91 protein-coding genes, 2 tRNA genes and 1 pseudogene (1 of these 94 running past the window's edge) are annotated in these 115,343 nt (G+C 64.9%); 57 read left to right on the top strand and 37 right to left on the bottom strand.

The window, feature by feature from the left end:
• Nucleotide 1: a 1-nt sliver of an ABC transporter permease gene (locus tag C7453_RS11800; protein WP_114727738.1), read on the top strand. 2,417 nt of this gene lie to the left of the window's left edge; a 1-nt sliver of its 2,418-nt coding sequence is all that appears in the window; its start codon lies off the left edge, out of view; the stop codon is cut by the window's left edge — 1 of its three bases falls inside, at nucleotide 1.
• Between the two features lie 202 nt (nucleotides 2-203).
• Nucleotides 204-1,130, top strand: a complete 927-nt coding sequence (locus tag C7453_RS11795) for a L,D-transpeptidase (protein WP_174788007.1) — start codon at nucleotides 204-206, stop codon at nucleotides 1,128-1,130.
• A 43-nt stretch (nucleotides 1,131-1,173) separates the two neighbouring features.
• On the opposite strand, the gene C7453_RS11790 is transcribed toward C7453_RS11795, so the two are convergent.
• A complete protein-coding gene (locus C7453_RS11790) occupies nucleotides 1,174-1,707 on the bottom strand; it encodes a VOC family protein (protein WP_174788008.1) in 534 nt (177 codons plus the stop codon).
• A 507-nt stretch (nucleotides 1,708-2,214) separates the two neighbouring features.
• On the opposite strand from C7453_RS11790, the gene C7453_RS11785 reads away from it, so the two are divergent.
• Nucleotides 2,215-3,597 (top strand): hypothetical protein, encoded by a 1,383-nt coding sequence (locus tag C7453_RS11785; protein WP_141289134.1) that lies wholly within the window; start codon nucleotides 2,215-2,217, stop codon nucleotides 3,595-3,597.
• Between the two features lie 51 nt (nucleotides 3,598-3,648).
• The gene (locus C7453_RS11780; protein WP_114727736.1) at nucleotides 3,649-4,170 is read left to right on the top strand and encodes a hypothetical protein; all 522 of its coding nucleotides are present in this window, start codon (nucleotides 3,649-3,651) and stop codon (nucleotides 4,168-4,170) included.
• A gap of 54 nt (nucleotides 4,171-4,224) precedes the next feature.
• Here the strand turns inward: C7453_RS11780 and C7453_RS11775 are convergent, their stop codons facing one another.
• The 9 genes and pseudogenes from C7453_RS11775 to C7453_RS11735 all read right to left on the bottom strand — a co-directional run bounded on the left by C7453_RS11775 (nucleotide 4,225) and on the right by C7453_RS11735 (nucleotide 15,127).
• On the bottom strand, nucleotides 4,225-4,779 hold the full coding sequence (locus C7453_RS11775) for a peroxiredoxin (RefSeq protein WP_245949009.1): 555 nt from the start codon (nucleotides 4,777-4,779) through the stop codon (nucleotides 4,225-4,227).
• A gap of 71 nt (nucleotides 4,780-4,850) precedes the next feature.
• Entirely contained in the window at nucleotides 4,851-6,233 is a 1,383-nt protein-coding gene (locus C7453_RS11770; protein WP_114727734.1) for a lytic transglycosylase domain-containing protein, read from the bottom strand.
• A 303-nt stretch (nucleotides 6,234-6,536) separates the two neighbouring features.
• Nucleotides 6,537-8,726: an amylo-alpha-1,6-glucosidase gene (locus tag C7453_RS11765; protein WP_114727733.1), complete on the bottom strand. Its 2,190-nt coding sequence runs from the start codon at nucleotides 8,724-8,726 to the stop codon at nucleotides 6,537-6,539.
• 76 nt (nucleotides 8,727-8,802) lie between these two features.
• Nucleotides 8,803-9,888: a CorA family divalent cation transporter gene (locus C7453_RS11760; protein ID WP_114727732.1), complete on the bottom strand. Its 1,086-nt coding sequence runs from the start codon at nucleotides 9,886-9,888 to the stop codon at nucleotides 8,803-8,805.
• 90 nt (nucleotides 9,889-9,978) lie between these two features.
• Nucleotides 9,979-11,505 (bottom strand): tetratricopeptide repeat-containing glycosyltransferase family protein, encoded by a 1,527-nt coding sequence (locus tag C7453_RS11755; RefSeq protein ID WP_220791271.1) that lies wholly within the window; start codon nucleotides 11,503-11,505, stop codon nucleotides 9,979-9,981.
• 24 nt (nucleotides 11,506-11,529) lie between these two features.
• Complete coding sequence (locus C7453_RS11750) at nucleotides 11,530-11,919, bottom strand: DUF3597 domain-containing protein (protein ID WP_114727731.1); 390 nt, start codon at nucleotides 11,917-11,919, stop codon at nucleotides 11,530-11,532.
• A 62-nt stretch (nucleotides 11,920-11,981) separates the two neighbouring features.
• Nucleotides 11,982-13,280 carry an adenosylhomocysteinase gene (gene ahcY / locus C7453_RS11745; protein WP_114727730.1) on the bottom strand — a complete coding sequence of 433 codons (1,299 nt, stop codon included), beginning with the start codon at nucleotides 13,278-13,280 and terminating at the stop codon, nucleotides 11,982-11,984.
• Nucleotides 13,281-13,358: 78 nt separating this feature from the next.
• Nucleotides 13,359-14,369 (bottom strand): dipeptidase, encoded by a 1,011-nt coding sequence (locus tag C7453_RS11740; RefSeq protein ID WP_114727729.1) that lies wholly within the window; start codon nucleotides 14,367-14,369, stop codon nucleotides 13,359-13,361.
• Nucleotides 14,370-14,519: 150 nt separating this feature from the next.
• Nucleotides 14,520-15,127: pseudogene (locus tag C7453_RS11735) on the bottom strand (acetate uptake transporter).
• A 172-nt stretch (nucleotides 15,128-15,299) separates the two neighbouring features.
• Here C7453_RS11735 and C7453_RS18970 point away from each other — a divergent pair.
• The 5 genes from C7453_RS18970 (at nucleotide 15,300) to C7453_RS11710 (ending at nucleotide 22,321) form a co-directional block, all read left to right on the top strand.
• The gene (locus tag C7453_RS18970; RefSeq protein WP_170143210.1) at nucleotides 15,300-15,578 is read left to right on the top strand and encodes a hypothetical protein; all 279 of its coding nucleotides are present in this window, start codon (nucleotides 15,300-15,302) and stop codon (nucleotides 15,576-15,578) included.
• A 379-nt stretch (nucleotides 15,579-15,957) separates the two neighbouring features.
• On the top strand, nucleotides 15,958-17,202 hold the full coding sequence (locus C7453_RS11725; protein WP_170143209.1) for a TolC family protein: 1,245 nt from the start codon (nucleotides 15,958-15,960) through the stop codon (nucleotides 17,200-17,202).
• Complete coding sequence (locus tag C7453_RS11720) at nucleotides 17,199-18,347, top strand: efflux RND transporter periplasmic adaptor subunit (protein WP_170143208.1); 1,149 nt, start codon at nucleotides 17,199-17,201, stop codon at nucleotides 18,345-18,347. The genes C7453_RS11725 and C7453_RS11720 overlap by 4 nt, the downstream gene beginning before the upstream one ends.
• 4 nt (nucleotides 18,348-18,351) lie before the next feature.
• Complete coding sequence (locus C7453_RS11715) at nucleotides 18,352-21,414, top strand: efflux RND transporter permease subunit (RefSeq protein ID WP_114727725.1); 3,063 nt, start codon at nucleotides 18,352-18,354, stop codon at nucleotides 21,412-21,414.
• A 94-nt stretch (nucleotides 21,415-21,508) separates the two neighbouring features.
• Nucleotides 21,509-22,321: an SDR family NAD(P)-dependent oxidoreductase gene (locus C7453_RS11710; RefSeq protein WP_170143207.1), complete on the top strand. Its 813-nt coding sequence runs from the start codon at nucleotides 21,509-21,511 to the stop codon at nucleotides 22,319-22,321.
• A gap of 29 nt (nucleotides 22,322-22,350) precedes the next feature.
• On the opposite strand, the gene C7453_RS11705 is transcribed toward C7453_RS11710, so the two are convergent.
• Complete coding sequence (locus tag C7453_RS11705; protein ID WP_114727723.1) at nucleotides 22,351-22,695, bottom strand: hypothetical protein; 345 nt, start codon at nucleotides 22,693-22,695, stop codon at nucleotides 22,351-22,353.
• Between the two features lie 124 nt (nucleotides 22,696-22,819).
• Nucleotides 22,820-24,676 (bottom strand): hypothetical protein, encoded by a 1,857-nt coding sequence (locus C7453_RS11700; protein ID WP_114727722.1) that lies wholly within the window; start codon nucleotides 24,674-24,676, stop codon nucleotides 22,820-22,822.
• A 250-nt stretch (nucleotides 24,677-24,926) separates the two neighbouring features.
• Between C7453_RS11700 and C7453_RS11695 the strand changes: the two genes are divergently transcribed.
• Genes C7453_RS11695 through ftsY form a run of 4 tightly spaced genes read left to right on the top strand, consistent with a single transcriptional unit; the run spans nucleotide 24,927 to nucleotide 28,408 of the window.
• Nucleotides 24,927-25,328, top strand: a complete 402-nt coding sequence (locus C7453_RS11695) for a VOC family protein (protein WP_114727721.1) — start codon at nucleotides 24,927-24,929, stop codon at nucleotides 25,326-25,328.
• A gap of 32 nt (nucleotides 25,329-25,360) precedes the next feature.
• Nucleotides 25,361-26,185 (top strand): diaminopimelate epimerase, encoded by an 825-nt coding sequence (dapF, locus tag C7453_RS11690; protein WP_114727720.1) that lies wholly within the window; start codon nucleotides 25,361-25,363, stop codon nucleotides 26,183-26,185.
• The gene (gene mtaB / locus C7453_RS11685) at nucleotides 26,182-27,429 is read left to right on the top strand and encodes a tRNA (N(6)-L-threonylcarbamoyladenosine(37)-C(2))-methylthiotransferase MtaB (protein ID WP_114727719.1); all 1,248 of its coding nucleotides are present in this window, start codon (nucleotides 26,182-26,184) and stop codon (nucleotides 27,427-27,429) included. Before dapF ends, mtaB begins: the two co-directional genes overlap by 4 nt.
• Nucleotide 27,430: 1 nt before the next feature.
• A complete protein-coding gene (ftsY, locus tag C7453_RS11680) occupies nucleotides 27,431-28,408 on the top strand; it encodes a signal recognition particle-docking protein FtsY (protein ID WP_114727718.1) in 978 nt (325 codons plus the stop codon).
• A gap of 21 nt (nucleotides 28,409-28,429) precedes the next feature.
• Here ftsY and C7453_RS11675 read toward each other — a convergent pair whose 3' ends face one another.
• Genes C7453_RS11675 through C7453_RS11665 form a run of 3 tightly spaced genes read right to left on the bottom strand, consistent with a single transcriptional unit; the run spans nucleotide 28,430 to nucleotide 32,706 of the window.
• Nucleotides 28,430-29,653 carry a phosphoglycerate kinase gene (locus C7453_RS11675; protein WP_114727717.1) on the bottom strand — a complete coding sequence of 408 codons (1,224 nt, stop codon included), beginning with the start codon at nucleotides 29,651-29,653 and terminating at the stop codon, nucleotides 28,430-28,432.
• Nucleotides 29,653-30,675: a type I glyceraldehyde-3-phosphate dehydrogenase gene (gene gap / locus C7453_RS11670; protein ID WP_114727716.1), complete on the bottom strand. Its 1,023-nt coding sequence runs from the start codon at nucleotides 30,673-30,675 to the stop codon at nucleotides 29,653-29,655. The genes C7453_RS11675 and gap overlap by 1 nt, the downstream gene beginning before the upstream one ends.
• A 51-nt stretch (nucleotides 30,676-30,726) precedes the next feature.
• Nucleotides 30,727-32,706 carry a transketolase-like TK C-terminal-containing protein gene (locus C7453_RS11665; RefSeq protein WP_114727715.1) on the bottom strand — a complete coding sequence of 660 codons (1,980 nt, stop codon included), beginning with the start codon at nucleotides 32,704-32,706 and terminating at the stop codon, nucleotides 30,727-30,729.
• Nucleotides 32,707-32,897: 191 nt separating this feature from the next.
• On the opposite strand from C7453_RS11665, the gene C7453_RS11660 reads away from it, so the two are divergent.
• Nucleotides 32,898-33,362: a hypothetical protein gene (locus C7453_RS11660; protein WP_114727714.1), complete on the top strand. Its 465-nt coding sequence runs from the start codon at nucleotides 32,898-32,900 to the stop codon at nucleotides 33,360-33,362.
• 99 nt (nucleotides 33,363-33,461) lie between these two features.
• Complete coding sequence (gene hemA / locus C7453_RS11655) at nucleotides 33,462-34,721, top strand: 5-aminolevulinate synthase (RefSeq protein ID WP_245948999.1); 1,260 nt, start codon at nucleotides 33,462-33,464, stop codon at nucleotides 34,719-34,721.
• A 30-nt stretch (nucleotides 34,722-34,751) separates the two neighbouring features.
• On the opposite strand, the gene C7453_RS11650 is transcribed toward hemA, so the two are convergent.
• From C7453_RS11650 to C7453_RS11640, 3 genes are read right to left on the bottom strand one after another with little or no spacing between them, the layout of a single operon-like run.
• Entirely contained in the window at nucleotides 34,752-35,783 is a 1,032-nt protein-coding gene (locus C7453_RS11650; RefSeq protein ID WP_114727713.1) for an Ldh family oxidoreductase, read from the bottom strand.
• Nucleotides 35,780-37,072 (bottom strand): cation:dicarboxylate symporter family transporter, encoded by a 1,293-nt coding sequence (locus C7453_RS11645; protein ID WP_245948998.1) that lies wholly within the window; start codon nucleotides 37,070-37,072, stop codon nucleotides 35,780-35,782. Before C7453_RS11645 ends, C7453_RS11650 begins: the two co-directional genes overlap by 4 nt.
• Before the next feature lie 45 nt (nucleotides 37,073-37,117).
• Complete coding sequence (locus C7453_RS11640) at nucleotides 37,118-39,385, bottom strand: TonB-dependent receptor (protein ID WP_245948997.1); 2,268 nt, start codon at nucleotides 39,383-39,385, stop codon at nucleotides 37,118-37,120.
• Nucleotides 39,386-39,865: 480 nt separating this feature from the next.
• Here C7453_RS11640 and C7453_RS11635 point away from each other — a divergent pair, with 480 nt between their 5' ends.
• The 6 genes from C7453_RS11635 to C7453_RS11610 all read left to right on the top strand — a co-directional run bounded on the left by C7453_RS11635 (nucleotide 39,866) and on the right by C7453_RS11610 (nucleotide 47,635).
• Entirely contained in the window at nucleotides 39,866-40,564 is a 699-nt protein-coding gene (locus C7453_RS11635) for a GntR family transcriptional regulator (protein WP_114727711.1), read from the top strand.
• Nucleotides 40,565-40,693: 129 nt separating this feature from the next.
• Nucleotides 40,694-41,914, top strand: coding sequence for a pyridoxal-phosphate-dependent aminotransferase family protein (locus C7453_RS11630; protein WP_114727710.1), 1,221 nt, complete (start codon nucleotides 40,694-40,696; stop codon nucleotides 41,912-41,914).
• A 242-nt stretch (nucleotides 41,915-42,156) separates the two neighbouring features.
• Nucleotides 42,157-42,735 (top strand): RNA polymerase sigma factor, encoded by a 579-nt coding sequence (locus tag C7453_RS11625; RefSeq protein ID WP_114727709.1) that lies wholly within the window; start codon nucleotides 42,157-42,159, stop codon nucleotides 42,733-42,735.
• Nucleotides 42,719-43,684, top strand: a complete 966-nt coding sequence (locus C7453_RS11620) for a FecR/PupR family sigma factor regulator (protein ID WP_170143206.1) — start codon at nucleotides 42,719-42,721, stop codon at nucleotides 43,682-43,684. Before C7453_RS11625 ends, C7453_RS11620 begins: the two co-directional genes overlap by 17 nt.
• A 136-nt stretch (nucleotides 43,685-43,820) precedes the next feature.
• On the top strand, nucleotides 43,821-46,790 hold the full coding sequence (locus C7453_RS11615; RefSeq protein WP_114727707.1) for a TonB-dependent receptor: 2,970 nt from the start codon (nucleotides 43,821-43,823) through the stop codon (nucleotides 46,788-46,790).
• 8 nt (nucleotides 46,791-46,798) lie between these two features.
• Nucleotides 46,799-47,635 (top strand): hypothetical protein, encoded by an 837-nt coding sequence (locus C7453_RS11610; RefSeq protein ID WP_211311053.1) that lies wholly within the window; start codon nucleotides 46,799-46,801, stop codon nucleotides 47,633-47,635.
• Nucleotides 47,636-47,680: 45 nt separating this feature from the next.
• On the opposite strand, the gene C7453_RS11605 is transcribed toward C7453_RS11610, so the two are convergent.
• On the bottom strand, nucleotides 47,681-48,463 hold the full coding sequence (locus C7453_RS11605; RefSeq protein WP_371858502.1) for a DsbA family protein: 783 nt from the start codon (nucleotides 48,461-48,463) through the stop codon (nucleotides 47,681-47,683).
• Between the two features lie 157 nt (nucleotides 48,464-48,620).
• Between C7453_RS11605 and C7453_RS11600 the strand changes: the two genes are divergently transcribed.
• The 5 genes from C7453_RS11600 (at nucleotide 48,621) to C7453_RS11580 (ending at nucleotide 54,116) form a co-directional block, all read left to right on the top strand.
• Nucleotides 48,621-50,144 carry a gamma-glutamyltransferase gene (locus C7453_RS11600; protein ID WP_371858501.1) on the top strand — a complete coding sequence of 508 codons (1,524 nt, stop codon included), beginning with the start codon at nucleotides 48,621-48,623 and terminating at the stop codon, nucleotides 50,142-50,144.
• Between the two features lie 128 nt (nucleotides 50,145-50,272).
• Nucleotides 50,273-51,325, top strand: a complete 1,053-nt coding sequence (gene recA / locus C7453_RS11595; RefSeq protein WP_114727706.1) for a recombinase RecA — start codon at nucleotides 50,273-50,275, stop codon at nucleotides 51,323-51,325.
• Nucleotides 51,309-51,737 carry a hypothetical protein gene (locus tag C7453_RS11590; RefSeq protein WP_245948995.1) on the top strand — a complete coding sequence of 143 codons (429 nt, stop codon included), beginning with the start codon at nucleotides 51,309-51,311 and terminating at the stop codon, nucleotides 51,735-51,737. Before recA ends, C7453_RS11590 begins: the two co-directional genes overlap by 17 nt.
• A gap of 231 nt (nucleotides 51,738-51,968) precedes the next feature.
• On the top strand, nucleotides 51,969-52,937 hold the full coding sequence (gene coaA / locus C7453_RS11585; RefSeq protein WP_114727705.1) for a type I pantothenate kinase: 969 nt from the start codon (nucleotides 51,969-51,971) through the stop codon (nucleotides 52,935-52,937).
• 72 nt (nucleotides 52,938-53,009) lie between these two features.
• Complete coding sequence (locus tag C7453_RS11580) at nucleotides 53,010-54,116, top strand: anhydro-N-acetylmuramic acid kinase (protein WP_114727704.1); 1,107 nt, start codon at nucleotides 53,010-53,012, stop codon at nucleotides 54,114-54,116.
• A gap of 32 nt (nucleotides 54,117-54,148) precedes the next feature.
• Here the strand turns inward: C7453_RS11580 and C7453_RS11575 are convergent, their stop codons facing one another.
• The gene (locus C7453_RS11575) at nucleotides 54,149-54,919 is read right to left on the bottom strand and encodes a tetratricopeptide repeat protein (RefSeq protein ID WP_114727703.1); all 771 of its coding nucleotides are present in this window, start codon (nucleotides 54,917-54,919) and stop codon (nucleotides 54,149-54,151) included.
• Nucleotides 54,920-55,080: 161 nt separating this feature from the next.
• On the opposite strand from C7453_RS11575, the gene C7453_RS11570 reads away from it, so the two are divergent.
• The 5 genes from C7453_RS11570 (at nucleotide 55,081) to C7453_RS11550 (ending at nucleotide 62,330) form a co-directional block, all read left to right on the top strand.
• The gene (locus C7453_RS11570) at nucleotides 55,081-55,767 is read left to right on the top strand and encodes a Fe2+-dependent dioxygenase (RefSeq protein ID WP_114727856.1); all 687 of its coding nucleotides are present in this window, start codon (nucleotides 55,081-55,083) and stop codon (nucleotides 55,765-55,767) included.
• 975 nt (nucleotides 55,768-56,742) lie between these two features.
• The gene (locus C7453_RS11565) at nucleotides 56,743-57,639 is read left to right on the top strand and encodes a GNAT family N-acetyltransferase (protein ID WP_170143204.1); all 897 of its coding nucleotides are present in this window, start codon (nucleotides 56,743-56,745) and stop codon (nucleotides 57,637-57,639) included.
• 313 nt (nucleotides 57,640-57,952) lie between these two features.
• Nucleotides 57,953-60,280 (top strand): TonB-dependent receptor, encoded by a 2,328-nt coding sequence (locus C7453_RS11560; protein ID WP_114727701.1) that lies wholly within the window; start codon nucleotides 57,953-57,955, stop codon nucleotides 60,278-60,280.
• Nucleotides 60,281-60,294: 14 nt separating this feature from the next.
• Nucleotides 60,295-61,020, top strand: coding sequence for a tetratricopeptide repeat protein (locus tag C7453_RS11555; protein ID WP_114727700.1), 726 nt, complete (start codon nucleotides 60,295-60,297; stop codon nucleotides 61,018-61,020).
• A gap of 107 nt (nucleotides 61,021-61,127) precedes the next feature.
• Nucleotides 61,128-62,330 carry an MFS transporter gene (locus tag C7453_RS11550; RefSeq protein WP_114727699.1) on the top strand — a complete coding sequence of 401 codons (1,203 nt, stop codon included), beginning with the start codon at nucleotides 61,128-61,130 and terminating at the stop codon, nucleotides 62,328-62,330.
• A gap of 57 nt (nucleotides 62,331-62,387) precedes the next feature.
• Here C7453_RS11550 and C7453_RS11545 read toward each other — a convergent pair whose 3' ends face one another.
• Nucleotides 62,388-63,422 carry a glycosyltransferase family 4 protein gene (locus tag C7453_RS11545; RefSeq protein ID WP_114727698.1) on the bottom strand — a complete coding sequence of 345 codons (1,035 nt, stop codon included), beginning with the start codon at nucleotides 63,420-63,422 and terminating at the stop codon, nucleotides 62,388-62,390.
• Between the two features lie 286 nt (nucleotides 63,423-63,708).
• Between C7453_RS11545 and C7453_RS11540 the strand changes: the two genes are divergently transcribed.
• The 3 genes from C7453_RS11540 to C7453_RS11530 all read left to right on the top strand — a co-directional run bounded on the left by C7453_RS11540 (nucleotide 63,709) and on the right by C7453_RS11530 (nucleotide 66,513).
• A complete protein-coding gene (locus C7453_RS11540; RefSeq protein ID WP_114727697.1) occupies nucleotides 63,709-65,508 on the top strand; it encodes an ABC transporter ATP-binding protein in 1,800 nt (599 codons plus the stop codon).
• Nucleotides 65,509-65,617: 109 nt separating this feature from the next.
• Nucleotides 65,618-66,289: a GntR family transcriptional regulator gene (locus C7453_RS11535; protein WP_114727855.1), complete on the top strand. Its 672-nt coding sequence runs from the start codon at nucleotides 65,618-65,620 to the stop codon at nucleotides 66,287-66,289.
• Entirely contained in the window at nucleotides 66,286-66,513 is a 228-nt protein-coding gene (locus tag C7453_RS11530; protein WP_141289092.1) for a hypothetical protein, read from the top strand. Before C7453_RS11535 ends, C7453_RS11530 begins: the two co-directional genes overlap by 4 nt.
• 54 nt (nucleotides 66,514-66,567) lie before the next feature.
• On the opposite strand, the gene minE is transcribed toward C7453_RS11530, so the two are convergent.
• From minE to minC, 3 genes are all read right to left on the bottom strand, one after another.
• Entirely contained in the window at nucleotides 66,568-66,837 is a 270-nt protein-coding gene (gene minE, locus C7453_RS11525) for a cell division topological specificity factor MinE (RefSeq protein WP_114727695.1), read from the bottom strand.
• Nucleotides 66,834-67,649: a septum site-determining protein MinD gene (gene minD / locus C7453_RS11520; protein ID WP_114727694.1), complete on the bottom strand. Its 816-nt coding sequence runs from the start codon at nucleotides 67,647-67,649 to the stop codon at nucleotides 66,834-66,836. Before minD ends, minE begins: the two co-directional genes overlap by 4 nt.
• A 103-nt stretch (nucleotides 67,650-67,752) precedes the next feature.
• The gene (gene minC / locus C7453_RS11515; protein ID WP_114727693.1) at nucleotides 67,753-68,475 is read right to left on the bottom strand and encodes a septum site-determining protein MinC; all 723 of its coding nucleotides are present in this window, start codon (nucleotides 68,473-68,475) and stop codon (nucleotides 67,753-67,755) included.
• Nucleotides 68,476-68,632: 157 nt separating this feature from the next.
• Between minC and fzlA the strand changes: the two genes are divergently transcribed.
• The 3 genes from fzlA to C7453_RS11500 all read left to right on the top strand — a co-directional run bounded on the left by fzlA (nucleotide 68,633) and on the right by C7453_RS11500 (nucleotide 70,844).
• Nucleotides 68,633-69,301, top strand: coding sequence for an FtsZ-binding protein FzlA (fzlA, locus tag C7453_RS11510; RefSeq protein ID WP_114727692.1), 669 nt, complete (start codon nucleotides 68,633-68,635; stop codon nucleotides 69,299-69,301).
• Between the two features lie 16 nt (nucleotides 69,302-69,317).
• Nucleotides 69,318-70,505, top strand: coding sequence for a BaiN/RdsA family NAD(P)/FAD-dependent oxidoreductase (locus tag C7453_RS11505; protein ID WP_371858503.1), 1,188 nt, complete (start codon nucleotides 69,318-69,320; stop codon nucleotides 70,503-70,505).
• 72 nt (nucleotides 70,506-70,577) lie between these two features.
• Nucleotides 70,578-70,844 (top strand): hypothetical protein, encoded by a 267-nt coding sequence (locus C7453_RS11500; RefSeq protein ID WP_245948994.1) that lies wholly within the window; start codon nucleotides 70,578-70,580, stop codon nucleotides 70,842-70,844.
• A 65-nt stretch (nucleotides 70,845-70,909) separates the two neighbouring features.
• Here the strand turns inward: C7453_RS11500 and sodC are convergent, their stop codons facing one another.
• The 7 genes from sodC to bcsA form a co-directional block, all read right to left on the bottom strand.
• On the bottom strand, nucleotides 70,910-71,449 hold the full coding sequence (sodC, locus tag C7453_RS11495) for a superoxide dismutase[Cu-Zn] (RefSeq protein WP_114727853.1): 540 nt from the start codon (nucleotides 71,447-71,449) through the stop codon (nucleotides 70,910-70,912).
• A gap of 144 nt (nucleotides 71,450-71,593) precedes the next feature.
• The gene (locus C7453_RS11490; RefSeq protein ID WP_245948993.1) at nucleotides 71,594-73,783 is read right to left on the bottom strand and encodes a TonB-dependent receptor; all 2,190 of its coding nucleotides are present in this window, start codon (nucleotides 73,781-73,783) and stop codon (nucleotides 71,594-71,596) included.
• 336 nt (nucleotides 73,784-74,119) lie between these two features.
• Nucleotides 74,120-75,826, bottom strand: a complete 1,707-nt coding sequence (locus C7453_RS11485) for an SGNH/GDSL hydrolase family protein (protein ID WP_114727690.1) — start codon at nucleotides 75,824-75,826, stop codon at nucleotides 74,120-74,122.
• Nucleotides 75,827-75,836: 10 nt separating this feature from the next.
• The gene (locus C7453_RS11480; protein ID WP_170222045.1) at nucleotides 75,837-79,607 is read right to left on the bottom strand and encodes a cellulose biosynthesis protein BcsC; all 3,771 of its coding nucleotides are present in this window, start codon (nucleotides 79,605-79,607) and stop codon (nucleotides 75,837-75,839) included.
• 49 nt (nucleotides 79,608-79,656) lie between these two features.
• Nucleotides 79,657-80,817: an acyltransferase family protein gene (locus tag C7453_RS11475; protein WP_114727688.1), complete on the bottom strand. Its 1,161-nt coding sequence runs from the start codon at nucleotides 80,815-80,817 to the stop codon at nucleotides 79,657-79,659.
• Nucleotides 80,818-80,871: 54 nt separating this feature from the next.
• Nucleotides 80,872-81,546: an SGNH/GDSL hydrolase family protein gene (locus tag C7453_RS11470; protein ID WP_114727687.1), complete on the bottom strand. Its 675-nt coding sequence runs from the start codon at nucleotides 81,544-81,546 to the stop codon at nucleotides 80,872-80,874.
• 46 nt (nucleotides 81,547-81,592) lie between these two features.
• Nucleotides 81,593-86,212 carry a UDP-forming cellulose synthase catalytic subunit gene (gene bcsA, locus C7453_RS11465; protein WP_114727686.1) on the bottom strand — a complete coding sequence of 1,540 codons (4,620 nt, stop codon included), beginning with the start codon at nucleotides 86,210-86,212 and terminating at the stop codon, nucleotides 81,593-81,595.
• 792 nt (nucleotides 86,213-87,004) lie between these two features.
• Between bcsA and C7453_RS11460 the strand changes: the two genes are divergently transcribed.
• From C7453_RS11460 to C7453_RS11440, 5 genes are all read left to right on the top strand, one after another.
• Nucleotides 87,005-88,378, top strand: a complete 1,374-nt coding sequence (locus C7453_RS11460; RefSeq protein WP_114727851.1) for a replication-associated recombination protein A — start codon at nucleotides 87,005-87,007, stop codon at nucleotides 88,376-88,378.
• Nucleotides 88,375-89,352, top strand: a complete 978-nt coding sequence (locus tag C7453_RS11455; protein ID WP_114727685.1) for an RluA family pseudouridine synthase — start codon at nucleotides 88,375-88,377, stop codon at nucleotides 89,350-89,352. Before C7453_RS11460 ends, C7453_RS11455 begins: the two co-directional genes overlap by 4 nt.
• Nucleotides 89,353-89,355: 3 nt before the next feature.
• Nucleotides 89,356-91,803: an AsmA family protein gene (locus C7453_RS11450; protein ID WP_114727684.1), complete on the top strand. Its 2,448-nt coding sequence runs from the start codon at nucleotides 89,356-89,358 to the stop codon at nucleotides 91,801-91,803.
• Complete coding sequence (locus C7453_RS11445) at nucleotides 91,800-92,561, top strand: ATP12 family chaperone protein (protein ID WP_114727683.1); 762 nt, start codon at nucleotides 91,800-91,802, stop codon at nucleotides 92,559-92,561. Before C7453_RS11450 ends, C7453_RS11445 begins: the two co-directional genes overlap by 4 nt.
• A gap of 133 nt (nucleotides 92,562-92,694) precedes the next feature.
• Nucleotides 92,695-92,907, top strand: coding sequence for a hypothetical protein (locus C7453_RS11440; protein WP_114727682.1), 213 nt, complete (start codon nucleotides 92,695-92,697; stop codon nucleotides 92,905-92,907).
• 342 nt (nucleotides 92,908-93,249) lie between these two features.
• On the opposite strand, the gene C7453_RS11435 is transcribed toward C7453_RS11440, so the two are convergent.
• Nucleotides 93,250-94,404: a bifunctional 2-C-methyl-D-erythritol 4-phosphate cytidylyltransferase/2-C-methyl-D-erythritol 2,4-cyclodiphosphate synthase gene (locus C7453_RS11435; protein WP_114727681.1), complete on the bottom strand. Its 1,155-nt coding sequence runs from the start codon at nucleotides 94,402-94,404 to the stop codon at nucleotides 93,250-93,252.
• 230 nt (nucleotides 94,405-94,634) lie between these two features.
• Here C7453_RS11435 and dusB point away from each other — a divergent pair, with 230 nt between their 5' ends.
• From dusB to C7453_RS11395, 8 genes are all read left to right on the top strand, one after another.
• On the top strand, nucleotides 94,635-95,696 hold the full coding sequence (dusB, locus tag C7453_RS11430; RefSeq protein ID WP_114727680.1) for a tRNA dihydrouridine synthase DusB: 1,062 nt from the start codon (nucleotides 94,635-94,637) through the stop codon (nucleotides 95,694-95,696).
• Nucleotides 95,696-96,814: a two-component system sensor histidine kinase NtrB gene (locus tag C7453_RS11425; protein ID WP_371858512.1), complete on the top strand. Its 1,119-nt coding sequence runs from the start codon at nucleotides 95,696-95,698 to the stop codon at nucleotides 96,812-96,814. The genes dusB and C7453_RS11425 overlap by 1 nt, the downstream gene beginning before the upstream one ends.
• Before the next feature lie 83 nt (nucleotides 96,815-96,897).
• Nucleotides 96,898-98,352: a nitrogen regulation protein NR(I) gene (gene ntrC / locus C7453_RS11420; RefSeq protein WP_114727679.1), complete on the top strand. Its 1,455-nt coding sequence runs from the start codon at nucleotides 96,898-96,900 to the stop codon at nucleotides 98,350-98,352.
• Nucleotides 98,353-98,446: 94 nt separating this feature from the next.
• A complete protein-coding gene (locus C7453_RS11415) occupies nucleotides 98,447-100,663 on the top strand; it encodes a sensor histidine kinase NtrY-like (RefSeq protein ID WP_114727849.1) in 2,217 nt (738 codons plus the stop codon).
• Nucleotides 100,653-102,044 (top strand): nitrogen assimilation response regulator NtrX, encoded by a 1,392-nt coding sequence (gene ntrX, locus C7453_RS11410; RefSeq protein ID WP_114727678.1) that lies wholly within the window; start codon nucleotides 100,653-100,655, stop codon nucleotides 102,042-102,044. The genes C7453_RS11415 and ntrX overlap by 11 nt, the downstream gene beginning before the upstream one ends.
• A gap of 113 nt (nucleotides 102,045-102,157) precedes the next feature.
• Nucleotides 102,158-102,454, top strand: a complete 297-nt coding sequence (gene hfq, locus C7453_RS11405) for an RNA chaperone Hfq (RefSeq protein WP_114727677.1) — start codon at nucleotides 102,158-102,160, stop codon at nucleotides 102,452-102,454.
• 7 nt (nucleotides 102,455-102,461) lie between these two features.
• The gene (hflX, locus tag C7453_RS11400) at nucleotides 102,462-103,748 is read left to right on the top strand and encodes a GTPase HflX (RefSeq protein ID WP_114727676.1); all 1,287 of its coding nucleotides are present in this window, start codon (nucleotides 102,462-102,464) and stop codon (nucleotides 103,746-103,748) included.
• Between the two features lie 42 nt (nucleotides 103,749-103,790).
• Complete coding sequence (locus C7453_RS11395; protein ID WP_114727675.1) at nucleotides 103,791-104,630, top strand: inositol monophosphatase family protein; 840 nt, start codon at nucleotides 103,791-103,793, stop codon at nucleotides 104,628-104,630.
• A gap of 7 nt (nucleotides 104,631-104,637) precedes the next feature.
• Here the strand turns inward: C7453_RS11395 and mazG are convergent, their stop codons facing one another.
• A complete protein-coding gene (mazG, locus tag C7453_RS11390; RefSeq protein ID WP_114727674.1) occupies nucleotides 104,638-105,420 on the bottom strand; it encodes a nucleoside triphosphate pyrophosphohydrolase in 783 nt (260 codons plus the stop codon).
• Nucleotides 105,421-105,563: 143 nt separating this feature from the next.
• Here mazG and argC point away from each other — a divergent pair, with 143 nt between their 5' ends.
• From argC to C7453_RS11365, 5 genes are all read left to right on the top strand, one after another.
• Nucleotides 105,564-106,508 carry an N-acetyl-gamma-glutamyl-phosphate reductase gene (gene argC, locus C7453_RS11385; protein ID WP_114727673.1) on the top strand — a complete coding sequence of 315 codons (945 nt, stop codon included), beginning with the start codon at nucleotides 105,564-105,566 and terminating at the stop codon, nucleotides 106,506-106,508.
• A gap of 61 nt (nucleotides 106,509-106,569) precedes the next feature.
• Nucleotides 106,570-106,653: transfer RNA gene (locus C7453_RS11380), tRNA-Leu, on the top strand.
• A 17-nt stretch (nucleotides 106,654-106,670) separates the two neighbouring features.
• Nucleotides 106,671-107,852, top strand: coding sequence for a phosphoserine transaminase (locus C7453_RS11375; RefSeq protein ID WP_114727672.1), 1,182 nt, complete (start codon nucleotides 106,671-106,673; stop codon nucleotides 107,850-107,852).
• Between the two features lie 49 nt (nucleotides 107,853-107,901).
• Complete coding sequence (locus C7453_RS11370; RefSeq protein WP_114727671.1) at nucleotides 107,902-109,047, top strand: ATP phosphoribosyltransferase regulatory subunit; 1,146 nt, start codon at nucleotides 107,902-107,904, stop codon at nucleotides 109,045-109,047.
• Between the two features lie 87 nt (nucleotides 109,048-109,134).
• Nucleotides 109,135-110,424, top strand: coding sequence for an adenylosuccinate synthase (locus C7453_RS11365; protein WP_114727670.1), 1,290 nt, complete (start codon nucleotides 109,135-109,137; stop codon nucleotides 110,422-110,424).
• Between the two features lie 64 nt (nucleotides 110,425-110,488).
• Here C7453_RS11365 and rpoH read toward each other — a convergent pair whose 3' ends face one another.
• On the bottom strand, nucleotides 110,489-111,373 hold the full coding sequence (gene rpoH, locus C7453_RS11360) for an RNA polymerase sigma factor RpoH (RefSeq protein ID WP_114727669.1): 885 nt from the start codon (nucleotides 111,371-111,373) through the stop codon (nucleotides 110,489-110,491).
• 250 nt (nucleotides 111,374-111,623) lie between these two features.
• On the bottom strand, nucleotides 111,624-112,592 hold the full coding sequence (locus C7453_RS11355; RefSeq protein ID WP_114727668.1) for an RluA family pseudouridine synthase: 969 nt from the start codon (nucleotides 112,590-112,592) through the stop codon (nucleotides 111,624-111,626).
• 102 nt (nucleotides 112,593-112,694) lie between these two features.
• Between C7453_RS11355 and C7453_RS11350 the strand changes: the two genes are divergently transcribed.
• Both C7453_RS11350 and C7453_RS11345 read left to right on the top strand, forming a co-directional pair.
• Nucleotides 112,695-113,063 (top strand): hypothetical protein, encoded by a 369-nt coding sequence (locus C7453_RS11350; RefSeq protein WP_371858511.1) that lies wholly within the window; start codon nucleotides 112,695-112,697, stop codon nucleotides 113,061-113,063.
• 107 nt (nucleotides 113,064-113,170) lie between these two features.
• Nucleotides 113,171-113,246, top strand: a tRNA-Glu gene (locus C7453_RS11345).
• 160 nt (nucleotides 113,247-113,406) lie between these two features.
• Here C7453_RS11345 and C7453_RS11340 read toward each other — a convergent pair.
• Both C7453_RS11340 and C7453_RS11335 read right to left on the bottom strand, forming a co-directional pair.
• Entirely contained in the window at nucleotides 113,407-114,354 is a 948-nt protein-coding gene (locus C7453_RS11340) for a glycosyltransferase family 2 protein (protein WP_114727666.1), read from the bottom strand.
• 141 nt (nucleotides 114,355-114,495) lie between these two features.
• Nucleotides 114,496-115,233 carry an O-antigen ligase family protein gene (locus C7453_RS11335; RefSeq protein WP_342767966.1) on the bottom strand — a complete coding sequence of 246 codons (738 nt, stop codon included), beginning with the start codon at nucleotides 115,231-115,233 and terminating at the stop codon, nucleotides 114,496-114,498.
• Nucleotides 115,234-115,343 lie beyond the last annotated feature (110 nt).

Raw genomic sequence — 115,343 nt, 5'->3', positions numbered from 1 at the left:
AGAAGGGCTGCATGCCGGAAATGGGGATGACGCATGATATGATCCGTGAGGATTGAGCAACACTGCGGATAAAACCGCTATTCTCCGGTCTCGGGTCGGGGAACGTCGGGGCTTTTCAAGCGTCAAGATCGCGGGTGGCCGGCGTTGGCGGAGCGGGAACGCTCGTACGGTGCAGCTGGCAGCCCGCGGCGAAGAGGGGAAGCATGCGGACAGATTTTCCGGTGGCGGGTTCAGGGGCCGGCTTCCTGGCGGTGTTTTTCCTCCTGTTTGCGACCGGGGCCGCGTTGGCCGATCCGATGCCGCTGCTTCCCGAGACGGTGGTGCCTCCGGCCGCGCCCGCGCCGACGGGCGCGCCAGCGGAGCAGGTTGCTCCCGCGCTTGATATTCCCCCCCTGCCGGCGCTGGATGACGCGGCCGCAAGGGCCGAGGCGCAGCATCTGCTTCTGGCCATGCGGCGTGAGATTCCGCATTTTCAGACGGTATCGGCCAGGGATGCCGACCGATGGGTTGCGATGGCACGGGCGCAACTGGCGCGGGACAAAATGACGATCGACCGGGCGCAGGTGCTGATGGTGGTGGATCGTAATCCGCGTGTGCAGCGAGTCTGCTTTGTGCTTGCGCTACCGGATGATGATGCGTGGGTGGTGTTGGGAGGAACCCGGGTTTCGACCGGGCAGGCGGGGCGTAAATATTATTACCTGACGCCGACCGGGGTGTTCATCAATTCGCCTGATCGGCTGGGCTATCGTGCCGAGGGTACGCGCAACGAGCATGGTATTCGCGGATTGGGTGCGCGCGGCATGCGGGTGTGGGATATGGGCTGGCAATGGGCCGTGAAAGGCTGGCGGGCTGACCGGGAGCAGGGGCAGATCAGGCTGGAAATTCATGCGACCGACCCGGATTTTCTGGAGGCGCGTTTGGGGCATCCGGCTTCGGAAGGGTGCGTGCGCATTCCGGCGGCGCTGAACCGTTTTATGGATCGGCATGGGCTGCTGGACGTGCAGTATGAACAGGCGGCCAGTTATGATGGCCGCTTTCGGGCCTTGCTGCCGCGAGATCGCACGCCTTCGCCGATTGCGGGGGATGCGCTGGTGGTGGTGGACTCCGCGCAGAGCGAGGGGATGATCTGAGCGTCTGATCGGATATGCGCGGAGCCTGTCAGGAACGTCTTGTTCAGCGCGGTGGCGGTATGTAGCGGGGTTGGGGTTCGATCGTGTCGAAGCCGCTACGATCCGGTGTGCAGAGGAGTTCGATCGTCATGCCCCATGGCGTGCGTCCGTAGCAGAAAAAATTTCCTTTTCCTTCTTCGATCCCGAGCTGTTTGCCCGGTTCCGTCAGCAGCACGCCACCTGCATCCGTGAACCGTTTGGCTCCGGCCTGGATGTCGTCAACATAGACGGCGAAATGTTGCAGGCCCAGATCGCTCGCCCGTGCGGGCTTTGCCTGTTCCGGCGCCTGCATCTCGAACAGTTCCAGGCCCGCGCCATTGCCCAGACGCATCATGCGCATCGTCACGACCTGCGTGCCCTTGACCAGGCCCAGGGTCTTTTCAGTATCCGGACCGGAAAACGGCGGCTGTGTGCGCTTGAGATTGTCATAGAGCGGAACAGCGCCGAACGCATTCACGAAGAAAGTCGAGGCGGCTTCGAGATCGGGCACGGTCATGCCGACATGGTCGATGCCCCGCGGCAGGCCATTGGATGTCATGGAAAATACTCCTCTCCTGGGCCCATAGGGTGATGACGGTGAGGGTATCTGCCAACGGAAACACCGTTAGAGGCATGGGGTGAAATGTCACCTTTCCGGCAGGACGCCCTCTGTGGCCCTGGTAACGGAACGTTCTGGGTATGATTTTTGAACCTTGGGACGGCGCAGTTTTCCGCCATGAGACGAACACGGTTTCGTTACCCGTAGCCTGAGCCGCTCTGAAAGAAGGCGATTGCGATCAGGAATCGTCCTGATGGGATTTCATGCTGACAGGCTATGGGAAAAGTCGGCTTGCCGAGCGCGCGTGCGGCGAAGTGACATAGGCGTGGTCGCAATCCGATACGAAAAGGCGACTGCTTTTTTGTTCGCCTCTCTGGTGTGTTCTTGAATGTTTGATGATGGGGACGCGGGCGCGACGACGGGGCGGCATGCGCGCGTTATCCTGTGGCGATCGGGTAGGCGAGGATGATCCGCTTTGGCCCGGCTTTTCTTGCCGAAGGATGAACCATGCTGGCTGGTACCGCATCCCTGATGAACCGCCAGGTAAGTTCCTGGGTAAGGCAGGGCGGACTATTGGGTACTCTTGCTGTTCTTCTGCCATCGACGGCGCTGGGGTGGAGTAACCATCCACTTTGTACCTGGCAGGCCGTGGCAGTGATGCCGGGCATGGCCGAGCGTGTGGTCACGGCGGAGACGCTGGGTTCGTTTCTGGGCGATGTGTCCGATCGCTTGCCGGCTGCGCTGGAGGGGGAGGAGATTTGGGCGCGGGCGCATCTGCCATTCTATGCGCCGCGGCCGGATGCTCTGCGGTTTGGGGGAGCATCGGCAGTGGGGAAGGATGCTGCGTCGCTCAGGGCCGGGTTTGTACATGCGATCCGGGTGAATGAGGGGATGATGCTGGATCTTTATGTGCAGCGGCTGCCGGGTGTTGGGGTGCCGGCGGAGCGCGTGTTGCCTTGGTCTTCCGCGAGCGTTCTGGAAAGTCTGGAGGATACGGAGGCTGGTTCTCTGGAGCGGGTGAGCGAAGGAGATGTGTTGCGGGTGGCCGATGTGGTGGCGACCGCGACGAATGAGCCCGATCTTGGGTTGGATATCGGGTTGTGGGCGGATAGTGGCTCGGCGCAGGGCGGACGCTACGGTTATGGCGCGCAGCCGTTTGGGAATCCGCATCTGTCATATGGCACGCAGGCGCCGTTCCATATGGGGTTCTACCACGAGAGCGGCCTTGTCTATCGGGCGGCTGGGTATCTTCAGCATACCTATCCCGAAGCGCGGATTCATCTGTTCATGACGCTGTCGCGCTTCGCGTTTGCGCAGGGGCATCCTTACTGGGGCTGGCGGTTTGCCGGCTGGGCGATCCATTACGTGCAGGATCTGGGGCAGCCTTATCATGCGCGCGTGCTGCCCGGTGTCGGAGCGCTGACGATGGTCGGAATCGGGGCGCTGGATATGCTGGGGATACATGGTCCGCAGGTTGCCGCGGTGACCCGTGTGACCAATCGGCATATCGTGCTGGAGAATTATCAATATCGTCGGATGTCGGCGGCCTATCGGGCGCATGACATGGATGATCCGCTGCTGGCGGCGTTGCGTGATACGTCCGATGACGGATCGCTGGAGCGGTTGGGGGCGTCGTCGGTGCGGGAGATCGTGTCGGCGCAATCCGCCGCTGTGGCGGATGAGCTTGATGCACAACTGGTCAGGATTTTTCCGGATGCCGATGTCGTAGTGGCGGATGCGGCTGATCTTGATATGAATAGCGTGTCGCGTCGCGCGCCCGCGGCGGAGCAGGCGTCGATGACGCGGCTTGTTGCCGACCGCATGCGTCAGGTGGGGCGGGATACGCGGGCCGTTATCCGTGTGCTGGACCCGGAGGGAGTGGGCCGGTGAGGGCGCGAACGCCGGCTTTTCAAAGCGTCTGGCTTCGCTCATGATCATGTGATGACAAAATCCGGATTGCTCCCTTGTCTTGTTCTGTCAGCTTTGCTTGCCCGGTCGCCTGCCTGGGCCGCCCAACCTGCGGCTTCGGGCGCGCCGACACCTGCCAGCGTGGCGGCGGCGATCCGGGCCGATGGTGCGGCGCAGGCATTGGGCGCGCTGGACGATGCCGATACGTTCGATACCGTGACTGACGGGATCGCTGCGGCGGACCCCGCTTGGCTGGCGCTGGTGCCGGCGATGGGGCCGGGGCTGGATGCGGATAGCGGGGCTGCGGTCTCGGCGGCGCTTGCCCTGGCGTTGCCGCAGAAGCCGCGCCTTGTTCTGCCGCTACTGGACCCGGCGACGCCTGCATTGGACCCGGCACGGGTTTGCGCCCATCCATTCATGCATGACGAAGTGCCGGACCTGAAGGGGTATATCCGGCGTAGCCGTGCCGCCCTGCGGAAGGTGCGTGACGACGGGTTGCGCGTGGTGCGGGATCGGTGTCTGGCCGTCATGGGAACGGCGAAATCCGTTCCCTGAGAACCTGATGGACAATGGGGCCTCGTCGAGGCCGGGCGTGGTTGCGACAGCGCGTCAGTGCTGGGGCGTGGTGGATCCGACCGCTTTCCAGGCGCGCAGGGCGGCCAGGGTGCCGCTGATATGGCCTTCGGGGGCCATGGCGCTGTAGGCGTAGAGAATATGGCCGTCCGGCGCGATTACATAGGACGTGCGGTTGGCGTAATGCAGCAGTTTCATCTTGGAATCGTAGGAACTGGCGATCTTGCCTGCCGGGTCTGAAGCGACGGGGAAACGGCTGCGGCATTCGCTGACCGAGAAGCGGTCCAGCGTTTCGATCTTGTCCATCGAGACGCCGATGACCGTGGCGCCCAGTGCCTTGAACTGGTCCATCGCGTCGGCGAAATCATGGGCTTCGATGGTGCAGCCGCGCGTGAAGGCCGCCGGATAGAAATACAGGACCACCGGACCCTTATGCAGGGCCTCGGCCAGCGAGAAATTGAACTGCTTGCCGCCCAGGCTGGCCGGAGTGTCGAACAGGGGCGCCGTGCTGCCCAGCGGCAGCGCGGCCTTGGCCACGGAGAAGGACAGTAGCGTGATGCCCGACAGGGTGAGGGCGACGGGGAGCACCATGCTCAACCGGGTGGCGCGACGGAGGACGGCGGAGCGGAGCATGGGCGGACCTTTCAACGGGAGGTGTGCGATCAGGACCGCGAGTCAGGCGAAATGATGACGCAATTGTCCGACCCCGTCGACAGGCGATGGCACGCTTCGACCGCCGCGTCATGCGACAGGCCGGTCAGCCGGGCGCGATAGAGCATGCCGTGGGGGGCGTGGACGCCGGCGACCTGCGGACGGGCACTGGCCAGCACGGCGGCGGCGCGGCTGCGCGCATGACCCGTGGCCTGAGAGGCCAGCGATGCGGTGCCGAACGCGCCGACCTGGATCGCCCAGTCACGCTGGGCCGGCGCCAGGCTGCCGCGTCGCAACAGCGGCGCGGGCTCGGCCATGGCGGGGCGGACGAGTTGGAAACCGTGCCCGGTGGACGAGGTGGGCTGAGGCGCGGGCGCGTGGGCCGAAACGGGGGCGGTGGATGCGATGGCGACGGGTGCCGGGGACGCCGTTGCGCTGTCGGTATCTTCCGACTGCGCGCGGGAGGCCCAGGCGGCGCGGACGGCATCGGCCGACGTGCCCTGACCGGCGGGAGCCACGGCCTTCCACGCCGTATAGGCCGGCGCAGGGGAGGCAGTCGCCTCCGCCGGAGCCTCGGCCACCTGGATCGGCTGGCTGTCGTTGCTGCTGCCCTGATGAGCGTTGCGGTGGGCCCAGGCAGCGCGCACGGAACTGGTTTCGGTGCTGGTCTGTGCGGCGGCGTAGACATGGCCGCGTGCGACATCGTGGGCTTCGACCATCAGGTCGGCCTGCGAGCGGACATTGGGGGTGATGCCAGCGATCTGCGGGCCGATTGCCGCGACGTAGTTACGGGTTTCGCGCGGGAGCGACCGGTGGTGCAGCAGGAAGTCGTCCAGCCGGCCGGGACCCGTATTGTAGGCCGCCAGGAAGCCGGGGGAGCCGTAGATATCGTACATCTGCCGGATATAGGCGGTGCCGGCCATGATGTTGTCGCGGGGATTGAAGGGATCGTCGCCCAGCCCGTACTGGCCCTTCATTTCGTCATAGGTCGGTGGCATGAGCTGCATCAGGCCCATCGCGCCGGGGGCCGAGGTGACGAACTGACCGTTGCGGAAGAGTTGGCCGCCGGATTCGCGCTGCATGACCGAGCGGATCCAGGTATCCGGCACGTCGAATCGCTTGGAGGCTTCCATGATATAGGGGCCCCATGGATCGTCGGGCGGGCCGGGCGGCGCGTAGAAGGATTTGGCGTGGGCCCGATATTCCGCGGCTTCCTGCATCACCGGGGCATGTTGTCCCGGATCGGTGGCGCAGGCTGCCAGCAGGCCGGTCAGTCCGAGCGCGCCGGCGATACGGATGGCGAGCCGGCCCTGTACCCGTTGCGACAGGTCGCACGCGCGCTCCGTCGCGCGCCGGGACGGACGGGTGGGGCGGGCCTGCTTCTGTCGGGTCATCGGGCGTTCATCCGGGACGGGCGCGAGATCCGCAAGGGGAGCGCCGAGGGAAAGGCAGAAATTTGGCGCCGATTATGGCGAAAATAGGGACCGGACCCCGTTTCGGACGTGAGAATGGTCATCTTCATCGCGAGCGTGTGCCGGTCCTGGGCGGAAGTTCAGGTCAGAGAGGAAGAATCTGTCCTAAATCTTTATAGAACGCCGTACTTCCGCGCAACATGATCGCGTTGCCGTAGCGATCGTGTCGGCCTGTCGGAGCATGGGGACGTTGGGGCCGGCTTTTCGCACCGGCCCTGCCCGTGGTCAGTTCGTGATCTGCACCTGGATGGATTGCGTGCGCCGGACGACGTTGATCGCGACTTCCTCGTCGACGCGCACCAGGCGCACCGTGACTTTGTCGCCGCCGACTTCGAGGTTGTAGAGCGTCATCTGTTCCAGGAAATCGGGCAGGCGGGGGCGCTGGAAATGCACGGCGACCGCCGTCGGGTCGAAGCTCAGGCCGAGGACCGACTGGACCAGGGCCGGCAATGTCGCGGCCGCCCACGCCTGCGGCGAGCAGGCGACCGGGTAGCGCACCGGCCCTTCCGCGCGGTTGCGGGTGAAGCCGCAGAACAGTTCCGGCAGGCGCCGCAGGTCGGTGTGGAACGCGGCGTCGAACATGCCCCGGAACAGCCGCTCGGCCTCGTCGCGATAGCCGTGGCGGGCGAAACCCAGCCCGATCAGGGCATTGTCGTGCGGCCAGACCGAGCCGTTGTGATAGGCCATCGGATTATAGCGGGCCTCGCCCTCGGGGATGGTGCGGATGCCCCAGCCGGAGAAGGACGAACGGTGCATCAGCCCGGCGACCAGGCGCGGCACGCGGTCGGGGGTTGCGATATCGGTCAGCAGGATATGGCCGGCGTTCGACGACCGGACGCGGCAGGGCCTCTTGTGGCCGTCGAGCGCCAGGGCGTAGGTGCCGAGTTCCTCGATCCAGAACCGGTCATTGAAGGCGACGCGCAGGGCGTCGGCCAACTGGTCCTGCCGGTCGGCATAGGCGGTGCGGCCCAGGCGGCGGCCGATGGTCGCGGCGGCGCGGCGCGCGGCGTAGACATAGGCCTGGACTTCGCACAGGGCGATCGGCCCTTCGGCGAGAGTGCCGTCAGCATGGAAGATGCTGTCGTAGCTGTCTTTCCAGCCCTGGTTGATCAGCCCGTCCTTGTTGCGGCGGCCATATTCGACGAAGCCGTCGCCGTCGCGGTCGCCGTAGCGGTCGATCCATTCGACGGCGCGTTCGATGTTCGGCCAGATCGTCGTCATCAGCGCCACGTCGCCGGTGCGTTCCAGATACTGGCCGGCCAGCATGACGAAGAGTGGCGTGGAATCGATCGAGCCGTAGTAATGGCGGAACGGGACCTCGCCCAGTTCGGCCATCTCGCCGTGCCGCACTTCGTGCAGGATCTTGCCGGGCTCGGCGTCGGCGATCGGGTCTTCGGTGTGGGCCTGGTGGCGGGCGAGATAGGCCAGCACGCCGCGCGCGATTTCCGGGTCCAGCCACAGGGTGAGCATGGCGGTGATCAGGGCGTCGCGGCCGAAGGCGGTGCTGAACCAGGGCACGCCGGCATAGGGGTAGGGGCCGGTCTTCTTGTCCGTCAGCAGCATGTAGATGTCGCAGATGCAGCGGCGGATGGCCTCGTTGAAGATCTCGTTCGAGGTCGCGATCGCCGCCGCGCGGGAGGAGGACAGGCGCAGGGCGCGCCGTGCCTCGACCGCGCCGCGCAGGAAGCGGCGGTTGGGCTGGGCTTCGTGCCGCTCGGTGGGGTCGCACTCGATTTCGTAATGGATCAGCACGCGCTGGCCCGGGGGCAGGTCGAAGCGGAAGGCGGCGTGCTGGGCGGTGAGTTCGGCCGGCGGCGGCCAGAAGCGCAGCATGGTGGTGCGGCGCCGGTCGTCCAGGCCGTCATAGGAGAGTTTGACTTCGGCCTCGCCGACCTCCGGCGCGCCCATCGTGCCGCGCCGGGGGCGGGTGGAGCCGCGTGCCTCGAACAGGTCGGCGAAGTCGGCTAGGAAACGGATATCGAGCAGGGCCGTGCGGGGTTCGACGTCGAAATTGCGGATTTCGACGCGCTCGTAGCAGACCCGGTTCCACAGGAAGCGCGACCGCCGCACATGCAGCAGGTCGTGATTCATGTACCGGCCGTCCGGGCCGTCGATATCCGTGTTGGTCAGGTCGACCGACAGCATCACGTTGTTTTCGCGCACCGTGGAGGACAGCAGGATGGGGCGCGTGCCCTGGAGGCTCATCGACAGGCCGGACAGATAGCGCGTGTCGTGGAAATAGAGGCCGTCGGCGATGCCGTCGCCGTAGAGGATATCGCCCGTCTGGTCGAAGACCCCGAACATGTCGCCCTGTTTGAGCGTATGCAGGCGGCGTTCCGACAGGAGGGATTTCGCGGCGACGGGGAAGCCGTCCAGTTCCCCGGCGTGCGTCTGGGTTTCTGTTTGGCTGTCCATGACGGGGGTCCTTCGCTTTGAAACGGTTATCTTTGTCCGGCGGTACCCGGGGGCGGGCGTGATCGCGGGCTGGCTTTCAGAGCAGCTTGGTGAATTTGAGCAGCAGCCAGGCGACGACCATGAACAGGAAGCAGATGCCGCCGGCCTCTACCGTGCCCAGGGAGCCACTTGCCAGGAACATGCCGCCGGTATTCATGCCGAAGAATCCGGTCACGAATGTGGCCGGCAGCATCAGGGTCGTCAGCACCGACACCGTGTACAGGCGCCGGTTGGTTTCTTCCGCCTGGCCCGAGGCCAGTTCATCCTGCAACGAACGCGCGCGGTCCTGCAATGCCATCAGATCGTCCAGTGCCGCGTGGATCTGGCGCTGTGAGCGGTCGCGGATATCGTCCTCGGCCCATTCGGGCAGTTCCAGATCCTCGTTGTGGAAGATCCGGTCGACCGGCGAGATCACGCGGCGCAGTTCGGTCGAACGGCGCCGCACCTTGCCGATCAGGCCGCTGATGCGGCCGAAATCGGTGTGCTGGTCCAGGGTCAGCAGCAGATCTTCGGCGCGGTCGAGCTGGTCGTCCAGCATGGCGATGTTCCGGCGCACGCTGTCGGCGAATTCCAGCAGCGTGCGGTCCACGATCTCGGCGGGGGTGCGGGGGCCGTCGTCGCGTTGCAGCCAGCGATAGGCGGCGCCCAGTGCCGGTACGGGGTGGCGGCGGGTGGTGATCAGCAGGTCGGGCAGGACCGCGAAACGCCAGGCCGAGACGCTGGTATCGTCGTCGGTCATGCTGTCGTCGAAGCCGGGCAGGGCGCCGTAGACGATGTCGCCGTCGGCCTCCAGCCGGGTGCTGCGGTCAGTGCCCGACAGGGTGATGCGGGCTTCCTCGGGCAGGCAGGCGATGGCCTCGACCCTGGCCCGGCTGGCGGTATGCACGACGTCGTAATGCAGCCAGACCCATCCGGCGGGCCGCTCTTCGGTCGTGGTGGGGGTGGTTTCGGCGTCTTCGGTGTGGGGGGGGCGGCTGTTCAGGTGGTCGGCCGCTTGCTGGGGCGACAATTGCACCGGCCGGTGTCCGGGGATGCAGGAAACCGCCCAGACCAGACCATCCGCCGCATCGCTCTGCGGCGTATCGACGAGGGACAATTCGGTCTGGGCTATCGTATCGGGCATCGTGATATCCGGGACCGCTCGCAATGCAAGCGCACACTTGGCATGGGTGCCTGCAGGTTGCAATCCCATGAGCGTTGATCCGTCGGGCGGTCAGGTTTTTCGTGCGGGTCTCCAGTTCCTCGCCCAGGTGCGCAGGGCCATGCCTGCCTCCTTCAGGATCGGGGCCAGGGTGGGCTCGCGCGACCGGAATATGCGCATGGTCGGGTACCAGGGTGACCGGCCGATGGCGTCGCCCCATCGCCAGCAGGCGTCCTGGCGGCTGATCATCCAGACTGGACAGCCCAGCGCACCCGCCAGATGCAGCGGCGAGGTGTCGACCGAAATGACGAGATCGAGACTGGCCATGATCGCCGCCGTGTCGGCCATGTCGTGCACGCTGCCCATCGGGTCGCACAATGTCTGGCCGGTCCAGTCCGCGATTTCCTGCCGGGGCGCGCCCAGTTGAAGGCTGACCAGCGTTGCCGCGACGGGCGTCAGGGCCGTGGCCATAGTTGCCAGCGTCGTCGAGCGGCGTTGGTCGACGAGGGCGTGAATGGATTGCGGCCGCCACTCTCCCGCCCAGACCAGGCCGATACGCGGGCGGCGTTCCGGCAGCAGGGCGGCGAAGCGGGCGATATCGTCGGGATCTGGGTGCAGGTAGGGGATTGGTGCCGGAACGTCCCACAAGGATGTTGCGCCGGCGATGTGCGGCAGGTCGGGGATGGCGGCGGCGTAATCGTAGCCGTTCTGCCGGGCGAGCGTGCCTGTCTCGCACACCTTGGCCGCCGGATAGGATTGCGCCAGCAGGCGGACCAGGGGGCGGGGCACGACGATCGTGACGTGCGCCCCTTTTGCCAGCAGGTCGGGTACGAAGCGGATGAACTGGATCGTGTCACCCAGCCCCTGTTCCTGAAACAGTACGACACCGCGCCCAGCGACCGCATCGCCGGGGCACAGGCGGGGCAGGGACAGATACCATGCGTCTTTGTCGTCGGGGGTGAGGTGCCGGTTGAAATAGCGCGGCCAGCCCTCGTCCAGACGGCCGGCCTTGATCAGCGCGCAGGCATGGCCGAACGTGATTCCGTAGTCTGTCGGGGCGAGGGCTTCGGCTTTTTCGTACCAGGAGACGGCTTCCGCGGACCGGTCGAGGCAGAAGAGGGCGATGCCCATATTTTTCAGCAGCGTGGGCGTGACGATGTCGTTTTCGAGGCATGGCAGCAGGATACGCAGGCTTTCCGCCGGGTGGCCGGCCTGGAGAAGGGCCGTGGACATGGCGTCGCAGAGCGTGCCGCTTTCGTCCGAGTAGCGGCCCAGCAGTTCGGCAAACAGGGCGCGGCTACCCGCGAGGTCGCCGCGCACGACGCGGACATGCAGCAGGAGGGCCCATGCGGGGACCGTGTTCGGCAGCCGATGCAGCACAGGACGCAGGAATGCCTCGACAAGGTCGTAGGCGGAACTGTGGCGCAGGATGATTGCGGCGGCGGTGACGGCGAGCCGCCAGTCGTCGGGATAGCGGGTGGTCACGTCCAGAAACAGGCGGACCGCGTCTTCTCCTCGGCCTGTGGCGAAGAGGGTGTCGCCGGTCTGCTCTATTCCCTCGGGGAGTGGCGGGACGCTGTCGGTCGAGCCGTCTGTCATGCCATTCCCGTCATCCGTGCCGGATCATTTCAGGTCGTCGGGGACCTTGCCGCCATTTTCGGCCAGCTTCTGCATGACTGCCTTATGCAGCCATACATTCATTGATGCGGAGTCGTTGGTGTCGCCGGTGTAATGCAGTTCCCCGGCCAGTTGCTTGCGTGCCGCCAGCGAACTGTCCAGCCCCAGCAGCTTCATGAGGTCGACGATGGACTGCTGCCAGTTGAGCGGCTGGGGCGCCTTGGCGGCCAGCTCGGTCAGGATGGCGGCGACGTCTACCGGGGCGGAGGGGGTGGCCGGTGTGGCCGTTGCCGCAGGTGCCTGTCCTGCCGGGGGCGTGGCGGTCGGGGCGGCTGTCGGGGTGGTGGCTCCGGCGTGGCCGAAGATTGTGGACAGGATGGTGCCGAAGATGCTCACGTGCGGACTCTCCTCAGTATAGGTTCTGCCCGGGGCGCATTGTCCCCGGGCAGCATCGTGCCTTAGTAGCGGTACAGGTCGTTCTTGAACGGCCCGTTGACCGGAACGCCGATATACTCGGCCTGTTTCTCGGACATCTTTGACAGTTCGGCGCCGACCTTGGCCAGGTGCAGGGCGGCGACCTTCTCGTCGAGATGCTTGGGCAGCGTGTAGACCTGACGCTCGTACTTGCCCTCGGGGGCGGTCCACAGCTCGATCTGCGCCAGCGTCTGGTTGGTGAAGGACGCCGACATGACGAAGGACGGGTGGCCCGTGGCGTTGCCCAGGTTCACCAGACGACCCTCGGACAGCAGGATCAGGCGCTTGCCGTCGGGGAAGATGACCTCGTCGACCTGCGGCTTGATGTTGTCCCACTGGAAGTTGCGCAGCGCCTCGACCTGGATCTCGGAATCGAAATGCCCGATATTGCAGACGATGGCGCGGTGCTTCATCGCGCGCATGTGGTCGACGGTGATGATGTCGACATTGCCGGTGCAGGTGACGAAGATGTCGCCGCGCGGGGCGCCGGCTTCCATCGTCACGACCTCGTAGCCTTCCATGGCCGCCTGCAGGGCGCAGATCGGATCGACTTCGGTGACCAGCACGCGGCAACCGGCATTGCGCAGCGACGCGGCCGAGCCCTTGCCCACATCGCCGTAGCCGGCGACGACGGCGACCTTGCCGGCCATCATCACGTCGGTGCCGCGACGGATCGCGTCCACCAGGCTCTCGCGGCAGCCGTACAGATTGTCGAACTTCGACTTGGTGACGCTGTCATTGACGTTGATGGCAGGGACGGCCAGCGTGCCCTTCTTCGCCATTTCCCAAAGGCGATGCACGCCCGTGGTCGTCTCCTCGGACAGGCCGCGCACGTCCTTCAGCATCTCGGGATACTTGTCGTGCATCAGCACGGTCAGGTCGCCGCCATCATCGAGGATCATGTTCGGCGTCCAGCCGTCCGGTCCTGTGATGGTCTGCTCGATGCACCACCAGAACTCTTCCTCGCTCAGGCCTTTCCAGGCGAAGACCGGTACGCCCGTCGCGGCGATGGCGGCGGCGGCGTGGTCCTGGGTCGAGAAGATGTTGCACGACGACCAGCGGACCGTGGCGCCCAGGGCGGTCAGGGTCTCGATCAGGACGGCGGTCTGGATCGTCATGTGCAGGCAGCCGGCGATACGCGCGCCCTTCAGCGGCTGGCTGGCGCCGAATTCCTCGCGCAGAGCCATCAGGCCGGGCATTTCGCCCTCGGCAATCGCGATTTCCTTGCGGCCCCATTCCGCGAGAGCGATGTCGCGTACCTTGTAGTCCGTGCTGGCGGTCATGTTCCGTCCTGTTCGGTTGATGCAGAATCCCGGCGGGTATAGACGCTCGGACCCGCGAGGGCTAGCGCGGGTGTGATCTCACGCCGTGGCGACGGTCTCGGCCGCGCGGAGCACGCGCAGGAAATTGCCGCCCCAGATCTGGGCGATCTGGTCGTGGTCGTAGCCGCGCCGTTGCAGTTCTGCGGTCAGCGCCGGGCTCTGTGCGGCATCGCGCCAGCCTTCGATCATGCCGCCACCATCGAAGTCCGACGAGATGCCGACATGGCGCACGCCGATCCGGTTGGCGACATAGTCGATATGATCGACGTAATCGGCCACGCTGACCGGCCGCTGGGCGCGGACCTCGCGGGGGCGCAGGAAGGCATCGACGGCCGTGATGTGGATGACGCCGTCGCAATCACGCAGGGCGTCGAGCTGTTCGTCGTCGAGATTGCGCGGGTGGTCGCAGAGCGCGCGGACGCAGGAATGGGTGGCCAGGACCGGGCTACGCGACAGGCGCACAGCCTGCATCATGGTGCTGCGCGCGGTGTGGGAGATATCGACCATCAGGCCCAGCCGGTTCATTTCGGCGATTGCCTCGCGGCCCAGGCCGGACAGGCCGCCATGACGGGATTCCGGGTCGCTCAGGGACGCCATCGGGCGGGCCGAATCCGCCAGCGCGTTATGGCCGTTGTGGGTCAGCGTCATGTAACGGGCGCCGCGAGCGCGGAACTGCGCCAACAGCGACAGGTCCTCGCCCATCGCATAGCCGTTCTCGACCGCCGGGACGATGGCGGTGATGCCTTCGTGGAACGCGGATTCGATATCCGCCGCCAGTGGGCAGATGCGCGCCGGGCCACCGTCGACGCCCCGGTTGATCGCATCGAGCATTGCCAGGGCCTGTCGGGAGATCGCGGCGTGGCCAGTCGGGTCGGTGGCACCCTGGCCGACATAGGCGACCAGGCAGGCCGCGGCGATGCCGCCCCGGCGCAGCTTGGGCAGGTCGACATGGCGGTAGTCGGTGTCCTGCGTGAAATCGCCCCGGTCGGGCCAGGGGATGTCGATATGCGTATCGACGGTCAGCAGGGGAGCGTGCGGAAGATTGGTCATGACGCTGCAATGTAGGCTGGAAACGCCCGATCCGTAAGAGAGCGGCGGGAATGAAAAAACCCTGCCTTCTGGCCCCGGAGGGAGGAAGGCAGGGTGGAAGTCGTTATCGGATTGTCGTGCCGCCGGAGCGGGGAGACGGAGTTTTGCGGGTCAGGCCGGGACGCCTGTTACGTGCCGGGTGGGCTGCGGGGCGGGGATGCCGGAGGGCAGGACGGGATAACCGAACTGGGCCTCGATCACTTCCGCCATGGCGAGATACAGGGCCGCGGCGCCGCAGAGCAGGCCTTCATATCCCGCGATGCGGGTGATGATGAGGTTGCCCGTCCATTCGCCCAGCGCGAGGAGGAAGAACAGGAGCGTGAGCGACGAGAACACGAATTGCAGCACGCGATTGCCGCGCAGCGTGCCGATGAACATGAAGCCAACATGAAGCCTGTGAAAACGCCCCAGAGTGCCAGATACGCGGCCATGGCCGGCGCGCCTGCTGCCGGAATCAGGCCGAATTTCGGCAGGATGACGAGCAGGACGAGAGAAATCCAGAACGCGCCATAGGAGGTGAAGGCTGTCAGCCCGAACGTGTTGCCTTTGGGATATTCGAGCAGCCCGGCCAGGATCTGGGCCGATCCGCCGAAGATGATTCCCATTGCCAGGACCGACGAATTGAGCGGCAGGAAACCGGCATTGCAGAGATTAAGCAGGATCGTCGTCATCCCGAAGCCGGCGAGGCCGAGGGGTGCTGGATTGGCGAGAGGTTTCATGACGAGGGTCTCCGTATCGGCCGCTGGGGCTGTCCGATCAGCCCGGACCTTCGCAGCCGTTGGGATTTTTCTCGGTCATTTTATAAAATCAGACAATAACAAATATATGTTAGGTGAATAAATCGGGGTCACAAGGCGGTTATCCGGGCAGGGTGCCCGCGGGGAGGGGCGCATGCTCTCCGGCCCGGTCGGATTTTCGATCTTCCAGAAGGGCACTGATGGCATCGCTCAGGGTCTGCCACCGCGCGGCACGGATGTCATCGCCGGCGTCGCGTGCCTGGGCGAGTTGGGTACGGGCGATCAACTGGGCGTCTGGACCGTGCTGATCCACGAGTTCGATCGCCTCGGCCGGTACCGGTTTGCGGAGGATACGCATGGTTTGCCTCCTGTGTCCGATGGATGGGAGGTGGCGCGCACCTGGTGGCACTTCAATCCGGCTGCCGAGATATGATTGCCCCGAGGGGGGCAGGGTGTTTGGAGCGGAATTTTGCGGAAAATGACGGCTCTCGGAAGTCGAGAGCGGCCATGGTTTACATGCGTGGGTGTGCGCGCTCAGTCAGATTCACGGATTGGCATATGTTGTGCCTGTCATGGCCTGAATTGCGTCTGTGTGTTCGGCCGATGGATCGGCTTTCGATATTTTGTAAATGGAAATTTATTATAGAGACATGATTTGTCTGATAATTTTTTCTTACACTTATCTAGAAAGGTCATTGTCTCCCACATTGCCGCGCGCAAGGACAATGATGCATCGCCTTTCGTCTGCCCGATCACATGTTGATGATGCTCGCATCGGGGATGGAAGGGGAAGACGCGGAACGGGTGTGCTGGTGGTTGCGCGGACGGCGTGGCGATCGTTGGGGGTGGCGGCGTTTGTGTGGGGCGGTGTCATGGCGCGACCGGCCATGGCGGTATCGCTGCATCAGGCCATTCGCGATGCATGGGCGCAGGACCCGTTGCGGCAGTCGCTGATGGTGGACCGGCAGGCTGCGGATAACAATGCGGATGCCGCGCGGTCGTGGTTTCCGGGCGGGCCGATCCTGAGCGGACAATATTATGACGACCACGCATTAGGCAGCAATCAGGGCTACACGACCTATCAGACCGGTGTTGCCGTGCCGCTGTGGCTGCCCGGCCAGCGCTCGGCCACGATCCGCCAGGAACAGGCCGGCGGCGGCGTTGCGACGGCGCATCTGGCGATGGAGCGGATGGTCATGGCGGTGCGGGTGCTGCGTGCGGCGTTGGGCGGCGCGACCGCGCGCCTGAATGTTCAATCCTTGCAGGACGAACGGCGCGCGCTGGTGGAGATCGAAAGTTCCGCGCGGCACCTGATGGATGCCGGGGAGATTTCGTCGTCCGATCACGCTGCGGTGGCTAGCGACCTGGAAGCCGTCGAAGGGCGACTGACGGAAGCACGGGAGCGCCTGGCAGACGAGAGGGCCGGCCTGGAAGAACTCACCGGCCAGTCCGACATTCCCGAGTTGGACGAGGTTGATGGCCATGCGCTGGCGGCCGTGCGCGGCGGTGCGACGGTGGAGCAGGCAGTCGATCATGATCCGCGCCTGCGTTTCGCGCATGCGCAGGTCGTGGCGGCGCGTGCGTCCGATGATCTTGCCCGCCGTTCCTTCATGCCCAATCCCGAGGTCGGCGTGGATGCGATCCACGAGAAGCAGTACGGCAGCCCGTGGAATACGCGCGTGGGCGTTCAGTTGACCGTTCCGCTGCCGAGCGAGGCGCGGAATGTGCCGATGCGCATGAAGGCGGTGCGGGAGATCGCGGCGGCCGAGCGGGAGGAGCGGCAGACCCGGCGGGCGGTGCGCGCCGACTATTCGCGCGCCCTCGCGCGGCTGGCGGCATCGCTGGATATCCTGCGCCATGCCAGTGGGCGGGACCGGGTGCTGGCGCGCCGGATAGAGGATCTGCGCAAGGGGTGGGTGACGGGCGAGACCCCGGTGATCGAATATCTGCGGGCGCGCCAGGCGGGACTGGAGGCGCGGTTGCAGCAGCAGACGGCCTCGGTCGAATGGCGGGGAGCGATTGCGCAGATGATGATCATGGCGGGAGAAACACCATGAGGGCGGCAGGGTCATGGATCGCTCTGGCGCTGGTTATGCTGCCGGCAGCGGGCATCGCGCGCGAGACGCCGCCGGAGGTCGTGACGATTGCGCCGTCGGCGATGAAGACGATGGGGATCGCGACCACGACCGCGCGCGCGGGGACGTTGAGCGGGCATATTGCCTGCCCGGCCTATGTGATGGCCGACAACCGCCATGTCGTGCGGATTTCTCCGCTGGGCGAAGGGCGCGTGCTCAATGTGCTGACCTATCCGGGGCAGATCGTGGCGGCCGGACAGGTGTTGCTTGAATATGACAACCATTCGCTGGTGCAGCTTCGCCAGCAGGTTGCGGCGGCCGAGGCTGCGCTGGAAGAGGCGCGGGCAACGCGGGACGAGGCCGCCCTGTCGGCAGCGCGGGCGAAAGTCCTGCAGGGCACCGTGCTGGCGGTGGGAGAGGTCCAGCGGCGGCAGTTGGCTCTGCGGCATGCCGAAGGGCTGGTGCGGGAGAAGCAGGCCCTGCTGGACAGCAGCAAGGTGCGGCTGGACGAACTGACATCGGCCACCGAACGGCCGGATGGGGAACATTCGCAGATCATTTCGCCCATTCCCGGCATCGTGCGGGGGGTGAACGTGGCGATGGGCGACAATATGGCCAATCGGACCCAGCCGCTGGTCGAGGTTGACGACCTGTCCTCGGTCTGGGTGGTCTCGCAGGTGCTGGGACGGGATGCCGGTGTGCTGGCGCCGGGAAACCGGCAGGTGACGCATCCCGGTGGCCGGTCCACGCAGGCGATCACCTCGCGCATCGATACCATCGACGGGAATGTCGATCCGCAGACCCGGCAGCTTCTGGTGCGCAGCCTGGTTCCCAACAAGTCGGGCCGCTTGAGGCCCGGCATGCTGGTGACGACGGAACTCTATGCGTCCACCCCGGTGGAAGGTGTGCTTGTTCCCGCGAGTGCCGTGCAGGAACTGGACGGCGGGCAGGTGGTCTTTGTCCGTGTCGCCCCCGACCGCTATGCGGCGCGTGAGGTGACGACCGGCCCCGAGGCGGGCGGTATGCTTGTCGTGACGCATGGCCTGACGCCGGGGGAAGTGGTCGTGACGGCCGGCAGTTTTACGCTGAAATCGCAGATGCTCCTGACCAGGGCAGGGGGCGGATAGCGCCATGAAAGCGATTTATGCTCTGCTGCGCGGCCGGGGCATCGTCCTGGGGCTGGTGGCGCTGTTCATGCTGGCGTGCGTGGCCGATCTGCGGACGCTGCCTGTCGAACCCGTGCCCGATATCTCGCCCACGCAGGTGATGCTGTCGGTGCTGGCGCCCGGCCTGCCCAGCGAGGAGGTGGAGCGGCTGGTGACGTTTCCGGTCGAGACGGCCATGGCGGGGGTGCCCGGCATGACGGGCATGCGCTCGGTCTCGCGCACCGGGGTCGCGGTTATCTATCTGCAGTTCGCCGATGGATCGGACATCTATCTGGACCGGACATTGGTCTCGCAGCGGATGAGCGAGGCGCGGTCGCATATTTCGGTCCGTGACCTGTCGTTCACCATGGGGCCGCTGGCGACCGGCATGGGCGAGATCCTGCAGTTTCAGTTACGCGGGCCGGGAATGGGCCTGCCGGAACTCAATCGGATCATGACCTGGCAGGTCGTGCCGCGCCTGAAGCTGGTGCAGGGCGTGATTGACGTCAACATCAACGGGGGCGCCGAGGAGACTTTCAAGGTCGCGTTGGACCCCGAGCGGATGCAGGCGTACGGGGTGTCGGTCACGGATGTGTTTCATGCCGTGGACCAGGGGAACGCCGTGGCGGGCGGTGCGTGGATAGAACATAACGACCAGCAGCAGGTGATCGTCGGCCGCACGTTGATCGACAACCTGGCTGAACTGGCCGAGATCCAGGTCCGGTCCGGCCCCAATGGGCAGGTGATTCATATCGGCGATGTGGGGACCGTCTCGCACGGTGCACGGCCGCGCCTGGGGGCCGTGACCCGCGACGGCACGGGCGAGATCGTCAATGGGGTGGTGCTGTTGCAGCAGGGGGCGAGCGCGAAGGCGACGCTGGCCCATATCCACGACGCGCTGCCGGCGATCCAGCGATCCCTGCCGCCGGGCATGACGCTGGACGTGTATTACAGCCGGTCGGCGCTGACGGGGGCGACGATCGACACGGTGAAGGAAAACCTGGCGCTCGGTGCGATCCTGGTGCTGGTGGCCCTGCTGGTGGTGATCGGCGACTGGCGTGCCTCGCTCGTCATTATCTCGGTGATACCGTTCGCGCTGCTGGCGGCGATGACGGGCATGCATCATCTGGGCATTTCCGCCAACCTGCTCAGTCTCGGTGCCATCGATTTCGGCATGGTGGTCGACAGTTCGCTGGTGATCGTGGAGAGCGTGATCAGCATGCCGACGCACCGGGGCGTGACCATGGAGCAGTTGATCGCGACGTCGCTGGCGCAGGTCGTGCGGCCTGTCAGCTTTGCGATCCTGGTCATCATCATGGTCTATCTGCCGGTGCTGACATTGCAGGGTGTCGAGGGGCGGATGTTCAGCCCCATGGCGCAGACCGTGATCCTGGCGCTGCTGGCGTCGCTGGCGTTCTCGCTGTTCTGCGTGCCGGTGCTGACGCGGCTGCTGGTGCGCATGCCCCATGGCCATCACGACACGGTTTTTATCCGTGCGTGCCGGCGGGTGTATGATCCGGCCTTTGCATGGTGTACGGCGCATGCCAACCGGGTGATGGGGATTGCGCTGGTTCTGCTGCTGGTTTCGGTGGTGCTGGCGAGCCGCCTGGGCGGGGAGTTCATTCCCCAGTTGCAGGAGGGCGATCTGGTGGTGACCTCCACGCGGCTGCCCAGCATCTCGCTCGATGCCTCGATCCGGGCGGCGACGGCGATCGAGCGGACATTGCGGCGGTTTCCCGAGGTGGAGACCGTGGTGAGCAATACCGGCACGGCGGCGATCCCGACCGATCCGCAGGGCTGGGAGCAGACGGACAGTTTCATTCTGCTGAAGCCGCGATCGGCCTGGAAGACGGCCTCGACCCAGGAAGAACTGGTGCGGGCCTTCGACGCGGCGCTGAAGCGTGACGTGGTGGGGTCGCTCTTTTCATGGAGCCAGCCGATCCAGATGCGGATGGACGACATGCTGTCCGGCGTCCGCTCGCAGATCGCCGTCGGCATTTATGGCGACGACCTGAAGACGCTGGGGCATCTGGCAGGGCAGGTGACGGAACTGATCAATGCGATTCCCGGCGCGGCCGATGTCGCACCGCAGGATGTCGGGACGATCCCTTTCCTGCATATCGACGTCGATCGTACGGCGGCTGCGCGGCTTGGTGTCGACACGACCGAGGTGATGGATGTGATCGAGGCGCTGGGCGGGCATATCGGGCCGCCCGTGGTGCTGAATGGCGCGCTGATCCCGACGCAGGTGCGTTTTGCCGACGATGCCGGCGATAGCGTGGACAAGGTCCGCAATCTGCCTGTGCTGACGCGCGACGACCATGTGGTGCGGCTGGAGCAGGTGGCCGTTATCAAGCTGGAGGATGGACCGGCCGCCATTCGCCGGAATAATGGCGAGCGGCGGATGATGGTGCAGGCCAATGTGCGGGGACGCGACCTGAGTTCGTTCGTGGCCGAGGCCCAGCGGCGGGTCGCGGCGCAGGTCAGGCTGCCGCATGGCTACCGGATCGAATGGAGCGGCCAGTTCCGTAACATGCAGTCCGCCCTGGCACGGCTGGAAGTCGTGGTGCCGGTGGCGCTGCTGCTGATTTTCTGCCTTCTGGTGGCGGCGCTGGGGGAATTCCGGCTGGCGGGGCTGGTGTTCGTCAACCTGCCGTTTGCGGCGACGGGGGGGATCATTGCCCTGTTCGCCAGAGGGATGCCGTTCAGCATTTCCGCCGGGATCGGCTTTATCGCCCTTTTCGGCGTGGCGATCCTGAACGGGGTGGTGCTGGTCAGTTGTATCCGGCTGAAACGCCAGGCGGGCATGAATGCGGTCGATGCCGCCTATAGCGCGGCGCGTGAGCGGTTTCGGCCGGTCATGGCCACGGCGACTGTCGCGTGCCTGGGGTTCTTCCCGATGGCCTTCTCGATGAGTGAGGGGGGAGAGGTTGAAAAGCCGCTGGCGACGGTCGTGATCGGTGGTCTGATCTCCTGCACCGCACTGACGCTTCTGGTTCTGCCCTCGCTCTATATCCGGATTGCCGGAGGAAAGGCGTCCGGCCGGTAGGAAGGCGGGTGAGAGGTGTGCTGGCCCCCGACCTCGTGCGGGGGCGGGAGAACTGATATAGGGGCCTGCTATCATTGCAGGAAGGGCGGTTGCCTTGCCCCAGGAAAGTGAAAATTCCCGCCGGAAGACCGTTGTCATCAGCGGTGCGACGGGTGGAATCGGGCGGTTTCTGTGCCGTCAGCTTCGCCAGGAGGGGTGGTGGGTCGTCATTCTGTCGCGTCAGGCGGATATGCCGGCCGATATCGCGGCGGATATGGCCGTGACGTGCGACCTGATGGATGCGGGGGCGATCGCGACAGCGGGGGTGGCCATCCGAGAGGCCTGCCCGCGAATCGACCTGTTTATTTCCTGTGCCGGCACGATTTCGCCCCAGACGGTGGGTGTGCTGGACGGTGAGCGTGTCCGTAGGCAGGTGGAGACGAATCTGACCGGTGTGATTCTGCTGACGCAGGAGGTGCTGCCGAACATCGCGGTCGGAGGGCGTATCCTGTTCGTCAATTCGATGGCCGGTGTCTTTCCGCTGGCGGGAAGTGCCGTCTATACTGCGTCGAAATTCGGGTTGCGCGGTTTTGCGCGGGCGCTGGCTCAGGAGTTGCGGCCCAGGGGCATTCATGTGCTGTCGGTGTTTCCGGGCAGCGTCGATACGCCCATGTTCCGCGACGAGATGGAACAGGGTGGGTCGCTGCTGAATTTCATGTCCTGGCCGCAGGCGCCCGAGCGGGCGGCCGCCTGGATACTGGCGGCGGCGCGGGGCCGGAAGGAGGAGCATTTTCCCTCCATCATCGACAGGATATTTCCGCCCCTGTTTTTATGCTCGCCGGTTTTCCTGCGGCTATGCATGCCGGTGATGACAGTCTGGTCCCGGTTGACCAGATGGTGTTATCGGCGGCGGCACGGGCGCGGATAGGGCGGACGGGCCGCCCCAGGCAGCGGCTTTCAGTTTTCGTCGAAGGGCAGTTCCTGCACCCGCACGGCCTTGCCTGTGCGGTCGTAGTAGAAGATCGCATTGCCGCGCCGTTCGGCATAGCCGTCGGGCGTGCCCTGCGGGGTCCAGAACATGAGCCGGTTGGCATCGGACTGTTCGACCACCTTGTCGCCGGCCGGACGGTAGCGGAACTGGCTGAAATCCTTATGCGCTCTCGGTACGGGCGGCGCGGTGGCCAACTGGTGCATCGTGGGGCCTTTAGGGCCGTCTTCTTCCTGTGCCAGTGCCAGTGTCGGTACCGACAGGGCGCCGAAGCCGAGAGATACTGCCAGAATACGCAATGCCTTGTCCCGCATGACCGTATCCTCCTTCGTCCTGTGGTTCGATCCGCGGGAACATCCTCCGTTTTTCCGTTCGGTGCAACTCGTCCCATGCCGGCCCGGCGATGCGGGCCGGGCATGGCGGCGGGGCTGCGGGCCGTTACTGGAAGGGCAGGTAGCGGAAATCGAAGAAGATCTGGCTCATGCTGGTGGAGGGGGCGCCACCGATGGCCTTCCAGGTTTCCAGGCGCGAGTAGGCGAGTTGGGTACCGACTTCCACCGTGCCGTAGCGACCCTTGAGGAAGCGCCACCATGCGCCGACGGTGAATTCCTGCACCGAGCGGATGCTGGCCGTGCAGGCCAGGGGCGACATCTCGACCTCGCACCCGGCATTGGAAGACATCGGATTGCCGTAGCCATAGGCCGAGCCGCCGGAGGAGAAATAGCTCCGGCCGGACCGCTGCATGCCGTAATAGCCGTAGACATCGATCCGCGGATTCACATGGGCGACGATTCCCGCCGTTGCCTGGGCGTCGGGCAGGGGTTTCGGCTTGCCCTGGGCGTTCAGCGTGACGTCCGGCAGGAGCACCGAGCCATAGCGGCCGATCCCGACCCCGGCCAGGCCGGCCAGATGGATTTCGAGCTTGTGGGGGATGACCGGCAGCACCGCCGATCCGCCACCGCCGCCGGCGATCGCGGTGTTGTTGTGGCCCGTGCCGTTGGCGAAGACGCGGTCGTGCGGGAAGCGCACGATTCCCTCGGCCTCGTAATGGCCCCAGGCCGGATCCCACGCGATCTTGCCGATGACGTCGGGCGCGATTTCATCGGAGTAATTGGTGGTGAATTCGGTCAGGCCCGTGCCGTTGGCGCCGATGGTGGCCGTGCCGCCATTGGGAAGCGGCACCGAGCCGTTATTATTGTCGAAGCCCGTGGTGTCGTAGATCGTCGCCGGATTTTCGATCGACAGGCCGAGCCAGAGCCGGTGCTGCAGCAGTTCATGGACGTAGCGGGCCTGCCATTGCCGGGTCCAGGTCTGGCCGGCCAGCATTGAGGATTCGATGGTCTCGGGCAGACTTTCCTGCCGGGCGACGATGCCGGCGCGGCCGGGCGTGAGCAGGCTCCAGGCCTGGCCGATCAGCAGGTGATTGCCTTCGAGCGTATCGTCGTAGCTGAGATAGGCCTGGCGCAGGCGGGGGACGTAGGCGTTGCTCTCGTACGGGTTGGTCGTTTCCGCGCCGGCGCCGAAGTCGGTTTCGACGAAACCGGACACGGTGGTGTGGGAATCGATATTGGCGCGGGCCATGAGCGAGAACCGGCTGTAACGCGGGCTGCCTTCGAAATTGTTCTGGTGGTAGTTGGCATCGCGCGGGAAGGGCATGGCCGACCAGTAATTGAATGTGCCCGACGCGACGTGACGGTTTTCCAGCACGGCCGATGTGTCGAAATAGCCGCCGAGGACGACCGTGACGGGCCCGACATGGAACACGCCGTGATCGCCCAGCGCGCCGGTCGCCTGCGCGCCGGCGGTCTCACGCGGATGGGGGCCGACATTGTTGTCGGCCAGGCGGTTGACCATGTCTTCGTCGCGGTGGGCGACGATCGCGGCGTAGGTGGGCGTGTCTTCCCCGATGGTGGGGGTGGGAACTTCGCCGGGATAGAGATGATGGGCCGTCGTGGTCGGTGCGGGCGTCGCGCTATTGCGGGCCAGTTGTCTGGCCCCCTCGATGGCGTGTGGTGAGGATGCGTGCTCGCGCGCGGCGGCCTCGTTCGTCGTCGCGGGATGGCCGAGATGCATGCGTGCCCGGTGCTGCGCCAGTTCGCGGCGCATTGCCATCAGGTCTTTCTGCAGTTCGAGCTGCTGCTCCTGGATGCGGGAGATCTGGTTCTCCATCGCCTCGATCGCCTCGGCTTCCTCCGGCCCATGGCCTTGGGCATGGGCGGCGGGTGGCACCAGCATGGAGCAGCACAGCAGGAACAGCGGCAGGGACCGCTTCAACGACGAAGAGGGCAGTTGCATTCGGGACAATCGCAATGAGGGGTCAGGCTTCAGAAGTATGTCAAAACATTTCTTGGAAAAGGTAAATAATAATTTCTTTTAGTTTTTGTCCCGAATTTATCGGGAAACAATAAGACATATTCATATATCGGATCAATAGGCATTCGACCATGAATGGTTCTGCTGCCTGCGGACAGACGGGGCTGGACCGCGTGCTGCCCGGCCCGATATGTCGCGCAGGGTGAGACATGCCGGGAAGGAGCCCGAAACGATGGCGAAGCTGATCCATTCCATGATCCGGGTGCGGGACGAGGCCGCGTCGCTGGCTTTCTACGAACGGGCCTTTGGGCTGGTCGTGGCCGACCGGCTGGCGTTCGAGAGCTTCACCCTGATTTATCTCTCCAACGCCGAGCAGACGTTCGAACTGGAACTGACGGTCAATCACGACCGCGACCGGCCCTATGATCTGGGTGACGGCTATGGGCACCTGGCAGTTTCGGTCGGCGATATCGATGCCGAGCATGCGCGTTTCGTCCGCGAGGGGTTGTCGCCGTTGCCGGTGAAGCAATTGGCGCTGGGCGATCGGGTCGTCGGGCGGTTCTTTTTCGTCGTCGATCCGGATGGCTACAGGATCGAGGTGTTGCAGCGCGGAGCGCCCGGTCGTTTCCTTTGATATAAGCGGGGCGCCTGCCGTATAAGGCGCGCATGATGACCCCCTTCAGCAAGATGCACGGCCTTGGCAACGACTTTGTCGTGGTGGACGAACGTGTGGAACGCCATGGGCTGACGCCCGCGCGGATCGCTGCCCTGGCCGACCGGCATCGTGGCATCGGGTGCGACCAGTTTGTGGTGCTGCGCCCGGCCTGCCGCGAGGGAGCGGATGTTTTCGTGCGCTTTTTCAATGCCGACGGCAGCGAGTCCGGGGCGTGCGGCAATGCCTCGCGCTGCGTGGCCGATTTGTTGTGGCGGGGTGAGGGGCGCCGGCAGAGCGTGTTGCAGACCCGTGCCGGGCTGCTCCCGGCCTCGGTGGACGAGGCGGGGCTGGTGAGCGTGGATATGGGGGTGCCGGCGCTGGACTGGCGCGACGTGCCGCTGGCGGAGCCGGTGGATACGCTGCATCTGCCGCTGCCGGGCGATCCGGCGGCGGTGTCGATGGGCAATCCGCATGCGACCTTCTTCCTGGCCGATCGTCTGGACCTCGATCCGGTCGTGGCCGGGCCTTTGCTGGAGCATGATGCGCTGTTTCCCGAACGGGCGAACATCGGCTTCGCACAGATCCTGTCGGGCGCGGCCATGCGGCTGCGCGTGTGGGAGCGGGGGAGCGGGCTGACGCTGGCCTGCGGGTCGGGTGCGTGTGCCGCCGTGGTCAATGCCGTGCGGCGCGGGCTGGTGGCGCGTACCTGCCGGGTGGAGATGGATGGTGGCGCGCTGTCGATCACATGGCGGGAAGAGGACGGGCATGTGCTGATGACGGGGCCGGCGACCACCAGCTTCGTCGGGTCGTTCGACCCCGAGGCTTATCCGTCATGAGCAAGCCACCCGAGATCCTGACCTTCGGCTGCCGGCTGAATACTTATGAGAGCGAGGTGATGCGCGGCCATGCGGCGGGGCTGGACGATGTGATCATCGTCAATACCTGCGCCGTCACCGCCGAGGCGGAGCGCCAGGCGCGGCAGGCGATCCGCCGCGCGCATCGCGACCGGCCGGATGCGCGGATCGTCGTGACCGGCTGTGCGGCGCAGATCGACCCTGCACGGTGGGAGGCGCTGCCCGGCGTGGCCCGTGTGCTGGGCAACCGCGAGAAGCTGGAGGCCGCAAGCTGGACGCCGACGGCGCTGGGGGAAGGGCGCGCGGTCTCCGACATCATGGCCGCGACGGAGACGGTGCCGCATCTGGTGACGGAATTCGCCGGGCGGACCCGTGCCTTCGTCGAAGTGCAGCAGGGGTGCGACCATCGCTGCACCTTCTGCATCATCCCGTTCGGGCGGGGGCCTTCGCGCTCGGTCCCCGTGGGCGCCGTCGTGGAGCAGGTGCGCGCACTGGTTGCCTCGGGCTACCGGGAGGTGGTGCTGACGGGGGTGGATATTACCTCGTGGGGCGGAGACCTGCCGGGGCAGCCCGCGCTGGGGCAGCTTTGCCGCCGGCTGCTGGTACTGGTGCCGGAACTGGAGCGGTTGCGCCTGTCGTCGGTCGATCCGGTGGAGATCGACGAGGATCTGTGGCGCCTGCTGGAGAGCGAGCGGCGCTTCATGCCCTATCTGCATCTGTCGCTTCAGGCCGGGTCGGACATGGTGCTGAAGCGGATGAAGCGGCGGCATCTGGTGGCCGATGTTGTCGGTGTGATCGAGCGGGCGCGGGCCTGTCGGCCGGATCTGGGCATCGGGGCCGACGTGATCGCGGGCTTTCCGACCGAGAGCGACGCGCTGTTCGACGAGACGCTGGCATTCGTACAGGCGCAGGCTCTGCCTTACCTGCATGTGTTTCCCTACAGCGAGCGGCCGGGGACGCCGGCGGCGAAGATGCCGGCCGTGCCGGTGCCGCTGCGGCGCGAGCGCGCGGCGCGGCTGCGGGCGGCGGGGCAGGACGCGGCGCGGGCCTATCATGCAAGGTTGCTGGGGCGGACGCTGAACGTGCTGCTGGAAACCGCGACCAGCGGGCATTCCGAGGAATTCGCGCCGGTTCGCCTGGCGGAGGGTGCGGCCGAAGCCGGGCGCATCGTGGCCGTGCGGGCGACGGCGGTTGACGAAAACGGTCTGGTGGCGGAAATCCTCTGACATGGCACTTGGCTTCTTTTCCCGCCTGAAGGCGGGCCTGTCCCGATCGACCCAGAAACTGGGCGGCGGGATCGCCGCGGTCTTTACGCGCCGCAAGCTGGACGACGCCGCTCTGGAGCAACTGGAGGATCTGCTGATTGCAGCCGACCTCGGCCCCAATGTGGCGGCACGGGTGATCGAATCCTTCCGCAGTTCGCGTTTCGGCACCGAGGTGACGGACGAGGAAATCCGCACCGCGCTGGCGACGGAAATTGCCCAGGTGCTGGAGCCTGTGGCGGTGCCGTTCGTGCCCGATCCGAACCTGAAGCCGCATGTGGCGCTGGTGGTCGGCGTGAATGGCAACGGCAAGACCACCACCATCGGCAAGATGGCGCGCTTTTATGGCGAGCAGGGGCTGAAGGTGATGATGGTGGCGGGGGATACGTTCCGCGCCGCCGCCGTCGAACAGCTTCAGGTCTGGGGGCAGAGGGTCGGGGCGCCGGTGATTGCCGGGCCGCCGAATGCGGATGCCGCCGGGCTGGCGTTCGACGCGCTGAAGCGCGCGCGGGCCGAAGGCGCGGATCTGCTGCTGATCGATACCGCCGGACGCCTGCACAACAAGGGCGCGCTGATGGAGGAACTGGCCAAGATCATCCGCGTGATGCGCAAGTTCGACGAGACCGCGCCGCATTCGGTGCTGCTGGTGCTGGATGCGACCACCGGGCAGAACGCGATCGAGCAGGTGCGGGTGTTCAAGGAACTGGTGAACGTCACCGGGCTGATCGTAACCAAGCTGGATGGTTCGGCGCGCGGCGGCATTGTGGTGGCGCTGGCCGATACGTTCGGCCTGCCGGTGCATGCGGTGGGTGTGGGCGAGCAGGCCGAGGATCTGCGGCCGTTTTCGGCCGAGGCGTTTGCCAATGGCCTGGTCGGGCCGTCGATCAGGCTGTCGTCGCCGGAAGGCGAGGAGCCGAAGGAAGGCGAGGGCGACCCGGCCTGAAGCCGGATCGCCTCCGTGCCGTCAGAGCGGGAGAATCCGCTCTGACAGTTCGCTGAGGGCCTGGATGCCGGGGAGGGTCTTGCCTTCCAGCCATTCCAGGAACGCGCCGCCGGCGGTCGAGGTGTAGGACATTTCGTCCGCCACGCCGGCATGGCGCAGGGCCGAGACCGTGTCGCCGCCACCTGCCACGCTGGTCAGTTGGCCAGCCTGCGTGCGGCGGGCGACTTCGGCGGCCAGCAGGTTGGTGGCGTTGTCGAACGGGTGGAGTTCGAACGCGCCCAGCGGGCCGTTCCACACCAGCGTCTTCAGCCCGACGATTTTTTCCGTGAGCAGGCGGACCGTTTCCGGGCCGGCGTCCAGGATCATCGCATCGGCGGGAACCGCGTCCACCGGCACCGTCTTCGTCGGCGGGTCGGCGCGGAATTCGGTGGCCGTGACCGCATCGACGGGCAGGATGATCTCGCAGCCCTTGCTCGCGGCCTTTTCCATGATGGCGCGGGCCGTGTCGTGCATGTCGGCTTCCTGCAGCGACTTGCCGACGGCGACGCCCTTGGCGGCCAGGAACGTGTTGGCCATGGCGCCGCCGATGATCAGGACGTCCACCTTGTCCAGCAGGTTGCCGATCAGGTCCAGCTTGGTCGAGATCTTGGCGCCGCCGACGATCGCACCGACCGGACGGGCCGGATTTTCGAGCGCGATGTTCAGGGCGTTGAGTTCCGCTTCCATCAGCCGGCCGGCGAAGGACGGCAGGAAGCGGGCCACGCCTTCGGTCGAGGCGTGGGCGCGGTGGGCGGCGGAGAAGGCGTCATTGACGTAATCGTCCGCCAGCGCGGCAAGTGCCTTCGACAGGTCAGGGTCGTTCTTTTCCTCGCCCGCGTGGAAGCGCGTGTTTTCCAGCACCAGCACGTCGCCGTCCTGCATCGCGGCGACGGCCTGCTCGGCCACCGGGCCGATGCAATCCTCGGCGAAGCGCACCGGACGGCCCAGGGTCTTGCCCAGGGCTGCCGCCATCGGTTCCAGCGACATGGCGGGCACGCGCTGGCCCTTGGGACGGTCGAAATGGCTGACCACGATCACCCGCGCGCCCTTGTCGGCGAGTTCGCGGATGGTGGGGGCCAGGCGCTCGATGCGGGTGAGGTCGGTGATCTGGCCGTCCCGCACCGGGACGTTCAGATCGGCGCGCAGAAGCACCTTGCGCCCTTTGGGCTGCAAGGCGTCCAGCGTCTTGAAGGACAGCGTGGCCATCAGAGCGCGCCGAAGACCGCGGCCGTGTCGGACATGCGGTTCGAGAAGCCCCACTCGTTGTCGTACCAGCTGCAGATGCGCACCAGTCGGCCGCCGTCGATCAGCGCCGTTTCGGTGGCGTCGAAGGTGGAGGAGGCGATGGAGTGGTTGAAATCGGACGAGACCAGAGGGGCGGTATTGTAGGCGAGGATGCCCTTCAGCGGGCCTTCCGATGCCGCCTTCAACATCACTTCGTTGATCGCCTCGACCGAGGCCGGGGTGCGGGTCGGCACGAAATCGAGCGAGACCAGCGAGACGTTGGGGGTGGGGACGCGGATGGCGGTGCCGTCCAGCTTGCCCTTGAGGTGCGGCAGCACCAGGCCGACCGCGCGGGCGGCGCCGGTGGAGGTCGGGATGATGTTCATCGCCGCCGCGCGGGCGCGGCGCGGGTCGCTGTGCAGCGTGTCCACCGTGCGCTGGTCGCCGGTGTAGGAATGGATGGTGACCATGTAGCCGCATTCGATGCCGAACGCCTCGTCCAGCACCTTGGCGACCGGGGCCAGGCAGTTGGTGGTGCAGGAGGCGTTGGAGATCACCGTCATGTCGCTGGTCAGCGTGTTCTGGTTCACGCCGTAGACGATGGTGGCATCGACATGGCTGGCGGGAGCGGAGATGATGACCTTGCGCGCGCCGGCCTCGATCAGGTGGGCGGCCTTTTCCTTGTTGGTGAAGCGGCCTGTGCATTCCATGGCCACGTCCACGCCTTCGAACGGCACCTTGGTCGGGTTGGCTTCGGCCGAGACGGCGATGGGCGCGTAGGTGCGGCCGTTGGCCGTGATGATGATGTTGTTGCCTTCGACCCGGACTTCGCCGGGGAAGCGGCCGTGAATGCTGTCATAGGTCAGCAGGTGGGCGTTGTCGGCGACGCTGCCCAGGTCGTTGATCGCCACCGGCACGACATCGGTACGGCCGCTTTCGATGATTCCGCGGAGAACCAGGCGACCGATACGCCCGAAGCCATTGATTGCGACTTTGACAGCCATTCTATTTCTCTCCCGAATATTCAGCCGTTCCGGCCGGAAAACCGGCCCCGGCTATGTGTTGCCACCCGCAGCGGACCGTGCGCGGTAGCCATCCGCTTTCTGCCCCGAAGGCGACTGAAAGTCACGTCCCGTCTCGCTGACCAGGCGGAGCGCCGTTTCGTGTATCCTCTCGGCTGTAATGCCCAGCCGGCGATACAGTTCGCCCGAGGGCGCGGCCTCGCCGAAATCTTCCATGCCGATGAAGGCGCCGTGCGGGCCGAGCCAGCGATCCCACCCGAATCCCGACGCGGCCTCGATGCCGATGCGTGGGGCATTGCCCAGCACCTGTTCGCGGTAGGCGGCATCCTGCCGGGCGAACAGTTCCCAGCAGGGAAGCGAAACCAGGGCCGCGCTGATGCCGTCGCGCACCAACTGGTGCAGGGCCTGCCGGGCGATGACCATCTCGCTGCCGGTGGCGATCAGCGTGACCTGGCGGGGGCCGCGGGCCTCCTCCACCACATAGCCGCCGTGGGCGCTGCCGTCGCGCGGACGGCGCTGGCGGAAATCGGGCGGGGCATTGGCATCCGTGGCCATCGGCGACAGGGTGATCAGGCTGGGGCCGTCGGCCCGGCGCAGCGCCAGCTCCCAGCATTCCATCGTCTCCCGCCGGTCGGCGGGGCGGAAGACCAGGACGTTGGGCATGGCGCGCAGGCTGGCCAACTGCTCCACCGGCAGCCAGCCGGCCCCGTCTTCGCTGAGGGCCAGCCCGTCGTCGGTCAGCAGGTAGATCACCTGCTGGCGCATCATTGCCGCGAAACGCAGTGCCGGGCGCATGCGGTCGATGGCGACGAAGGTGATCGCCCCGCAGGGCACCAGCCCGCCATGCACCGCGATTCCGTTCAGCAGGGCGGCCAGTCCGTGGACCAGGGTGCCGCAATCGGGCAGGGCCTGGTCGACCGGCATCGCCTCGGTGCGTTCGCGGCCACGGCGGGAGGACAGGCAGAGCATTTCCGGCACCAGATCGCGCAGGATGTCCAGCCCCTGGCGCCCGTAGCTCAATGTGGTGTCGTGGCCGGAATCGGGCAGGATCGCGGGCAGGGTGGAACTGTGCCATGCGCGCAGCCAGTCCTCGCGCCAGAAGGTGGGGAGGCGGCGGGCAGCCGTGCGTTCGAATTCCGCGCGCTGCCGGTGCTTGACCAGCCGGCGGAGCCAGGATCGCCGGGCCGATGCGCCACGGCGGGCCGCACGGGCCCACAGCAGCGTGGAATGATCGGGTACCGGCCCGGCGGCGGTGCCGATCGGCGTGGTGCGGGGGGGGGCGGAACAGGCGAGGACCGAGGGCTTGCGCGAGCGGATCGCCGCTGAAAGGGCGGCCTGTACGGCGTCGTGGTCGTCTGCGGCGACCTTGCGGACCATCCATCCGGTCGCGGCGTAGCGGGCAAGGGTGTCTTCGGCCTCATCTTCCTCATGGGGGGCGATTTCGAACAGGACGGTGAGGCGGTCGAGCCGCATCCGGGCGGCCAGGGAGGCGGCCTCCATCGCCACGCCGGTGGCCAGTTCGGTGCCGCAGGACAGGGCCCAGATGCGGTGATTGACGATCGAGCGGCCGAAACGGGCCGCAAGCTGCCGCTCGGCCAGCGCCATGCCGATGGCGGCGCCCAGCCCCTGTCCGCTGGGGCCGAAAGCCATTTCCACCGCCGGGTGGGCGCCGTATTCGACCGGCGCGGGGTCGGGCGCGACCGTCTGGCCGGCCAGGCGCATCAGGGCATCCAGCAGCGGCCGGTGCCGGGTGGACGAGACGACGAACCGGTCGCGGTCGGGCCAGTCGGGGCTGGCGGGGTCGAAGCGCAGGAACTGGTTCCATAATATGCAGGCGGGCACCGCCATTGCCCCGGCCTGCGCCGCTTCGGCAGGGTCGTCCAGACGGGCACCGATGAATGTGCGGACTGCATCGCGCAGGGCATGAATCGTCTCGCGCGTCGCCGGCTCGGCCGGGGCGTCGGCGGGCGGCGCGTCCAGCTCTTGGGCGGTGTGGGTCTGCGCGCGGAGCATGGGGCAAGGCGTCCTGAAGGCCGGCCGTTCGGGCCGGCTGGCGGCGAAACTGTCGTTGTCGGCTATAGGATCGTGCAGGAGGCTTCGCAAGCACGATACGGTCGAGAAGGCTGTCGGCTGGGTTGTCCCGAGGGGGTTTCCGGCGGCAAGACTCTTGCTCCGTATCGTGGATGCTGTAACCGTGGCGGCCCATGCTGCATCGTCTTCGTTTCGCCTCGACCCTGATGGCCGTGTCCGCCCTGTGCGTGACCGGGCTTGCCGGCTGCCACCTGGTGGATCAGCGGACCTTCGATCCGCGCGCCAGCCGGCCGCCTGTGCCGCATTATCCGCCCGCGCCACCCGCGCCGCGCCCGGTGCCGCCGCTGGTGGATATCCGTGCCGGTACGCCGGAGGGTGAATGGCGCCCGGCGCTGCAAGGGGCCGTGACGCGGGCACTGGCGCGCAAGCCGAACGTGCTGTTCACAGTGCGGGTCATGGTGCCGGCCGGTCCGACGCCGGAGCAGGAGGCCCTGGCCATGCGGCAGGCCACGGCCACATACGGCCAGGCCGTGGCGGCGGCCATCGTTGCTGCCGGCGCGCGGCCGGAACAGGTGGAAATGGCCGCCATGTCGGATTCGTCGATGACCACCGGCGCTGTCCGGGTGTATGTGCGATAAAACGGGATTGTGATCCGCGGCCATATCGGCGGATCGACCTTGGTGATGACGGCCGTGCGGACCTGTGAGCCCGCAGCGGCGTCGCAGGAGAATGACAGAGTGCCCAGTATCGACGCGGGTCGGCATCCTTTCTACCGTTTCTGCCGGGAATCTCTCGACGGTATCCGCGAACAGGGACGATATCGCCGCTTTACGCCGCTGGCGCGCCAGGCGGACCGCTATCCCGTCTATGACCATGTGACCGTTCCCGCCGCCGAGCCGCCCGTGGGGCGCGAGGTGGTGGTGTGGTCGGCCAACGATTATCTGGGCATGGGCGTGGAGCCGGCGGTGGCCGAGGCTGCGATCGCCGCGATCCGCGAGCATGGGGCCGGAGCCGGCGGCACCCGCAACATCGCCGGCACCAGTCCGCTGCATGCCGCGCTGGAGGCCGAACTGGCCGACCTGCATGGCAAGGAGGCCGGGCTGCTGTTCGTCTCCGGTTATGTGTCGAACCAGGCCAGCCTGCAGACGATCCTGACCAGCATGCCGGGGTGGATCTGTTTTTCCGACCGGCAGAATCATGCCTCGATGATCGCCGGCATCAAGGGCGCGCGAGGGGCGACCTGCGTTATCTACGAACATAACGATCTGGCGGATCTGGAGGCCAAGCTGGCCGCCGCGCCCAAGGATGCGCCCAAGCTGGTGGCGTTCGAGAGCGTGTATTCGATGGATGGCGACGTCTCGGATATCGGTGCCACCTGTGCGCTGGCGCGCAAATATGGCGCGATCACCTATCTGGACGAGGTGCATGCCGTGGGGCTTTACGGCTCGCAGGGTGGCGGCGTGGCCGAGCGTGATGGCGTGGCCGATCAGGTGGACATCATCGAGGGCACGCTGGCCAAGGGGTTCGGCGTCCATGGTGGCTACGTGACCGGGTCGGCGGAGCTGATCGATTATCTGCGTTGCGCCGCGTCGGGCTTTATCTTCACCACCGCGTTGCCGCCGTCGGTGGTGGCGGCCGCCCTGGCCAGCGTGCGCATGGTGCGGCGCGAGGGCTGGCGCCGTGAGAAGATGTTCGAGCGCGTGGCGACCTTCCGCGCCAAGCTGAGCGCGGCGGGCATTCCGTTCATGCCCACGCCGAGCCATATCGTGCCGATCCCGGTGGGGGATGCCGATCGTTGCAACGAGATCAGCCGACGCCTGCTGGCGGATTTCGGGCTTTACGCCACGCCGATCAATTATCCCACCGTTCCGCGCGGGACCGAGCGGTTGCGGCTGACGCCGGGGCCGCACCATACGGATGAGATGATGGACGAGATGGTCTCGGCGCTCGGGGTTCTGCTGCGGATCAATGCCCGCCACGAGGACGCGGCGGCCTGATCGTTCTTTCCCGGTTCCGGCCCTGACGGGTCAGAGGCCGAGGAAGCGCCGCGTATCGGGGTCTATCGGGATGCCGTGCGTGGCGCGGTGGCGGGCGGTCTGCCATTCGCGGTCGCCCGGTGCCATGACGGGGTGATCGGCCTCGGTGGCCGGGACGGCGCGAAGCTGGTCCAGGTAGCTGGCGATTGCCTGGTCGTAGGCCGTGCGACCGACGAAGCGCGCAGGGTCGATCGCAAGGCAGAACTGTCCGACGTTGCGGGGCGTTGTCCGGTCACCAGTCTCCGTCATCGGAATCATGTCCGCGTCGGTCGTGGCGCCGGTCAGGACGGCCGAGAGGATCGTGACCATTCCGGCCAGTGCCGCGCCCTTGAAGCCGTAATCCGGGCCGCCGAGTGGCAGCAGCATGTGTGCTGCGTGGGGATTGGTGGTTTCATGGCCCTCTGAGTCGGCCGCGACCCCGTTGGGGAGGGGGCGGTTCAGTGACCGGTAGAGCCGGACCCGGTTGAAGGGGATCGACGACGTTGCGATGTCGAGCAGCCAGGGTAACTGGCCGGTGACGGGGGCGGCCATGGCGATCGGGTTGGTGCCATGGAAGGGCAGCGTGCCGCCGAAAAGCGTGACGTTAGCGTCGGAATTGCTGGTGACGATGCCGATCATCCCCGCTTCGGCTGCCTTCAGGGCGTAGGCGCCGGCGGCCCCGCAATGCGACGAGCGGACGATGCCGACCGCGCCGACCCCGGTTTCCGCCGCGATTTCGACGGCCAGATCCATGGCGCGGGCGCAGGCGTAATGGCCCAGTCCGTCATCGGCATCCAGCATGGCGGTGGCCGGTGCGGTGCGGCGGAACGTCAGGTTCGGTGTACGGTTCAGGCGGCCGGAGCGCAGCATGGCGGCGTAATGCGCGGCCAGTCGGACCCCGTGGCTGTCGATGCCGGTTCGTGAGGCGTGCATCAGTGCCTCGGTCGTGGCGGCAGTGGATTCGGGCGACGCGCCGGCGGCTAGTAAGGCGGCGGTGACGCGGGATGCCAGTGTTTCGGCATCCACGAAAATGGTGTCGGTCATGCCTGGCCCAGGATTTCGGCGGCGCGTTTGCGGTCCAGCTTGCCTTCCCAGGCGCCGATCACCACTGGGGCTACGCAGTTGCCGGCCAGGTTACCGACCGCGCGGGCGATGCCGACGAACCAGTCCACTGCCAGAAGCATCACCAGGCTGGCGACGGGGATCGATGGAATGGCGGAGAGCGTGGCGGCCAGCACCACGATGGCGATGCCGGGGACGCCGTGGGCGCCTTTGGAGGTGACCAAGGCCGTTGCGAGCATGATCATGATCTGCCACGCGCTCAGGACCGTGCCTGTGGCCTGGGCGAGGAAGATGACGGCGAGGCCCAGATAGATCGACAGGGCGTCGAGGTTGAAGGAATAGCCGGCCGGGACCACCAGCCCGACGACCTGGCGGTCCACGCCGAGTTGTTCCAGCTTGGCCATGATGCTGGGCAGTACCGCGTCGGACGCCGTGGTGGCGAAGGTGATGGCGAATTCGGTGCGGAAAAACCGGAAGAACCGGATTGGGCTGACGCCTGAGAGGCGCAGGCAGAGACCCAGTCCGCCGATGACGAACAGGGTGATGACCACGAAATACAGGACGACGAAGGCTGCCAGATGCCCGATCGCGCCCAGGCCGTAGCGCGCGGTCGTGGTGGCCATGGCACCGAACACGCCGAGCGGTGCCAGCGCGATGATGAAGCGCATCATGCGCGAGAACAGGGCGGACAGGGCGTCGATCAGGCGGACGATCGGCGTGCCGGCTTCGCCGATCTGGCTGAGGCAGCAGCCGAACAGGATGGCGAAGAAGAGGATCTGGAGCACGTTGCCCTGCGCGAAGGCGTCGGCGGGCGTGTGGGGGATCAGCCCCAGCAGAAATTCCGTGACGCCGCCTTCGTGCATGACATGGGCGTTGTGGGCGTAGGACGAGATGACGCGGGTATCGTCGGCCGTGGGGGTGAAGACGATGCCGCGGCCGGGTTGGAGAAGCATCGCGATGCCGACCGCGACGAGGAGGACCAGTGTGGTCATGGCCTCGAAATAAAGCAGCGCCTTGGCGCCCAGCCGCCCCACCGTGCGCAGGGAGCCGGCGCCGACGATGCCGGTGACCACGATGCAGAACAGCAATGGCCCCACCGCCATGACGATCAGGTGCAGGAACAGATCGCTGGCCCAGCGTGTCTGCGCGGCGAGGCCCGGCGCGAAGACGCCCAGTGCCAGGCCCAGCAGGGTGGCGATGACGACCTGGAGGAACATGCCGGGGCGCGCGGTGGGTCCGGCCTGTGTCGCGGGGAGGGTCGTCTCGTTCATCCGGTGGGGGTCCTTGCTGGTGACGGGGAGGCGTTTCGGGCCGGCTTAGTAGGTGTAGTTGATGCGCGCGCCGACGAAGCGCGGCATGCCGGGGATGACGCCGTAGAAGGTGGCCTGGGTGCCGGCCGACAGCCAGTAGCGGCGGTCGGCCAGGTTCTGGCCGTAGACGGTGACCGACCAATGCTGCTTCGGCGCCGCGAAGGTCAGGAACGAGTTGACCAGGAAATAAGCCGGCGAACGATAGATGCCGGTCTGGCCGATATATTGCGGTTGGGTCTGGCGGCCGCGATAGGAATAATCGACGTCGAACGTCATCCGGTAGTCGCGGAAGACGTTCCATGTGTAGGTGGCGGCACCCGACAGGGTGAGGTTGGCCAGGCCCATATTGACGTTGTTATAATTGGTGTTGATGGCCTGCCAGACGCCGGTGGCGGCGAAATTGGCCGTGGTGGCCGAGCGGTTGAGGCTTTGGAACTGTGTGTAGACGCCGTTCTGGTAGCCGAAATTCTGCGTCAGGACCATGCCGCGGAACGGGTGGGCCTCGGCGTCGAACTCCGCGCCGTAGATGTAGGAGCGCGGGGCGTTCACATAGCCGCCCAGCACGCCGTAGGGCGGGACCAGGACCGTGCCCAGAAGCTGCTGGTCGCGGTAGTCGTAATAGAACCCGGCGGCATTGAGGCGCAGGCGGCGGTCGAACAGCATGGCCTTGAACCCGCCTTCATAGGTCAGGATCTGTTCGGGCTTGAAGGGGCGGAGCTGGGCGGCCTGCTGTGTGATGTTGGCCGAGAAGCCGCCCGGCTTGAAGCCGCGGCTGAACATGACATAGCCCATGATGTTGCGGGTGAACTGGTATTGCGCGCCGACGCGGCCGCCGAACTGGTTGCTCAGTGCGCCGCTGTTGCCGAAATTGGTCTTGCCCTCGATGGCACCTGTGTTGAGATTGTAGTTCGTGCTGGTGACGTTGAGCATCTGCCGGTCGTCTGATTCGTGCAGGATCGCGCCGATCAGGCGCAGTTTGGGCAGGATGCGGTAGGAAAGCTGCACATACTGGTTGAAATTCTGCTGATTCTGCCTGTAGCGCGTCTCGTTCAGCGGGGTGGTGCCGGGGCGGTCGGAAGAATCGTACCAGAAATTCTGCGCCATGCGCGAGCGGCTGTAATACATGCCGGCTTCCCAATGGAAGCGGGCGTTGGGATCGATCGATTCCAGTTTGACTTCCTGCGAGAACACGTTCGTCTGGTTGTTGCGGAACATGTTGCCGTAGGACAGGACCGAATTGGTCTGGTTGGTCAGTTCGTGCTCGTCTGCCATCTCATAGGCGCTGATGGTCGACAGGCGGCCCCAGGAGAAATTCTTCGTGTAGCGTACGTTCGCGCCCCAGAAGATGTTGTCTTCGCGCGGCTTGGTGTTGCTGCCGTCGACGCCGATGATCTTGGCGAAGCGCGGGTCCAGGCCCCATTCGGTCTGGTAGATGTCCTGCGTGACCGGGACGTTGTAGGAATTGTAGAGATTGTGGCCGGAGGCATATTCCGACTGGTCCGTCGTCCAGTGGCCGCCGATGATCAGGTTCGACGTGTCGTCGATATCCCATTTCAGCTTGGCGCGCAGGGCGCCGAGATTGGCGTTGCCGAAACCCTGGCCGGCCGCGTTGTGCTGGTAGCCGCCGCCGGTCATGGACTGGCCGGCGATACGGAACGACACGGAGCGGGAGATCGGGCCGGAAACGTAGCCTTCGACGCGGTTGCGACCGTAGCTGGCGATGTCTTCGGTGATGCCGGCGTGGAACTGGCGCGTCGGGTCGGCGGTGTGGAAGTCGATTTCGCCGCCCGTGGTGGCCTGGCCGTGGGTGTAGCCCGAGGGGCCGGCGGCGATGGAGATGTCGTCGAGGTCGAACATCATGCCCGTCGTCATGATCGAGACCGGCAGCGCCACGCCGTCGAGATACGGCATGGTCGAAGGCGTGTTGTTCTGCGTGAAGTCCATGAGGCCGACGCCGCGCAGGGTGAAGTTGAGGGCGCCTGAGCCGAAGGACGGCTGGATGGTGAGGTTGGGTGCCACGCGCTGGATGTCGGTCATGACGCGGATGTTGCGGTTGGTCAGTTCCTGACGGGAAATCAGCGTTTCCGAATGGGCATTGTGCTGGCCGGCCCCGCTCGCGCCCCTGCGTGCGGAAACCATGACGGCTTCGGTCGATGCGGGGGTTGTGGCGTGTGCTGGCGCGGTGCGTGCCGGTAAGCCGGCGGGCGCGGTCTGTCCGGTCGTGTCGGCCAAGGCCGGCAGCGGCAGGATAACGCCTGCCAGGACACTGGTCATGATGGCCTGCTTCCGGAATGAAAGCTCGGCGCGGCACGGGATGAGCATGTCTGTCTTCCTTGTCTGGTCTGGTCGGACCCTGCTGAGTCGGTGTTGGCGCGAGGGCTGGTCGGCGTGGTGTCTATGATTTCATATATGAAATGATGTTTTAGGCTGGTCTACAAATCGAAGAATTTCTGAGAAGGAATGTTGCATACAAGATTTAAAACAATCCGGAACGAAACGCTTTCGAAAAATGCGCCGGAATTCAAATGTGACAGAAAATTTACGAAATGAATTAACTAATTGATTTAAATGTATAAAAATGGTTTTTCGACTGGGTGTATATGGGCGGCTATTTTTTTTGCACAAACATCATTCATTTCGATGGGCAATTGAATAAAAAATCATCGACGCCGGGTAGCGTGAGGTAGAGGCTGTCTGCCGTGCCCCGACATGATGACGATTGCCGAACCGCATCGGTCTGCGCATACTTCTTGTATGCGAGATGAAGCCGAAAAAGATGCACACAAGAACCCGCACCTGATCGAGGATCGCATTATCCATGCGGCGCTCTCCGGGCGTATCGCGCCGGGCGAACGTCTGGGCGAGAAGGAGCTGTCGGAGATTTTCGGCGTGTCGCGCACGCTCGTTCGCGAGGCGATGATGCGCCTTCAGGCGCGGGGGATCGTGGAAGTTTCCTCGCGGCGGGGCTGGTTCGTCATCGAGCCTTCCGTCGAGGAGGCGCGGCATACCATCGATGCGCGGCGGGCCCTGGAGGTCGGCATGCTGGTGACGCTGGACCGGGCCAGTCCGGGGATGATCAGGGCATTGCGCGACCATGTGCGGGCTGAGCAGAAAGCGATTGCCAGCGGCGACCGGGCGGAGCGCAGTTATCTTCTGGGGCATTTTCACGTCTGCCTGGCCGAGACGCTGGGCAATCCGGTCCTGGCGTCGCTGCTGCAGGACCTTACGACGCGCACGGTGCTGATCGCCGCCCTGTATCAGTCATCACACGACGCGCACGAATCCTGCGGCGAGCATGGGGAGATTATCGACGCGCTGGAAAAGGGGAACTCCACCGAGGCCGCGCGCCTGATGGATGTCCATCTCCGGCATGTCGAAAAGGCGCTGAACTATCGCAGCGCGGCGAGCCGGTTGGACCATCTGAAAGCCGCGTTGCAGGGATCGGGCACGTAAGCTGACGGACGATTCCGATTGTGTTTCGGGTTGTCTTGTATACAAGATTGTACGGGATTCGGATTATTTCTTGCCGCGTGCATGCACGGCGAGAGGCCGGGATTGGGCTGAGGAAAAAGGAGAGCCAGGATGTTCGGACAGATTGACCCGCCGCATCGGCTTTTGATGGGGCCTGGCCCGGTGAATGTGCATCCGCGGGTGCTGCGTGCGATGTCGGCGGACATGCTGGGGCAGTTCGACCCGGAGATGACGGGGTACATGAACGAGACGATGGCGCTGTATCGCCGCGTGTTAATGACGGAGAACCGTTGGACGTTTCTGGTGGACGGCACGGCGCGGGCTGGGATCGAGGCGGCCCTGGTGTCGCTGGTCGAGCCGGGGGCGCGGCTGCTGGTGATCCAGGCGGGGCGGTTCGGGCTGCTGCTGTCGGAGATCGGGCAGCGGATCGGGGCGGAGATCCGCACGCTGGATATTCCGTGGGGCGAGGTGGCGAGCCTGGAGCAGATCGAGGCGGCGATTGTGGAGCATCGGCCGCAGGTGCTGGCGGCGATCCATGGCGATACCTCGACGACGATGGCCCAGCCGCTGGACGGTGTGGGTGCGCTGTGCCGGCGGCATGGTGTGCTGTCCTATGTCGATGCCACGGCGACGCTGGGCGGGATGGCGGTTGCGACGGATGCGTGGGGCGTGGATGTGGTGACGGGTGGCCTGCAGAAATGCCTGGGCGGGCCGCCGGGGTCTTCGCCGATCACGATTTCCGACCGGGCGGCGGCGCATATCATGAAGAGGCGGCATGTGGAGGCGGGGATACGCGGGGCGGACCTGGACGAGGGGCCGGGGGCGCTGATCCGGTCGAATTACTTCGATCTGGCGATGATCATGGACTACTGGTCGGAGAAGCGGCTGAACCACCATACCGAGGCGACCAGCATGCTGTATGCGGCGCGCGAGGCGGCGCGGGTGATGGTGGAAGAAGGGCTGGAGGCGCGTTTCGCGCGGCATCGGGCGGCGGGCGCGGCGATGAGTGCGGGGCTGCGGGCGATGGGGCTGACGCTGTATGGGCAGGATGCCTACCGCATGACCAACGTGACGGGGGTGTATATTCCCGATGGCGTGGATGGCGAGCGGGTGCGGGCGCGGATGCGCGGGGAGTTCGAGATCGAGATCGGCACCGCGTTCGGGCCGCTGGCGGGGAAGATCTGGCGGATCGGGGCGATGGGCTACAATGCGATGCGGCACAAGGTGCTGATCACGCTTGGCGCGCTGGACGCCGTGCTGCGTGCAGAGGGGTATGTGCCGCCGGCGGGGGCGGCGATCGAGGCGGCCCGCGCCGTTTATGACCGGTCTTGAAAGGTCTGTCAGGAGCCTGATCTAGGATGCGGGACGGATTGCCGCCTGTGTGCGTCCCTGGTCAGGCACCGAATTATTCTTTCTTCTGCCAGATTCGATTGTCATCATAATTTCAACATCAGTCTTGCGAACTTTGCTCTAGTTTCCGCCAACACCTTTCCACAGTTTCCGTGCTGTTTCCTGGACGTCCGGGATCTGGTCGCCGGGACGGGGAATATGGATTCCTTCGTGCGGGGACCGGGATGCTGCCTTCGGATGACGAGCGAATCTCCTGGGTTGCCAGTCAGGTTCTGCCGCATGAAGCAGCCTTGCGGACATGGCTGCGCCGGTTTCGGGATATCGATATCGACGATATCGTCCAGGACAGCTACGCGGCGATGATTACGGCCGATATCGCCGGTATCCGCAATCCGCGCGCCTACCTGTTTACGGTCGCCCGTAGCGTGGTGCTGCGCCACTATCGGCGCTCACGCATTATTTCCATCACGGCGCTGACGGATTTCGACGCGCAAAGCATCGTGGATGACGGGGCGGATGCCGAGCGGGCGCTCGGCGCCCGGCAGGAGCTTGCCCGTCTCTATACGTTCATCGAGGAGCTACCGCAGCGTTGTCGCCATATTCTCCTGCACAGAAAACTCGACGGATTATCGCAGCGCGAGGTTGCGCAGCGCATGGGCGTGTCGGAAAGCGTGGTCGAAAAACAATTGGCCAGGGCATTGCGTGCGCTCAATGGCATGTTCAGCGAGCCTGGCCCCGGCGAACGGCCTGCTGATGGCGGGGATGTTCGCGCAACACGACGACGCGATGCCGGGAAATGCTGAGAAATGCGTGCATCCGGTCGATGAGGCGGCATTCGCCTGGGTCATTCGGCTGGATCGTGGCGCGCTTGCGCCCGAGGTGGCTCGGGAACTGGATGCATGGCTGACGGCGGATAGCCGGCATCAGGGGGCCTTCCTGCGGGCGAAGGCGCTGTGGCGTTCGGCCGATCGCGTTGCGGCTTTTCGGGTTCCCGACGGGACGGTGCCGGCGGAGGAACCTGTGGCGCCCGGTTTCGTGGGACGGCGCCGGATGGTGGGATCGGTTGCGGCTTCGCTGCTGGTCGGCGTGACGCTGGGTGCGACGGCTGAGCCCGGAGCGGCGTGTGAGCCGGTGCGATTTTTTCGTTCGGGTTCGGAATTGCCGAAGCCTGTTCGACTGACCGGTGGGGATTTTCGCCTTGATCGTACCTCGCAGATTCTTTGCCTGAAGCGAGGGGCCCGGATCTATGCCGATCTCCTGGCAGGGCGTGTCAGGGTAGACTGGCGGCAAGGGCCGATCTCGATACGGGCTGGGAGCGTGGAGCTTGATACCGTGGCGGCATCGCTCGTGATGCGATGTGACCCCGAGGGGGAAAGCGCACTGTTGCTGGATGGAGACGCCCGACTGCGGCGTGGTGCCGGGCGGCCTGGGCATATGCTGCGCCGGGGGCAATGGGTCCGGCTGACGCCTTCCGGCAGGTGGGAGGAGGGGAGCCTGAGCGCGGATGACCTGGAGTATGTCTCTGCCTGGAGCCATGGGCGGCTGGAATTGCGGGCCACTTCGGTCGGCGAGGCGCTCAGAAACATCAATTTCTATAACGATAGAAAAATATTCTCTTCCGACGCGGTGCTCTTGCGTCAGCGGATTGACGGGATTTTTTCGCTGACCGAGCCTGAGACGTTCGCCCGCAGCCTTTGCCGCATGTTCCATGTCAGGCTGGTGACGTCTGGGCGTGGACTGGAACTGCGCTGACGCGGACTTGCCGCCTTTTGTGGCCTGAATATTTTCTGTCAGAAAAGCTTAATAAAAATAAGGGAGTTTGAGGAGGAGGGTTTTGCGCTCTCCGGGATCAAGTAGGGGAACGTATCATTGATGGATATGAAAAACCGTGTCGCATTCATCGTTCCCGCATGCCCGTTTCGCTGCAATTCTTCTGACGACCACCGGCCTGACGCTCGGCCTTTCGCTTGCCTCTGCCCGTGCCCAGGCGCGTCGGTTCGATATCGACGCCATGCCCGTCTCCCGTGCCGCCGTTATCTACGGGCGGCAGGCGGACATGCAGGTCATGCTGCGGGATAAAACGGCCCGGACGATACAGGCACACGCCGTGCATGGGGTGATGAGCGCCGAGCAGGCGCTGGCGCATCTTCTGGCGGGCACAGGGCTTGTCGTGCAGTCGCAGCATGATTCCGTTCTGATACTGGGGGCGACGCATCGTGCGGAGCCGGTAAAACCCGATGGCGAGCGGATCGTCGTTTCGGCGACCCATGACAATACGCTGACCAAGCGGACGAGCGACCAGATATTCGATACGTTGAGCGCCCAGCAGATCCGCTCCGCGCCGGACCTGACGATTGTCGAGGCGGCACGGCGGATGGTGGGTATTTCGACCCTGCCGAGCCAGAATGACGGTCGCTCCGACAACCAGATGGAGAACGTGACCATTCGCGGATTGGATAATTCCTATAATCTGATCACGCTGGATGGGGCGCAACTGGCGTCGGCTGACAATGTCACGTCACCGCAGCGCGGCATGCGGCTGGATCTGGTTCCGTCCTCCCTGGTCGGTGAATTGCAGGTTCTCAAGACCGTCGATGCCTATAACGATCCGCAGGGCCTGGGTGGTCAGGTCCACATGCTCTCGAAAAGTGCTTACGAGTATGGGAATTCCGCCGACGTGCAGTTGCTTGGAGGCTGGAACAACCAGTCTGGCACCGTCGTGGAGCCCCGCCGTGAGAATTGGCGTGTAGATGGAACCATCACCCGCGTATTCGGCAAGAATCGCGAGTTCGGTCTGGTTCTCGCCGGGAGTTATCAGGAACTCAACTCGGCGGCGCATGCCATTCTGCCGGGGGATTCGTCAGGCGATGGATGGGCGTATTATGGTGCTTCGGGTGTGTCCTCGGGCAGCGCTATCAATACCGATGCCGCCGCCCATGCCCCTGGCGCGGCGGCCGTGCCGGTTCGCGTGCAGGATTATGCGTTCGATGATGCCTACAAGCGCTACAGCCTGAATGGAAAATTGCAGTGGAGGCCGACCTCGCGCCTGTCCATGGCATTGTCTGGCGGCTATTTCCACGCTGTCGATCAGGAAGTGCGCAATGAGGCGCTTTCGATGCCTTCAGGCAACTGGATTGCCGGAGCGACGCCCGATACCGGCACATTGACGCAGGGGCAGTATCAGTTTGGCGACTCCGTTCAGCCGGAAACGCATCAGACGTTCTTCGTAAATGGCAATCTTCATTATGATATCACCAACCATATGAAGCTTGACCTCGTGGCGGCGGACTCGGAAGCCCAGGACCATTTGTCGAACTGGATGTTCAAGTGGAATACCGGCATGAAATACAGCAACACCGGGAATTCCGAAGACAAGACGAGCTATTCGGCTCCCTATGGGTACAGTTATACCGTGAAGGGTGGCGTGCCTTCGATTTATCTCAATGACCTGGCGGCGGCAAACGATCTGAACAATTATGGGCCGCGCTATTTCAGGGATTATCAATATTCCTTGCAGACGAAGCTGCGGTTTCTGCGCGGTGACTGGCACTGGGATCTGGGGCGCGGGTTCTGGCTGGGGGCGGGTGCCACGCAGACCATGACCAATGTCCAGCATACCGAAACCTATAATGACTGGGCACCGATGGCGGGAGATGCCCCGCAGGAGATTGGAAACCTGCAGAATTACATCACGTCCAGGACCGGTTCGGTATTTTCGGCGCCGGGACTGACCTATTATTATGTCGATCCGGTAAAGGCGCATGCCGTCCTGACCAATCATCCGGAACTGTTCCGCAAGCTGGACGAGACCGCGACCAACAAGGAAGCCTATTATCACCTGATGGAATCGATTACGGCGCTGTATTTCCAGACTGGATGGCAGAATAGCTGGTTTGCGATTCACGGTGGTTTTCGCTGGGATCATACGTTTACGAACGTCTCCAACATCAATGCCGTGACATCGGGGGGAACGACGCAATATCTGCCGCAGACCCGCACGGCGCAGTATGATTATCTGCTGCCTTCGGTCCTGACGACGTTCACGATTACTCCGCGCATGAAGATCCGGGCTGATTTTACGGAGTCCATGGGGCGGCCGAACTATAACCAGATCGGCGGGGCCACCACGACCTCGGAAAGCAATGGGACCTATACGATCTCACAGGGCAATTCGAACCTGAAGCCCTTGCATTCATGGAATTATGACCTGGCCTACGAATGGTATCCGGGGCGCGATACCATGGTGTCGGTCGGGCTGTTCTACAAAGATATCCATGATGCGATCTATACCCGCAGTACGCTCGGAACGGCCACGATGAACGGGATTACGGAACAGGCCATTATTTCGCAGCCGCTCAATGCTTCGGGTGCGGGATTGCGCGGGTTGGAACTGCAACTGGTGCGGGAGAAGTTCGGGTTTCTGCCAGGGGTGCTGAAGAATTTCGGTGTTTCCTTTAATGCGACCTTCCTGCAGGGCTGGTTCGAGGAGCAGATGAGCGATGGATCGCAGCGGCGGATGGGCGGATTGGCGAACCAGCCGAACCATATCTACAATGCATCGCTGCTGTATTCGGACCGGAATTTCGAAGCGCGCTTTGCTTATAACATGACTGGAAAATATCTTTATTATACATCCGGTTCGGCAAGCTGGCTCGATATGTGGATGCAGCCGCGGGCGCAGCTCGACATGCAGTTGAGCTATCGGGTCAATAAATGGATGTCCGTGACAGGGCAGGTACAGAACCTGACCAATGAGGGGTATCAGACCCGGATGGGGCCGAGCGCGAACCTGATCCAGGATATGCATCCGGCGGGGCGGAGCCTCTGGTTCGGCGTGCGGTTTCAGCCCAAGATGTGAGGATAGACATGGTGTTCCGGAAACCTTGCTGGATCGTGGCCGTGGCCTTGGGTACGGTGGCGACTGCGGCGCGGGCTGTCGCGGCGGAGCCTGTCGCCCCGGTGCCTGAAACCGTCCGGGTGGTGCCGGCATCGGAGGCGACGCAGGGTGTCGCCAACGATGCCGCCTTTCTCTACGCCGTGCAGAACCGGCGCATCGGTCAATATAGCCGTGCGACGGGGCAGCGCGTCGGATCGTGGGAGGGTGATCCTGCCCTTTATATCCATATCAACAGTTGCCAGGTGATGGGGGGCGAACTGGTCTGCGCGATGTCGAACTATCCGAACACGCCGATGACCAGTTCCATCGAATGGTTCGATGCGCGTACGTTGCGGCATGTGCGGTCGCACAGCTTCGGGCCAGGGCTGGGATCACTGACCTGGATCGATTGGCACGGAGGAAGCTGGTGGGCCTGTTTCGCCAATTATGACGGCGAGGGCGGTGAGGCGCCGCGCGACCATCGGTCGACCATTCTGGTGCGGATGGATTCGCAGTTCATCCGCCAGGAAGCATGGCTGTTTCCGCAGGATGTCCTGGAGCGGTTCGGCCATTTCAGTTCGTCAGGTGGACGATGGGGAGCGGATGACCGGCTTTATGTGACCGGTCACGACCGGACGGAACTTTATGTTCTGGCGTTGCCCGAGGCGGGAGGGCGTCTTGTCCATCTCGATACCCTGCCTTTGCCCACGAACGGTCAGGCGTTCGACTGGGATGTTCTGCATCCCGACCATATCTGGACGATCGATCGCCGGCGTACGGCCATGGTCGAGAGCGTGATCGCGCGGGTGGGCACGAACGGCGGGTAGCGGGGGATGGCGCGGCCCTGCCGGCAGGGAGCGGAGGGCAGGCGGTCAGTTGTGCCGCGTCTTGTCCACGGCGGCCTTCAGGCCGTCGTAATCGACGGCGCCGGGGATGACGTAGCGGGCGTCGAAGACGAAGGTGGGCGTGCCTTCCAGATGGATGGCCTCGGCCAGTTCCGAATTGGCGCGGAGGGTGGCGGCGACGGCGGGGCCGGCCATGTCGGCCACCAGACGGTCCGCGTCGAGGCCGGCCTGTTTCGCCAGCAGGCGGATGCGGGCAGTGTCGGGCTTCGTGGTATCCGTCATGATGGCGCGCTGCATGCGGAAATAGGCGTCGTGACCGCCTTGCAGCGCGGATGCGGCGATGGCCTGCGCCGTCAGCACGCTGGCCGGACCCAGCACCGGGATCACCTTCTCCACGATGCGGACATTGGGATCGTCATGCACCAGGCGGTCGAGGTCGGCCAGCACCTTGCGGCAGTAGGGGCAGCGGGGATCGTAGAATTCGATCACCGTCGTCCGGGCGTTGGGGGCGCCCAGAATCGCGTCGGTCGGCGCGGGCGTGGTCAGGGCCGCGCGGTGGGCGACCAGCGCGTCGCGGGTGCGGGTCTGCTCCTGCGCCTCGGCGCCCGCGCGCAGGGCGGTGATCGCGTCGGAGAGGATCGAGGGGTCCGTTTTCAGCGCGTCGCGGACGATGGTGACGATTTCCTTGCGCTGGGCCGGGGTGAAGCTGTCATCGGCGCGGGCGGTGGAGGACAGCGCCAGCATCAGGCCGATTCCGGCCGGAAGGGCCGTGCGCAGTCCGGGGAGGCTGCGGGACGAGAAAAATGACAAGGGCGGCCTCCGGCGCTCGGGTTTCGTATCGGGCGGTCTTGGAGGGTGTCTGTAGAGCAGAATAGGGGGGTGCGGAAGGGCGGCGGGGGAGATGGCGAGTTGCCGATGCTCCAGAAGACCGCTAATTCCGGATAGTCCGGGCCTTTCGTGCCGGGGCATGACGGCGGCAATGGAGAATCTGTGCGTGCGTGAACGTCCCCTGAACCACCCGTTGCGTCGTTGCGGGGCCTTGCTGCTGTCTACGGTCCTGGCGACGGCGCTTGGCGGATGTTCGGTCAAGACATTCAATGACCCGGTCGGGACCGCCAGCCATGTCCTGTTCGGCAGTGGCTCCGACACGCCGAAAGGGCCGACCTATCTGACCGGCTATATCGGCAATGTCGTCTCGGATGAGCCGCAATCGGCCATGGTGGCGCGCGATGTTCTGGCGCGGGGCGGCAATGCGGCCGACGCGGCGGCGGCGCTGGGGATGACGCTGGCGGTGACGCTGCCGTCGCGGGCCTCGCTGGGCGGCGGCGGTGCCTGCCTGGCGTGGCGGCCCGGCGACTCCGGCGCCGGGCGGGCGTTCCTGTTCCTGCCGGTCGCGGGGTCGACGGCGCCGGAGCCGGGTGGCGCGCCGGTTGACCGCCCGGCGGCGGCGCCGACGCTGGCGCGCGGGCTGTATCTGATGCACCTGCGCTATGGCAGCGTGGATTTTGGCGAAACCCTGACCCCGGCGCTGGAACTGGCGCGCGGCGGCATCTCGGTCAGCCGGGCGTTGGCGACCGACCTCGCGGCCGTGCAGGGGCCGCTGCTGGCCGATCCGGGCGCGCGGGCGATCTTCAGCCGGGGCGACGGCAAGGTGCTGGCGGAGGGCGATACCCTGGTGCAGCAGCGCCTGACCGGCGTGCTGGAACAGATCAGGAGCATGGGGGTGGGCGACCTGTATAACGGGGCGCTGGCGCGCTCGTTCGTCGCCGGAAGCCAGGCGGCGGGCGGTGGCCTGACCGTGGCGGACTTGCGCGCCGCCGTTCCGGTGGAGACCGACCCGCTGACTGTGCGTGCGGGACAGGTGACGGTGGGTTTCCTGCCGCCGCCCGCCGATGGAGGCTTGGGCAGCGCGGTGGCGTTCCATGCCCTGAATGCCGGGGGCGCGAGCGACCGGGCCGGCCAGTCGGCGGTGGCCGCGTGGCGTGCGCAGGCGGCCGGGGCGCAGTCGGGCGCGGAACTGGTTGCGCGGGCGCAGGCGGTGGTCGATTCCGGCACCGTCCCCAACGGGGGAAGCCTGCCGCATCTGCCGGCCTCGACCTCGTTTGCCGTGGTCGATCGGCATGGCGGGGCGGTGGCGTGCAGCCTGACGATGGATAATCTGTTCGGTATCGGCCGTGTTGCCGGTGGCACGGGCATTGTGATGGGGGCTTCGCCGAAGCGTCTGCCGCCGCCGCTGCTGACGGCCGCGATTGCCAGCGATGGCAGCCGGTTCCGGGCTGCGGTGACGGGATCGGGGCAGAACGATGCCGCCGATGCGGTTGCTGCGGAAATGAAGCAGGTCCTGGGCGGCGAGAAGCCGGGGGCGCGGCCGGTGACGGCCGATGGGCGGATCAATGCCATTTCCTGCCCGGCGGGCCTGCCGGGTGGCGAGGGAAGCTGCGCCGGCGGCACCGATGCGCGTTCGGCCGGCCTGTCGGTAGGGTCGGACTGACGGATCGGCCGAGTGGGTGTGCCGCTTGTGGATGATCATGTTTTGTTCTAGTTTTGTCTGATCGGGACCGCCGGGGTGTGGCGGGCAGGACCCGGGGTTTTCATGATATCGGAACGGGATTGAGGGCGATGGCGCAGGCACCGGGCATTGACAAGAGCAAGGCGCTGGAAGGCGCGCTGAGCCAGATCGAACGCGCGTTCGGCAAGGGATCGGTGATGCGGCTGGGCCAGCGCCCCAACGAGGCGGTGGATGTGGTTTCCACCGGTTCGCTCGGGCTGGATATCGCGCTGGGGATCGGCGGATTGCCGCGTGGCCGTATCGTCGAGATCTACGGCCCTGAAAGCTCGGGCAAGACGACGCTGGCGCTGCATGCGATCGCCGAAGCCCAGAAGAAGGGCGGCGTCTGTGCCTTTATCGATGCCGAGCACGCGCTGGACCCCGGCTATGCCCGCAAGCTGGGGGTGGATGTCGACAATCTGCTGATCAGCCAGCCGGATGCCGGCGAGCAGGCGCTGGAAATTGCCGATACGCTGGTGCGCTCGGGCGCCATCGACGTGCTGGTGGTGGACAGCGTCGCCGCCCTGGTGCCGCGCGCGGAACTGGAAGGCGACATGGGCGACAGCCATGTGGGCCTGCATGCGCGGCTGATGAGCCAGGCGCTGCGCAAGCTGACCGGGACGGTTTCGCGCTCCAACACCATGATGATCTTCCTCAACCAGATCCGGTTGAAGATCGGCGTCATGTTCGGCAGCCCGGAGACGACGACGGGTGGCAACGCACTGAAATTCTACGCTTCGGTGCGCCTGGATATCCGCCGGATCGGGCAGATCAAGGACAAGGACGAGGTCGTGGGCAACCAGACCCGCGTCAAGGTGGTCAAGAACAAGATGGCCCCCCCGTTCCGGCAGGTCGAATTCGACATCGTGTATGGCGAGGGGATCAGCAAGATGGGCGAACTGATCGACCTGGGCGTCAAGGCGGGCATTGTCGAGAAATCGGGAGCCTGGTTCTCGTATGACAGTCAGCGGATCGGCCAGGGACGGGAAAATTCCAAGCAGTTCCTGCGCGAGCACCCGGAGATGGCGGCGGATATCGAGCGACGCGTGCGCGAGCAGGCGGGCGTGGTGGCCGAGGCGATGCTGGTGTCCCCCGGTGAACAGGATCTTGCCGACGCCGAGTGACCGGCGCGGGGCGATAAGCCGGCAGGCGGGGCCGCGCGGCCTTGCTTTGCTGGTTCTGCTGGCCGGTCTGACGGCCTGCGGGTTCAAGCGGCCGGATGGAGAGTCGATCGATGTGCCGCCCCTGACCCTGTTCAGCGGGCAGGAACGGCCGGGCTATGCCAAAAAGACGGCATCCGCGGATGGTAAGGGGAACAAGGACGGGTCGCAGCCCATGTCTGCCGCGCCGGCGGGGCGGCAGCCCGACTATCAGCCGCTTCCCGATGCCTGGGGCATGCAGATGATCGCGTCCGGCTTCGATGCCAATGCCGCCGGGGATGATAGCGAGAAGGAAGAGGGCGGCCATTACGTTATTCCCGACACGCAGGTGAGTTATGGCGCCCGTAATCGTGGGCAGACGACGACCGGGCGTTAGATTGGCGGCCGTGGGTCACGTCTCTGTCATGAGCGTGGCGGAATATGGCGGTTTTCAGCCCTTTTGGGCCAGATCGGCCGGGCGGGGGAACGTGGTCCACTGGATCGCTCCAACCGTTGGTGTTACGCCGCGCTGAACGAGGCCGGAATGATGGCCCATCCTGGGGAAGCGGATTCATGACGGTTGTTGGCACGAGACCCGGCGGCATCTGTCCGGCGCGGACATAGATTCATGATGCTTCGTATGCCTCCCTGGGGGTCGGTATCGCGTGATGGCGATCCGCCGCTTCCGTATCTGAATTTTTCGCGTGCGGAGTGGGCGGCGTTGCGGGCCAATGTGCCGCTTTCGCTGTCGGAAGAGGATATCGCGGCGCTGCGTGGGCGCAATGAGCCCGTTTCGATGGCGGATATCGCCGAGGTCTATCTGCCTCTGTCACGCCTGCTGAACCTGTATGTGATGGCCTCGCGCGGCCTGAACAGCATGGTGGAGAGTGCGTTTCTGGGTTGTCCGCGCATTTCGGTGCCGTTCATCATCGGGATTGCCGGGAGCGTGGGGGTGGGCAAGAGCACCTTCGCCCGGCTGCTTCAGGCCGTGCTGTCGCGCTGGCCGGACCATCCGCGGGTCGATCTGGTGACGACGGACGGGTTTCTGCTGCCGACGCGGGTTCTGGAAGAGCGGAGCCTGATGCAGCGCAAGGGCTTTCCGGAGAGCTACGACCTGCGGCGGATGATCGGCTTTCTCGCCGCCGTGAAGGCGGGCGAGCGGTTGCAGGAAGTGCCGCTGTATTCGCACGAAGCCTACGACATCGTGCCCGACCGGTTCCAGACGGTGGACCGGCCGGATATCCTGATCTTCGAGGGGCTGAACGTGCTGCAGACCGGTACCGACCGGTCGATGGTGGCGTCGGATTATTTCGATTTTTCGATTTATCTCGATGCGACCACCAGCGATATCGAATCGTGGTACGTGGAGCGGTTCCTGCTGTTGCAGCGCACGGCGTTCCGCAAGCCGACATCCTATTTCCATCATTATGCCGACCTTTCGCCCGCCGAGGCCGCACAGGTGGCGGGGCGGATCTGGAACCGGATCAACCTGCCCAATCTGGAAGCCAATATTCTGCCGACGCGCGAACGTGCGCGGCTGATCATGCGTAAGGCGCGGTCGCACGCCATCAGCGAGGTTCGCCTGCGCTATCTCTGATGGTGGGCGGCCCGGTTCCGGAATGTGCCAGGGTGGGATAGGCTTGCCGCTGTTTCGCAGGGGGTAGGGCCCATGGTCCGTGTGATCGGTCTGATGAGCGGCACGTCGCTGGATGGGGTCGATGCTGCCGGGATCGAGACGGACGGCGTAGCGGTTGGCGCGGCCGGACCGACGGTGACCATTCCTTTCCCGCCCGAACTGCGCGCGCGGACCCGTGCCATTCTCGATCGTGCGGGGAACCTGCCGGGGAATGACCGGGAGTTGCTGGCCGCCGAGCGGGATCTGACGCTGCTGCATGTCGCGGCTGTGCGCGCGCTGGACTGGCCGGCCGAACTGATCGGTTTTCATGGCCAGACGATCCTGCATCGTCCGGCGGAGCGCCGAAGCTGGCAGATCGGCGATGCCGCCCTGCTGGCGTTGGAAACCGGGGTGCCGGTCGTGCATGATTTCCGCAGCGCCGATCTTGCGGCGGGAGGCGAGGGCGCGCCGCTGGTGCCGGTCTTTCACCAGGCGCTGGCGCGGGGGCTGGCGCACCCGCTGGCCGTGCTGAATATCGGTGGGGTGGCGAATGTCTCGCTGATCGGGGCGGATGGGGCGTTGCTGGCCTGCGATGTGGGGCCGGGCAATGCGCTGCTGGATGACTGGGCCATGCGCCATACCGGTGTGCCCTGTGACCGTGACGGCGCGCTGGCACGGGCGGGGCGGGTCGATGCCGCGGTTCTGGCGCGCCTGATGGGCGACCCGTTCTTTGCCCGGCCCGCGCCGAAATCGTTGGATCGGCTGGCGTTTCATCGGGCGATGGATCTGTTGGCGCCGCTTTCGCCCGCCGATGGGGCGGCGACGCTGGCCGCCTTTACCGTGCGGGCCGTGGCGAGTCTGCCGCTGCCGTTTCAGCCGTGCCGCTGGCTGGTCTGCGGTGGGGGACGCCACAACCCGGTGCTGATGGATGGATTGCGGGAGACGTTGGGGGCCGTCGTGGAGCCGGTCGAGGACGTGGGGTGGGATGGCGATGCGCTGGAGGCCCAGTGCTTCGGGTTTCTCGCCGCGCGGGCCGTGCGGGGGCTGCCGCTCTCTTTCCCTGGAACGACCGGGGCAGGGCGGCCGGTCAGTGGGGGGCGGGTGGCGCAGCAGGGCCTGCCCGTGGCCGCGACGCGGGTGCTGGAGCGTCTGCGGCGGTAAGATGGCCGGCCTGTCTGGGAGCAGGCGCCGGATCAGGCCGGTACGGGGTGCGGGATGCCCAGGCTATCGAGCCGGTCGCGCACCTGTTGCAGCAGGGTGGGGTCGCCGTCCGGTCCAAGTGTGTGGAGAGTGCGCGCCATGGCCAGCAGCACGTCCGAGGTTGCATCGCCGACTGCGCGCCGCCACCAGTCGAGCGCCTGGGTGCGGTCGCCCATCGCCAGCAGGGCCGTGGCATAATTATGCTGCCCGCGATAATCGCCGCCTTCGGCCGAACGGCGATACCACTGGAGGGCCACGGCGGGATCGCGTTCGGTGTGCCAGCCTTCCTCGGTAAAGCGGGCGACCAGGTTCATCGACTTGGCGTGGCCGCGCTCGGCGGCGCTGCGGAACAGGTCCAGCGCGCGGCGCAGGTCGGCCGGCATGCCGATGCCGCGCATGGTCATGATGCCCAGATTGTAGCAGCCCCAGAGATCGCCGAGATCGGCGGCCCTTCTGTAGCTGGCGGCGGCGGCCGGGAGGTCGGGCGGGCCGCCCCAGCCGAAATGATGGCAGCGCCCCAGCATGTTATGGGCGGGCGCGTAGTCGGCTGAGGCCGCGATTTGGTACCACCGTCGTGCCTGTGCCGGGTCGGACGGCACATAGATGCTGTCGAGCAGGATGTCGCCCCAGCGCACCTGTTCCGCCACATGGCCCTGCGCCGCGCGGGTGCGGATCGCCTCGATAAAGTCAGGCAGGGCGGGGGGCGTTTCCCTGACGGGGCGGCGCCGGCGGGTGGCCTTCTTCAGGGCGTGGACAATCCGCATGTGCTGGGACCCGTAACGATTGGCAGTCGGCGGTTACAAACCATGGGTTGATTAATTGTGCAATTGATAATCTGTTGCAATGTGGCTATTCAGCAGCGTTGCCATGTTGTCCATGCCGGCTGCCCATGCCGGGCCGGGCCTGCTCCCTGATCGAGACTGCCATGTTGCTGCATATCCCCGATGTTCTTTCGGCCGAGGAAGTCCTGCATTGTCGTCGTGCGCTGGCCGACGCGCCGTGGGCGGACGGCAAGGTGACGGCGGGGCCGCAATCGGCGTCGGCCAAGCATAATCTCCAGATTCCGCTGGACCATCCGCTGCATCGGTCGCTGGGTGAGATCGTGCTGCGTGCGCTGGGGCGGAACGCGCTGTTCAACAGCGCGGTGGTGCCGCTGCGTGTCGTGCCGCCGCTGTTCAACCGCTACGACGAAGGCATGTCGTTCGGCGCGCATGTGGACAATGCCATACGGCCGATCCCCAATTCCGGCGGGATGCGCATTCGCACGGATGTGTCTTCCACGCTCTTCCTGACCGATCCGGAGGAGTACGAGGGAGGCGCGTTGCGGATTCATGATGCGTCGGGCGTGCAGGAGATCAAGCTGCCTGCCGGCGACATGATCGTTTACGATACCACGGTGCTGCATGACGTGGCCCCGATCACGCGCGGGAGTCGCTGGGCGTCGTTCTTCTGGACGCAGTCGATGGTGCGGGATGTGGAGCGGCGGCGGATTCTGTTCGACCTCGATCGCACGATCATGGATCTGCGCACGCGCCTGCCGGACGATGACCCCGCCGTGCTGGAACTCGTGAACTGCTATCATAATCTCATGCGCCAATGGTGTGAGCTCTGAGCGCGTGACACAGAAGGTCGTCTGGCTGGGGCTCTGAAAAGCCCTTCGGACGTCGATGATCGGACGCGTGTGGACTGACGGAGGGCTCGGTGGCCCCTGTGTGACGACAGAGGCACCCGAACTGCCGTTGCGCGCCGGTTTTTCGGCTGGCTGACAAAGCCCTTGCCCGGTTGCCGCGTATGGCGTGCCTCTTGCCACGCCACGCCACGCCACGCCACGCCACGCCACGCCACGCCACGCCCCGTCATGGCGGGCCGGAGGTGCGATATCGTTTGCGCGAGGTGATCCGCCGCCGGCATGGTGGCCGTATAGAGCAGGTCCTGTTTGAAGGCGTGCATTCAAACAGGTGAAGATTTTCGTAAAAACAACAAACTAGCGTATTTGCGCCGAACCTGCTTTCGGTGGAAACGCTCCTCGTGCCTCGTCTTGGCTGTCACGGGTCATGAAGGCGGGAACGTGTCTGGTCGTTGCCGCCGGACTTTATGCGCCGGGTTGCCGCAGATGGCTTGCGGTTGTGCGCCCCTCGATTGTGGTGTTTGAGGTCCGTGACGCTGGCGTGTTGTCGCGATCCGCACGCTTTTCGTCAGCTTGATGGATTGCAATTGTTACATAACAACGGGCGGTTGGCTTGGACCGCGATGCGGGCGGAAGCGCGGGCGGAATTGCAACTGGACGCGCCGTGCAAAAGAAACGTCGGCATAATAGTAAAGTAAATCAATAACTTATTGAGTAATTTCGGTTCGGCCGCAATGGGGCACTCGTTCGGCATTGCGGCTGGTGACGATCATTATCTCGATGCGACTGATCATTGACGAAATATAAAATATTTGTCATATGAAACCTTTGGATACATTGTGTATCAATAGACACATAAAGACACAAATTTGAGTCGCCGGCAAAATGTTAATGTCATCATCTTCCTCCGATGCTTCTTACCCTTCCGTTGAGCATTCGATATTTCATGAAAACTGGTGGATGGACGCCGCGACTGATGGAAATTATGAGACCCTCGAAATAAAAAATGGGGGGAATATTGTCTCTGATTTTCATTATTGTCGGAAAAAGCATTTGGGGATGCGGTATATAATTCCTCCTCCTTATACAAGAACATTGGGGCCGCGTTTCTTCCTTCCTGCTTCGAAGCCGTTCCGTAGAGGGCAGAAGATACGGAACATCGTCGCTGAACTTATGCAGAAGCTTCCGAAATACGATCATCTGAAAATTCGTCTTGATCCATCGGATGATTCTGCATTCGCTTTTTCGATCTGCGGCTTGCAGATAAGAAATGAGTTTACCTTCCGCATACCGCCGGATGTGACGCCCTGTGCCGTCCTGGAGCAATGTGACCAGAAGACGCGGAACCTGATCCGATCGGCGTCGCAAAAACTTGAGGTTACTCAAAGCTCGGACATTGAAGATTTCATTCGCATGTCCCTGGTCGACCAGTCGGTGTCGGAAAACAGGCATGATTTTACGAAGATGGCGAAAATCTTCGAGGCCTGCCTGCGGCACGACAGGGCGTGCGTGATCAGCGCCTACGATGAAAAGAAAAAACAGGTCTCTTCATCAGTATTGATATGGGATGAGAAGAACCTTTATTATTGGCTGTCTGCGCGTGATCGGAGTGCGTCGATACCGGGTGCCAACATGCTGTTGATATGGGAAGCGTTGAGGCTTTCTGCGGCGAAGAAACTGACATTCGATTTCGATAGTTTTGCGTCTGTCGGCGCTGCGAAGATGCTTGCGAGCTTTGGGCAGCCTCCAGTCCTTCGCCCGCATGTGATCGGCGCTTCCGTGCGCTATGAATGGGAGCGCGCCGCCAATGCGACTCTCCTCTCTCTGAGGGATTACTGGAAGAAGGTCGTGGCCTGATATCTGTCTGGTTTGGCCTCGATGATCTGGAAAATGTTGCAAACCGCCTGATATGGGCGACTGAACATATCGCCCCGCAACCGGCCATGGCGGCAGGCCGATCGGGGGGTAGCGCACGGTATGGAGCCCGCCGGTCGGCAGGGGCCGAGGGATCGTTTTCGGCGCCGCTTGCGACAGGTGTTTCCGGCTTTCGGGAAACCGGACATTTTTTGTCTTAATTAGGTTCCTTGACGCTTTGTATCTCTCATGAAACATAATCGTTTAATGCGAATAGGTCGCATTTTCATGTGTTGTGTTGAGGAAACCGGGGCGAATGGGTGTCACTGGAAAATGGCGTAACGTGCGGCAGGTGGCGCCCCAGCGCGGTCAGGTCCTGTGTGGGCTGGCGATGGCGATGATTGGTGGCCAGGGGCTGGCCGCGACGCCGGGCGTGGCGGCGGCGGACAGGCTGACCGACGAGGAAAAGAAAAAGGCGCAGGAAGAACGGGCGAATCCCCGGCACGAGCATATCGAGGTTGTGGGCCAGTGGCATGACATGTCGCCGAAATTCACCGCGCCGCTGCTGGATACGCCCAAGAGCGTTTCGATCATCTCCCGCCAGTTGTTGAGCCAGACTGCCTCGAACACGCTGGCCGATGCGCTGCGCAATGTGCCCGGCATTACGATGGGGGCGGGAGAGGGCGGCAATCCGGTGGGCGACCGGCCGTTCCTGCGCGGATTCGATGCGCAGTCGAGCACCTTCGTCGATGGATTGCGCGATGTGGGCGCGCAGTCGCGCGAGACGTTCAATGTGGAATCGATCGAGGTCGTGAAGGGTGATTCCGGCGCCATTGCCGGGCGCGGCGGTGCCGGTGGCGCGCTGCTGATCAACAGCAAGATGCCGACGCTGAAGAATGCGATCGACGCCAATCTTGGTTTCGGGAATGCCGATTACAAACGCGGCACGTTCGACGGCAACTGGCGGGTGACGGATACCGGAGCCTTCCGCCTGAACCTGATGGGTGACGACCAGGGGGTGGCCGGGCGCGGGCCGACCCATTATCGCCGGTTCGGCGTGGCACCGTCGCTGTCGTTCGGCCTGGGGACGGCCAATCGCGTGACCGTCATGTATTATCACATGCAGAATGACGACCTGCCCGATGTCGGCATTCCCTACAGCAATCCGACTTTCAACCGGCGTTCGGATGGCACGGCGCGGGTGCTGGGAACGGGGAGCGGCGCGCCGGTGAAGGTGCCGTTCGATACGTGGTACGGGTTGGAAAACCGGGATTCCAACCAGGATGGCATCGATATGGGAACGCTGCGGCTGGAGCATGATTTCAGCAGCACGCTGCATTTGCGCAATACCACGCGCTATTCGGAAACGACCCAGAACGACCGCTGGACGATGCCGGACGACAGCCAGGGCAATATCTATTACGGTTATGTCTATCGCCGCCTGAACAGCCGCTTCTCAACCTTCGATACGGCGACCAACCAGACCGATTTCTTTGGCTCGTTCGATCTGGCGGGTTTCAAGAACCAGTTTGCCTCGGGGGCCGAGTTTACCCGCGAGCAGGGCAAGAACGACAATTATACGGCCTATGTGAATGGCCAGAACGTGGGGTCGGGGACGAACTTCACGCGCTGCGCGACGGCGCTGGCCTTTTCGTCGCATACCTGCACGTCGCTGCTCGATCCGAACCCGAACGATCTGTGGACGGGCGACCTGAAGCGTACCGGCAACCCGAACAGCACGCGCTTCGATACCAAGGCCGTCTATCTGTTCGATACGATCACGCTGCTGAAGCAGCTTCAGGCCAATGTCGGCCTGCGTTACGACAATGTGCAGAGCACCTATCGCACGGCGACGAGCGAGTATGGGCGCGGAGACAATCTGTTCACCTATCAGGGCGCGTTGGTCTACAAGCCGCGTTCCAACGGGTCGATCTATGCGTCTTACGCCACGTCGGCGATTCCGCCGGGCAATTCCGTGGGGCAGGGGTCGGACGATATCAGTCTGGGCGCCGACCGCAGCGGCAATGTGGGAGCCGTGCTGAAGCCCGAGCGCGACCGGACGATCGAAGTCGGCACCAAGTGGAACGTGCTGCATAACCGGCTGCTGCTGACCGGCGCGCTGTTCCAGATCGACGCCACGAACTTCAAGATCACGACCGCGACGGGCGGGATCGACAATGGCGGGACCAAGCGGGTACGGGGTTTCGAGGTTGGCGTGAACGGGCAAATTACCCGCAAATGGTCGATCAATGGCGGCTTTACCTATCTGGACGCGCGCCTGCTGAAGGCCGGTGGCGCGGGTGCCGCCGCCGGGGTGATGGATGGGCGGCATGCGCCGAACACGCCGGAGAACAGCCTGGCGTTGTGGACGACCTATCGCCCGATCGAGCCGCTGACGATCGCGGGTGGCGTCTATTACATGGCCAAGGTCTATGGCACGGATTCCCCCACCGCGCCGAAATTCATCCCGGGCTATTACCGGTTCGACATCATGGCGAGCTACCGGTTCCTGACGCACTACACGCTTCAGCTCAACATCCAGAACCTGGCCAACCGGCGTTATTTCACCCAGGCCTACACCACGCATTACGCGATGCAGGCGCCGGGGCGGACGGCGATGGTCAATCTGAACGCGCATTTCTGAGCAGGCGGATTGCCATGCCGAAGGGTGCCGCCATGCCGGAGGCTGGACGGGACGCGGTGACGGCCGGGGTTACGACGATCTGCGACCTGGCCGGCGGCGGGGTGGCCGATGCGCAGCTTGCGCTGGGGCAGATCCTGCTGGACGGCGTGCTGTTGCCGCGCGACCCGCGCGCCGCCCTGGGCTGGTTTCTGGCGGCGGCACGGCAGGGCAGCCCCATGGGGTGCAACATGGTCGGGCGCTGCTGCGAACTGGGGTGGGGGATGCCCCCGGCCCCGGCGGAGGCGATGCGCTGGTATCGGCGGGCTGCCTGCGCCGGTCTGGATTGGGGCATGTACAATTACGCCACCGGGCTGACCCTGGGATGGGACGGCCCGCCCGATCATGGGCGGGCGCTGGCGTGGTTGCGGCGGGCCGCCGCGCGCGGGCATTGCAAATCGTTCAATATCATCGGCGGCTTTTATGAAGACGGCTGGGCCGTGACGCGCGATCTGGCGCAGGCACGGGCCTGGTATGCCCGCGCCGCCGATGGCGGCGATTTTCGCGGACATTTCAATCTGGGGCGCTTCCTGCTGGCGGAGGGGCGGACGGCGCAGGCGCATCGGCATTTCGAGATTGCCGGTCGGACCGCGACACCGGCCTTTCGCGCCAAGATGGACCGTTTTCTGGCGGGGGGTGGGATGCAGGACGAGGGGGGCATGCGGTTTGCCCCGGCCGGCGAGGTGGATGGATCGGGGGCCTGACCGGGGGAGCCGGATCGGCGGCGGCCACCGGTCCTGGCTCTGGTCCGGATTTTGGCAATACCGCCTTTCGGGGGATAGAGTTCCGTCATACGTATCGGGATGACGAGATGACTGCTTCCTCCGCCTCTTCCGCGCCGGCCGGGGCCGGAATCATTCGCCTGATCGCCTGTGCCGCCGGGCTGGTGGTGGCCAATATCTATTATGCGCAACCGCTGATCGGCCTGATCGGGCCGGATATCGGCCTGGCACCGGCATGGCTGGGCAGCATCGTGATGCTGACCCAACTGGGATATGGCTGCGGCATGATCGGCCTGGTTTCGCTGGCCGATATCTTGGAGAACCGGCGGCTGGTGCTGGTGGCGCTGGGCGGGCTGGCCCTGACGCTGCTGGCCTCCGCCTTTGCGCGGTCGGCTGGGGCGTTTCTGGTCTTGGCGTTTGCCATCGGCGTGTTCGCGACCGCGACGCAGGTGCTGGTGCCGCTGGCCTCGCATCTCTCGGCCGAGAAGGATCGCGGGCGGGTGGTCGGCACGGTGATGGGCGGGCTGATCGGCGGGATCATGCTGGCGCGGCCGTTTTCCAGCGTGGTGGCCGATCATGCCGGGTGGCATGCCGTCTTCCTGATATCGTGCGTGATGACGCTGCTGTTGATGGTGGGGCTGGCGCGGGGCCTGCCGCGTCGGCAGCCCGTGCATGACGGGCTGACCTACGGGCATATTCTGGCCTCGCTGCCCGGTATCCTGCGGGAGACGCCGCTGCTGCGCCGACGGGCGTTTTATCAGGGGTCGGTGTTCGCCGCGTTCAATATTTTCTGGACGGCGGTGCCGCTGCAACTGGCTTCGGCGCCGTTTCATCTGGGGCAGACGGGGATTGCGCTCTTCGCCCTGGCCGGGGCGGGTGGTGCGCTGGCGGCCCCGTTGGCCGGGCGGCTGGCGGACCGGGGGCTGACGAATGCGGCCACGACCGGGGCGATGCTGTTGGTGGCGGGAGGATTCGCGCTGGGTCTGGTGGCGGTGACGGCCCATGCGCTGGTGCCGCTGGCGGTGGCGGCGATCGTGCTGGATGCCGGGGTGCAGACTAACCAGGTGGTCAGCATGCGCGCGATCTATCTGCTGCGGCCGGAGATAAGGGGACGGCTGAACGCGCTGTTCATGACCATTGTTTTTCTGTGTGGGGCGGCGGGTTCGGTGCTGGCGGCCGCCCTGTTTCATCACGGTGGATGGCAGGCGGTCTCGCTGGCCGGGGCGGTGCTGCCCCTGATCGCCTTGGGGCGGCAGGTGGTCGCTGGCGAGACGACGCGGCCGCGCGCCTGACCGGATGGGCGCGCCGGTCGATTCGGCGCGCTGTTCCGGTCAGGCTCAGGTGGCTGATCAGGCCGTCTTTTTGGCTTCGATCAGTTCGCGGTAGATGTCGAGATAGTCCTCGGCCATCCGGCGGGCGGTGAAGCGTTCCTCGAATCGCTGGCGGATGCGGTCGTGCTGCATTTCGGGCAGGCGGGCGCAGGCGGCGATGGCCTCGTGCTCGTCATCCACGATCAGGCCGGTCAGGCCGTCTTCCAGCACTTCGGGGACCGAGCCGCGGCGGAAGGCGACGACGGGGGTGCCGCAGGCCATGGCCTCGATCATCACCAGGCCGAACGGCTCGGGCCAGTCGATCGGCATCAGCAGGGCGCGCGCGCCCGACAGGAAGGCGGGTTTCTGGCGGTCGTTGATCTCGCCGATCAGTTCCACGCCCTCGCCGAGCATGGGGACGATCTCGCGCTCGAAATATTCGGCGTCCACCTTGTCGATCTTGGCGGCGATCTTGAGCGGCACGTTGAGGGCGCGGGCGATGCGGATTGCCTTGTCCACGCCTTTTTCCGGGCAGATCCTGCCCAGGAAGGCGAAATAGTCGCGCGGGCCCGGCTGGGGCGTCAGCAGCTTTTCGGGCAGGCCGTGCAGCACGGTGCGCACATAATGGGCCTGGGGCAGGGGCAGGCGCTGGTTGTTGGAGATGGAGACGATCGGCACCTTGGGGAAGGCGTCGAAGACCGGTTGCAGTTCCATCAGGTCCAGGCGACCGTGCATCGTGGTGAGCATCGGCGTGGGCTGGCGGCTGAAATAGGTGAAGGGCCAGTAATCCATATGGAAATGCAGGATATCGAACTGCTCCGCCGCGCGGGCGACCTGCTCCATCATGAGCATGTGCGGCGCGATCGGGTCGCGAATCGCGGGATCGAGGCGCAGGGCCTGGGGCCAGCAGGCGGTCAGCCGGGCGGAGGTCACGCTGTCGCCACTGGCGAACAGGGTCACATCATGGCCCATGGCCGTCAGTTCTTCCGTCAGGAAAGACACGACACGCTCGGTGCCGCCATACAGTTTGGGCGGTACGGCTTCATGGAGCGGCGCGATCTGGGCGATACGCATGGGGCTGGTCACTTCTTTCTTCCGCATGAATGGACAGGGGATGCTAGCGTGCCATCGGGAAACGGCAAATCAATGGCACGCCGGAGGGCGGGCTGTGGCAGCAGGTGGAACGAAGCGCGTTAAAGGTTGTTCCGTCTGACGGGCCGACCTGCCCGGCATCTGCGGGGATGGGCAGGGAGAGCCTATCTTTCCTGCCCCCGATCCGGATAGATAAACATTTCAGGGTGTGGAACTTTCCGCGCGTCACGACGACCGGACAGGCCGGCAGCAGAGAGGGCAGCCGATTTTGGCGACTGAGACCAGAACCACCATTTCAGACGATCAGCTGGTTCATTATCCGGGCCGGCCGCTTGCCTTCGTCTTCCGCTATGCGCGGGGTCATGCGCTGCTGCATGCCGTGATCTTCCTCTCCGTCATGGTCGCCGTGGCGTGCACCGTCGGGGCCACCTATGCCACCCGCTTCCTGGTCGATACCATGACCGCGCACGGTGTGGGAGACATGCCGCCCGTCTGGAACGCCGTGGTGGCCCTGGTCGTGGTCATTGCCTTCGACAACATGTCGTGGCGGGTGGCCGGGTGGTTCGCGACCTATGCCTTCGTGGACATGACCGGCGACGTGCGGCGCGACCTGTTCCGTTACCTGACGGGCCATTCCGCCGGCTATTTCGCCGACCGGATGTCCGGCGCCATGGCGACGCGCATTTCCACCGCCTCGATGTCGGTCTTCACGCTGGAGAATCTGGCGGCGTGGAATGTGCTGCCGCCCTGCCTGAACGTGGCGCTGTCGGTCAGCCTGCTGCTGACGATCAGCCCGGTGATGGCGGGGGTGATCGTGGCGCTGTCGGCCGGGCTGTGCCTGCTGATGTTCCGCATGGCGGCCGGCGGGCGGGGCATGCACCAGCATTATGCCGCCGAGGCGGCGCGCGTGGATGGCGAGATGCTGGACATCGTCAACAACCTGCCGCTGGTCCGGTCCTTCGGGATGACGGGTTATGAGCGGCTGCGTCTGGGCGAGACGATGCGCCAGGAGATGGGCGCGCGGGGCCGGTCGCTGCGCTATATGGAAAAGCTGCGGCTGGTGCATGCGGTGCTGACGGCGGTGCTGACGGCCGGCCTGCTGTTCTGGGTGGTGATGCTGTGGCATCTGGGCCGCGCCAGCATCGGCGACGTGGTGATGGTGGCCAATCTGGGCTTCATGATCCTGCATGGCACACGCGATCTGGCGGTGGCGCTGGTGGAGACCATCCAGCATATCGCGCGGCTGGACGAGGCGCTCTCGGCCATTCTGGTGCCGCATGACATGGTCGATTCGCCGAATGCGCGCGGCTTTGCCGGCCCGGTGCGGGGCGAAGTCGCGTTTCGCGACGTGATGTTCGCCTATCCGGGCGGCACGCCGGTGCTGTCGCATTTCAATCTGGTGATCGAGGCCGGGACGCGGGTTGGACTGGTGGGGCGGTCGGGCTCGGGCAAGAGCACGATCCTGGCGCTGGTGCAGCGCCTGCGTTACGTGCAGGGGGGAGCGGTCCAGATCGACGGGGTCGATCTGCGGGATCTGGACGAATCGAGCCTGCGGGCCTGCATGTCGGTAGTGCCGCAGGATGTGTCGCTGCTGCGGCGGTCGGTGATGGAGAATATCCGCTATGGCCGGCCGGATGCGACGGATGACGAGGTGATCGCGGCCTCGATCGCCGCCGGGTGTCGCGACTTTATCGACGCGATGCCCGAGGGCTTCCAGACCGAGGTGGGGGATCGCGGCGTCAAGCTCTCGGGTGGCCAGCGGCAGCGGATTGCCATTGCGCGCGCGTTTCTGCGCAATGCGCCCATCCTGATCCTCGACGAGGCCACCAGCGCGCTGGATAGCGAGAGCGAGCAGCGCGTGCAGGAGGCGCTGGACCGCCTGAAGGTGGGGCGTACCGTGATTGCGGTGGCGCACCGGCTTTCTACCCTGCGTGATTTCGACCGCATCGTGGTGATGGATCATGGCCGGATCGTGCAGGATGGGCCGGTGAGCGTGCTGGAACGGACCGAAGGCCCATATCGCGATTTCCTCGAACGCCAGTCCATGTTTATCGAGGACGTGGTGTAACGAGATGATGACGGATCGGGACGAGGTTGAGGTGATGGAGCGTGTGGCGGCTTTGCCTGAAGGGCGGGGGCATGTCGCGGAGAGGGCGGCGGGGCCCAGCCCTGCGGCGATGGAGAATGGCCGGCGGGCGCTGAGTGCCGAAGCCTATGAATATATTCGCGGCGGGCTAATCCGCAGTCGCTACAAGGTGGGCCAGCGGCTGGTGTTGCGCCCGCTGGCGGCTGAGCTGGGGTTGAGCCCCACGCCGGTGCGCGAGGCCCTGTTGCGGCTGGTATCGGAGCAGGCGCTGGACCTGAACGATCGCAATACGGCGGTGGTGCCCGAGATCACGCCCGCCAGTTTTCGCGAAATCCATTCGCTGCGCGTCGATCTGGAAAGCCGGCTGATCCAGGCGGCGGCCCTGCGCGCCACGGCTGAGGAACTGGATGCGCTGTCGGATGTGCATGAGCAGTTCCAGCTTGCCTGTGCGCGGCAGGATGAAGGCATGATGGCGGCCGGGAATGCCGATTTTCATGCCATGCTGGCGGGCATTGCCGACCTGCCGCTGACGGCGAATATCCTGCATAACCTGTGGGCGCGGATCGGGCCGCTTTATGCGCTGGCCCGTACCGCGCCGCCCGCGCGGCCGGCCGGGATGCACCACCCCCATGAGGACCTGATCGCCGCGTTGCGGGCGCATGATCCGGAGGCCGCGACCCGCGCGCTGATTGTCGATGCGGATTATGCGCGGAGCTGGATCGAGCCGTTACTGTCGCAAGGTATGGTACGGGACCAGCCGTGAGGGGGGATATCCTACGCCGTGCCGCTCATGTGGCGACGATCGCCGTCATCATCGCGGGTGCTTGCCTGATGGTGGGCGGCTTTGGTTTCCAGGTGCCGTTCTGCCTGGAAATGCTGGATTGGTACGGCCGCCATATATTGGTGTTGCTGACGCTGGGTAACGCCATCAGAATATGGGGCCGCCAGGACGTGCCCTATGCGGAGCGCGTGCGGCAGGGATGGTGAACGTGGGGCGGCGGCCGGGGCCGGTCAGACCGGGCCCGGCTGGATAGCCCCTGTTCAGGCGGTTTTGACCGCCGGTCTGGTTTCGGGAACCTCGATGTCGATCTCCAGCATCGAGACGCCTGTGCCGCGATCCATCTTGATCTGGACCTTGTCCTGATCGACCGAGATATGCCGCTTGATGACCTCCAGGATTTCCTCCTGGAGCTTGGCGATCAGTTCCGACTGACCCTCGCCGGCGCGTTCGTGCGCCAGAAGGATCTGCAAACGGTCACGGGCGACAGGGGCCGAGGTTTTGCGTCCGAAGAATGAGGCCAGAAAACTCATGCGACACTCCGCTTGAACAGCCAGTCGAACAGGCCCTTGCGTTCGGTCGGCACGCTGACATCCAGTGTCTCGCCTTCCAGGCGGCGCACCGCTTCGAAATAGGCGCGAGACGGTGCACTGGTCGGATTGGATAACGTGACCGGCATGCCGAGGTTCGATGCCCGCAGGACTTCTTCGCTTTCGGGAATGATGCCCAGCAGGGGGATCGACAGGATTTCCAGCACGTCTTCGGTGCGCAGCATCTCGCCACGTGCGGCGCGTGCGGGGTCGTAGCGCGTCAGTAGCAGGTGCTTGTCGATCTTCTCGCCCTTCTTGGCGCGCTCGGTGGTGCTGTCGAGCATGCCGATGATGCGGTCGCTGTCGCGGACCGAGGAGACCTCGGGATTGGTCACCACCACCGCCTGGTCGGCGTGGTACATCGCCAGTTGCGCGCCGCGCTCGATGCCGGCGGGGCTGTCGCAGATCACCCAGTCGAACTTCTCACGCAGTTCCTCGATGACCCGCGCGACGCCTTCGGGGGTCAGGGCGTCCTTGTCCCGTGTCTGGGAGGCGGGGAGGATGGAGAGGGTTTCCACCCGCTTGTCGCGGATGAGGGCCTGCGCCAGCTTTGCATCGCCCTGCACGACGTTGATCAGGTCGAACACCACGCGGCGTTCCGCACCCATCACCAGATCCAGGTTGCGCAGTCCGACGTCGAAATCGACGACGACGACGTTCTTCCCGGTCTGGGCCAGTGCCGCGCCGAGGGCAGCGGTCGATGTGGTCTTGCCCACACCGCCCTTACCCGAAGTGACAACCAGCACCTTGGCCATATGCGTGTTTCCTTATGTCGGGACCTGCCGTCCTGCGGCAACGTCTTGAATATGAATCTAATGGCGGAAATGTGGTGAGGGCAACGGGAAAGCGGAGCGATCGTCAGTTCAGTGTCCGGACGACGAGGGTATCGTCCTCCAGCATGGCCTGGGCCGAGCGGCCGTGCAGGGCCGGGTCGATCTCCTCCGCGATCATGTAATAGCCGTCGATCGCCAGGAGTTCCGCCTTCATCACGCCTGCGAAGATCCGCGCCCCTGTCTGCCCGCCCATGCCGGCGATCGCCCGCCCGCGCAGCGTGCCGTAGACATGGACCGACCCGCCGGCCGAAATCTCGGCCCCCGATGCCACGGACCCGATGACGACCACGTCGCCGTCGGGATTCTGGACCGACTGCCCGGACCGCACCGGCCCTTCGACGACCAGCGCCGATGAGGGCCCTGCCGGCTGGACGACGGCAGGTGCCGTGCCGTCCGTGTCTTCGTCGGGCAGTTCCACTGTGCCGGCGGCGCGGCCGCCCTCGAACGCCATGGGCCAGTCCCAGCCGGCTACGGCCGGCCAATCCGGATCGGCGCCCTCGATTCCGATGATCCGGACCCCGCGTTCCAGCAGGGCCGGATAGAGTTCCGCCAGCCCTTCGGCATCGCCCGACAGCAGGCCGAGATCGAGAATGATCGGCTTGCCCACGAAGAAGGAGGGCGAGCGTGCGATCTGGGCATCCAGTCCACGCAGCCAGTCATCGAGTTCGGCTTCGGGGGAGAGTACCAGGGCCAGGAAGGAACGGCCACGGGCGCGAATGCGGGGAAGCGGGCGGGTTTCGTCGGACAAGGGCGTCACGGACCTTCACGTTTGCTGGGAAGGGAACCCGTTTCAGCTACCGTGAGAACGGGGCGCTGTCGAGCGATCCGCGCGTTTGGGCGCAGATTTCCATCGAGGCGTGCGTGGGCTCTTGGCGCGGCGTGTTGCGATGGCATAAAGTGGTAGAATGCGTATCCTCTATCATCTTCCGCTTTCGCCCTCTTGTCGCAAGGTTCGTCTGGTTCTGGGCGAGAAGCGGCTGCCGTTCGAACTGATGATGGAACGGGTGTGGGAACGACGGCCCGACTATCTTGCGGTCAACCCGGCCGGTACCGTCCCGATGCTGGTCGAGGAAAACGGGCTTTCGATCCCCAATTCGTCGGTGATCTGCGAATATCTGGAAGAAGCCTATCCCGACACGCCGCTGCTGGGGCGCACACTGGCCGAGCGGGTCGAGGTGCGGCGGCTGGTCGCGTGGTTCGACGAGAAATTCGCCAGCGAAGTGACGCAGAACCTGCTGCATGAGAAGGTGATGAAGCGGATCGCGGGGCGCGGCAACCCGGACGGCAACGCGCTGCGGGCGGGGTATGCCAATATCCGCTATCATATGTCCTATCTGGACTGGTTGGCCGAGACGCGGAAATGGTTGGCGGGACCGACGCTCTCGCTGGCCGATTTCGCCGCCGCCGCGCATCTGTCGTGCCTGGATTTCATCAACGATGTCGACTGGAGCAAGGCGCCGGCGGCCAAGGACTGGTACGCCCGGATGAAGTCCCGCCCGTGTTTCCGCGCGTTGCTGAACGACCGGGTGACGGGGATCGTGCCGCCGGATCATTACGCCGACCTCGATTTCTGAGCGCGCGATGTCCCAGATGATCGAGACGGACGCCATCGTGCTGGGCGCGGGCGCGGCCGGGCTGATGGCGGCGCTGGCGGCCGGCCAGCGCGGACGGCGGGTGGTGGTGCTGGACCATGCGGCCGAGGCCGGGCGCAAGATCCTGATTTCGGGCGGGGGACGCTGCAACTTTACCAACCTGGATACCGAGCCTGGGCGGTTTCTCTCCGGCAATCCGCATTTCGCCAAATCGGCGTTGGCGCGGTTCAGGCCCGCCGACATTCTGGAGATGATCGACCGCCATGGCATTGCCTGGCACGAGAAGACGCTGGGGCAATTGTTCTGCGACGGATCGGCCCGGCAGGTGGTGGCCATGTTGCTGGCGGAGTGCGCGGCCGGAGGCGTGGATATCCGCCTGTCGCACCGGATCGTGGGGGTGAGTGGCGGCGAGGGGTTCCGGGTGGAGACCGATCGCGGGGTGTTCCGTGCGCCGGCCCTGGTGCTGGCGACTGGTGGACTTTCGATCCCGCGTATGGGTGCGACCGGTCTTGCGCACGGAATTGCGCGGCAGTTCGGGCTGGGCGTGACGGCGACGGCTCCGGCGCTGGTGCCGTTGACGCTGGATGCGGTCGGGGAGGGATGGACGCGCGAACTGGCCGGTGTTTCGCTGGACGTGCAGGCACAGTGTGGCGGCAAGCGCTTTCGCGAAGCGATGCTGTTTACCCATAGCGGCCTGTCGGGTCCGGCGATCCTGCAGATTTCGTCCTATTGGGAGCCGGGGCGGGAGATCAGCCTGAACCTGTTGCCTGGATGCGATGCCGGCGCGGTGTTGCGCGAGGCGAAGCGGCAGCGGCCACGGGTGGAGGGGCGGACGATGCTGGGCGGTTTCCTGCCGCAGCGTTTCGCCCAGGCGATGGCGGCGCGTCATCTGCCGGACCGGCCGGTTGGCGATGTGCCTGACGCGGTGCTGAACCGCCTGGGGCAGGTGCTGGCCGGCTGGCGCCTGATGCCGGCCGGGAGCGAGGGCTATGCCAAGGCCGAGGTGACGCGCGGGGGCATTGATACGGGCGACCTGTCGTCGCGCACCATGGAGGCGCGGGAGGTGGCCGGCCTTTATGCGGTGGGCGAGGCGGTGGATGTGACGGGCTGGCTTGGCGGTTATAATTTTCAGTGGGCCTGGGCCAGCGGCCATGCGGCGGGACGTGCGATCGCCGGGAAGGGTTGATCGCGGGGCGCGCAACTCGTTGGTCCCACCAGCCGTTTCAGGATTTGCATGGTTCTTGAACGGGAGGATGGAATGGCGACTGATCTGATTGCGCGCCCGCTGGTTGCGCGGGGGCGGATGTTCCTGCTTCTGGCAGGGCTGGCGGTGGTGCCGGCGGGGTGTACGGGTGTGGCGGAGGGGTATCCGCCGCCGCCGGGGACCCCGATCGCCGGATACGGATATCTCTGCAAGGCGGGTGCCTATAGCTGCCATCTGCCGACGCAGGTGCCGCTGGGGTCCGATTGCTCATGCCCGGGATTGGGTGCGCCGTCCTACGGGAACGTGCATCCGGGGAAATAGTCTGGCCGAATCGGAGGGGGAGGAGACAGGCTGAACCTGTCTCCTCCCGACCGGGCTGTGGTGGTTTACTGGGCCAGGACCGCGCAGGCCGCGCGATCGCCAGCGCCGCCGATCGGCTGGGTCTGGTAGTCGTCGGGCTTGGCGTGGATGACCACCGAGGAGCCGTCGGCATCGAGCAGGGCGGGGCGTCCGCCGTCGCCCTTGAAGGACACCAGAGTGGAATAAAGCTCGACCGTGGCGGTGCCGTCGGTGCCCACATGGATGTTGGGCAGGTCGCCGTCATCGTTGGCATTGGCGTTGAGCAGACCGTGGACCGGCTTGGCGACATCGTGCGCATGGACATGGCCGCCGGCGCTCTTGAACGCGGGCGGCGTGCAGTCGCCTTTTTCGTGGAAATGCACGCCGTGCCAGCCGGGCGTGAGGCCGGTCGCGGTGATGCGCAGGATGACGCCCTTGGGTGCTTCGGTGACCTCGACCGTGCCGTGGGAGGCGCCGTCGCTGCCCTTGAGGTCGCCCGTCAGCTTGTCGGCCGCGTAGGCGGACATCGGAAGGGCGAGCAGCCCCAGGCCGAGGGCCGCGACCCAGTTCCTGCATGAATACGCCATCGTTTCCTCCTCGAATTCTGCGCGGCCCGGTTTGGGGTCGGCCCGCGCAATGTCCTGAAAAGCTAGCATGATTCGCGTGGTTCGTCCGAAACGCGATATCCGATTCTGTGCATTGACCGAAACGTGACCGTCCGTCGTCGGGGGTTACAGGTCCGCGGTGATCGAGAATTTGAACGTGCGGGGCATGCCTTGCAGCAAGAAGCCGCCGAAGGCCGATGTCCAGTAGCGCGTGTTGGCCAGGTTCTCGACGCCGAAGCGGGCGGTCAGTGCCTTGTGGTCCACCAGGAACGTATAGCGCGCGCCGAGGTCGAAACGTGTCCAGCCTGGAACCTTCAGGGTGTTGGCGTTGTCGGCCCATTGATGACCGGTGCGGATGGCCTGGCCCGTCAGTGTGCCGCCCCTGATGAACGGCAGGTCGTATTCGAGGTTGGCGTTGATGGTGTAGCCCGGCACGCCGATGGCGCGATTACCGTCATACATGCCCTGAGAGGTCCGTCGCTGGTTCGCGTCGATGATCGCGGTGCCGCCGTTGAAGCGCAGCCCCTTCACGATCTCGCCGTTGACCGTCCATTCGATACCGCGATTGCGCTGTTGCCCGTCGACCGAGAAGATGGACTGCCCGCCATTGCCGTAGGGCACCGCGTACGCGTTGGGCTGCGAGATCTGGTAGAGGGCGAGGGAGGTGCTGAAGCGCCCGATATCGTATTTCGCGCCGATTTCGTACTGCACGGTCTGATAGGGTGGGAATACCTGCCCGGTATTGATGACGTTGCCCGATGCCTGCGGGCCCTGTGCCAGCCCTTCGATCCGGTTGAAATAGATGGAGGTCTGGCGCGTGGGGTGCACCACCAGCCCGACGACGGGGGTGAAGGCATCCTGATTGTAGCGGGTGAAGTAGTTTCCGTATCCGTAATCGTTCACCAGCATGTTCTGGTAGCGGAAGCCTGCCGTGAGGGCTACGCGATCATCGAACGCGGACACCGTATCGGAGAAGAACAGGCTGTAGAGGCTGGTGTAGCCGTTCTTCCGGGGGTTGTTGACGTTACCACCCACGAGTGTCTCGGGGGCGGACTGGCGGTAGAATGTCGGGCGGTAGAGGTTGGTGGCCAGCGATGTCAGGGAGAACGCATAGGCCGTGTCCTTCTCCGACCAGAGGCCGGAGCCGCCCGCGTTGATCTCGTGCTTCAGCGGACCGGTGGTGAAGTGAGCCCGGATGCCGGCGCGGGTGCTCTCGTTGGTCTGCACATAAGGCACATACATCGAACCCGAGCTGCCCGCGCCTGTTGCGGCGTTGGTGACGGTCAGGGTCGAATAATTCCCTTTCTCGTTACCGCCGAGGCCGCCGAAGGCTGCGTAGGCCGTCAGGTGCTTCGAGAAATCATGTTCCACGTTGAGCATGCCGAAGATGTAGTTCAGCTCGGTATAGGTCCAGGGCTGGCCGTAATTGCTCGACGGGGAGGGGGCGCGGGGCACGCGCGTGAGGCCCGCGCCCAGCAGCACGCCGGGGCGGCCCTGGTTTACGCCCTGGTTTTCGTAATCCATGTCCAGCGTCACGCGGGTTGCACCGTCGCGGCTGCGCCAGTCGAAGCCGCCGCCGACGGCGACCGAATGGCGGCGCTCCAGGTCGATTGCGGTCTGGCCGCTCTTGCCCGCGACATTGATCCGCACGCCGAACTGGTTGTCGGTGCCGAAACGGCGGCTGACATCGATATTGCCACCGCCCATGCCGGCACTCTCGTAGTCGCCGGTAACGCGGGTCAGCGGGGTTTCGCCGGCATGTTTGAACATCAGGTTGATGTTGCCGCCGATGGAGGAGCCGCCGGGGGCCGCGCCGTTGAGGAATGCGCTGGCGCCGTTGAGTACCTGCACCTGATCGTAAAGCTGCGGCGAGACGAGTTGGCGGGGCACGATGCCGTAGAGCCCGTTGATCGATACGTCGTCGCCATAGACGGGGAAGCCGCGAATGACGAACTGCTCGGAGAAATTGCCGTAGCCGTAGGTCGTGCGCACCGACGGGTCGTTCTCCAGCACCTGGCCGAGGGTCTGCGACTGCTGGTTCAGGATCAGGGCCGACGTGTAGCTGCGGACGTTGAAGGGCACGTCCAGGCCCTTCTTGGTGCCGAGGACGCCGAGCTGGCCGCCGGAGATGACTTCCATCTGGTTGCGGCGCCGGGCCTGCACGACAATCTGCTCGTCGGATGGACCAGCCTTGTTCGCCGCGTCGGTCCGGACTGTTGTCGGGGCGACAGGCTGGGTTGGCCTGGAGGTGTTTCCGGCTGTTCGGGTATCGGCCTGTGCCTGATCCTGGGCGGATGCAACGGTGGATATCGACACTGGGAGCGTCAGTATCGTTGCATAAGCCGCAGTATGGCGGAGAGCATTGAGAAGCGATCGAGCGTGCAAGGGTGGCCTCAATGGCAAGCCGTGAAAGGGGCTGACACATACACGCGAATGAGAACTGATCGCAATACGTGGAGGCGGCCAGCGGGTTCCGTCAGCTATTCCCCGGATGCACGTTGCCCGAAAGCCACAGGCGAATGCCTCCCGGAGAGGGTTTGAAAAATCGGCCCGCGCGCGTGCGTTGCGTCGTTTTATTTGGCCTTTATCGGCGTTTCCGTTCTGAGCGGGAACGTGCGGCCGGCATGACGGGGGAGCGGCGGGCGCTGCGGTTCAGGGATGCTCGACAGGAGAGAGCATGGACTTCACGCCTGCCCACACGACGTCTGCCAGCATGGCAGCGCCGGCGTCGGTCGGATGCGTGTAATCCGCCTGCCAGTAACGGCGATCGGCTATATTGGACAGCGGTTGCCCTTCGGCAAAGGGGTCGATGACGAGATCGGGGGCAAGACGGCCTTGATGAAGTGCATTCGCGATCGCTGTCCGGCAGGACATATCGGTCGTGGCCTCTGCCATGAGCGCAACTTTGAAACCGAATGCTTTCAATGTCTTCACGATCGTTGCTAGGTTGGCAATGGTCTCGTCGACCGGGATCTTGTCATGTTGCAGATGGTCGTTGAAACCTCCGAATACCACTGCGACACGCCGGGAGGCTCCTGACGCCGCCACACCCGCCGCAGGCAGGGCTGCGAGCATCTGTCGCGTCGTGGCGCCCGATACCGCGAAGTTATAGCTTTGGTATCGCGCCATCTGCTGCATTCGGACGGGCCAGTTCGCGCCATCCGCCAGTTGATATCCCTCGGTTCGGCTATCTCCGATTGCCACGAACACGGTGCGTTGCTGGGGAAGGTCGTGACTGTCGGCCGCCGCTGCTGCCTGAAAAGCCAGCAGCATGCCATCTGAAGGCGTCGCATCGGCGATGACGATGCCGGTGTAAAGGCCAGTTCCGTGTCCCTGGGCGACCCACGCATGCGCATTGGCCTCTGCGCCGCCATAACCGATGAAGCCTCCGCTCAATGTCCCCGGGCCGATCCTGCTGGGATGTGGCACTTTTGCCCGAGATGACATGAGCCGATAACCATCGGGCCCTGAGCCGATTCCGAATGCCGCCGGACTGCTGGGCAGTACAAAGCCACTCCGCTGATCAGGATTGTTCGCATCTCCCAGATGGACGAAGCCGTCGAGCGTATAGCTGCCGGTAAAGATGCGAACGGCCTGTTCACCCTGGCCGAAAGTCGCAAGGATGGGATAGGCGCCCGAGGCACTATTGGACGAGGCGACCATCCCCGTGGTGCCAAAGAAAAATCCGTCGCGCGGCAGGACCAGGTCCGCAGGGAGCGAGAATCCTCCTGGCCCGTTCTGTTCACCCCACGAAATGACGTCCTGTCCCGCGATGCGCACCGCGCCGATATGCGCCGCCGCATGATCGGGAACGGCTGTCAGATCATGATGGTGGCCGGTTTGGTCATAGATGCGCGTGACCTGTGCGGCCGTACCCCTGTCGCGTGTCAGCAGCGCACTTTCCAGCGCCGGTGCATCGAAATGTCCGTCCGGACGAATTGCGATCGTGCGTTGTTCAATGCGGCCGGCATGCGTTATCGCGACATCCAGTGCCGGACCGGTATAATCCGCAATCATCCTCATCGTACCGCCAGCGAAGACGGTATGGTTGCCGAACGCGTCGCCTGGCCGGCTCAGGGGCACCGGGTCCCAGCGTGCAGCATCGGGCTGGACCGAAACGGCGTGCCAGACCCGCCCCCCGGCTTGCCATAAATCGCCGACGGCGAAGCCTGCCCGCGAATCGTCGTGGCTGCCAGGTTGGCGGTCTGGTGGGACAGCCCCGCTGCCAATGCACACCATCTCGGGTGCGCCGGAAACCGGGCAGTCTTCGGCCGCCATTGTCGGCGCGGTCGTCAAGACCACCATGCAGGCTGACCAGAACAGAAGCCCGCAGGGGTTCAGGTGGCCTGCAAAGCGCATGATCCGCTCCTTACGGGGTGCCGAACCGATAATGGGCCATCAGCATGCCACTGGCTTCAGACCAGTTGCCCGACCGGATATATTGGCCTTCGACCCCGAGCCGCAGACCGTCGGTTACCTGATAGACGATTCGTGCCTTTCCGGTGCCGGCAATACCGCTGGCGCTCTGGCCGTCATATCGGTTCGGTCCCAGCAGGCCCATCATCCTCTGCATGGTGGGATCCAGCGGAAAATACGACGTCCCGTTTACATGGAAGTTCTGGTAACCGATATTGCCCATGACCGACCACGTCCAGCGATCGATATGGCCTATATAGTCGGCCGACGGCATGATGGCGTAATAGCTCCGGGGCGAGAAATAACCACCGTTTCCGTAGGTGAATTCATATTCGTTCCGACGATAGGCGAGGTATTCGGCATTGACGCCAACGCGGACCCTCTGCCGCTGATCCTTCTGCCATACTGTAACGCTGCCCCCCAGTTCGGCATCCGCTGCAGTGTTGTTGATGACGTGAGTTCCTTCCAGCAGCCCGAAACCGCCGCCGGCGTAGGCGTTCCATTTCTCGCTGGACCATTCGAGTGCGCCATGGCCGCCGACGCGCGTGACGCCGCCCCAGACCCTGCCGGTTCCCGGATCGCGCATGCCAGCATAGGACAGTTCGCTGTCGGTCACCATGCGTCGGTCGCCGGTAATTCGCAGAGTCAGGTTATCGGTCAGCCGCGGCGAGAATTCGACGCCGCCCAGGACATTGGCGAGAGGGAAGCCGAGGGGGCTTGAGCCGACGTCGGCTGCGAACCAGTGGTTGACATAGCGGACATCCAGCCCGACGCCCTGAGCATCGTATGCATGATGGCGGGTGGACCCGCTGCCATAAAGTGGGACCGTGCCGAACCGGGAAGCACTATAGGCGTGGCTCAACGGATCGCCTGAGAAGAGGAATGTCGGCGTGACCGAAAATGAAATCCGGTGCTGCCAGGACTCGAAGGGGATCGTGCCGGTGATGGGCACCGCCAGTTCGGTCAACTGACCCAGTCCGGCCGTGCCCATGCGGCCGCGGACATAGGTATTGGCATCCAGCTGCGGCGCTGTACTTTCCTGCAGATAGACGATTTGCCGGTTCATGGACCCGACCTGACCGTCCTGCGGGAGGTAATGTTCCGTGGCGGGCAACGGAGCGCCGCGCAGCGGCACGTATGCGGTCTCGATATCGGGCCAACGGTAATCCGGCTTCTGCCGGACTGCGGGTGCGCAAGCGGGATCCTGTTCCGCGTCGCATTGCAGTTGGCGGGCGAAGACCAGATCGGCCTCCTGCAGGCGGTCACGTCCATCGGCCCGGTCATTCTGGGCCTTGACCTGCCAGGTCGTTGACCGATGAGGGGCGCTGGCCATCAGGCGCCGTTCCATCGCCCGCGCTGCGGGACGGTCGTCCAAAGCCAGTGCATCCTGTGCCACGGCGGTCAGGGCGTCGACGGATTTGGGACCCCGTCGCAAGGCTTCCTGATCGGCGCGCAATGCCATCTGCGGCTGGTTCATCGCGTGATAGACGCGCCCCAGGGCCAGCCATGCGGCCGTCGAATTGGGATGCAGGCTGACGATCGGTGCGAGCATGCGGTAGGCCTGCTGCGGCCGGCCTGCGCGTATTTCCTCATCACTCTGCTGGATCGTGATCCCAACCGCCAAATCCGCGCGGGCCAGAGCGGCATCTGCGGCCGGAGGGAGGCCTTCGGCACGGACAAGCCGGTCATAGGCATCCAGTTCGCGCTGCGCGTCGGCGGGCGCTTGCAGACGCAATGCCAGACCGGTGTACAACAGCTTCTGTGCGGGTGTGGCCGACAGGGTGATCGCGCTCTCATGCGCCAGGACCCAGCGCGCGCCGTCGCGATCGTGGCGTGCCAGCAAAGCGTCGACCAGGATTGCCGCGCGATCGCCGGTCGGGTCCGCCTGGTCGGCCATGGCCCGCAGGGAACGGGTGTCGTTCTGCGGCGTGGCGGCGACCTGGCGGAAGAATGCGACCAGTTCGGCGGCACGCTGCATCGCCGAGTTGCGGCCCGCAGGCGGCAGCCGGTCCAGCAATGTGGCCGCGTCCTCGTAATGCCGCATATTCATCGCGAACGTGACGCCGGCCTGCAACCTGGAAGGGGAGGCATGGGGATTGTCGGTCAGAGCCGCCATCAACGTCCGTGCTTCGGTCGACTGGCCGTTGTGATGGAGCGCCAGGGCAAGGCGCAGGGTCAGCCACGGATCGCCCGGAACTCTGTCCAGAGCCTGCTGCAACAGGGCGATCCGCTCGGCGTCGGTGCTGGCTCGCGCGGCGCGAGCCGTATCGTCCGCGGCCTGAAGGCGGGGTAGCAAGGCCGGCCGCAGAGTCGCAACCCGGGCTGCAAGGGACCGGGCTTCGTCCAGTTGTCCCGCCTGGAAGAGGAGGTCCGCCAGATTGAAAAGGGCATTTGGATCGGCCGGACGCTGCTGCAATGCCCGCCTGTAAAGCTGTTCGGCTTCGGCCGTCCGTCCTTGCAGGCGGTCGAGACCGGCCGTCATCAGCAATGCCGCGAATGCCATTTCAGGGCGACGTGCCAGATGCTCCAGGCGCGCCCGCGCAGCGTCGTACTGTCCTGCCGCCGCCAGCCGGTTGATCGCGACGATCTCCGGATCGTTTCCACCGACAGCATTCAATGCGTTCAAGGCCGTGCGCCAGTGGGCTGCGTGCCCCGGATCCGCATCGATCGCCTGATGGAAGTAGCGCCGGGCAATGGCGACCTGGCTGTGCCTCTGAGCGACAAGCCCCAGGCCGCCCAGGACGTCGGCATCCTTTGGATTGACGATCAACGCGCGCTGGAACGCCGCAGTGGCGGCATCCAGACGTCCGTGCCCCAGCAGGACAAAGCCTTCTGTCCGGTCGTTGCCTTCGTCAATTATCGCCTGAACGGAGCGGGCCTTTTCCAGCCGGGTGACGATTGCCGCATCGTCCGGATGCTGGGCGAGCCAGTCCATGTAGAGTGGAATGCTGGCACCCACGATGGGGACCCAAGACAATGTCGCACGCCAGGCGGCAATGGCCTGGTTACGGATCAGGGGTTGTGTGTCGGCACCCGCCAGGCGGCGCAGTTCCTCCAGTCCCTGGGCGCGAGAGACATCGCGATAGGTCTGGATCTGCGCCAGAGCGAGGCGTGCATTCAGATCGTGCGGGCTTTCCGCCACCAGAGCCGACAGTTTGGCGCGGGCGTCGTTATATCCGAGAATGGTGCCACCCAGGACACGGTAATATTCCAGCGCCAGTGCAGGGGGCGGCTCGCTGTTATGAAACAGCGCACGATAGCGCAGCATCGCGGCCAGCATGCTGCCCGACCCGGCAAGCTTGCGTGCCTCAGCGAGTTCTTTCTGGTCCACCGGACCTGCCTTGAGGGCCGCCCGGAGTCGCGAGAGCTGGGCCGCGCTGCCGCCGGCCGCGGCCAGCCGGCTCAATGTCTGCTGTGCAGCCGTGACGTCACCGGTCTCGATCTGCACGACGCACAACATGCTCAGTGCGTCGGCATTGTTCGGTTGGATCGCCAGTGCACGCTGAATGCTTTCATGCGCCCGGACGAACTGGCCTGCATCGATCCAGTAGTGACCTTGCTCCAGCACCAGGTCCAATACCGACCTGGCGTGAGACAGCCGGGTATCGGCCTTTGTCGACGCCGGGGTGGTGTCACCGGAGACCGTCGGCGCCGTGCTGTCGGACGCTTCGTGAGAATATGCGATGCCCGGCGCCCACGCGATCAGGCCGCCCAGCATTGTCATGCCAGTCAAATATGCACGCAATTGTCCGTTCCTCTGGGGCGAGCGCAACCTAATGGACACGGGATACGGCCGATATGATGGACAGGCCCAGTGCGACGAACCCACTGGCTGCGACCAGGCACAATGCCCCGCGAACCCGCACGGGCAGCGCCACGCGCCCTTCATAGGCCAGTCCGGTCTGTTCGATGGAAAGATAGCTGATGACGCTGGCCACCAGGGCCAGTACCAGGACACCGGCCATGACCGGGCCATGCACGGAAAAGGCCATCAGGTAATTGGCCACGACGATACAGGGCCAATGCCAGAGATAGACGGAATAGGACATGACCCCGAGGGGGGACAGCAAGCCCAGCATCGTCCGGGACACCCAGGTCTGCGGCAGTGCGATGAGCACGGCGGCGGCCAGACACGGCAATATCGACATATAGGACGGGCAGGCGAAACGCAGGGTATAGAACAGGCCTGCCATGATGATCGTCGCGCAGGCCAGGGCACTGGCCAGGTTTGCTGCAAGCGAGGACATGCGATGCTGGGGCAGAAGCCAGATCATGGTCCCAAGCGAGAACTGCCACATCCGATCGAAAATACTGTAGTAGGCTTGAGCATCGCCGCGCAGGTGAGCGGTTATGCTGGCAATGAGGGAGAGTATGAAGATCCCGATGATCGCCCAGCCACGATGCCTGACATAGGGCAGGAAAAGCGCCATGAAGAAAATGATCGTGTAGAACTGCATCTCCAATGAAAGCGACCATGTATGCAGGAAGGGGTAGGCGATACTCTGCCCTTCGAAATATCCTACATGACCGGCTGCCCATAGATTCGACAGGTAGACCAGCGAATAAGCGCCGTTGAGCGCGATATCGGCCCGATCGCTGGAGAGGACCCACCAGAGCATTCCCGAGCACACGACAACGATCATGCAGAGCAGGGCAGGCAGCAGGCGGTAGAGGCGGCGGCAAACGAAATTCACGGGCCGGAACGGCGATTGCAATAATGCCGAACGGCCCATGAAATAGCCGGAAATCACGATGAAAACATCGACGCCGATAAAGCCGCCGCGAATCCAGCCTGCATGAAACAGCACCACCAGCAAAACGGCCAGACCGCGAAGTCCGTCGACATCCCTGCGACGGTCGGCGGGAAAGAAAGCCCGCCGCAGGGCTTCTGTCCAACTGCCTGCGGCAGAGGGGATGGTGGTGCGCTGTAACATTCCAGTCTTCCGTACAAAGGCGCCGCTAAAGGAATGCGAACGAGCCCGAATGGGTTATGGCGCGGGCGCCGAGGCCGTCCCGTCCTTGATTTTCTGCAACAGCGGCACAGTCGCCCGCAGGATCGCGTCACCCCATACGCGATAGCTGGCTGGCGTGGCATGAATGCCGTCGATGGTGGAGACCGAGCCGGGCTTCATCAGGGCCGTGCCGTCGATATAGGTGCAGGGTGCGACCTCCGTCTTGAGGAGGGCGGCCATTTCCGCAGCCCGCGCATCGGTCTTGCCATAGCGCGGGCTGTATTGGCCCCAGGTTGGCCCGACCCAGATACAGGCGGTCTTGCCGATCGTGTAGGTCAGGGTTTTTACCTGCTCATCGAGCCACGATTTGGAAACGCTTTCCTGACCGTAGGACGCCATGGTGTCGCCCAGGACCACCATCACCACATTCGGATGCCATTTTTCCAGCAGGGACGACATCGACGGTGGTGCGGCCGGCTGCATGTTCGGCGGCCCGAGCGGGGCATCGTCAATGCGTTCCGCCGCGCCGCAGCCATTGTTCGGGTTGGGGACCACCCAGTCTGCGGCCTGGGACGAACAGACGCCATAGGCCACGACCTTCGCCCCTTGTGCCGTCAGCGCATCGGGCAGCACGGACAGCAGCGAGTCCTTGAAGGTGACATGGCTGTCGCCAATGATCAGTAGCGTTAGGCCAGCGAGAAGTGCACTCATACCCGGATTCCGTTCTTCATCTTAGTGTCCCTGGAAAATTCACTTCTCAATCATCATTGGAAGGCATATCGCCCAGCCGACGACGCGCCCGGCGCTTCAGGGCCCGCCAGATCACGTAGGCCAGCAGGCCAGTGCCGAGCAGACCGATCACCGACAGAGCCAGCAGATGGCCATCCAGGTACCAGGCCGGCCACATCCATAGCGGCAGTGAGCCCACCGTATAGCGCGGCGCCGTGCGATAGCTGGAAACCTGATCGCCATTCTTGATGACCAGATCGCCCTGAATCATGGGATGGACCGTGTTGTCGCGTAGCGCCAGCACCATCTCCTGCAACCGTTGGGGCGTGTCGCCTATGATCGCCACCACGGATCGGTGCGGATCGGAGGGAGATTGCGCGCCAATCAGCAGGCCTGCACCCGCGATCGGTGCCCGCAGCTTTGCCGTCACGGCATTGCGTAGCCCGGCCTGATCACGGTCCTGGAACAGGTTGCGGATACCCTGCAAGGCCGTGTGCTGGCCCACTGTGATCCAGCTTTGATCGACCTGATACGGAGAGCGGGACAGCAGCGTATCGACTTCATGCACCTTTCCGGCCGTCGTCAGCAGAATGATGTCGCCCGACGGAGGTTCGGCATCTGCATCGCCCGCGTATGCGATCGAGACGTCAGTCGTGGGATACCAGGTCGTCGCGCCGAAGACGCCCATCAGGTCCAGATAGGCCCCGATGACTGCATTGTCGGGATGACGAGGCATGACGACCGTTGTTTCCGACAGGTCCGCCATCCGTGTGAAGGGAAAGCCAATCTGGGCGAACTGGGCCAGGTCGGGAAGGCTGGTGAAATGATAGGCCCGACGGAAATCGAGCACCGATGATTCGTCGACACTTGTATGCAGGTCGATCGGAACGTGGCGGCAGGCACCGCGATCGACCGGTCTGGCATCAAACGCGAATTGCAACTGGTTCTGGCCGAACAATGTCTCCGGCGGCAGGGCCACCTGAATGCCGACCGTACCGAAATGCGGATTGAGCAGGCGTCGCGACCAGGTATCCCAGGAGCCCGAAGCGATCATTGAAGACCGCTGCAGGAAAATATCATTGACCGACACATCAAGCCGCGAACTGGCCAGGTCGACGGACGTTCCGCCGATGACGCCGGGCGGGTGGACCCACAGATCCATCAGGAACGGCCGTTGCCGCCACGTGAAGAGGTCGGTCGGCAAATGGAACGGCATATTGAGCAGCGCGGGGGCAAAGCCGTTTGCCTGCAGCGTGTCGGCCGGCACCAGTTCACCGAAACGAACCGGGCGATCGGTCGGCACGAAAGAGGGGGCGTCATAAGGCTTGCGCGGCGTTGTGGCGACATCGGACACCACCTGTGCATTCACCGCGCCCAATGTCGTGGGCGAGAGCACTAGCGTGCGTGCCGCGACTTCCACTTCACGGGGGTTGCGGCCGGTTACGACCAGAACCGTGCCCCAGCGATCGTTGGGGTTGGGTATTTCGAGCAGTGTTGGCCCTTGTGGAAGCTGGCCATCGGGCCCCACGGGCAGGTTTTCACCGATCTGGATCGCATTGCCCGCGTCAGGGATCGCGTTGGTGACCGGAAAGGAGAATTGCCGGAAATCCGCCAGTTTACCGAACCAGGAGGCGATCATGCCGCTGGCGCGCAAATTCGGTTCATTGGCGGAGAGCACCATCGGGACCCGGACGGGGGTCCGCAGGTTCGGATCGAAGAATGGTGCCGGCAGACGTGCCAGGGTCCGTTCGGGGGCGATCCTTACCGTCGTAAGCGTGATATGTGACTGGTCGGAAATACGAGCCCAAAGGACCTCGTTATAAAGATCGTTACAATCGCGCCTGTATTCGCCGGCGAACTGAAAATTCAGTGTGTTCTTTCCGCCGAAATACATGGGATTGACGTCAAACGTCAGCGGCCCGAACTGTGGATGCGCCGGATCGACCTTGATGGTGCCGATATATTGCTCGTTCAGCGTGACGGTCACCGCACTCGCTTCAGGAAGCAGTTCGGGCGACAGGGCACCGGACAATGTCAGTTGCGCATGGGTGACGATACGATTGGCCGGGATGCCCACGGTCACGCCCTGCAATGGGCTGTAACCGCGCAGGATCATGGGACCGGATACGCCCAGATCATGCAGGGAAAGGGTATTCGTCACTTCGGTGTCGGAGATGCGTGTCGCGATGGCGGCGTCGCTGCCGATTGCCGGATTGCGGTCACCGGCATTGGGGTCATCGATCGGCAGGCCGGGTGCCCCTGGCGTGGACGGGCGCGCCGGCAAGGTGATGGCCGGCCTGGCTTCGGGCGGCGCAGGCATCGGCAAGGCGAGTGTCGGATCACCTTCCGCGGGGATGGAGCCGAGAGGTGTCCCGTCGGTCTGTCCATGGGCGACAGGGATACCTGCCATTGCCAGGCCGGCAACCAGGACACAGGAAGCCACTACGCCGCGCTGCGTAGCTTGTCGTGAAGGTTTCAACACGAAACTCGCCTTCTCCAATGTCTGGGCCGTTGCGACGCCATCGGACGAAGCATCATCGGCAGGAATGACGGACGAACGAACCTCACCGGAACGGGGCCTGAACATGGCTGCGATGTTCCTGAGGATGATGAAAAAGCTTTTGAAGGGCCGGTCGCGAGGGAAGTCGGACCATGAATCCCACGCATCACGACGACCGAAAATCATCGAGACGACCTGACGCTCCTGATCCAGATCCGAAATCAGCCAGCGGCCATGCATTCGATCGCCGCGCTGACGCAGGATTTCGACGGGAACCGAGACGTTGATATGATCCTGGGCATCGTAGTAGTCGAGCATGACCTGTGTGGGCCCGTTGAGTTGTGCTCCGCCCGGTGCCAGGAGCCCGACCCCGCCCAGGGACAGATCGGTGGTGCGGGTCTTCCAGACCTCGCCGGAGGCCATCCGCACGTGCACCGGCAGATCGGCACGCACACGATGCTGGACGCGGCTCTGGCGCGTTTCGCGGGCGACCGCGATCGACGCGAGTACCATGAACAGGCTGAACAGGCCCCAGAACGTGTTGAGCAGCATCGACTGGAATTCGGCCGGGTCCAGATGTTCGATAAACACCCCGAAAATGCCGCGCAGCACGGCGGCACCGAGCAGAATGGCAAGAACGACGTTGGGATAGACCGCACGCAGATCGAAATAATTATTGTGAAGTTGCGTGCCCTTGCGGGTGACGTTGAAGCTTCCCTTGGTGGGCTGCAGGAAGGTGGAGATCGTGACCCTTACAAGAAACATGGCCAGCGAGGTTTCATACAACTCGCTCCAGAAAGTATAACGCCAGCGCCCCTCGATCCGCGATAGGGTGAGCATCGAATGCACGATATGGGGCCCGGCATAGGCAAGGGCCGCCAGGGGCGATGCCATCAGGACGTTCTGCCCCAGAAGCAGAAAGGCCATCGGGGCGGTCAGAAAGATGATGCGGGGTATCGCGAACAGAAAATGCGACATTGATGACAGGTAGCACAGACGCTGTTCCCACCGCAGGCCGGATCCGAACAAGGGATTGTCCAGCCGTATGATCTGCAGCGTGCCGCGTGCCCAGCGCATGCGCTGGCCGATATGAAAGATCAGCCGCTCGGTCGCCAACCCGCCTGCCAGAGCCAAGCGAAGATAGCCGGTACTCCAGCCTTTGCGCTGCATTTTCAGGGCGGTATGCGCGTCTTCGGTTACGGTCTCGGTGGCGAAACCGCCGACGCTTTCCAGTGCCTTCCGCCGGATCACGGCACATGAGCCACAGAAGAAGGTCGAATCCCACAGATCGTTGCCGTCCTGGATCAGGCCGTAGAACATATTGCCTTCGGGTGGGACCTGTTCGACTGCCGTCAGATTGCGCTGGAAGGGATCGGCCGAATAGAAATAATGCGCCGTCTGCAATATGGACATCGTCGGGTCGGCCACCAGCCAGCCGACGGTCTGTTTCAGAAAATCATGTACCGGGACGTGGTCGCAGTCGAAGACGACGACCAGTGCGCCTCCGGTCACTTCAAGTGCGTGGTTGAGATTGCCAGCCTTGGCATAGCGATTATCCGGACGTGTAATGTAACCGGCACCGCTTTCGAGTGCGAAATCGTGGAAAGCCTGCCGCCTACCATCATCCAGAAGATAGACATTTAGCTTGTCGGCCGGCCAGTCGAGCGCCTGGGCAGCGAGCACCGTCGCGCGCACCACATCCAGGCTTTCATGATAAGTGGGGATGAAGACGTCCACCGAAGGCCAGAGGGATTCATCTTCGGGCAGTGGGTGCACCTGCCTTCCCAGTGGCCAGACCATCTGGAAATAGCTCAGGCAAAGAACCCATAGCGCATAGCATTCGGCAAGAAGCAGTGCGATGGATAGAGTAAATTGGAGGATGTTGTCGTGGGTGATCGTTGTCCCCACGCGCCATACGATATAACGCAGTGACATCATGATCGACAGCGTGATCAGGAAGCAACTGGCCAGGCGTCCCTGGAAACGATTGACCAGGAGAAGCAGGCCAACCGTGCCGAGCGCAAAAAGACCCTGTTGGGTGTCGGACAATTGAAGCGCACTGACCAGGACGATCAATGTCAGTCCGACGATGGCAGCGAAAGCAGAATCGAGCGCGACCCGACGAAGCAGGCCCGAATTTACTGTCATATCCAACCGACGCATCATGGAATTCCAACCAGATATCAGACATGCGCCCCGGTCGTAGGGTAGGACGTCCGTATGCTTTCTACCGACTCACAAGACCTCAAGAAACTGCTGATCCGGGCAAGCCCGGTGTGCTGGATTGGACAATCAATCACAGAACCGCAAAAAGATATTTTATTAATATTCTATATTGTTTGATATAAAAAGTCCCTTATGAAAAATTTTTTGAATCAAAACTGTGGAGTGTTTCCCGATAGATTTCCATGTGGAATTGCATCACTTGAGTATTTATTTTTGATACTGCAAATATTAAAAATAAATACTCAAGACTGCCAATTGTTGATGGGTGGGGTATATATTTTGATATATTATTGTAATGTTCATTATTTTTCCGTATTCGTCGTCATTCTTTCATTAAAAATTCTATTAATACTGTAATTTCTTGTGAATTACGTGGGTGCAAATTTTTGCGCGTTCATAATTAAATGGTGTAAAAATGACTGCAAGTGCCTAATCGAGACGTCACCAAAAATGAGACAAATCACGTAGTGCGCATGGGTGGTTGTCGGGGTGGTAAAGGCGTTGCGATCGCGACCATCGGAACGGCATACGCGATGGGCCCCTCAGCCTGGGATGGTCTTCGTGGGAAAGGGGACGGGTTTGCTGGGTGGCCGGCAGATGGGGGCATGGCATTTGCCTCGCGGTAATCCCATTTCTGTAGCCGGCCATGGCCGTGATATCGGGCAGATGGATGCGTGTCCGGCGCATGCCGGTGGGAATATGAGGCGGGGCGCCATGGCAGGCAGGCAGGATGAGCGGGGAAGCGGGGATCTGTTCGGTGGTTCGGCGGCTGTCGATACCCGGCATGATCCGGCCGGGCGGCGTGGGCGTCCGGCACCGCCGCGCACGCAGCCTCTGGCCGACCGGCTGCGCCCGGCATCACTGGACGAGGTGGTGGGGCAGGACCATCTGCTGGGGCCGGATGGCGCGCTGCGGCGCATGCTGGACCGGGGCACGCTTGCCAGCCTGATCTTGTGGGGCGGGCCGGGGGTGGGCAAGACGACCATCGCCCGCTTGCTGGCCGACGCGGCGGGGCTGCGCTTCGTGCAGATTTCGGCCGTGTTCTCGGGCGTTGCGGATTTAAAGCGGGCGTTTGAGGAGGCCCGGCAGCGGGCTGCCATCGGGCAGGGCACTTTGCTGTTCGTGGACGAGATCCATCGCTTCAATCGCGCCCAGCAGGACGGGTTTCTGCCGGTGGTCGAGGACGGGACGGTGGTGCTGGTGGGGGCGACGACGGAGAACCCGTCTTTCGCCCTGAATGGCGCGCTGCTGTCGCGCTGCCAGGTCATGGTGCTGCGGCGGCTGGATGATGACGCGCTGGAGCGGTTGCTGTGCCGGGCCGAGGCCGAGAGCGGGCGGGACCTGCCGCTGACGGCGGATGGTCGGGCGACGTTGCGTGCGATGGCGGATGGTGACGGGCGGTATCTGCTGAACATGGTCGAGCAGGTGCTGGCGCTGCCGGAGGGGGCGCCGCTGGACGGGCAGGGGCTGTCCGCTCTGCTGGCGCGGCGGGCGGTGCTTTACGACAAGGACCGCGAGGAACATTACAATCTGATTTCGGCGCTGCATAAATCGCTGCGGGGTTCGGACCCCGACGCGGCGCTGTACTGGTTCGCGCGGATGCTCGAAGGGGGAGAGGACCCACGTTTCATCGCGCGGCGGCTGACCCGGTTCGCGGCCGAGGATGTGGGGATGGCCGATCCGCAGGCTTTGCCGCTGGCGGTGGCGGCGTGGGAGACCTACGAGCGACTCGGCTCGCCCGAGGGGGAACTGGCGCTGGCGCAACTGGTGGTGCATCTGGGCACCGCGCCGAAATCGAATGCCGTCTATACCGCCTACAACGCGGCGCGGCGGCTGGCGAAGGCGACCGGCAGCCTGATGCCGCCGGCCCATATCCTGAATGCGCCGACCGGACTGATGAAGGATCTCGGCTACGGCAGGGGTTATGAATACGACCACGACAGCGAAGAGGGATTTTCCGGCCAGAATTACTTCCCGGACGAGATGCGGCGCGAAGTGCTGTATCGCCCCAGCGGGTGGGGATTCGAGGCTGAAATCGCGCGACGGCTGGACAGGTGGGCCAGACTGCGGGAAAGCCGTCAGTCATGAGTGTAGTGACCCTGACCGTCAGCGATGACGAAGCCGATATCCGCCTCGACCGCTGGTTTCGCCGCCATTATCCCCATCTGACCCAGGGGGCATTGCAGAAGCTGTGCCGCACGGGACAGGTGCGGGTGGATGGCAAGCGTGCCGACACCGCGACCCGCCTGGTGCCGGGGCAGGCGGTGCGTGTGCCGCCGATCCCTGCCGCCGCGCGTCCGGCACCGCCGCCACGGCCCGTGCTGGACGAGCGGACGGTGCGCGAGATCCGGGGTATGGTGTTGTACAGCGATGCGCAGGTGATCGTCCTGAACAAGCCGGCCGGGCTGGCGGTGCAGGGCGGGCCGGGCATCACCCACCATGTGGACGGCATGCTGGATGCGTTGAAGGACAATGATGACGATCCGCGCCCGCGTCTGGTGCACCGGATCGACCGGGACACGTCGGGGCTGCTGCTACTGGCGCGGACGCCCGGCGTGGCGGCCAAGCTGGCGGCGTCGTTCCGTGGGCGCGATGTGCGCAAGACCTACTGGGCGGTGGTGATCGGTCGGCCGACGCCGGCCAGCGGGGTGATCGACCAGCCGCTGGCTCGGCTGGGAGTGGGGCCGGGGGCGCTGACGGTGGTGGCGTCGCGCAAGGATGAGGACGCGGTCCATGCTTTGTCGGAATACGAGGTTCTGGATGCCGCCGGGCGCCGTCTGTCCTGGCTGGCGCTGTCGCCGCTGACGGGGCGGACCCATCAGCTGCGCGTGCATTGCGAGGCGCTGGGGACGCCGATTCTGGGTGACCCGAAATATGGCGGAGACGCGGCGCACCCCGAGGGGTTCGTCGACCGGCTGCATCTGCATGCGCGGTCGCTGGACCTGCCGCATCCGGCGGGCGGCCGCTTGCAGGTGTCGGCGGAACTGCCGGCCCATATGCGCGAGACTTTCCGGCAACTCGGGTTTACCGCCGGTGCGACGCCGGCGCCTCGGCGGAGCTGAGCCATGCTGCCGGTCGTGTTGGAAGGGGAGCCGAAGCCGCCGCGACCGAAGCGCCGTCGCCTGCGCCTGTTGAAGGTGCTCGCCGCGCTTGTGCTGCTGGGGGGCGCCGGCGTGATGGGCGCGTGGATGCGGCTTGACCCCGCCGGGCTGCGCGAGAAGGCGGTGGCGGCGGTGTGGCAGCAGACCGGCCGTGTACTGAAGGTGGGGGCGGTGCAGGTGCATCTGCTGCCTTACCCGTCGGTCTCCATTCGGGATCTGGCGTTGTCGGACATGCCGGGTGGGGCGCGGCCGGAGATGCTGACGGCGACCGAACTGGATGCGCGGCTGGCGCTGCTGCCGCTGTTGCGGCACGAAATCCGGCTGGAAGATGTGCGCCTGATCCATCCCGACCTGTTGGTGGAGCGGATGGCGGACGGGCGCGCGAACTGGCAGATGCGGCCCCCGGCCGAATCGGACAGGCCGCCGGGTGGTGTCTCTTCCCCCTCGACCCCATGGCGGATTCGGATCGGCAGCGCGCGGGTCCGGGATGCCGATCTGCGCTGGGACGATCAGCGCGCCCATGCCAGCGGGGCGGTGACACTGGACAGCCTGGATCTGTCGGGGCTGACCGGGGCGAAACCCTCGGTCGGCGTGCAGGCGCATCGGCAGGGGGATTCCTCCGCGGTTGTCAGCCTGTCGGGGCAGGTTGGCCAGATTTTCGGGGCGGAGAACTCGGCATGGCCGGTTCGCTTGCAGGCTTCGTTGCGGATCGAGGGGCGGGATGCGGGTTCCGCCACGCTGGAGGGTAATCTCTCCGACCCGATGCGCCTGCGCGGCTATGATGCGGCGGTGCATCTGGCGATCGGGCAGTTGGCGGATCTCAACCGACTGTTCGTGCATGCGAATCTGCCGGATATTCATGATATCGACCTGACGGCGCATGTGGTTGATCTGGGATCGGATACGGCGCCGATGCCGGGCCTGCGGCAGGTGCGGCTGCGCACCGGGGCGATCGGCAGCCTGCCGGTGGTGAGTGGGCTGGTGCTGGATCGTCTGGCGGTGGATGTGCCGACGCCGGCCGATCATGTGGCGATCGAGACCGCCGGGCATTACGCCGGCCAGCCGTTCGCGCTGCATGGCACGCTGGGGACGCCGGCCGAGACCATGGCTGCGGCACACAACTTCCTGAGCAGTGCGATGCCGCTGGATCTGGTGGTGGATGTCGCGGGTGGGAATCTGCGGCTGGGAGGAACCGTTGGGGGTGGTCAGTCGGCTCTGGACGGTCATCTGACCGCCGGCAGGCTGTCGCTGCCCGGCAATCTGGTGCTGGATCATTTGACGGCCGATGCGCATCTGGCGGTTCGGGGCGGTTCCGACATACGGCTGACCGGGCTGCGGCTGGATTCGGCGCAGATGACGCTGGATGGGGACCTCTCTTTTCTTCGACAGGGGGGGACGAATGGGGTTCCGCTGCTGAACGGGCGGCTGCATGCGAGCCGGCTGGATGTGGATACGGTGCGTGCCGCCGCCCCGGTTGCGGAGCCTTCGGCTGACGGGGGGGCGCCATCGGCGGTGCGGGAGGGGGGCGCTGATGATGCGCCGCTGCCATTCGAGCGTCTGCGGCAGATGGATGGAGATCTGGACCTCACGGCGGACCGGATGCGGCTGTATGATGAGGATTATCATGCCGCCGAAGCCCATTTCGTGTTGCGGGGCGGGCATCTGACGATTGATCCGCTGCATGCCGATGGCGTGGGGCGCAGTCTGGATGCCGTGCTGTCCGTCGACGCATCGGGTGCAGTGCCGCGCCTGTCGGCCGATGTGCGGACGCTGGTGCTGCCGGCCGACTGGCTGGCCCAGGCTTTCGACCTGACGCCGATGCTGCGTGGCAGCCTGCAACTGGTCGGCAGCGTGCAAACCCAGGGGAATGATCGCGCTGCGCTGCGTGACAATCTGGGAGGGCATCTGGGCCTGTCGATGGTCAGGGGGCAGGTCGACGGCAATACGCTGGGCCGCCTGCTGGGGCCGGATGCCTCGGCCGCCACACGGGGGACTTCGGTCGCGCTGCGTTGTCTGGGCGTGCATATGACGCTGGGCGACGGGCGGGCGGCGCTGGATACGATCGGGTTGCAGACCTTTCGGTTGGCGATGACGGGCCACGGGACGATCGGCCTGGCGCAGCAGGACCTGGACCTGCACCTGATGCCGCAATTGCTGATCGGTGGCAGCGGCGCCTCGATGCCGATCGTGGTGGCCGGTACCATCCGGGCGCCGCAGCCCCGGCCGGAAGCGGCGGGGCCGGGGCATCGCTTCATGCTGACCATCGGGCCGTCGGCGGCGATCGGCGATCCGTGCCCCGATGCGCTGAAGGCGGCGCGCGAGGAACAGCCCGGCCCGGCGCCGGATGCCGCGCCGAAGGCCAAGGCGCCGAAAGTGATGAATATTCTGCGTGGTCTTGGATTATTTCGATGAATGATACGCCTGTGACGCCTCGTTCTTCCGCCCCTGCCACGCGGCGCCGCTTCTGGGACCATACCGAGGTGGTGTCGGAACCCGAGGGCTTTGCGGTCCGGCTGGATGGCCGGCCGGTGCGTCTGCCGGGTGGGGCGGTGCTGCGTGTGGGGAGCCGGGCGCTGGCCGAGGCCCTGGCCGGGGAGTGGCAGGCGGCGGGCGGCGGCGGGAAGGGGGGCGAGTTCGCGCCGTCCGACCTGCGGCTGACACGGATCGCGGGGACGATGCTGGAGCGGATCGCGCCCGATCGGGCGGCTGTGATTGGCGTATTGCTGGGATACGCGCGCCATGAATTGCTGTGTTACCGCGTGCGCTACCCGGCGCTGCTGGTCGAACGCCAGCAGCAGGAATGGGACCCGTGGCTGGAATGGCTGCGTGCCCGATATGATGTCGTGTTGCGGAGCACCGACGGGGTGATGCCGGTCGATCAGTCGCCCGAGGCGCTGGCGGGGCTGCAATCGGTGCTTGAGGGGCTGCCGGACGGGGCGCTGGCCGCGCTGGGCGTGGCTGTGCCGGCGCTGGGCAGTCTGGTGCTGGGGCTGGCGCTGGTGGATGGACGGCTGACGGCCGAGCAGGCCATGGCCTGCGCGACCCTGGACGAGCGGACCCAGATGGAACTCTGGGGGCAGGATGCCGAGCAGGCTGCGCGCCTGGAGATGCTGGGGATGGATGTTAAGGACGCGGCATCGTTTCTGGCGCTGCTGCACGCCGATTCGTAACTGCTGGGTGGTCATGGAACCGCCATAAAGTGCCGGCAGCTTCCGGCTTGCGTTCCGACACCGAGCCAAACACTCTGTTACAGAGCTTCGCTGTAGAAGGGACGGAGAACAACGACGACTCAGGAGTGAGCGCATGGCTTTGATCGATTTGCGGCCGCTTTCGGAAATGCCGGGGATTGCCGCGCATGAGATCGACCGGGCATCGAAAGGCCGGGCTGATCACGCCGGTTCGTCGCGCCGTGTCCGGCAGCGTGTTGCGCACTGGGTCGCGACCTGCGCCATGGGTGCGTGGGTGCTGCTGGCGGTCGTGCCCGTCGTCGTTGTCATCATGGCAATCGACGGCTGAATTAGGCGAAATTCTGGTATCGCCACGGGCCGGGAGAGGCGGGAAGCCTGCCTGGAAACGTGGGCTGGTGAGTGAGAGTGCTGCGAAGCGGCACGGCCGGCGTGTGTTTCTGCGCATCGCAGCGGAGCGGCCTTGATGGCTGCGAACGAAATGCTGGCGTTCGCTGGGGTCGGAGTGTGGGAAGCCTGCCCGGAAATGTGGGCTGGTGAGCGAGAGTGCTGCGTAGCGGCACGGCCGGCGTGTGTTTCCGAGCATCGCAGCGGAGCGGCCTTGATGGCCGTGAGCAGCGAAGCGCAGGAAACGCGCGCCGGATCGCCACCAGCGCGCATTTCCGGGCAGGCTTCAGGGAACGAGGACTGTGGCGCTGGCGGTGCAGGCGATGCCTTCCTCGCGGCCGGTGAAGCCCAGTCGTTCGGAGGTGGTGGCCTTGACCGAGATGCGGTCGATGTCGACTTCCAGCAGGTCCGCCAGGCGCTGGCGCATCGCTTCGGAATGCGGGCCGATCTTGGGGCGTTCGCAGATCAGCGTGACGTCGGCGTTGACCAGCATGCCGCCACGGTCGCGGATGCGCTGCCCGGCATGGATGAGGAAGCGCGCGCTGTCGGCATCCTTCCACTCGTTCTGGCTGGGCGGGAAGTGGCGGCCGATATCGCCTTCGGCCAGGGCACCGTAAATCGCGTCGCACAGGGCGTGGATTCCGACATCGGCGTCGGAATGGCCGGCCAGGCCGAGATCGTGGGGCACGGTGATGCCGCAGATGATCAGCGGGCGGTTTTCGGCGAAGGCATGCACGTCGTACCCGATGCCGGTGCGCGGCAGCAATGTCGGACCGATCAGCCGTTCCAGGCGCATCAGATCTTCCTCGTAGGTCAGCTTGATATTGTCTTCCGAACCGGCGACCAGCGCGACCGTGTGGCCTGCCATTTCCAGCAGGGCGGCGTCGTCGGTGGCGTCGGTGGCGGCGGCGCCGCGATGGAGGTCGCGCAGCAGTGCGAAGCGGAAGCCCTGGGGGGTCTGGGCGCGATAGAGGTCGTCGCGCGGGACGGTGGCGGTGATGACGCCGCCATGGCCGCGCTTGAGCGTGTCGGCCACGCGCACCGCCGGGATGGCGCCGGGGTGGGTGGCGAGGGCGGCGATGACCGCCTGCGTAACCTCGGCGGGGACGTAGGGGCGGGCGCCGTCATGGACCAGCACCAGGTCGGGGCGTTCGGATGCCGGCAGGCGGTCCAGCGCCTCCAGCCCCGCGCGGACGCTTTCCTGGCGGCTGGCGCCGCCGGCGACGGGCGGGAGGGTGTCCAGACCGTGCAGGGCCTCGGTCAGCGCGGCGGTGTCGCCGACCGGCTGGAGCAGGTCCACATGAGGGAATAGGGCATCCGCCGCGTGGCGGATGATGGGCCGGCCGCCGAGCGTCAGATACTGCTTGGCGACAGGCGATGCCGTCGTGGCGCTGAAACGTCGGCCCACGCCCGCGGCAAGAAGAATGGCTGCAACACGCATGGCGGAGCAATGCGGCGGACGCCCCGCGCCGTCAAGCGCCGGGACGCATTTGTTTCGGGCGTCGGCCGCTCCGTTTCCGTCCCGTTTGGCTGCTATCGCGATTGCGTGATGCTTTCAAAGTCGATATTCTGCTTAAATCCTGAGCATACATGCTGGAAATTCGTCCATTCCGGTGTCGCGCCGCGAGGCGAAGGCATGATCTGTCAGCCCAGATGGGGGTAGTGCCGTCCATGTCGTCCGAATTGTTGCGTCCTGTCGATCTGGGGAGGGGTGTGGTGCTGCGCACGCCGGTGATTCTCGCCCCGATGTCGGGCGTGACGGACCTGCCGTTCCGCCGCCTGGCGCGCCGCCTGGGCGCAGGGCTGGTGGTGTCCGAGATGATCGCGTCCTGGGCCATGGTGCGCGAGAATCAGGCGACCCTGCGTATGGCCGAAGTGGCGGACGATGAGGGGCCGAACGCTGTGCAGCTTGCCGGCTGTGAGCCCGAGGCGATGGCGCAGGCGGCGCGGATCGCCGTCGATCGTGGCGCGAACATGATCGACATCAATTTTGGCTGTCCGGTCAAGAAAGTGGCGGTGGGCCAGCAGGCGGGCTCGGCGCTGATGCGCGACGAGGCACTGGCGGGGCGGTTGCTGGAGGCCGTGGTGCGGGCGGTGGACGTGCCGGTGACGCTGAAGATGCGCATGGGCTGGGACCATGCCAGCCTGAACGCGCCGGTGCTGGCGCGGATGGCGGAGCAGGCCGGAATCCGCATGGTTACGGTGCATGGCCGTACGCGGCAGCAATTTTATACCGGGACCGCCGACTGGGCCTTCGTCCGCACGGTGAAGGAAGCGGTTTCGCTGCCGGTGATCGTGAATGGCGATATCCTGACCGTCGATGACGCGCGGCGGGCGCTGGCGCAGTCGGGTGCCGACGGGGTGATGATCGGGCGTGGCTGCTATGGCCGGCCGTGGTTCCTGGCGCAGGTGGGGCATGCCCTGACGACCGGCGAAGAGGTGCCGGACCCGGATCTGGCGACGGAAAAGGCGATCGTGCTGGAGCATTACGACATGATGCTTTCGCATTTCGGCGCGCATCCGGGCCTGCGCCTGGCGCGCAAGCATGTGTCGTGGTACTCGGCCGGCCTGCCGGATTCGGCGGGTTTCCGGGCTGCGATCAACAAGGTGGACGAGGCGGCTGTGGCGATCGCCATGATCGGGGATTTCTACGACCGCCAGATTGCCGCCGGGTCGGGCCGGGAGCGCCGGGGCAGTGCGTCGGGCGGCCAGGACGCCGCCCAGGCGGCCTGATGCCCATGCAAGCGAGCCTGCCGCCCGACGCATTGCCCCGGCCGGACGGGGCGGCGCTGCTGGATGCCATGCCCCTGCCGGTGATGCTGGTGGGGGAGAATAACCGTATCCGCCACGTCAATAGCGCGGCCGAGCCGTTCTTCGGCATGTCCAGCCAGCATCTGGAGCAGATGCATCTGACGGAGGTGCTGGCTTCCGACCATCCGATCTTTCTGCTGGTGGAGCAGGTGCGACGCGATGGGGTGACGATCGCGGAACATGAGCTGAATCTGGACGGGCCTCGGCTGCATCGCAGTGGCATTACCGTGCAGGGGACGCTGGTGGCCGAGCATCCGGACGGGGTGCTGCTGACTTTCCACGATTCGTCTGCGGCGCGGGCGTTGGATCGGCAACTCACATTCCGTTCTGCCGCGCGCAGCGTCTCCGGCATGGCCGCGATTCTGGCGCATGAAGTGAAGAATCCCCTCTCTGGTATCCGGGGCGCGGCGCAGTTGCTGGAGGGATCGGTCTCGGAGAGTGACCGGGAACTGGCGGTGCTGATCCGCGATGAGGCCGACCGCATCCGCGATCTGGTCGACCGGATGGAGATTTTCAGCGACAAGCCGCTGGAGCGGAGGCCGGTGAACATCCATCGGGTGCTGGAGCATGTGCGGCTGCTGGCGCAAAAGGGGTTCGCCGCCGATATCCGCTTTATCGAGGAATATGATCCGTCGCTGCCGCCAGTGTGGGGGAATCGCGACCAGTTGGTTCAGGTGTTGCTGAACCTGGTCAAGAATGCCGCCGAAGCCGTTGCCGGAGAGGGTAGGAAGGGCGAAATCACGCTTGGTACCGCCTATCGCCATGGCGTGCGTCTGGCGGTGCCGGGTATGGAGCAGCGGGTCGAACTGCCGCTGGTGGTGTCGGTGCGCGATAATGGGGCCGGGATTCCCGAAAGTATCCGGCCCCATCTGTTCGAGCCCTTCCTGACCACCAAGGCGGGGGGGAGCGGCCTGGGGCTGGCGCTGGCGGGCAAGATCATCGGCGACCATGGCGGGGTGATCGAGGTGAATAGCCGGCCCGGTCGGACCGAAGTCCTGCTGCACCTGCCCGTGGTGGCGGAGGGGCGGGTGCACCCCTGACCCGCCACGCCGCGCGGCCGTATTTTTCGTTCCTTGATTTTCTATTCCCTATTGCCCGTTTCGACTGAGAGACCGGATTTCGTATGCCCCTTCCGACCATTCTTGTTGCCGATGACGACCGTTCCATCCGCACCGTTCTCAGCCAGGCGCTGGGGCGCGCCGGTTATCAGGTGCGCACCACCGCCAGCGCCGCCACCCTCTGGCAGTGGATCGAAGAGGGCGAGGGCGACCTGGTCATTACCGATGTGGTGATGCCCGACGAGAACGGGCTGGACCTGATCCCGCGCATCAAGCGGGCGCGGCCGGACATGCGCGTGCTGGTGATGAGCGCGCAATCCACGCTGATGACGGCGGTGAAGGCGACCCAGCGCGGGGCGTTCGAATATCTGCCAAAACCGTTCGACCTGAAGGAATTGCTGGCGGTGGTGGAGCGGGCGCTGGCGTCGCCGGCCCGCACGCTGGCCGAGCCGGCGACGCCGCCCGAATCCGAGGAGCGGATGCCGTTGATCGGCCGGTCGATGGCGATGCAGGATATCTATCGCATCATCGCGCGGCTCACGACCTCCGACCTGACGGTGATGATCAATGGCGAAAGCGGCACCGGCAAGGAACTGGTGGCGCGTGCGCTGCATGATTACGGGCGCCGGCGGGGTGGGCCGTTCGTGGCCGTCAACATGGCGGCCATTCCGCGCGAACTGATCGAGAGCGAACTGTTCGGGCATGAGCGGGGGGCATTTACGGGGGCGACCAGCCGTAATCCGGGCCGGTTCGAGCAGGCGGCGGGGGGAACGCTGTTTCTCGACGAGATCGGCGACATGCCTCCCGAGGCGCAGACGCGCCTGCTGCGCGTGTTGCAGGAGGGCGAGTTCACCACCGTTGGCGGGCGGCAGCCGATTCGGGCCAATGTCCGCATTGTCGCGGCCACGCATCGCGATCTGCGCCAGTCGATCCGGAACGGGACGTTTCGCGAGGATCTGTTCTATCGGCTGAATGTGGTGCCGATCCGCCTGCCGCCGCTGCGCGAGCGCGTCGAGGACATTCCGCTGCTGGCACGGCATTTTCTGGATCGCTGCCGCGAGGACGGGTTGCCGGCCAAGATCCTGGCCGATGGGGCGATCGAACGCCTGCAGGCCAGCCGCTGGCCGGGGAACGTGCGCGAACTGGAAAACCTGATGCGCCGTCTGGCGGCGCTGTATCCGCAGGAGACGATTACGGCGGACCTGGTGGACCAGGAACTGGCGGAAGCGGCATCGCACGATCTGGAGGCGGAAGCGCCGGAGATTCTGGCCAAGGAGCCGCTGGCGGATGCCGTGGCCCGGCATATCCGGCATTTTCTGGCGGCGGGACAGGATGGCATGCCGCTGCATGATATCTATGATCGGGTGATTGCGGAGGTCGAACGGCCGCTGATCCAGATGACGCTGGCCGCCACGCGGGGCAACCAGATCAAGGCCGCGGCGATGCTGGGCCTGAACCGCAATACCCTGCGCAAGAAGATACGGGATCTGGAAATACCGGTCGTTCGCGGCGTAAGCTGACGATGATGAGTCTTTTCATGCGTTGGGCGACAAGCTGGTGCTGACCCCCCGGCACGGTTTCAATCTGAGGCGGCTGGCGTCGGGAATGGGGTTGATGCGCGGGCTGTTCGGCCTGCTGGCCCGACGGAATGTCGCCATCGCCCTGGTGGCGTTGGCGCTATGCTTCGGCGTTGCGACCTTTGTCGTGCTGTCGGGCGGGATGTCGGTGACGCATTATCCGCACATCCAGGCGCTGATCTTCATTCTCAACTTCCTGGTGCTGCTGCTGCTGGCGCTGGCGCTGGCGGAGCGGCTGGGGCGGGTGATGGCCGACCGGCGGCGCGGCCTGGCGGGGGCGCGGCTGCATGTGCGGCTCGTCACGCTGTTCGGCATCGTCGCGGTGGCGCCGACGGTGGTCGTGGGTACGTTTGCCGCCGTCTTCTTTCACTATGGCATCCAGATCTGGTTCAGCGACCGGGTGAACACGGCGCTGAACGAGGCGCTCCAGGCCTCTCGCGGCTATTTGCAGGAACATAACGCCAATATCCGGACCGAGGCGTTCTCGCTGGCCAATTACCTGGCCGGGGCCGCGAACAGCCTGGAGGGGTCGGGGTCGGACCTGATGCATGACCCCGAGGCGCTGGATCAGGTGCTGGATTCGCAGGCGACCCTGCGCGGGTTGAACGAAGCGGTGATCTATGACCCGCTGACCAATACCGTGGTGGCCAAGGGCGGGTTGATGAGCCGGGCGGGCGACATGCAGGCCCTGCCGCCACCCTCGGCCACGATGATGGCCCGCACCAACGAGATCGCGATTCTCGATTCGCCGGACGAAAAGACTGTGCGGGCGGTGATCTCGCTGGGCGATACGCCGGCGCTGATGCTGGTGATTACCCGGCCGGTTGATCCGTCGATTCTCGACCATATGCACAAGACCGAAATGGTGGTGGCGGATTACCAGCGGCTGAACCGGAACCGGTCCAAGATCCAGTTTACCTTCGTGCTGATCTTCGCGCTGGTGGGTTTGCTGGTGCTCTTCGCTGCCGTGCTGGTGGGGCTGGTGCTGGCCAACCAGATTGTGCGGCCGCTGGGGCTGCTGATCCTGGCCTCGGAGCGCATCAGCGACGGCGACCTGAAGGTGCGGGTGCCGGAAGGCGAGCGGCATGACGAGGTGTCGAGCCTGTCGCGCGCCTTCAACCGCATGACCGACCAGCTTTCCAGCCAGCGGTCCGAACTGATGATCGCCTATGGGCAGATCAACGAGCGCCGGCGTTTTACCGAGGCGGTGCTCTCGGGCGTGTCGGCCGGGGTGATCGGGCTGGATGCGCAGCAGGTGATCGAATTGCCGAATCGGGCGGCCAGCGTGCTGTTGCAGCATGATCTGACGGCCGCCGTCGGGCAGCATCTGGTGGATGTGGTTCCCGAATTCGGTCCGATGCTGAATGAGGCGGCGAGTGCGCCCGACCGGGTGTGGACGGGCGAGATCCATGTGGGATCGGGCACGAAGGCCTGCACGCTGCTGGTCCGGATCGGGAGCGAGACCACCGGGGGGGCGCCTGACCGGTATGTGGTGACGTTCGATGACATCACGGCCTTGCAGGCCGCCCAGCGCAAGGCGGCGTGGGCCGATATCGCGCGGCGGATCGCGCATGAGATCAAGAATCCACTTACGCCGATCCAGCTTGCGGCTGAACGGCTGAAGCGTCGTTTCCTGCGGGAAATCACCTCCGACCCCGAGACGTTCAGCCAGTGCGCGGATACCATTGTGCGCCATGTCGGCGATATCGGGCGCATGGTGGACGAGTTCTCGGCGTTCGCGCGGATGCCGCAGCCGATCATGCGGCCCGAGGACCTGTCGCGAATCGTGCGCGAGGCCCTGATCCTGCAACGTAACGCGCATCCCGAGATCCGGTACGAGACCGACCTGCCGGACCATGGGCCGATCGTGTCCTGTGACCGGCGACTGGTCGGGCAGGCGTTGACCAATTTGTTGCAAAATGCCGCCGATGCCATTGCAATGCTTCCGAAAGATGGTGATGCTGCCGATCGCACGGCCGGATCGGTCGGCTCTATCCGGATTGTCTTGCGTATCGAAGGCACGGCCGCGCACATCGCGGTCGTCGACGATGGGATCGGTCTGCCTGAGGAAGACAGGCGGCGTCTGACCGAGCCTTATGTGACCCACAAGCCGAAGGGAACCGGGCTTGGGCTGGCCATCGTCAAGAAAATTCTGGAAGATCACGGGGGAAGCATCCGTCTGGAAGACAGGCCAGACGGGCGGGGAGCTGTTTCGATCTTGGTACTGCCGGTAAAGGACGAGCATGGCGCATGAAATCCTGATCGTTGATGACGAACCGGATATCCGGCTGCTGATCGAGGGTATCCTTCGGGACGAAGGATACGAGACCCGGTTGGCGGGAGATTCGGATTCGGCGATCAGCGCGTTTAGGGCGCGCAGGCCGTCACTGGTGATTCTGGATGTCTGGTTGCAGGGATCGCGGCTGGATGGACTGGGCATTCTGCAGGCGATCCAGGGTGAAGAGCCGGTCGTGCCCACGATCATGATTTCCGGCCATGGCACGATCGAGACGGCCGTTGCCGCGCTTCAGCACGGTGCCTACGATTTTATCGAGAAGCCGTTCCAGTCCGATCGTCTGCTGCTGGTGGTCCGCCGGGCGCTGGAGGCCTCGCGTCTGGCGCGGGAGAATGCGGAACTGCGGCTGCGCGCCGGAGCCGAGGCGACGCTGTTCGGTGACAGCCCGGCCATTGCCGCCGTGCGCAACCAGATCGAGCGAGTGGCGCCCAGCGGCTCGCGCGTGCTGATTTCGGGGGCCGCCGGTGCGGGCAAGGAGGTCGCGGCGCGGATGATCCATGCCCGCTCGCGCCGGACCGAAGGGCCGTTCGTCGCCCTGAACTGCGCTACGCTGGCGCCGGGCCGCTTTGAGGAAGAGCTGTTCGGCATCGAGGGTACCGCCGACGGCAGCGGGCGGCGCACCGGGGTGCTGGAGCGCGCCCATGGGGGCACGCTGCTGCTGGACGAAGTGGCGGACATGCCGATCGAGACCCAGGGCAAGATCGTCCGGGCGTTGCAGGACCAGAGTTTCGAACGCGTGGGAGGAGCCACGCGGGTGAAGGTCGATGTCCGCGTGTTGGCGGCGACCAATCGCGACCTGCAGGAGGCGATTGCCGCCGGGCGGTTCCGCGAGGATCTGTATTACCGGTTGGCGGTGGTGCCGCTGCGCGTGCCCAGTCTGCGGGAGCGGCGCGAGGATATTCCGGGCCTGGCGCGGATGTTCCTGCACCGCGCGGCGGAGAATGCCGGCCTGCCGTTGCGCGACCTGTCGGGTGACGCCATCGCGGCTTTGCAGAGCTATGACTGGCCCGGCAATTCGCGCGAGTTGCGCAACCTGATGGAGCGGCTGCTGATCATGATGCCGGGGAACGGCACCGACCCGATCCGCGCCGAGATGCTGCCGCCGCAGGTGGGGCAGGGCGCGCCGACGCTGCTGAAATTCGACCCCGCCGCCGACGTGATGGGCCTGCCGCTGCGCGAAGCGCGGGACCTGTTCGAGACCCAGTATCTCCAGGCCCAGTTGCTGCGATTCGGCGGCAATATCAGCCGCACCGCAGGCTTTGTGGGCATGGAGCGCAGCGCATTGCACCGCAAGTTGAAGCAGTTGGGCGTGACGTCCGACGAGCGGGGTGCAGGATGAGGTTTTGCCCCCTGGGGAAGGGCCTGCTAGAGAGAGCCAACCGTATTATTGGCGGGGAACGGAGCGGCTTGCGCGGCGTTCGTCTTCGCCGACAGAGCAAGTAAGGCCCAACCGTGGCAAAAGAACCTACGCAGAACGTTCAGGATGTTTTTCTCAACCATGTCAGGCGCTCCAAGACGCCGGTTACGGTGTTTCTGGTCAATGGTGTCAAGTTGCAGGGCATCATCACCTGGTTCGACAATTTTTCCGTCCTCCTGCGGCGTGATGGCCACACGCAGCTTGTCTACAAGCACGCGATCAGCACCGTGATGCCGGCGACGCCGGTCATGCTGTTCGACCCCTCGCGCCCCGAAGGCGCGGCCGTGGATCTGTCCGACAGGGATCTGACGGGGGAATCCGATCTCGTCTGACGCACCCGTGGCGCAGTCGCCCACGCGGGCGGCCGTCATCCTGCCATGGGAGCGGCCTGACCGTCAGGACGAGGTTCGCGCCGCCGAAGCCCGGCTGGAAGAAGCCGTGGGTCTGGCGGCGTCGATCGGGCTGGTGATCGTGCGCCAGGCGGTGCTGCTGCTGCGCGCGCGCCGGCCGGCCACGCTGCTGGGCAGCGGGCAGGTGGAGTCGCTGCGCCAGGCTGTGCAGGAGGATCGCGTCGCCGTCGTGGTGGTCGATACCCGCCTGACCCCGGTGCAGCAGCGGAACCTGGAAAAGGCGCTGGGCTGCAAGGTGATCGACCGGACGGCCCTGATCCTGGATATTTTCGGCGAGCGCGCTGCCACCAAGGAAGGCTCGCTTCAGGTCGAACTGGCCCATCTGGAATATCAGCGCAGCCGGCTGGTGCGGACCTGGACCCATCTGGAGCGGCAGCGTGGTGGCTTCGGCTTCCTCGGTGGGCCGGGTGAGACGCAGATCGAGGCCGATCGCCGGATGATCGGCGACCGCATCGTGCGGCTGAAGCGCGAGTTGGAGCAGGTGCGGCGCACCCGTGGGCTACATCGGGCCGCGCGGCGGCGGGTGCCATTTCCGGTCGTGGCGCTGGTGGGCTATACCAACGCCGGAAAATCTACCCTGTTCAATGCCCTGACCGGGGCGACCGTTTATGCGCAGGACCAGTTGTTCGCGACGCTGGACCCCACGATGCGCGGGATTCGGCTACCGTCGGGCCGGCGGATCATCCTTTCCGATACGGTGGGGTTCATCAGCGACCTGCCGACGGAACTGATCGCGGCGTTCCGCGCGACGCTGGAAGAGGTGGCCGAGGCTGACATCATCCTGCATGTGCGCGACATCTCGCATCCCGACACCACGGCGCAGCGCGCCGATGTGGAAGAGGTGCTGGAAGGCATGGCGACCAGCGGGACGCTGGAGACCGACTGGCGCCGGCGGGTGGTCGAGGTGCAGAACAAGGCCGACCTGCTGGGCGGGTGCGACGCGGTGCCTGTGCGGGCCGGGAGCGTCGCGATTTCGGCGATGACGGGTGACGGGCTGCCGGAATTGCTGGCGGCGATCGACCAGCGCCTGACCGAGGCGATGGAAATCGTCGACTACACCATCCCGGTGAAGGACGGTGCGTTGCTGGCATGGCTGTATGCTCATGGCGAAGTGACGTCGCGGGATGACGGCGAGCAGGCTATCGTGGTGACGGTGCGGCTGCTGCCGGCCGATCGCGCGCGGTTCGAACAGCAACTGGCCAGTCGCGACCGGTAGGCGCCCGCCCGGGCCCGATGGTCGGGAAGGGGAGGTGATGTCATGACGGTCGCGGTTTCGGGCGCGCATATGCGCACGGTTCTGGACATCATGCGGCAGGCGGCGGCGGAGCGGATCATGCCGTCCTTCCGCCATCTGGGCGTGGACGCCATCCGTTGCAAGAGCAGCAAGATGGATGTGGTGACGGTGGCCGACGAAGCGGCCGAACATGACATGACGGCCGCCTTTCTGCGTCTTTCGCCCGGTGCTGTGGTGATCGGGGAGGAGGCTGTCTGCGTTCGGCCCGACCTGATGGATGCCATCGAGGATGCGGACCTGGCCTATGTGATCGACCCGATCGACGGGACGGCGAATTATGCGGCGGGGGTGCCGCTGTTCGGCGTCATGGTGGCGATCCTGCGGCGGGGCGAGGTGATCGGGGCGGCGATCCTCGATCCGGTCTGCAATATCGCGGCGCTGGCGGTGCGTGGAGGGGGGGGGGCCTGGCTGGTGGGACCGGACGATGCCGAGCGACCGCTACGCTGCGCGCCACCCGTGCCGGCGGCCGAGATGTGCGGCAATGCCTCCTGGCGCTATCTGCCGCGTCCGGTGCGTGACCTGGTGGCCCGAAACCTGCCGCGGGTGATGGGGTCGTGGGATTTCCGCTGTGCGGCGCATGAATATCTGATGCTGGTGGACGGGAAATGCCATTTCCTGCTCTTCAACCGCACCATGCCGTGGGACCATCTGGCCGGTTGGCTGATCCACCGCGAGGCCGGCGGCTATTGTGCCCATTTCGATGGATCGCCCTATTGCGTGACCGATCGTGCCGGGGGGCTGCTTTATGCCCCCGATCGGGCAAGCTGGCAGGATCTGCGGGACCTGCTGCTCGACCCGGGTTGATTTCGGGTCAGGCTTTGCGTTCCTGCCGCTTCACGGCCTGCCAGGCGGCTTCCATGTCGGCAAGGGTGCTGTCGGCCGGGGTCATGCCGCGTTCGGCCAGGTGCTGCTCGACCCCGGTGAAGCGGCGGGTGAATTTGGCGTTGGCCTGACGCAGGCAGGCTTCGGGGTCGAGGTCCAGTTTGCGGGCCAGGGTGGCGAGGGTGAACAGCACGTCGCCCAGTTCGTCAGCGATTCGGTCGCGGTCGCCCGAATCGAGCTCGACTTTCAGTTCGGCGATTTCTTCATCCACCTTTTCGGCCACGTCCTTTGCCTCGGGCCAGTCGAATCCGACGCGGGCGGCGCGGGCCGAGAGTTTGCGTGCGCGAAGCAGGGCGGGGAGGGCCGTGGGAATGCCGGCCAGCGTTCCGCGCTCGCGACGGGCGAGGCGTTCCTGTTCCTTGCCATCTTCCCACTGGCCGGGGGCCAGGGCGGCATCGCCGAAGACGTGGGGGTGGCGGCGGACCATCTTGTCGCCGATCATGCCGGCGACGGTCGCGAAATCGAACAGGCTGGCCTCTTCGCCCATGCGGGCGTGATAGACGACCTGGAGCAGCAGGTCGCCCAGTTCGTCGGGCAGGGCGGCCCAGTCCTGTCGGGCGATGGTGTCTTCGACCTCGTAGGCTTCCTCGATCGCGTAGGGGGCGATCGAGGCGAAATCCTGCTCGCGGTCCCATGGGCAGCCGCTGACCGGGTCGCGCAGGCGGGCCATGATGTCGAGAAGGCGCGAGAGGGCCTGGGCGGCGTCGGACATCCGGGGGCTCCGTGCTGGTGTCGGCGGGATCGTTTTCTCTCTGCACCGGTGTGGCGGGCGCGTCCAGCGTGACGCGGGGCCTGGAGGCTCTGGCTGGCGGGGCGGAGCGGGATTATAGTCCCGCGCCCAGGATGGGGGATATCATGGACGGACAGGCGACGGTTTTCATTGACGGCGAGGCGGGCACGACGGGGCTGGGCATTCGCCAGCGCCTCGACGCGCTGCCGGTGACGGTGCGTTCGATCGCGCCGGAACAGCGCAAGGATGCCGGTGCCCGCCGTGCGATGATGGAATCGGTCGATCTGGTGGTGCTGTGCCTGCCCGATGCGGCGTCGCGTGAGGCCGCGGCGATGGCGGAGGAGATCGCGGCCACCGGCGGCCGGGCGCCGCGGCTGCTGGACGCCAGTACGGCGTTTCGGGTCGATCCCGACTGGGTCTATGGGTTTCCGGAAATGGGGGAAGGGTGCGCGGCGCAGGTCGCGGGGGCGGCGCGGGTTTCGAATCCCGGCTGCTATCCGACCGGGGCGATCGCGCTGTTGCGGCCGCTGGTTCAGGCGGGGCTGCTTGCGTCTGATACGCCGCTGACGATCAATGCGGTGAGCGGCTATAGCGGCGGCGGCCGGGCGATGATCGAGGCGCATGAGCAGGAGGGTGGGCCGGCTTTCCTGCTGTATGGGCTGGGGCTGGAGCACAAGCATCTGCCCGAGATCACCCGGTATGCCGGGCTGACCCGTGCGCCCGTCTTCGTGCCGTCGGTCGGGCATTTTCCGCAGGGGATGATCGTCTCGGTGCCGCTGCATCTGGACATGTTGGCCCAGTCGGCGACGGGGGATGACCTGCGGACGGTGCTGGCCGATTTCTATGCCGGTTCGGACCGGATCAGCGTGGCCGAGGCCATGCCGGACCTTTCCGCCGAGACGCTGGCGGGGACTGACCTGATGGAATTGCGGGTTCATGCCAACGAATCGCGGCGGCAGGCAGTGCTGACCGCGCGGCTGGACAATCTGGGCAAGGGGGCCTCGGGTGCCGCGATCCAGAATATCGCCCTGATGCTGGGGTTGGCGGCGCCAGTGCCCCGCGCCGGTTGATCGTTTGATCGCTCCTGCATGATTGCCTGCCGGCCCGGTTTGCTGATAAGGAGGCCCGCAGGCGAGAGTGACGGAACGGTAGACGTAGTCGGCTCAAAATCGACCGCCGCAAGGCATAGGGGTTCGAGTCCCCTCTCTCGTACCATTTCTCCGGACCGGATGATGTCTGCTTTCTCTCCCGACGTGATCGTGAAGCCGGGCGTTCGCCCCGCAAATCCCTGCTTTTCTTCCGGTCCCTGTGCCAAGCGTCCGGGATGGTCGCTGGATGCGCTCTCGGGCGCGTTGCTGGGTCGTTCGCATCGCGCGCCCGAGGGACGGGCCCGGCTGAACGAGGTCATTACACGGTCGCGGGCGATTCTTGGTCTGCCGGAGGACTGGAAGCTGGGGATCGTCCCTGCATCGGATACCGGTGCGGTGGAGATGGTGCTGTGGTCGCTGGTCGGCGAGCGCCCGGTCGACGTGCTTGCCTTCGAGAGTTTTTCGGCGACTTGGGCTGACGATATCATCAACCAGTTGCATGCTCCGGCCGCGCGGGTGCTGGAAGCCGGATATGGCCGCCTGCCGGATCTGGGGCAGGTGGACTGGTCGCATGACGTGGTGCTGGCGTGGAACGGCACGACATCGGGCGTGCGTATTCCCGATGGTGCGCAGATTCCCGTGGAGCGCGACGGGCTGGTGATCTGCGATGCGACCTCGGCCGCCTTTGCGATGGATCTGCCGTGGGATCGGCTGGATGTGGTGACCTGGTCCTGGCAGAAGGTGCTGGGCGGTGAGGCCGCGCATGGCATGCTGGCCCTGTCGCCGCGTGCGGTGCGCCGGCTGGAGGAGACGCCGCCGCCGCGGGCGCTGCCGAAGATTTTCCGGCTGACGGCGAAGGGGCGGCTGATCGAGGGCATCTTCAAGGGCGATACGATCAACACGCCCTCCATGCTCTGTGTGGAGGACGCACTGGACGGGCTGCGCTGGGCCGAGGCGATCGGCGGGTTGCCGGCACTGGTCGCCCGCAGCCAGGCGAATCTGGCCGTGGTGGCAGACTGGGTTGCGCGGTCCGGCTGGGCTTCTTTTCTGGCTGTTGACCCGGCCGAGCGGTCGAGCACGGCGATCTGCCTGACCATCGTGGCACCCTGGTTCGTGGCGCTGGATGCGGCGACGCAGGCCAAGGCGGCCAAGCGGATCGTCAGCCTGCTGGAAGCCGAGGGTGTGGGGCTGGATATCGGCAGCTATCGCGATGCGCCGCCGGGCCTGAGGCTGTGGGGTGGCGCGACCGTGGAGGCCGATGACCTGCGTGCGTTGATGCCGTGGCTGGACTGGGCCGAAGCCCAAGTGCGTTCAGAGTTCGCCTGACCTGGCGCGTGGGCTGACGAATGGCCGCAAGGATGATATAGGCGCGCGCATGACGGACGATCCGCCTCCCAATCCCGCCCTGCTGCCTGCAGGCTTTGTCGATCTGCTGCCTTCCGACGCCGAGGCCGAGGCCGCCGGTATGGAAAGCCTGATGCGGGTCTTTGCTTCGCATGGCTATAGCCGGGTGAAGCCGCCTTTGCTGGAGTTCGAGGACACGCTGCTGAGCGGGTCCGGCGCGGCGGTGGCCGATCAGGCCTTTCGCCTGATGGACCCGGATACGCGGCGGATGATGGCGTTGCGGCCCGATATCACGCCGCAGATCGCGCGGATTGCCGCGACGCGGCTGGCCGATGCGCCGCGTCCGCTGCGCCTTTCCTATACCGGGCTGTGTGTGCAGGCGAGTGGTGGGGCGCGGGAGAGCGACCGGCAGATTTCGCAGGCTGGTATCGAACTGATCGGGCCGGATACGCCCGAAGCAGATGCCGAGGTCGTCGCGCTGGGGGCCGAGGCGCTGGCGGCACTGGGTGTGCCCGGCGTGTCGTTCGACCTGACGATGCCGCCGCTGGTGCCGGCGCTGATTGCAGAAGTGGGCTTTACGCCTGCCGAGAGGCAGGCGCTGATGCGGGCGCTGGACCGTAAGGATGCGGCGGCGGTGGCGAAGCTGGCCGGCGGGCTGGCGCCGGTGTTGACCGAGTTGCTGCATGCGGCCGGGCCGGCCGAGCGGGCCCTGTCGGTGCTGGGTGGCCTGGTGCTGCCCGCGCCGGTTCGGGTGCTGAGCGAACGTCTGGCTGCCACCTTTGCCGCGATCAAGGCGCGGGTGCCGGATATCCGCCTGACCGTTGACCCGGTCGAATTCCGGGGGCTGCATTATCATACCGGCGTCTGTGTGACGGTGTATGCGCGTGGGCAGCATGAAGAGCTGGGTCGTGGTGGACGCTATGTGTCCAATAATGACGAGCCGGCCTGTGGCCTGACGCTGCGGCCTGAGGCGCTGCTGCGCGCGGCGCCCGCCAGGGCCGGCCGGGTGCGCGTGTTTCTGCCTGTGGACTGCGATCCGGCAGTCGGTAAGCGGTTACGGGCCGAGGGTTATGCGACCGTCGATGGGTTGGTGCCTGTCGCGGACAGCAAGGCCGAGGCGCGGCGCCTGGAATGCGATATGATCGTGGCCGGCGACGGAGTGGTGGCGCTGAACTGACGCGCCTGTTAAGCCGGGCGACTGGGCGGCCGGTGCCCCCCCTTTTGTGTTGCGTTCCGGCCGGATCGTTTTTCTGAGGAGCTTCTGATGTCCAACGTCACCGTGATCGGCGCCCAATGGGGTGACGAGGGGAAGGGCAAGATCGTCGACTGGCTTGCCAGCCGGGCGGATATCGTCGTCCGTTTCCAGGGCGGGCACAATGCCGGCCATACGCTGGTGGTGGGTGACCAGACCTACAAGCTGTCGCTGCTGCCCTCCGGCCTGGTGCGTGGCAAGATGGGCGTGATCGGCAATGGCGTTGTCGTCGACCCCGAAGCGCTGCTGGCCGAGATCGACCGTGTGTCGGCGCAGGGGTTGAAGGTGACGCCGGAGACGCTGCGCATCGCCGAGAACGTGCCGCTGATCCTGCCGGTGCATGGTGCGATCGATCGGGCCCGCGAAGAAGCACGCGGCGCGCGCAAGATCGGGACCACCGGGCGTGGGATCGGCCCGGCCTACGAGGACAAGGTGGCGCGTCGGGCCATCCGTCTGTGCGATCTGGCCGAGCCGGAGACGCTGGACTGGAAGCTGGACGAACTGCTGCTGCATCACAATACGTTGCTGGCCGGGCTGGGGGCGCCGACCTTTACCAAGGCCGCGCTGCTTGAGCACATGAATGCACTGGCGCCTCGCGTGCTGCCTTATATGGACACGGTGTGGGACCTGCTGGACGACGCGCGCCGGGCTGGCCGTCGCATCCTGTTCGAGGGTGCGCAGGCGGTGATGCTGGACGTCGATCATGGGACTTATCCGTTCGTGACCAGTTCCAACACCATCGCGGCCAATGCGGCGACGGGGAGTGGCGTGGGGCCTGGTACGGTCGGTTTCGTGCTGGGTATTGCCAAAGCCTATTCGACGCGCGTGGGCGAGGGGCCGTTCCCCAGCGAGTTGCATGACGAGATGGGGCGTACACTGGGCACGCGCGGGCATGAATTCGGCACCGTGACCGGCCGTCCGCGCCGTTGCGGCTGGTTTGACGCCATGCTGGTACGCCGTGCAGTGCGCGTCGGCGGGATCAACGGGCTGGCGCTGACCAAGCTGGACGTTCTGGACGGACTGCCGGAGATCAAGGTCTGCGTCGGCTATGAACTGGACGGCAAGGAAATCCGCAGCTTCCCCTCGGCTCCGGCGGCGCAGGCTCGGGTGACCCCGATCTATGAGACGATGGAAGGCTGGACCGACAGCACCCGTGGTGCCCGTTCCTGGGCCGATCTGCCGGCTCAGGCGATCAAGTATGTGCGCCGGATCGAGGAACTGGTCGAAGCGCCGGTGACGCTGCTCTCCACCAGTCCCGAGCGCGACGACACCATCCTGATGCGCGACCCGTTCGAGGGCTGACGCCTATACGAAAAGGGCCGGACCTGATGGTCCGGCCCTTTTTTGTTGAGGTCTCGCCGGGCGGTCAGGCCGCGCTGGCGCCGCGATGGGTTTCGACTTCCGCCTTCATCGCGGCCTGCACCTTCTCAAAGGCCCGGACCTCGATCTGGCGCACCCGCTCGCGCGAGATGTTGTAGGTGTGCGACAGATCTTCAAGCGTTGACGGTTCGTCCTTCAGGCGGCGTTCGGTCAGGATATGCCGTTCGCGCTCGTTCAGGGTTTTCAGCGCGTTGTCCAGCAAGGCCTTGCGGCCGCTGAATTCCTCGCTTTCCGCCAGCGTCTCTTCCTGGTTGTCGTGGTCGTCGACCAACCAGTCCTGCCATTCGCCTTCGCTGTCGGCACGCAGGGGGGCGTTCAGGCTGTGATCGGGCGCCGAGAGCCGGCGGTTCATGTTGATCACGTCCTGTTCCGGCACGCCCAGCGACTTGGCGATCTGGTTCACCTGTTCGGGTTGCAGGTCGCCATCGTCGATGGCCTGCATCTGGCCCTTGAGGCGGCGCAGATTGAAGAACAGCTTCTTCTGGGCGGCGGTGGTGCCCATTTTGACCAGCGACCAGCTATGCAGGATATATTCCTGGATCGCGGCGCGGATCCACCACATCGCATAGGTCGCCAGCCGGAAGCCGCGATCGGGGTCGAAGCGGCGGACCGCCTGCATCATCCCGATATTGCCTTCGCTGATCAGTTCGCCCAGCGGCAGGCCGTAGCCGCGATATCCCATCGCGATCTTGGCGACCAGGCGCAGGTGTGAGGTGACCAGTGCATGGGCGGCCTTGGTATCGCCCTTGTCCCGCCAGCTCCGCGATAGACGCTGCTCGTCTTCCGGCGAGAGCATCGGAAACTTGCGAATATCCTGGAGGTACCTTGAAAGGTTGGTCTCGGGACCAACATTGAGAACTGAAGAGGCCATTGGTCGGACTCCTTTTCCCTGAGGGAGGCCATGTCCCGCTGATGTCCTAAAGGCACATCTGGCGACAGGGTTGCATGGCCGGCCCGTATGACGCGTGGATGGACTTCACGTCCCCGCGTGGTACCCCCTCCGAGGGCCGCACCATCGCGGGACGTCCATTCCGACGGTAGCGTCACCCGTCGAAGCATGAGTTAAGCCTATCGGCCAGGTCTGGGAGCGTCAAGGAAGCTCCTAGGATATTGCCTTAAAACTAAGCAATCTTTGCCATGAGCGCCTTGAAATCGTCCGGCAGGGCGGTCTCGAACAGCATGGCTTCGCCCGTGCGGGGATGGGTGAAACCCAGGCGCGCGGCGTGCAGGGCCTGGCGCGGGAAGTCCAGCGCGGCGCGTTTTGCGTCGTCGGGCAGGGTGCGTGCGGCGGCAGGGATGCGGCGTAGATAGACTGGATCGCCGACCAGCGGGTGGCCGCCATGCGAGAAATGGACGCGGATCTGATGGGTGCGGCCGGTCGCCAGCCGGCATTCCACCAGGCTGAGCGCGCCATGGTGGGTGGAGAGGGTGCGGTAGTGCGTCAGTGCCGCCTTGCCGCCATGGGTGACCACGGCCATGCGCTTGCGGTCACGCTTGTCGCGGCCGATCGCACCTTCGAACCCGCCGCTGGCGGGGGTCATCAATCCCCATGCCAGGGCCAGATAGGTGCGGTCGATATCGCGGGTCGCGAAGGCGTCGGACAGGGCCTTGTGGGCCTGTTCGGTTTTGGCCACGACCATGACGCCCGACGTATCCTTGTCCAGCCGGTGTACGATGCCGGGGCGCCGCTCGCCGCCGATTCCCGTCAGGCTGTCGCCGCAATGGGCCAGCAAGGCATTGACCAGGGTGCCGTCCTCGTTGCCCGGTGCCGGATGCACCACCAGGCCGGCGGGCTTGTCCAGCACGATCAGGTCGGCGTCCTCGTGCAGAATGGCGAAGGGGATGTCCTGGGCCTGGGGCGTGGCGGGGATTGCCGGGGGGACCCTGATTTCATAACACAGACCGGGCCGCACCGGATCGGCGGGCTCACGCAGGATCTGGCCGTCGCGGAGTACGTGGCCGGCTTCCATCAGCGCCTTGACGCGCGAACGGGACAGCGTATCGAGCGCGTCGGCCAGGAAGCGGTCGGTTCGCTGGCCGGTATGCTGTTCGGTCGCGGTGACGCGGAGGGGGGGCGTGTCGTCGGTCATGCACGGCTCTTAACGGAAATCGCCCGGTCGGAACATCATGCCGGGCCAAGTTGGATCAAGACAATCATGAATGGACAGGGCGTGAGTGGACCGGGAACGAGCGTGGCTGCCTCCAGAGGGTTGCTGGCCGCCGTGATCGGCATGGGGGTGCTGTTGGCGGTGGGCTCTCTGGTGTTGGTCGGTGTGCTGGTCCATCGGATATCCCATCCGAAGCCGGCGGCGATTGCCGGGCTCAACGCTGAACCGGCTGTGCTGGCGGGAGCGGCGGGAAATGATGGCGAACTGGTGCTGGGCGAACCCGTTGGCACGCATGTCAGCGGCATGACGCGGGAGAGGGAAGGGGTGCTGGCGGTGGCGCTGACTGGCGGCGGCGGCCCCGACCGGGTGCTGCTGTGGGACGTTCAGAACCGGCGAATCGTTGGCCGGCTGGTCATGAGCCCGGTGGCGGTGCAGGTCGTGCCCGCTCCGTAATCGCCTGAAAAGCTTCGAACTTGGAAAAAATGTGCCGCAAACCAATTTTCCTGCTCCGGGTGGGTTGCGTCCCCTCTCGCGATGTCATAGAAGCTGCCTCGTCCAACGTCCCGTTCGTCTAGAGGCCTAGGACACCGCCCTTTCACGGCGGTAACACGGGTTCGAATCCCGTACGGGACGCCACTGACTTTGTTAGTGGCATAATGGCTTCTTGATAAAAGAAGCCATTGACAGATGATTAAATTCACGGTCTGCGCATCATGCACGCAGTCGGATATGAACAGTCATCATTCATATTTATGGCGCAGTTTTGTGGGACGGTCTGAGCCGTCCCTCCTCCGCTTTATTCCGGTATGAATTCCAGGCGAGCGAAACCCAGTTTTCCAAGGGCTTTGCAGATTTGCAGCACATAAGCCGGCTTGCGGCGCAATATCCATAAAGCCCCGTAAACCGATAATTGTGACAATGCGATAAAATAGATGCTGATGCGCGTAGCCATTTTGTTAGAGCTGATCGCCATGCGGACTTCGGCCGAATGCCGGGAACTCCGTTGAACCCGCCGACACATATAGCGAAAGCTTAACCGGCCGATTTCATTGAATTCGATGACATGGGCATCCGCACACCACACGAATCGCCTTCCTGCCTGGGCCAGACGCAGGAGCAACAATGTATCCTCCCCTCCGGTGCGTCCGAATGCCTCGTCGAATGGCTTTTCTCCTGGAAAACAGGAGGAGCGTTTCAGCATGACATTTGCCGTGCTGACACCGCGGGGACGGGGGGGGAACCATTTCAGCGGCTCGATTTTCGTGCCGTCGGGCAATCCGAAATCCGTGCTGTAGTAGCGGCCCTGCGTATCCCACGCCGGGGGGGAGCCTCCTTCGAAAATCGGGTAGATCGCGCCAAAGCTGGCATCGGCACCGGTGCGGGCCAGGCACCGATAATGGGCCATCAGCCAATCGGGCTCGGGTGCCTCGTCATCATCCACGAATGCGATGAATGCGCCGTTCGCAGCCTTGACGCCAAGGTTGCGTGCTTCGGCGATATTGCGATCGCCAGCCGCGACATGATGCAGTGGGATCTGGCTGTTGAAAGCCGCGACTATCGGTGCAGCCAAGCGGGCGGGATGGTTGTCCGCGACAACAATCTCCCACGAGATTCCAGCATCCACCTGCTGAGCCAGGCAGGCCTGGAGCGTGCGTTCCAGCAGATTCAGGCGGTCGTAACATGGAACCACGATGCTGATATCGATGGTGGAGGGGGCCAATGCTCGCTCTCCGACTTCTGTCATGGGTCTATTGATTCCTTAAGTGTTTCCAAAAAAATGGTGATCTATGCGAAGCTGCCTTTGTCATTGAGGCGTGGGTAAGTATCTCCAGATACGAAAGCAGCTTCCGTGCAGGAGGGACGAGCGCGGATCGTTGATCCGCCATCACGTCGTCCTGATCAATGGGCGAGGGGGGGCATCGTTCTCATGGGCAGATAAGATGACGGAGGCCGATCCTTCCCATGGTTTGCGCGCCGGATCTAGCATGTTCTGCTGTCTGTTCCAGCTGGTCAGCTCAAATAATGAAAAATATAGCGCCATGGCCAGAAAGCCATTATTACTAAACAGATTGGATTCAGTGAAATTATGAATGCTCAGGGCAAGAAGAAAGGCAAGGTGGAAGAATGCCACGGGCCTGGTCATGGTCACCGGGTGCGTTCTATTCCACGCCGGTGTTTTACCGATGGCCTTTATGGCCAATATGATTGCATAGATCAGGACCCCGACGCCTAGGGCAAATCCGACGATGCCTCCTGTCGCCAGCAGATCGATGTAGCCTTGGTGGCCTTCGTTGATATGAACCTCGCTGCCGAACCACATGGATGTTTTCAGGCTGGGCTGGATGGCCGGGTTGATGGCCCAGAATGAATAGAAACCGGCCCCAAACCACGGACGCTTCTGGATTTCGAGGAGCATGAAGGTCCAGAGGTCCGTGCGGCCCGTGAAGGTCATGCTCTGAAACGGGGCTGTCGGATCGTTGTTGGTCACGCTGCACCAGATCAGATAGCCGAAAAGCGCGCCGATCAGACTGCCAGCCGTTCCGCAGGCCAGGGCGATTGCCGCCGTTCTGCGGCTGCGTGCGAGTGTGGAAAATAGCCACAGCAGAGCGGGAATTACGAGGATGATGGCGAGACAGGTCTTAGTGACTGTTTGGAAAGTCAGAAATTAGCTTGAAATCATGAGTTATACCAAGGCCATTTGGTCAGATTTTTTCATGTAACCAAATGTATCTT

It is taken from the genome of Gluconacetobacter liquefaciens, from assembly GCF_003350405.1.
Lineage (GTDB): Bacteria > Pseudomonadota > Alphaproteobacteria > Acetobacterales > Acetobacteraceae > Gluconacetobacter > Gluconacetobacter liquefaciens.
The sequence above is the reverse complement of the archived record's forward strand: the minus strand, read 5'-3'. Positions and strand labels throughout refer to the sequence as shown.

Bases quoted from the DNA above. Each gene is read 5' to 3' on its own strand.
- C7453_RS11795 (WP_174788007.1), top strand. From the start codon at position 204: ATGCGGACAGATTTTCCGGTGGCGGGTTCAGGGGCCGGCTTCCTGGCG.
- C7453_RS11790 (WP_174788008.1), bottom strand. From the start codon at position 1,707: ATGACATCCAATGGCCTGCCGCGGGGCATCGACCATGTCGGCATGACC.
- C7453_RS11785 (WP_141289134.1), top strand. From the start codon at position 2,215: ATGCTGGCTGGTACCGCATCCCTGATGAACCGCCAGGTAAGTTCCTGG.
- C7453_RS11780 (WP_114727736.1), top strand. From the start codon at position 3,649: ATGACAAAATCCGGATTGCTCCCTTGTCTTGTTCTGTCAGCTTTGCTT.
- C7453_RS11775 (WP_245949009.1), bottom strand. From the start codon at position 4,779: ATGGTGCTCCCCGTCGCCCTCACCCTGTCGGGCATCACGCTACTGTCC.
- C7453_RS11770 (WP_114727734.1), bottom strand. From the start codon at position 6,233: ATGACCCGACAGAAGCAGGCCCGCCCCACCCGTCCGTCCCGGCGCGCG.
- C7453_RS11765 (WP_114727733.1), bottom strand. From the start codon at position 8,726: ATGGACAGCCAAACAGAAACCCAGACGCACGCCGGGGAACTGGACGGC.
- C7453_RS11760 (WP_114727732.1), bottom strand. From the start codon at position 9,888: ATGCCCGATACGATAGCCCAGACCGAATTGTCCCTCGTCGATACGCCG.
- C7453_RS11755 (WP_220791271.1), bottom strand. From the start codon at position 11,505: ATGACAGACGGCTCGACCGACAGCGTCCCGCCACTCCCCGAGGGAATA.
- ahcY (WP_114727730.1), bottom strand. From the start codon at position 13,280: ATGACCGCCAGCACGGACTACAAGGTACGCGACATCGCTCTCGCGGAA.
- C7453_RS11740 (WP_114727729.1), bottom strand. From the start codon at position 14,369: ATGACCAATCTTCCGCACGCTCCCCTGCTGACCGTCGATACGCATATC.
- C7453_RS18970 (WP_170143210.1), top strand. From the start codon at position 15,300: ATGCTCTCCGGCCCGGTCGGATTTTCGATCTTCCAGAAGGGCACTGAT.
- C7453_RS11720 (WP_170143208.1), top strand. From the start codon at position 17,199: ATGAGGGCGGCAGGGTCATGGATCGCTCTGGCGCTGGTTATGCTGCCG.
- C7453_RS11715 (WP_114727725.1), top strand. From the start codon at position 18,352: ATGAAAGCGATTTATGCTCTGCTGCGCGGCCGGGGCATCGTCCTGGGG.
- C7453_RS11705 (WP_114727723.1), bottom strand. From the start codon at position 22,695: ATGCGGGACAAGGCATTGCGTATTCTGGCAGTATCTCTCGGCTTCGGC.
- C7453_RS11700 (WP_114727722.1), bottom strand. From the start codon at position 24,676: ATGCAACTGCCCTCTTCGTCGTTGAAGCGGTCCCTGCCGCTGTTCCTG.
- C7453_RS11695 (WP_114727721.1), top strand. From the start codon at position 24,927: ATGGCGAAGCTGATCCATTCCATGATCCGGGTGCGGGACGAGGCCGCG.
- dapF (WP_114727720.1), top strand. From the start codon at position 25,361: ATGATGACCCCCTTCAGCAAGATGCACGGCCTTGGCAACGACTTTGTC.
- mtaB (WP_114727719.1), top strand. From the start codon at position 26,182: ATGAGCAAGCCACCCGAGATCCTGACCTTCGGCTGCCGGCTGAATACT.
- ftsY (WP_114727718.1), top strand. From the start codon at position 27,431: ATGGCACTTGGCTTCTTTTCCCGCCTGAAGGCGGGCCTGTCCCGATCG.
- C7453_RS11675 (WP_114727717.1), bottom strand. From the start codon at position 29,653: ATGGCCACGCTGTCCTTCAAGACGCTGGACGCCTTGCAGCCCAAAGGG.
- gap (WP_114727716.1), bottom strand. From the start codon at position 30,675: ATGGCTGTCAAAGTCGCAATCAATGGCTTCGGGCGTATCGGTCGCCTG.
- C7453_RS11665 (WP_114727715.1), bottom strand. From the start codon at position 32,706: ATGCTCCGCGCGCAGACCCACACCGCCCAAGAGCTGGACGCGCCGCCC.
- C7453_RS11660 (WP_114727714.1), top strand. From the start codon at position 32,898: ATGCTGCATCGTCTTCGTTTCGCCTCGACCCTGATGGCCGTGTCCGCC.
- C7453_RS11650 (WP_114727713.1), bottom strand. From the start codon at position 35,783: ATGACCGACACCATTTTCGTGGATGCCGAAACACTGGCATCCCGCGTC.
- C7453_RS11645 (WP_245948998.1), bottom strand. From the start codon at position 37,072: ATGAACGAGACGACCCTCCCCGCGACACAGGCCGGACCCACCGCGCGC.
- C7453_RS11640 (WP_245948997.1), bottom strand. From the start codon at position 39,385: ATGACCAGTGTCCTGGCAGGCGTTATCCTGCCGCTGCCGGCCTTGGCC.
- C7453_RS11635 (WP_114727711.1), top strand. From the start codon at position 39,866: ATGCGAGATGAAGCCGAAAAAGATGCACACAAGAACCCGCACCTGATC.
- C7453_RS11630 (WP_114727710.1), top strand. From the start codon at position 40,694: ATGTTCGGACAGATTGACCCGCCGCATCGGCTTTTGATGGGGCCTGGC.
- C7453_RS11625 (WP_114727709.1), top strand. From the start codon at position 42,157: ATGCTGCCTTCGGATGACGAGCGAATCTCCTGGGTTGCCAGTCAGGTT.
- C7453_RS11620 (WP_170143206.1), top strand. From the start codon at position 42,719: ATGCCGGGAAATGCTGAGAAATGCGTGCATCCGGTCGATGAGGCGGCA.
- C7453_RS11610 (WP_211311053.1), top strand. From the start codon at position 46,799: ATGGTGTTCCGGAAACCTTGCTGGATCGTGGCCGTGGCCTTGGGTACG.
- C7453_RS11600 (WP_371858501.1), top strand. From the start codon at position 48,621: ATGACGGCGGCAATGGAGAATCTGTGCGTGCGTGAACGTCCCCTGAAC.
- recA (WP_114727706.1), top strand. From the start codon at position 50,273: ATGGCGCAGGCACCGGGCATTGACAAGAGCAAGGCGCTGGAAGGCGCG.
- coaA (WP_114727705.1), top strand. From the start codon at position 51,969: ATGATGCTTCGTATGCCTCCCTGGGGGTCGGTATCGCGTGATGGCGAT.
- C7453_RS11580 (WP_114727704.1), top strand. From the start codon at position 53,010: ATGGTCCGTGTGATCGGTCTGATGAGCGGCACGTCGCTGGATGGGGTC.
- C7453_RS11575 (WP_114727703.1), bottom strand. From the start codon at position 54,919: ATGCGGATTGTCCACGCCCTGAAGAAGGCCACCCGCCGGCGCCGCCCC.
- C7453_RS11570 (WP_114727856.1), top strand. From the start codon at position 55,081: ATGTTGCTGCATATCCCCGATGTTCTTTCGGCCGAGGAAGTCCTGCAT.
- C7453_RS11565 (WP_170143204.1), top strand. From the start codon at position 56,743: ATGGACGCCGCGACTGATGGAAATTATGAGACCCTCGAAATAAAAAAT.
- C7453_RS11560 (WP_114727701.1), top strand. From the start codon at position 57,953: ATGGGTGTCACTGGAAAATGGCGTAACGTGCGGCAGGTGGCGCCCCAG.
- C7453_RS11555 (WP_114727700.1), top strand. From the start codon at position 60,295: ATGCCGAAGGGTGCCGCCATGCCGGAGGCTGGACGGGACGCGGTGACG.
- C7453_RS11550 (WP_114727699.1), top strand. From the start codon at position 61,128: ATGACTGCTTCCTCCGCCTCTTCCGCGCCGGCCGGGGCCGGAATCATT.
- C7453_RS11545 (WP_114727698.1), bottom strand. From the start codon at position 63,422: ATGCGTATCGCCCAGATCGCGCCGCTCCATGAAGCCGTACCGCCCAAA.
- C7453_RS11535 (WP_114727855.1), top strand. From the start codon at position 65,618: ATGGAGAATGGCCGGCGGGCGCTGAGTGCCGAAGCCTATGAATATATT.
- minE (WP_114727695.1), bottom strand. From the start codon at position 66,837: ATGAGTTTTCTGGCCTCATTCTTCGGACGCAAAACCTCGGCCCCTGTC.
- minD (WP_114727694.1), bottom strand. From the start codon at position 67,649: ATGGCCAAGGTGCTGGTTGTCACTTCGGGTAAGGGCGGTGTGGGCAAG.
- fzlA (WP_114727692.1), top strand. From the start codon at position 68,633: ATGCGTATCCTCTATCATCTTCCGCTTTCGCCCTCTTGTCGCAAGGTT.
- C7453_RS11505 (WP_371858503.1), top strand. From the start codon at position 69,318: ATGATCGAGACGGACGCCATCGTGCTGGGCGCGGGCGCGGCCGGGCTG.
- C7453_RS11500 (WP_245948994.1), top strand. From the start codon at position 70,578: ATGGCGACTGATCTGATTGCGCGCCCGCTGGTTGCGCGGGGGCGGATG.
- sodC (WP_114727853.1), bottom strand. From the start codon at position 71,449: ATGGCGTATTCATGCAGGAACTGGGTCGCGGCCCTCGGCCTGGGGCTG.
- C7453_RS11485 (WP_114727690.1), bottom strand. From the start codon at position 75,826: ATGCGCTTTGCAGGCCACCTGAACCCCTGCGGGCTTCTGTTCTGGTCA.
- C7453_RS11480 (WP_170222045.1), bottom strand. From the start codon at position 79,607: ATGACAATGCTGGGCGGCCTGATCGCGTGGGCGCCGGGCATCGCATAT.
- C7453_RS11475 (WP_114727688.1), bottom strand. From the start codon at position 80,817: ATGTTACAGCGCACCACCATCCCCTCTGCCGCAGGCAGTTGGACAGAA.
- C7453_RS11470 (WP_114727687.1), bottom strand. From the start codon at position 81,546: ATGAGTGCACTTCTCGCTGGCCTAACGCTACTGATCATTGGCGACAGC.
- bcsA (WP_114727686.1), bottom strand. From the start codon at position 86,212: ATGACAGTAAATTCGGGCCTGCTTCGTCGGGTCGCGCTCGATTCTGCT.
- C7453_RS11460 (WP_114727851.1), top strand. From the start codon at position 87,005: ATGGCAGGCAGGCAGGATGAGCGGGGAAGCGGGGATCTGTTCGGTGGT.
- C7453_RS11455 (WP_114727685.1), top strand. From the start codon at position 88,375: ATGAGTGTAGTGACCCTGACCGTCAGCGATGACGAAGCCGATATCCGC.
- C7453_RS11450 (WP_114727684.1), top strand. From the start codon at position 89,356: ATGCTGCCGGTCGTGTTGGAAGGGGAGCCGAAGCCGCCGCGACCGAAG.
- C7453_RS11445 (WP_114727683.1), top strand. From the start codon at position 91,800: ATGAATGATACGCCTGTGACGCCTCGTTCTTCCGCCCCTGCCACGCGG.
- C7453_RS11440 (WP_114727682.1), top strand. From the start codon at position 92,695: ATGGCTTTGATCGATTTGCGGCCGCTTTCGGAAATGCCGGGGATTGCC.
- C7453_RS11435 (WP_114727681.1), bottom strand. From the start codon at position 94,404: ATGCGTGTTGCAGCCATTCTTCTTGCCGCGGGCGTGGGCCGACGTTTC.
- dusB (WP_114727680.1), top strand. From the start codon at position 94,635: ATGTCGTCCGAATTGTTGCGTCCTGTCGATCTGGGGAGGGGTGTGGTG.
- C7453_RS11425 (WP_371858512.1), top strand. From the start codon at position 95,696: ATGCCCATGCAAGCGAGCCTGCCGCCCGACGCATTGCCCCGGCCGGAC.
- ntrC (WP_114727679.1), top strand. From the start codon at position 96,898: ATGCCCCTTCCGACCATTCTTGTTGCCGATGACGACCGTTCCATCCGC.
- C7453_RS11415 (WP_114727849.1), top strand. From the start codon at position 98,447: ATGCGCGGGCTGTTCGGCCTGCTGGCCCGACGGAATGTCGCCATCGCC.
- ntrX (WP_114727678.1), top strand. From the start codon at position 100,653: ATGGCGCATGAAATCCTGATCGTTGATGACGAACCGGATATCCGGCTG.
- C7453_RS11395 (WP_114727675.1), top strand. From the start codon at position 103,791: ATGACGGTCGCGGTTTCGGGCGCGCATATGCGCACGGTTCTGGACATC.
- mazG (WP_114727674.1), bottom strand. From the start codon at position 105,420: ATGTCCGACGCCGCCCAGGCCCTCTCGCGCCTTCTCGACATCATGGCC.
- argC (WP_114727673.1), top strand. From the start codon at position 105,564: ATGGACGGACAGGCGACGGTTTTCATTGACGGCGAGGCGGGCACGACG.
- C7453_RS11375 (WP_114727672.1), top strand. From the start codon at position 106,671: ATGTCTGCTTTCTCTCCCGACGTGATCGTGAAGCCGGGCGTTCGCCCC.
- C7453_RS11370 (WP_114727671.1), top strand. From the start codon at position 107,902: ATGACGGACGATCCGCCTCCCAATCCCGCCCTGCTGCCTGCAGGCTTT.
- C7453_RS11365 (WP_114727670.1), top strand. From the start codon at position 109,135: ATGTCCAACGTCACCGTGATCGGCGCCCAATGGGGTGACGAGGGGAAG.
- rpoH (WP_114727669.1), bottom strand. From the start codon at position 111,373: ATGGCCTCTTCAGTTCTCAATGTTGGTCCCGAGACCAACCTTTCAAGG.
- C7453_RS11355 (WP_114727668.1), bottom strand. From the start codon at position 112,592: ATGACCGACGACACGCCCCCCCTCCGCGTCACCGCGACCGAACAGCAT.
- C7453_RS11340 (WP_114727666.1), bottom strand. From the start codon at position 114,354: ATGACAGAAGTCGGAGAGCGAGCATTGGCCCCCTCCACCATCGATATC.